95 protein-coding genes and 3 tRNA genes (2 of these 98 running past the window's edge) are annotated in these 115,343 nt (G+C 44.6%); 54 read left to right on the top strand and 44 right to left on the bottom strand.

The genetic code is table 11. The features are described 5' to 3' along the window. Positions 1-464: the beginning of a hypothetical protein gene (locus HDC91_RS03770; RefSeq protein WP_183548574.1), read on the bottom strand. The gene continues 700 nt to the left of window position 1, outside the view; the window shows 464 of its 1,164 coding nt (coding positions 1-464); the start codon lies at positions 462-464; the stop codon falls past the left edge of the window. A gap of 181 nt (positions 465-645) precedes the next feature. Here HDC91_RS03770 and HDC91_RS03765 point away from each other — a divergent pair, with 181 nt between their 5' ends. Beyond that, positions 646-1,173 carry a DUF4142 domain-containing protein gene (locus tag HDC91_RS03765; protein WP_183548572.1) on the top strand — a complete coding sequence of 176 codons (528 nt, stop codon included), beginning with the start codon at positions 646-648 and terminating at the stop codon, positions 1,171-1,173. On the opposite strand, the gene HDC91_RS03760 is transcribed toward HDC91_RS03765, so the two are convergent. The 3 genes from HDC91_RS03760 to HDC91_RS03750 form a co-directional block, all read right to left on the bottom strand. Then, positions 1,165-2,367 (bottom strand): DUF763 domain-containing protein, encoded by a 1,203-nt coding sequence (locus tag HDC91_RS03760; RefSeq protein WP_183548570.1) that lies wholly within the window; start codon positions 2,365-2,367, stop codon positions 1,165-1,167. The two genes, HDC91_RS03765 and HDC91_RS03760, sit on opposite strands and share 9 nt — an antisense overlap. Positions 2,368-2,446: 79 nt before the next feature. Further along, entirely contained in the window at positions 2,447-2,902 is a 456-nt protein-coding gene (locus HDC91_RS03755) for a DUF4268 domain-containing protein (protein WP_183548568.1), read from the bottom strand. 173 nt (positions 2,903-3,075) lie between these two features. Further along, on the bottom strand, positions 3,076-5,229 hold the full coding sequence (locus HDC91_RS03750; protein WP_183548566.1) for a glycoside hydrolase family 3 N-terminal domain-containing protein: 2,154 nt from the start codon (positions 5,227-5,229) through the stop codon (positions 3,076-3,078). Positions 5,230-5,341: 112 nt separating this feature from the next. Here HDC91_RS03750 and HDC91_RS03745 point away from each other — a divergent pair, with 112 nt between their 5' ends. Together HDC91_RS03745 and HDC91_RS03740 are read left to right on the top strand one after the other, a co-directional pair. Beyond that, positions 5,342-6,859 (top strand): alpha-L-fucosidase, encoded by a 1,518-nt coding sequence (locus HDC91_RS03745; protein WP_183548564.1) that lies wholly within the window; start codon positions 5,342-5,344, stop codon positions 6,857-6,859. 1 nt (position 6,860) lies between these two features. Further along, positions 6,861-7,757: an SMP-30/gluconolactonase/LRE family protein gene (locus HDC91_RS03740; RefSeq protein WP_183548562.1), complete on the top strand. Its 897-nt coding sequence runs from the start codon at positions 6,861-6,863 to the stop codon at positions 7,755-7,757. A gap of 136 nt (positions 7,758-7,893) precedes the next feature. Here the strand turns inward: HDC91_RS03740 and HDC91_RS03735 are convergent, their stop codons facing one another. Both HDC91_RS03735 and HDC91_RS03730 read right to left on the bottom strand, forming a co-directional pair. Beyond that, positions 7,894-9,069 (bottom strand): glycosyltransferase family 2 protein, encoded by a 1,176-nt coding sequence (locus tag HDC91_RS03735; protein WP_183548560.1) that lies wholly within the window; start codon positions 9,067-9,069, stop codon positions 7,894-7,896. Continuing rightward, complete coding sequence (locus HDC91_RS03730) at positions 9,066-9,989, bottom strand: glycosyltransferase family 2 protein (RefSeq protein ID WP_183548558.1); 924 nt, start codon at positions 9,987-9,989, stop codon at positions 9,066-9,068. Before HDC91_RS03730 ends, HDC91_RS03735 begins: the two co-directional genes overlap by 4 nt. A 55-nt stretch (positions 9,990-10,044) precedes the next feature. Here HDC91_RS03730 and HDC91_RS03725 point away from each other — a divergent pair, with 55 nt between their 5' ends. The 11 genes from HDC91_RS03725 (at position 10,045) to HDC91_RS03675 (ending at position 22,224) form a co-directional block, all read left to right on the top strand. Further along, a complete protein-coding gene (locus tag HDC91_RS03725; protein WP_183548556.1) occupies positions 10,045-10,545 on the top strand; it encodes a hypothetical protein in 501 nt (166 codons plus the stop codon). A gap of 7 nt (positions 10,546-10,552) precedes the next feature. Then, positions 10,553-11,689: a SpoIIE family protein phosphatase gene (locus HDC91_RS03720; RefSeq protein ID WP_183548554.1), complete on the top strand. Its 1,137-nt coding sequence runs from the start codon at positions 10,553-10,555 to the stop codon at positions 11,687-11,689. Then, on the top strand, positions 11,686-12,024 hold the full coding sequence (locus HDC91_RS03715; RefSeq protein ID WP_183548552.1) for an STAS domain-containing protein: 339 nt from the start codon (positions 11,686-11,688) through the stop codon (positions 12,022-12,024). Before HDC91_RS03720 ends, HDC91_RS03715 begins: the two co-directional genes overlap by 4 nt. A gap of 4 nt (positions 12,025-12,028) precedes the next feature. Further along, positions 12,029-12,577 carry a HAMP domain-containing histidine kinase gene (locus HDC91_RS03710; protein WP_183548550.1) on the top strand — a complete coding sequence of 183 codons (549 nt, stop codon included), beginning with the start codon at positions 12,029-12,031 and terminating at the stop codon, positions 12,575-12,577. Between the two features lie 8 nt (positions 12,578-12,585). Further along, on the top strand, positions 12,586-13,725 hold the full coding sequence (locus HDC91_RS03705) for an acyltransferase (RefSeq protein WP_183548548.1): 1,140 nt from the start codon (positions 12,586-12,588) through the stop codon (positions 13,723-13,725). A 245-nt stretch (positions 13,726-13,970) separates the two neighbouring features. Further along, positions 13,971-15,902 carry a glycoside hydrolase family 97 protein gene (locus HDC91_RS03700; protein WP_183548547.1) on the top strand — a complete coding sequence of 644 codons (1,932 nt, stop codon included), beginning with the start codon at positions 13,971-13,973 and terminating at the stop codon, positions 15,900-15,902. A 266-nt stretch (positions 15,903-16,168) separates the two neighbouring features. Next, the gene (locus HDC91_RS03695) at positions 16,169-16,600 is read left to right on the top strand and encodes a GNAT family N-acetyltransferase (protein WP_183548546.1); all 432 of its coding nucleotides are present in this window, start codon (positions 16,169-16,171) and stop codon (positions 16,598-16,600) included. 341 nt (positions 16,601-16,941) lie between these two features. Continuing rightward, positions 16,942-19,104, top strand: a complete 2,163-nt coding sequence (locus HDC91_RS03690; RefSeq protein WP_183548545.1) for a PQQ-binding-like beta-propeller repeat protein — start codon at positions 16,942-16,944, stop codon at positions 19,102-19,104. Between the two features lie 6 nt (positions 19,105-19,110). Next, positions 19,111-20,460: a glycoside hydrolase family 140 protein gene (locus HDC91_RS03685; RefSeq protein ID WP_183548544.1), complete on the top strand. Its 1,350-nt coding sequence runs from the start codon at positions 19,111-19,113 to the stop codon at positions 20,458-20,460. Positions 20,461-20,594: 134 nt separating this feature from the next. Further along, positions 20,595-21,794, top strand: a complete 1,200-nt coding sequence (locus HDC91_RS03680) for a hypothetical protein (protein WP_255476650.1) — start codon at positions 20,595-20,597, stop codon at positions 21,792-21,794. 55 nt (positions 21,795-21,849) lie between these two features. After that, positions 21,850-22,224, top strand: coding sequence for a hypothetical protein (locus tag HDC91_RS03675; RefSeq protein ID WP_183548543.1), 375 nt, complete (start codon positions 21,850-21,852; stop codon positions 22,222-22,224). An 8-nt stretch (positions 22,225-22,232) separates the two neighbouring features. On the opposite strand, the gene HDC91_RS03670 is transcribed toward HDC91_RS03675, so the two are convergent. Together HDC91_RS03670 and HDC91_RS03665 are read right to left on the bottom strand one after the other, a co-directional pair. Next, positions 22,233-23,162, bottom strand: coding sequence for a hydroxypyruvate isomerase family protein (locus HDC91_RS03670; RefSeq protein WP_183548542.1), 930 nt, complete (start codon positions 23,160-23,162; stop codon positions 22,233-22,235). A gap of 99 nt (positions 23,163-23,261) precedes the next feature. Then, a complete protein-coding gene (locus HDC91_RS03665; protein WP_183548541.1) occupies positions 23,262-24,806 on the bottom strand; it encodes an MFS transporter in 1,545 nt (514 codons plus the stop codon). A 160-nt stretch (positions 24,807-24,966) separates the two neighbouring features. On the opposite strand from HDC91_RS03665, the gene HDC91_RS03660 reads away from it, so the two are divergent. From HDC91_RS03660 to HDC91_RS03625, 8 genes are all read left to right on the top strand, one after another. After that, positions 24,967-25,557 carry an RNA polymerase sigma-70 factor gene (locus HDC91_RS03660; RefSeq protein ID WP_162432170.1) on the top strand — a complete coding sequence of 197 codons (591 nt, stop codon included), beginning with the start codon at positions 24,967-24,969 and terminating at the stop codon, positions 25,555-25,557. A 143-nt stretch (positions 25,558-25,700) separates the two neighbouring features. After that, on the top strand, positions 25,701-26,651 hold the full coding sequence (locus HDC91_RS03655) for a FecR family protein (RefSeq protein ID WP_183548539.1): 951 nt from the start codon (positions 25,701-25,703) through the stop codon (positions 26,649-26,651). Positions 26,652-26,909: 258 nt separating this feature from the next. Next, positions 26,910-30,251 carry a TonB-dependent receptor gene (locus HDC91_RS03650; protein ID WP_183548537.1) on the top strand — a complete coding sequence of 1,114 codons (3,342 nt, stop codon included), beginning with the start codon at positions 26,910-26,912 and terminating at the stop codon, positions 30,249-30,251. Between the two features lie 11 nt (positions 30,252-30,262). Further along, positions 30,263-31,906, top strand: coding sequence for a RagB/SusD family nutrient uptake outer membrane protein (locus HDC91_RS03645; RefSeq protein WP_183548535.1), 1,644 nt, complete (start codon positions 30,263-30,265; stop codon positions 31,904-31,906). 40 nt (positions 31,907-31,946) lie between these two features. Further along, positions 31,947-33,086 (top strand): SusE domain-containing protein, encoded by a 1,140-nt coding sequence (locus HDC91_RS03640; protein WP_183548533.1) that lies wholly within the window; start codon positions 31,947-31,949, stop codon positions 33,084-33,086. A gap of 68 nt (positions 33,087-33,154) precedes the next feature. After that, on the top strand, positions 33,155-34,315 hold the full coding sequence (locus HDC91_RS03635; RefSeq protein ID WP_183548531.1) for a glycoside hydrolase family 76 protein: 1,161 nt from the start codon (positions 33,155-33,157) through the stop codon (positions 34,313-34,315). Between the two features lie 67 nt (positions 34,316-34,382). Beyond that, positions 34,383-35,798 carry a glycoside hydrolase family 125 protein gene (locus HDC91_RS03630; RefSeq protein ID WP_183548529.1) on the top strand — a complete coding sequence of 472 codons (1,416 nt, stop codon included), beginning with the start codon at positions 34,383-34,385 and terminating at the stop codon, positions 35,796-35,798. Positions 35,799-35,854: 56 nt separating this feature from the next. Beyond that, positions 35,855-38,326, top strand: a complete 2,472-nt coding sequence (locus HDC91_RS03625) for a glutaminase family protein (protein ID WP_183548527.1) — start codon at positions 35,855-35,857, stop codon at positions 38,324-38,326. A gap of 83 nt (positions 38,327-38,409) precedes the next feature. Here HDC91_RS03625 and HDC91_RS03620 read toward each other — a convergent pair whose 3' ends face one another. Together HDC91_RS03620 and HDC91_RS03615 are read right to left on the bottom strand one after the other, a co-directional pair. Next, the gene (locus HDC91_RS03620; RefSeq protein WP_183548525.1) at positions 38,410-38,811 is read right to left on the bottom strand and encodes a pentapeptide repeat-containing protein; all 402 of its coding nucleotides are present in this window, start codon (positions 38,809-38,811) and stop codon (positions 38,410-38,412) included. A gap of 96 nt (positions 38,812-38,907) precedes the next feature. After that, positions 38,908-39,330, bottom strand: a complete 423-nt coding sequence (locus tag HDC91_RS03615; RefSeq protein WP_183548523.1) for a secondary thiamine-phosphate synthase enzyme YjbQ — start codon at positions 39,328-39,330, stop codon at positions 38,908-38,910. 167 nt (positions 39,331-39,497) lie between these two features. Between HDC91_RS03615 and HDC91_RS03610 the strand changes: the two genes are divergently transcribed. The 3 genes from HDC91_RS03610 (at position 39,498) to HDC91_RS03600 (ending at position 42,113) form a co-directional block, all read left to right on the top strand. Next, a complete protein-coding gene (locus HDC91_RS03610) occupies positions 39,498-41,273 on the top strand; it encodes a histidine kinase (RefSeq protein ID WP_183548520.1) in 1,776 nt (591 codons plus the stop codon). A 70-nt stretch (positions 41,274-41,343) separates the two neighbouring features. Further along, positions 41,344-41,775 carry an arsenic resistance N-acetyltransferase ArsN2 gene (arsN2, locus tag HDC91_RS03605; protein ID WP_183548518.1) on the top strand — a complete coding sequence of 144 codons (432 nt, stop codon included), beginning with the start codon at positions 41,344-41,346 and terminating at the stop codon, positions 41,773-41,775. Positions 41,776-41,849: 74 nt separating this feature from the next. Further along, positions 41,850-42,113 carry a DUF4342 domain-containing protein gene (locus tag HDC91_RS03600; RefSeq protein ID WP_162432182.1) on the top strand — a complete coding sequence of 88 codons (264 nt, stop codon included), beginning with the start codon at positions 41,850-41,852 and terminating at the stop codon, positions 42,111-42,113. Positions 42,114-42,121: 8 nt separating this feature from the next. Here HDC91_RS03600 and HDC91_RS03595 read toward each other — a convergent pair whose 3' ends face one another. After that, complete coding sequence (locus HDC91_RS03595) at positions 42,122-44,020, bottom strand: tetratricopeptide repeat protein (protein WP_183548516.1); 1,899 nt, start codon at positions 44,018-44,020, stop codon at positions 42,122-42,124. 282 nt (positions 44,021-44,302) lie between these two features. On the opposite strand from HDC91_RS03595, the gene HDC91_RS03590 reads away from it, so the two are divergent. Continuing rightward, positions 44,303-44,605: a hypothetical protein gene (locus tag HDC91_RS03590; RefSeq protein ID WP_162432184.1), complete on the top strand. Its 303-nt coding sequence runs from the start codon at positions 44,303-44,305 to the stop codon at positions 44,603-44,605. A 73-nt stretch (positions 44,606-44,678) separates the two neighbouring features. On the opposite strand, the gene HDC91_RS03585 is transcribed toward HDC91_RS03590, so the two are convergent. The 4 genes from HDC91_RS03585 to HDC91_RS03570 form a co-directional block, all read right to left on the bottom strand. Beyond that, entirely contained in the window at positions 44,679-47,531 is a 2,853-nt protein-coding gene (locus HDC91_RS03585; RefSeq protein ID WP_183548514.1) for a hypothetical protein, read from the bottom strand. Between the two features lie 122 nt (positions 47,532-47,653). Beyond that, complete coding sequence (locus tag HDC91_RS03580) at positions 47,654-48,124, bottom strand: VOC family protein (protein ID WP_183548512.1); 471 nt, start codon at positions 48,122-48,124, stop codon at positions 47,654-47,656. A gap of 93 nt (positions 48,125-48,217) precedes the next feature. Then, on the bottom strand, positions 48,218-49,129 hold the full coding sequence (locus tag HDC91_RS03575) for a Nif3-like dinuclear metal center hexameric protein (protein ID WP_183548510.1): 912 nt from the start codon (positions 49,127-49,129) through the stop codon (positions 48,218-48,220). A 112-nt stretch (positions 49,130-49,241) separates the two neighbouring features. Then, positions 49,242-49,574 (bottom strand): potassium transporter KefB, encoded by a 333-nt coding sequence (locus HDC91_RS03570; RefSeq protein WP_183548508.1) that lies wholly within the window; start codon positions 49,572-49,574, stop codon positions 49,242-49,244. Positions 49,575-49,848: 274 nt separating this feature from the next. Here HDC91_RS03570 and HDC91_RS03565 point away from each other — a divergent pair, with 274 nt between their 5' ends. Continuing rightward, positions 49,849-50,418 (top strand): dihydrofolate reductase family protein, encoded by a 570-nt coding sequence (locus tag HDC91_RS03565; RefSeq protein WP_183548506.1) that lies wholly within the window; start codon positions 49,849-49,851, stop codon positions 50,416-50,418. Between the two features lie 77 nt (positions 50,419-50,495). On the opposite strand, the gene HDC91_RS03560 is transcribed toward HDC91_RS03565, so the two are convergent. Then, positions 50,496-50,987: a hypothetical protein gene (locus tag HDC91_RS03560; protein WP_183548504.1), complete on the bottom strand. Its 492-nt coding sequence runs from the start codon at positions 50,985-50,987 to the stop codon at positions 50,496-50,498. A 109-nt stretch (positions 50,988-51,096) separates the two neighbouring features. On the opposite strand from HDC91_RS03560, the gene HDC91_RS03555 reads away from it, so the two are divergent. Next, a complete protein-coding gene (locus HDC91_RS03555) occupies positions 51,097-51,987 on the top strand; it encodes a winged helix-turn-helix domain-containing protein (RefSeq protein ID WP_183548502.1) in 891 nt (296 codons plus the stop codon). A 274-nt stretch (positions 51,988-52,261) separates the two neighbouring features. After that, positions 52,262-53,491: a site-specific integrase gene (locus tag HDC91_RS03550; RefSeq protein WP_183548500.1), complete on the top strand. Its 1,230-nt coding sequence runs from the start codon at positions 52,262-52,264 to the stop codon at positions 53,489-53,491. 32 nt (positions 53,492-53,523) lie between these two features. Here HDC91_RS03550 and HDC91_RS03545 read toward each other — a convergent pair whose 3' ends face one another. The 4 genes from HDC91_RS03545 to HDC91_RS03530 form a co-directional block, all read right to left on the bottom strand. Then, on the bottom strand, positions 53,524-53,742 hold the full coding sequence (locus HDC91_RS03545) for a hypothetical protein (RefSeq protein ID WP_183548498.1): 219 nt from the start codon (positions 53,740-53,742) through the stop codon (positions 53,524-53,526). A gap of 580 nt (positions 53,743-54,322) precedes the next feature. Further along, a tRNA-Leu gene (locus HDC91_RS03540) sits at positions 54,323-54,407 on the bottom strand. 49 nt (positions 54,408-54,456) lie between these two features. Further along, a tRNA-Gly gene (locus HDC91_RS03535) sits at positions 54,457-54,529 on the bottom strand. Between the two features lie 112 nt (positions 54,530-54,641). Further along, positions 54,642-55,124 (bottom strand): regulatory protein RecX, encoded by a 483-nt coding sequence (locus tag HDC91_RS03530; RefSeq protein ID WP_183548496.1) that lies wholly within the window; start codon positions 55,122-55,124, stop codon positions 54,642-54,644. 153 nt (positions 55,125-55,277) lie between these two features. Between HDC91_RS03530 and HDC91_RS03525 the strand changes: the two genes are divergently transcribed. The 3 genes from HDC91_RS03525 (at position 55,278) to HDC91_RS03515 (ending at position 59,344) form a co-directional block, all read left to right on the top strand. After that, entirely contained in the window at positions 55,278-56,123 is an 846-nt protein-coding gene (locus tag HDC91_RS03525) for a hypothetical protein (protein WP_183548494.1), read from the top strand. 70 nt (positions 56,124-56,193) lie between these two features. Next, positions 56,194-58,671, top strand: coding sequence for a bifunctional UDP-N-acetylmuramoyl-tripeptide:D-alanyl-D-alanine ligase/alanine racemase (locus tag HDC91_RS03520; protein WP_370576787.1), 2,478 nt, complete (start codon positions 56,194-56,196; stop codon positions 58,669-58,671). 79 nt (positions 58,672-58,750) lie between these two features. Next, positions 58,751-59,344 carry a DUF502 domain-containing protein gene (locus tag HDC91_RS03515; RefSeq protein WP_183548492.1) on the top strand — a complete coding sequence of 198 codons (594 nt, stop codon included), beginning with the start codon at positions 58,751-58,753 and terminating at the stop codon, positions 59,342-59,344. Here HDC91_RS03515 and HDC91_RS03510 read toward each other — a convergent pair. Beyond that, a complete protein-coding gene (locus tag HDC91_RS03510; protein WP_183548490.1) occupies positions 59,328-60,590 on the bottom strand; it encodes a TCR/Tet family MFS transporter in 1,263 nt (420 codons plus the stop codon). The genes HDC91_RS03515 and HDC91_RS03510 overlap by 17 nt on opposite strands. 11 nt (positions 60,591-60,601) lie before the next feature. Next, complete coding sequence (locus HDC91_RS03505) at positions 60,602-61,864, bottom strand: TCR/Tet family MFS transporter (protein ID WP_183548489.1); 1,263 nt, start codon at positions 61,862-61,864, stop codon at positions 60,602-60,604. Positions 61,865-61,969: 105 nt separating this feature from the next. Here HDC91_RS03505 and HDC91_RS03500 point away from each other — a divergent pair, with 105 nt between their 5' ends. Next, on the top strand, positions 61,970-63,925 hold the full coding sequence (locus HDC91_RS03500; protein WP_183548488.1) for a TlpA disulfide reductase family protein: 1,956 nt from the start codon (positions 61,970-61,972) through the stop codon (positions 63,923-63,925). A gap of 61 nt (positions 63,926-63,986) precedes the next feature. Here HDC91_RS03500 and lepB read toward each other — a convergent pair whose 3' ends face one another. The 3 genes from lepB to HDC91_RS03485 form a co-directional block, all read right to left on the bottom strand. Continuing rightward, entirely contained in the window at positions 63,987-64,652 is a 666-nt protein-coding gene (gene lepB / locus HDC91_RS03495) for a signal peptidase I (RefSeq protein WP_183548487.1), read from the bottom strand. Positions 64,653-64,696: 44 nt separating this feature from the next. Continuing rightward, positions 64,697-65,404: a TIGR00730 family Rossman fold protein gene (locus HDC91_RS03490; RefSeq protein ID WP_183548486.1), complete on the bottom strand. Its 708-nt coding sequence runs from the start codon at positions 65,402-65,404 to the stop codon at positions 64,697-64,699. A gap of 94 nt (positions 65,405-65,498) precedes the next feature. Continuing rightward, positions 65,499-66,995: a sodium:solute symporter gene (locus HDC91_RS03485; RefSeq protein WP_183548485.1), complete on the bottom strand. Its 1,497-nt coding sequence runs from the start codon at positions 66,993-66,995 to the stop codon at positions 65,499-65,501. 237 nt (positions 66,996-67,232) lie between these two features. Here HDC91_RS03485 and trpA point away from each other — a divergent pair, with 237 nt between their 5' ends. After that, the gene (gene trpA, locus HDC91_RS03480; protein WP_183550882.1) at positions 67,233-68,003 is read left to right on the top strand and encodes a tryptophan synthase subunit alpha; all 771 of its coding nucleotides are present in this window, start codon (positions 67,233-67,235) and stop codon (positions 68,001-68,003) included. Between the two features lie 69 nt (positions 68,004-68,072). On the opposite strand, the gene nhaA is transcribed toward trpA, so the two are convergent. From nhaA to sucC, 4 genes are all read right to left on the bottom strand, one after another. Further along, positions 68,073-69,227 carry a Na+/H+ antiporter NhaA gene (gene nhaA / locus HDC91_RS03475; RefSeq protein ID WP_221262097.1) on the bottom strand — a complete coding sequence of 385 codons (1,155 nt, stop codon included), beginning with the start codon at positions 69,225-69,227 and terminating at the stop codon, positions 68,073-68,075. Between the two features lie 42 nt (positions 69,228-69,269). Further along, positions 69,270-69,890: an L-threonylcarbamoyladenylate synthase gene (locus tag HDC91_RS03470; protein ID WP_183548484.1), complete on the bottom strand. Its 621-nt coding sequence runs from the start codon at positions 69,888-69,890 to the stop codon at positions 69,270-69,272. Positions 69,891-70,011: 121 nt separating this feature from the next. Beyond that, the gene (locus HDC91_RS03465) at positions 70,012-70,542 is read right to left on the bottom strand and encodes a YceI family protein (RefSeq protein WP_183548483.1); all 531 of its coding nucleotides are present in this window, start codon (positions 70,540-70,542) and stop codon (positions 70,012-70,014) included. A gap of 224 nt (positions 70,543-70,766) precedes the next feature. Beyond that, entirely contained in the window at positions 70,767-71,960 is a 1,194-nt protein-coding gene (sucC, locus tag HDC91_RS03460) for an ADP-forming succinate--CoA ligase subunit beta (RefSeq protein WP_183548481.1), read from the bottom strand. Positions 71,961-72,141: 181 nt separating this feature from the next. Between sucC and HDC91_RS03455 the strand changes: the two genes are divergently transcribed. Genes HDC91_RS03455 through HDC91_RS20135 form a run of 4 tightly spaced genes read left to right on the top strand, consistent with a single transcriptional unit; the run spans position 72,142 to position 75,330 of the window. Next, entirely contained in the window at positions 72,142-72,801 is a 660-nt protein-coding gene (locus tag HDC91_RS03455; protein ID WP_183548479.1) for an ABC transporter ATP-binding protein, read from the top strand. Beyond that, a complete protein-coding gene (locus tag HDC91_RS03450; RefSeq protein WP_183548477.1) occupies positions 72,802-73,098 on the top strand; it encodes a hypothetical protein in 297 nt (98 codons plus the stop codon). After that, positions 73,079-73,699 carry an HAD family hydrolase gene (locus HDC91_RS03445; RefSeq protein WP_183548475.1) on the top strand — a complete coding sequence of 207 codons (621 nt, stop codon included), beginning with the start codon at positions 73,079-73,081 and terminating at the stop codon, positions 73,697-73,699. Before HDC91_RS03450 ends, HDC91_RS03445 begins: the two co-directional genes overlap by 20 nt. 59 nt (positions 73,700-73,758) lie before the next feature. Next, complete coding sequence (locus HDC91_RS20135) at positions 73,759-75,330, top strand: S41 family peptidase (protein WP_183548473.1); 1,572 nt, start codon at positions 73,759-73,761, stop codon at positions 75,328-75,330. 65 nt (positions 75,331-75,395) lie between these two features. Here HDC91_RS20135 and smc read toward each other — a convergent pair whose 3' ends face one another. The 5 genes from smc to nfi all read right to left on the bottom strand — a co-directional run bounded on the left by smc (position 75,396) and on the right by nfi (position 81,530). Beyond that, positions 75,396-78,938 (bottom strand): chromosome segregation protein SMC, encoded by a 3,543-nt coding sequence (gene smc / locus HDC91_RS03435; protein WP_183548471.1) that lies wholly within the window; start codon positions 78,936-78,938, stop codon positions 75,396-75,398. Between the two features lie 95 nt (positions 78,939-79,033). Next, entirely contained in the window at positions 79,034-79,837 is an 804-nt protein-coding gene (locus HDC91_RS03430) for a PhzF family phenazine biosynthesis protein (protein WP_183548469.1), read from the bottom strand. A gap of 12 nt (positions 79,838-79,849) precedes the next feature. Next, the gene (locus tag HDC91_RS03425) at positions 79,850-80,512 is read right to left on the bottom strand and encodes an ATP-binding cassette domain-containing protein (RefSeq protein ID WP_183548467.1); all 663 of its coding nucleotides are present in this window, start codon (positions 80,510-80,512) and stop codon (positions 79,850-79,852) included. Then, complete coding sequence (locus tag HDC91_RS03420) at positions 80,494-80,805, bottom strand: hypothetical protein (RefSeq protein ID WP_183548465.1); 312 nt, start codon at positions 80,803-80,805, stop codon at positions 80,494-80,496. Before HDC91_RS03420 ends, HDC91_RS03425 begins: the two co-directional genes overlap by 19 nt. 20 nt (positions 80,806-80,825) lie before the next feature. Continuing rightward, the gene (nfi, locus tag HDC91_RS03415) at positions 80,826-81,530 is read right to left on the bottom strand and encodes a deoxyribonuclease V (protein WP_183548463.1); all 705 of its coding nucleotides are present in this window, start codon (positions 81,528-81,530) and stop codon (positions 80,826-80,828) included. Positions 81,531-81,724: 194 nt separating this feature from the next. Here nfi and HDC91_RS03410 point away from each other — a divergent pair, with 194 nt between their 5' ends. Then, a complete protein-coding gene (locus HDC91_RS03410) occupies positions 81,725-82,561 on the top strand; it encodes a maleylpyruvate isomerase N-terminal domain-containing protein (protein WP_183548461.1) in 837 nt (278 codons plus the stop codon). An 88-nt stretch (positions 82,562-82,649) separates the two neighbouring features. On the opposite strand, the gene HDC91_RS03405 is transcribed toward HDC91_RS03410, so the two are convergent. From HDC91_RS03405 to HDC91_RS03390, 4 genes are all read right to left on the bottom strand, one after another. Then, positions 82,650-84,230, bottom strand: coding sequence for a hypothetical protein (locus tag HDC91_RS03405; protein WP_183548459.1), 1,581 nt, complete (start codon positions 84,228-84,230; stop codon positions 82,650-82,652). A gap of 11 nt (positions 84,231-84,241) precedes the next feature. Beyond that, positions 84,242-84,793, bottom strand: coding sequence for a WcaF family extracellular polysaccharide biosynthesis acetyltransferase (locus HDC91_RS03400; protein ID WP_183548457.1), 552 nt, complete (start codon positions 84,791-84,793; stop codon positions 84,242-84,244). Between the two features lie 303 nt (positions 84,794-85,096). Then, complete coding sequence (locus HDC91_RS03395; protein ID WP_183548455.1) at positions 85,097-85,780, bottom strand: hypothetical protein; 684 nt, start codon at positions 85,778-85,780, stop codon at positions 85,097-85,099. Between the two features lie 301 nt (positions 85,781-86,081). Next, positions 86,082-86,990, bottom strand: coding sequence for an AraC family transcriptional regulator (locus tag HDC91_RS03390; RefSeq protein ID WP_162432217.1), 909 nt, complete (start codon positions 86,988-86,990; stop codon positions 86,082-86,084). 369 nt (positions 86,991-87,359) lie between these two features. Between HDC91_RS03390 and HDC91_RS03385 the strand changes: the two genes are divergently transcribed. The 11 genes from HDC91_RS03385 to HDC91_RS03335 all read left to right on the top strand — a co-directional run bounded on the left by HDC91_RS03385 (position 87,360) and on the right by HDC91_RS03335 (position 106,279). Beyond that, positions 87,360-88,184, top strand: a complete 825-nt coding sequence (locus HDC91_RS03385; RefSeq protein WP_183548453.1) for an SDR family NAD(P)-dependent oxidoreductase — start codon at positions 87,360-87,362, stop codon at positions 88,182-88,184. Next, positions 88,181-89,413, top strand: coding sequence for an enolase C-terminal domain-like protein (locus HDC91_RS03380; RefSeq protein ID WP_183548451.1), 1,233 nt, complete (start codon positions 88,181-88,183; stop codon positions 89,411-89,413). Before HDC91_RS03385 ends, HDC91_RS03380 begins: the two co-directional genes overlap by 4 nt. A gap of 12 nt (positions 89,414-89,425) precedes the next feature. Further along, a complete protein-coding gene (locus HDC91_RS03375) occupies positions 89,426-91,078 on the top strand; it encodes a sodium:solute symporter (protein ID WP_183548449.1) in 1,653 nt (550 codons plus the stop codon). Positions 91,079-91,551: 473 nt separating this feature from the next. Continuing rightward, positions 91,552-94,812 carry a TonB-dependent receptor gene (locus HDC91_RS03370; RefSeq protein WP_183548447.1) on the top strand — a complete coding sequence of 1,087 codons (3,261 nt, stop codon included), beginning with the start codon at positions 91,552-91,554 and terminating at the stop codon, positions 94,810-94,812. A 27-nt stretch (positions 94,813-94,839) separates the two neighbouring features. After that, positions 94,840-96,750, top strand: coding sequence for a RagB/SusD family nutrient uptake outer membrane protein (locus HDC91_RS03365; protein WP_183548445.1), 1,911 nt, complete (start codon positions 94,840-94,842; stop codon positions 96,748-96,750). A gap of 24 nt (positions 96,751-96,774) precedes the next feature. Next, positions 96,775-98,019 carry a DUF4959 domain-containing protein gene (locus HDC91_RS03360; protein ID WP_183548443.1) on the top strand — a complete coding sequence of 415 codons (1,245 nt, stop codon included), beginning with the start codon at positions 96,775-96,777 and terminating at the stop codon, positions 98,017-98,019. Positions 98,020-98,047: 28 nt separating this feature from the next. Next, positions 98,048-99,277, top strand: coding sequence for a DUF4998 domain-containing protein (locus HDC91_RS03355; RefSeq protein WP_183548441.1), 1,230 nt, complete (start codon positions 98,048-98,050; stop codon positions 99,275-99,277). A 105-nt stretch (positions 99,278-99,382) separates the two neighbouring features. Further along, a complete protein-coding gene (locus HDC91_RS03350) occupies positions 99,383-101,311 on the top strand; it encodes an SGNH/GDSL hydrolase family protein (protein WP_183548439.1) in 1,929 nt (642 codons plus the stop codon). A gap of 144 nt (positions 101,312-101,455) precedes the next feature. After that, positions 101,456-103,780, top strand: coding sequence for a glycoside hydrolase N-terminal domain-containing protein (locus tag HDC91_RS03345; RefSeq protein WP_183548437.1), 2,325 nt, complete (start codon positions 101,456-101,458; stop codon positions 103,778-103,780). A gap of 24 nt (positions 103,781-103,804) precedes the next feature. After that, positions 103,805-105,838 carry an alpha-galactosidase gene (locus tag HDC91_RS03340; RefSeq protein WP_183548435.1) on the top strand — a complete coding sequence of 678 codons (2,034 nt, stop codon included), beginning with the start codon at positions 103,805-103,807 and terminating at the stop codon, positions 105,836-105,838. A 123-nt stretch (positions 105,839-105,961) separates the two neighbouring features. Beyond that, on the top strand, positions 105,962-106,279 hold the full coding sequence (locus HDC91_RS03335) for a hypothetical protein (protein ID WP_162432227.1): 318 nt from the start codon (positions 105,962-105,964) through the stop codon (positions 106,277-106,279). A gap of 41 nt (positions 106,280-106,320) precedes the next feature. On the opposite strand, the gene HDC91_RS03330 is transcribed toward HDC91_RS03335, so the two are convergent. The 4 genes from HDC91_RS03330 to HDC91_RS03315 all read right to left on the bottom strand — a co-directional run bounded on the left by HDC91_RS03330 (position 106,321) and on the right by HDC91_RS03315 (position 111,494). Next, entirely contained in the window at positions 106,321-107,523 is a 1,203-nt protein-coding gene (locus HDC91_RS03330; RefSeq protein ID WP_183548433.1) for an MFS transporter, read from the bottom strand. 105 nt (positions 107,524-107,628) lie between these two features. Then, positions 107,629-108,609 carry a Hint domain-containing protein gene (locus tag HDC91_RS03325; protein WP_183548431.1) on the bottom strand — a complete coding sequence of 327 codons (981 nt, stop codon included), beginning with the start codon at positions 108,607-108,609 and terminating at the stop codon, positions 107,629-107,631. Positions 108,610-108,709: 100 nt separating this feature from the next. Then, positions 108,710-109,876, bottom strand: coding sequence for a histidinol-phosphate transaminase (locus HDC91_RS03320; RefSeq protein WP_183548429.1), 1,167 nt, complete (start codon positions 109,874-109,876; stop codon positions 108,710-108,712). Positions 109,877-109,910: 34 nt separating this feature from the next. Continuing rightward, positions 109,911-111,494 carry a flavin monoamine oxidase family protein gene (locus tag HDC91_RS03315; RefSeq protein ID WP_221262096.1) on the bottom strand — a complete coding sequence of 528 codons (1,584 nt, stop codon included), beginning with the start codon at positions 111,492-111,494 and terminating at the stop codon, positions 109,911-109,913. 215 nt (positions 111,495-111,709) lie between these two features. Between HDC91_RS03315 and HDC91_RS03310 the strand changes: the two genes are divergently transcribed. The 4 genes from HDC91_RS03310 (at position 111,710) to HDC91_RS03295 (ending at position 114,674) form a co-directional block, all read left to right on the top strand. Continuing rightward, positions 111,710-113,005 carry a DUF885 domain-containing protein gene (locus HDC91_RS03310; RefSeq protein ID WP_183548427.1) on the top strand — a complete coding sequence of 432 codons (1,296 nt, stop codon included), beginning with the start codon at positions 111,710-111,712 and terminating at the stop codon, positions 113,003-113,005. A gap of 64 nt (positions 113,006-113,069) precedes the next feature. Next, entirely contained in the window at positions 113,070-113,537 is a 468-nt protein-coding gene (locus tag HDC91_RS03305) for a nucleoside triphosphate pyrophosphohydrolase family protein (RefSeq protein WP_162432232.1), read from the top strand. A gap of 8 nt (positions 113,538-113,545) precedes the next feature. Next, positions 113,546-113,806 carry a hypothetical protein gene (locus HDC91_RS03300; RefSeq protein WP_183548425.1) on the top strand — a complete coding sequence of 87 codons (261 nt, stop codon included), beginning with the start codon at positions 113,546-113,548 and terminating at the stop codon, positions 113,804-113,806. Between the two features lie 43 nt (positions 113,807-113,849). Beyond that, the gene (locus tag HDC91_RS03295; protein ID WP_183548423.1) at positions 113,850-114,674 is read left to right on the top strand and encodes a glycosyltransferase family 2 protein; all 825 of its coding nucleotides are present in this window, start codon (positions 113,850-113,852) and stop codon (positions 114,672-114,674) included. 71 nt (positions 114,675-114,745) lie between these two features. Here HDC91_RS03295 and HDC91_RS03290 read toward each other — a convergent pair. Both HDC91_RS03290 and HDC91_RS03285 read right to left on the bottom strand, forming a co-directional pair. Then, positions 114,746-114,818: transfer RNA gene (locus tag HDC91_RS03290), tRNA-Lys, on the bottom strand. 58 nt (positions 114,819-114,876) lie between these two features. Further along, positions 114,877-115,343 carry the 3' portion of a carboxypeptidase-like regulatory domain-containing protein gene (locus HDC91_RS03285; RefSeq protein ID WP_183548421.1) on the bottom strand. The gene runs 358 nt beyond the window's last position, so 467 of the gene's 825 nt are visible here — the last part of the coding sequence; its start codon lies off the right edge, out of view; its stop codon occupies positions 114,877-114,879.

Raw genomic sequence — 115,343 nt, 5'->3', positions numbered from 1 at the left:
TATTCTTGAATATACTGCTGCCTTTTATTATCAATTTGCAAGCTAAATGATTTGTTTAATTTTTTAACATACGACCCCGTATTGTCGGGATTGTTTTCATAATAAGTTTCAATAGCATTTATAATTTTATTGGGTTGAAGTTTTGCTGCTACCGTGCGGTAAGGTGTATCTAACTTGGTATCGTTTAGTATTTTAATATTTAATACAATATCCTTTTCAAAGGATGGGAGTATATCTAACTGAAAATTTATATCCTCCGCCTCATTATTCAGCCTGTCGATATTATTTTTAATTACATTGATGTTTTCGGGATTCCAGGGCTCATATTCTTCTGATGTGGAAGAATTGAACCAACGTGTTATAGCCGGTATTTGTGGAACAAACGACACAAATATTAACAATGTTAAAACTGCTATAACAATTGTTTGCAACTTACTGAGCGAGTTAAAGAAATCTTTTAACATGATAATTGTGATTTAAGTTTAGGTATGTAAATATCTGATAATCAACAACTGTATGCAAGGGTGAATACACCTGTTTTGAAATGTATGAAAACACGCCATTGATATTTAGCCTCATAATAAAACTATTTATTGAAACTGTATGTACCAATGTTTGTTACCTAAGTATTACAAGCTAATATTTATGATGAAAAGAACATTTTATATCGCCCTTACATTAATTGCCTTTGTTTTTACACAAGCTTGTAATAATCGCAAAGCCAAAAACTACAATAAAATAAGCCAGGCGAACGAGGAGGGTATCTCATTTGTGAAAAATGCCCTTGAATCCGGCGCGGCGGAAATAAAGGTGTCTCAGTTGGCTTTAACCAACTCTAAAAACACGGAAGTGGTTGAGTTTGCAAAAATGTTAATTGCCGACCATACTAACGCGGATGCCGAATTGAAGAAGATAGCCGGCAGCAAAGTCCCACCTGATACGCTAAGCGCCGCCCACCAGCAACTGTTGGGGAGTTTATCGAAAAAAACGGGAAAGGAGTTTGATAAAGAATACATGCAGGCAATGGTAAACGACCATGAAAATGCTATCCTTGTTTTTAAAAAGGGTAAAGATAATACCGATGAGAAGCTGAAAAGCTATGCCGACAAAACGTTGCCTACGCTACAAGATCATCTTAAAAAAGCGAATGCGATTTGCCTCGACTTAAAATAGTTTTAATTGCTGCTGAACCGGCGGTTTAGCTTTGCCAAAAACTGTACGCCCGCCGTATTTCCACGATTCATTTCTCTCCCTCTCTATCACCTTGTCAAAGTTAGCATTAGGGGTAAAATCTTTTTCAGCGGCTTGGGCTATGTTGGTTAAACGTTTAATGGCCTCGCTTTTTTCACTGTTGCCCAGTTTGGCTTTGTGGATGGCTGTTTGCAACACACCTGTGGTTTCGTCATAAACTTTGGTAGGTACGGGGAAGGGATGGCCATCCTTACCCCCGTGTGCAAAAGAAAACCTTGCCGGGTCTTTAAACCTTGATGGTGTACCGTGTATCACCTCGCTTACTAAAGCTAACGACTGCAATGTGCGCGGGCCAAGACCCTGCAGCAATAACAGATCTTCAAAATCCTTTGGCTGCTTTTCGTGCGCCAGCCACAACACAGCGCCCAGGCGTTTCAGGTCAACATCCTTAGCCATTACCTCGTGATGGTTTGGCATGACCAGCCTGCTTATTTCTTTTAACATGCGGTCGGGCTGCTCGGTGGCTATCTGCATTACCCCGTTGCGCGAACCATCGGCCAGTTTATCGGCCATATTTAATATCAGCCCATAATTATGTCCGTGAATAGCCGTATGTGGGTCTTCTACAAAGGATGTAAGCTGTTCCGAATGCCAGTGATAGCGGCGTGCGGTTCGGCTTTTGTCGCTCATACCTTGCTGTACAACAGCCCATTTGCCGGTATCGCTTAAAATAAAATTGTGGGTATAAAGCTGAAAGCCATCCTGTATGGCGGTATTGTCGACCTTGGCGCTAAGCTTGCTGCATTTTACCAGGTAGTTGCCATCAAGACCGGTGGAGTTGCAAACGTTCAACAGCTCCTGCGGTGTTTTGGTAGAGTGCTTGCCCTTGCCGCCGCAAATATATATCCCAAGGTGGCGGCTGTGTGGGTTAATGGCACGTTTTAACGCACCCATCACCGAAGTGGTGATACCTGACGAATGCCAGTCCATACCCATTACAGCGCCCAAACTCTGAAACCAGAACGGGTCGCTCAGGCGGCGCAAAACTTCATCCTTACCGTAATCCATTACAATGGTTTCCATTACGGCCAGGCCCAGCTTGGCCATGCGTTCGGCAAGCCAAACGGGTACATAGCCATAGTGCAAAGGCAGATCAGCACTTCCTGAACGCTTCATGCTAACAAAGTTAGCAAAAAATTTAGATTTATTCTTTACCTGTCACCCTTCACTCGCGTTCTGCATGACAGGTTTTTACTTACACCTCAAACGCAACCTTCACATCAGTCCAAAACTCATCCAGCGCAATAATGCGGGGCTTGAAGAACGAGATCAGCTTTGGCCAGTCTTCCTTTTGAAATATGCTGACAGGGGAGATGCTGGTATAAACACGACTGATAGTTTTACCATATTCGTCCGTTGTGTGCAGCTGCCATTCCCAGTCTTCGTTTAAGTTGCTGTGCAGCAGAGTTTTATAAGCGGTAAACTGTTCAAAAAAAAGCTGCTGTAATTCTTTATCAGGATGGGTGATATCGATGGAAATACTTGCCGTTTTATTATCGGCCTGCATGCGGAAGTAGATGTGCTTAACGCCCGTTTTATAGTTTATCCAGTTGGTACGCAAGCCTTCGGCAGAAAGCACCGGCACCATATACTGCCCAAACGCTGTCCAGAATGCTTGTTTTAACTGCGATGCCTGATCTTTAGAGTACATGAAGGTAACAAAAATGACAAATAAATAGTTCTAAACAGCAAGATAGCCACTCGCTTCGATCGTCATTGCGCGGAGCCTAGCGACAAAACAATCTCTTTAAGCAATTCGTTTGTGCAAGGTGTACAACTGTTCAAAAGAGATTGCTTCGTTCCTCGCAATGACGCGGTAAAGGATCAGTTATTAATATCAAATTTCAAACTTATCTTCTCGTCCATCGAATTACTTCCCAATATCAGCTTATATTCTCCCGGGTAAAGCTTCCATTTGTTTGTGCCTAAATCCCATTTCTGCAACTCTTTCACCGGTATACGAATGGTTGCGGCTTGTTGCCCGCCTGTGGACACGCTTACACGCTTAAATCCTTTTAATTCTTTCAGTGGCATCCTATCCACCTGCGGATATTGGATATAAGCCTGCACAACCTCGTCGCCGTTAAATTCGCCGGTATTTTTAATGTTCAAGCTAACACTGATGGTATCAGTAGGTTTGTATTTGGTTTTGAAGTTACTATCGACAGTATAAGCAAATGTGGTGTAACTCATGCCAAAACCAAAAGGGTATTGCACCGGGCCGTCGTAATAACGATAGGTGCGGCCTTTCATGTTGTAGTCCTTATAATCGGGCAGGTTGCTCAGCGATTTATAAAAAGTGACCGGCAAATGCCCCGACGGCGATACATCGCCGAATAAAATATCTGCCAGCGCATTGCCGCCTTGTTCGCCGGGGTACCAGGCCAGTATAACGGCATCGGCATAAGGAGCGATGGCCGCAACATCCACATCACTGCCTGCTGTTATCACTGCAATAATGGGCTTTTTAACATCCCTTCGCAGACGTTTTAGGTATGCAATATGGCTTGCGGGCAAACTAATATCCAGCTTATCGCCACCGCCTGGCGCCAGGAAAGCGTCGCCTTCTTCGCCCTCGTTAACCGGCGAAAGGCCAAGTACCGCAATGGTAACATCGGCATTGCCTGCGGCCCAAACACCGCCAAAATGGGTAGTATCGCGGTTATCTGCGCCAAGGTCATACTCAACCCGCGCGGCAGGGCCAACAGCCGCAGTTATGCCCTCAACAAAGTTGATAACCTTGCCGGTGCCATGATAATTGCCTATCAGCGCGTCGTACGACGTAGCATTGGGCCCCGCAACCATGTAGCTGCTGTATTTACTTCGGCTGAGCGGTAGTATATGATTATCGTTCTTTAAAAGTACCATACTTTGCTGTGCAACCTTGCGGGCAAGAGCCACATGCCGGGTATTATGCACGCTATCGGCACCGTAACCGTGGTAAGGATTAAGCGATGCATCGTCGTAAAAACCAAGTTTGAACTGGGTACGCAACGTTGCCGATAAGGCCTTATCCACATCGCTTGCTTTTAATAAGCCGCGTTTAACCGCCCGCATTACATCGTTTTGCAATAGGGTAGAGCAATCCAGGTCAACGCCGGCTTTAATAGCCTCTGCAGCTACTATTACCTGGTCGGGCTGCGTTTTATGGCGCAGGTAAATATCATCCAAAGCGCCGCAATCGGTAACTACATGGCCTTTGAATTTCCATTCGTTCATCAAAATATCTTTTAATAAAGTATTGCTTGTGCAGCAAGGCTCATCGTTTACCCGGTTGTAAGCGCACATAATGCTTTCCACGCCGCCATCTACCAGGTACTTAAACGAATACAGGTAAGTTTCGCGAAGGTCTTTTTCATCAATGATGGCGTTAAACTCATGCCTGCCTGCTTCGGGGCCGCTATGTACGGCGTAATGCTTGGCCGTGGCGCTGGCTTTTAGGTAATGCGGGTCGTTGCCCTGCAAGCCGGTTACAAAAGCCCTGCCCATGCGCGAGGTAAGGAACGGATCCTCGCCGTAAGTTTCCTGCCCGCGGCCCCAGCGTGGGTCGCGGAAGATGTTGATGTTAGGCGTCCAGAAGGTAAGACCCATATATTGCAGCCGCCTGCCCATGTTGGTAGAAAGATTGTACTTTGCCCTTGCTTCGGTGGATATAACGGTTGATACCTGTTTCAGCAGGTCATCGTTAAAGGTTGCCGCCATACCAATAGCCTGTGGGAAAATGGTTGCCTCGCCAGCTCTTGCCACGCCGTGTAGCGCCTCGTTCCACCAGTTATAAGCAGGGATTCCAAGCCGGGGCACTGCTTTACTTTGATAGCCTAACAGGGCTATTTTTTCCTCTAATGTCAGGCGTGATACAAGGTCTTTTACACGGGTGTCTAATGGTTGCTTACTGTCTTTATAGATCATTTTTTGCTGCGCGATAACTGCTATCGGCATTAAAAATGAAAGCAGCAGGTAACAGAAACGAGTTTTCATACAGGCGGGATAATGGGAATGCTAACTTAAAAGAAATAGGCCGCTCTGCCAATTATTTTGTGTGTAAATGTTAGCTTTGAGCTTGCACCTATTGCTTCATCAACCAATGAACATGAAATACCTAACGCTGCTTTTACTCCTTTTCAGCTCACTAACCTTTGCCCAACCGGCACCAAAACCTTATGGCCCGCTGCCCACACAGGGCCAGCTTAACTGGCAGGAAACCGGCATGTATTGTATTATACACTGGGGTGTAGATACCTATACCGACAAAGAGTGGGGCTATGGCGACGAAAGCCCGGACCTGATCAATCCATCAAATTTTAGTGCTATGCAAATTGTGGGCGCCGCAAAAGCCGGCGGTTTTAAGGGTATTGTAGTGGTGGCCAAGCACCATGATGGCTTTTGCCTGTGGCCAACAAAAACAACCGAACATAACATCAGTAAAAGCCCGTACAAAAATGGCAAAGGCGATATTTTGCGCGAATACCGCGAGGCATGCGATAAACTGGGTATGAAGATGGGTGTTTACTGCTCGCCGTGGGACAGGAACAGCGCCTTGTACGGTAAGCCTGAGTATGTTACGCAGATCTATCGCGAGCAGCTAAAAGAGCTTTATAGCAATTACGGCCCGCTTTTTATATCGTGGCATGATGGCGCCAACGGCGGCGACGGCTATTATGGCGGAGCGCGAGAGGAACGAAAAATAGATCGCTCCGTTTACTACGGCTGGGACGAAACTTGGGGAATTACCCGCAAAATGCAGCCCAACGCAGTAATATTTGGCGATGTAGGCCCTGATGTGCGCTGGGTAGGTAACGAGCGCGGCCAGGCCGGCGAAACCAGCTGGGCCACCTATACACCCCATGCCCCTGATGCGGGTAAAAAGCCAGGCAACGGGTATGTGAAAGACTATGAAGGAACAGAAGGTCACCGCGACGGAAAGTACTGGATGCCGGCCGAATGTGATGTGTCTTTGCGGCCGGGATGGTTTTACCACCAGCGGCAGGATGATTCTGTGAAAACACCCCAGGTGCTTTTAAAGCTTTATTACCAAAGCGTAGGCCGCGGCGCGGCGCTTGATCTGGGATTATCGCCCGACAGGACAGGTCAGTTAAGTGCTAATGATGTTGCCTCATTGAAAGCTTTTGGAGATATCTTAAAACGCACGTTCGCGGTTAACCTTGCTAAAGGTGCAACGCTTACTGCAAGCAACACCAGAGGGCATAACCAAGCGAAATTTGGCCCTGCAAACCTGTTAGATGCCGATAGATATACTTATTGGTCTACAGACGATAAGGTGCATACACCTCAACTGATACTTGATCTTCATCAATCCAAAACATTTAACGTGATACGCCTGCGCGAGAACATAAAGCTTGGCCAGCGGATAGAAGAAGTAGCCGTAGATACCTGGCAGAACGGCCGGTGGAAAGAGGTAGCAAAAGCCACCAGTATTGGCGGCAACAGGCTTATAAAACTGGATAACGATATTACCACAAGCAAAGTGCGGCTGCGCATTATCAAGTCGCCGGCTTGTATTGCGCTGAGCGATTTCGGGCTTTACAAAGAGGCCAAATTTAACGACGTATCACCCCTAATGGATAATAAAACGGCACACAAATTTTGAGATGAATTTTAGAAAATTCTTGAATTTTTTCGGGGTTTTTTCGGTGCTTTTTGCAAATGTTTCTGCGCAGAACAAGGCGCTTTTTGATGCCGGCGAAGAACCCAGGCTAATCTCGCGGCAATTTGTTTTTACGGAAGGGCCGGCGGTGAATAAGCTGGGTGATATCTTTTTTACCGATCAGCCGAATAACCGTATCTGGAAGTACGGTAACGATGGCAAGCTCTCCGTTTTTATGGAGAATGCCGGGCGGCCGAACGGCATGTATTTTGACCGTAAAGGTAACCTCATAGTATGCGCCGATGAGCATAACCGGCTTTGGAAAATAAGCCCGGAAGGAAAGGTTAAGGTACTGCTAAAAGATCTTAACGGAAAATTGCTTAATGGCCCCAACGACCTGTGGGTAGACAAAAAAGGCGGCATCTATTTTACTGATCCATATTATCAGCGCGATTACTGGACCCGCACCAAAACCCAACTTGAGGGGGAAAAGGTTTATTATCTGGATAACAGCGTGTTGCAGCCTGTCATTGCAGATGAAACTTTAAAAAAGCCAAACGGTATTGTGGGTACGCCGGACGGTAACTACCTGTATGTTGCCGATATTGGCGATGGTAAAATATACAAGTTCAATATTGATACCGACGGCACTTTAGACGACCGCCAGGTATTTGCAGAGCAAACTGCCGACGGTTTAACCCTTGATGAGCAGGGTAACCTGTACGCGGCAGGTAATGGTATAACCATTTACAACCCCAAGGGGCAAAAGCTTGCCCATATAGCTGTTCCCGAACCATGGACTGCCAATGTTTGTTTTGGAGGCAAGGACAGGCGCACGTTGTTTATAACGGCATCAAAGGCTGTTTATGTGATGAGGATGAATGTAAGAGGGGTAGAATAATAACTTGTAAAAACCGTCATTGCGAGGTACGAAGCAATCTCCCTTGAAGCATATCGGTTATGAAAAGTTTTGAGATTGCTTCGTACCTCGCAATGACGGGCGGGTGAGATTCACCAGACAACGTTTATTAACCCCGTCAATGTTTTCTTTGTGCTTTTTCCCAAACGGAGCTTTGCTGCGTGGTAAAGTAGCGGATAATACCTGCTATTACCGCGTAGTTCATTACGCAAAAGTAGTAAGGGATAAAAAGCACTTTGATGCGGATGTGGCGCTCCTCCATAATATAGCCGAAGATGGCCAGGCAATAAAACAATGCCTGCCCGGCAAAAAGCACTTCGTATACAAAGCCCTTCCCTGCAAATGCTACGGCAAAATTGGTAATGAACGCCACTATCAAAAAGAAGGGGGTCACCGTCCACCGCAGCACACGGTGACTTACGTATTGGAACGACAGCACCGGATATTTAAAAGAAAACAAGAGGTTTTTTAAACGTAATATAGATTGCATGCCCCCCGCTGCAATACGGATCTTGCGCTTCAGCTCTTCCGATACATTTTCAGATGCGGTTTCCAGCGCGTAAGCTTCGGGTTCGTAAATAATGCGGTAACCTTTGGCTGCAATCAGCATCGATATCATAAAATCGTCGAGCACTGTATCCGAGGGGACATCCTGGTACAGATCACGCCTCACGCTAAACAATTCGCCTGCCGCGCCCACTACCGAGTAAAGCTCCGAATCCCACTTTTTAAGCGCCGACTCGTACTTCCAGTAAAAGCCTTCTCCGGCTGCGCTGGCATCGGCGCTGGCATCTATCTGCACCCGCTTTTCGCCGGCAACGGCGCCCACTGTTTTATCGCTGTAGTGGCGGCAAATGCGGGTAATGGCTTCTGGGTTAAGAAAAGTGTTGGCGTCGGTAAAAACCACCACTTCCGTTTCCACGTACTCCATTGCCCGGTGTATGGCGGCAATTTTACCGGCACGCCCGGGGCGGTGCAGCAGTTGTATCTGCGGGTGCAGGCCAATTATTTCGGCCGTCCTGTCTGTCGAGCCATCGGTTACAAATACAAATTTAAGTTTGCCTGCCGGGTAATTCAGCTGCAGGCTGTTGGCAATTTTTTGCGCTATAAAGTGCTCTTCGTTATAGGCGGCAACAACCAGGGTACAGGTAGGCAGGCCATCATCTGCGACAGCCGGTATAACAGGTTTACCTTTAACAGCCCGTTTGATTTTTATGATAAAATACAGCAAGAACCCGTAACCGACAAAGGTGTAAAAGGCAACGAATAAACTTATCCAGAAGGTAAGTATCATGAAACTTTATTTATAGTGAAGCCTAATTCGGTACTATGCTTACTATGGGTAATATTCCACCAGATAGCGCGGAAAAGTATGCTGATGAAATCGTACTTTTTTTCCTTAATGTAGTTTACAATGTTGCGCGGCACAACAAGTAAAACAAAGTAAAAATAAAATACAAGGGCTTTAAAGGCAGGCGCGTTATGGCGGATGAAAAGGATGCGGTTGCGGTTCATAAAGTACTCTTTAAAAGCGCTGTTCTTGCCCACCGTCATTGATTCTTTGTGGTAAATAACGGCGTCGCCGCGCACCCAGGCCTGGTAGCCAGATCTGTTAATGCGTTCGCCCCAGTCTACTTCCTCGTAATAAATAAAGAAGTTATCGGCCATTAAGCCGGCCTTTTCGCAGGTTTCTTTTTTAACCATCATAGCACCGCCATGGCAGTAACCTGTTTGCCCCAGCAGGTTATCATACTGCCCTATGTCCTTCTCGTTTTTACCGACAGCGCGGTTGCGGCAGGTGTAGTAATCAACCTGGGTAAAGCCTACATACTGTATAATGCTTCTGTCGAAATCATAAACAAGTTTGGGCGATATAATGCCTACCTGTGGGTGTGTGTCTAAAATATCTACCAGTTTCTGAACCAGGCCGGGCGTAAATTCGGTATCGTTATTCACCAGGAAATAGTAATCGCCGGTAGCCTGTGCAATACCAATATTGTTGCCGCCAGAGAAACCTAAATTAAGTTCAGACCGTATAAACTTAACATCGGGGTATTTAACAGTCCATAATGGGATAGGGTTAACAGTACTGCCATTATCTACAACAATCACCTCAAGGTTCTGATAGGTGTTGGTTTGGGCAATTGATACTAAAAGCTCTTCTGTAACTTTGTCCTGGTTGAAATTTATGGTGACAACAGATACTTTTTTCATGCAGTATTTTTTAATGCCCTAATATTAGCAAAAGTTCAGTAAAAAAATTATTAAATTGAAGGATAAACCAGTTTTTAACGAAGCCGCATTAATTGACCAGAAAGCTGATGAGTTGGTGGCTTTGCTTCAAAAAGGTAGTGTTGATGCTAAACAAGCTAAAGCCATACAGCAAAAAATAAATAATGCTATTGATGAGGCATCCTTGCCAAAAACCATTGAGGCCTTCAAAGAGCTGGATACCGACCGCGATAGGGTTGACCTGCTTAACGACCTGGAAATGTTGCTGTCGCAGCACCAGTTAGATACCGATGTTTCAAAAAAATACCTCACTCACGAAAGGGTAAAAAAGTTTGTTATCATCATTATAGGCATCGTAATGATAACCCTGGGTATGGCCATGATCATAATGCCTGCGCCACCCTATTTTGAAATGTTTACGGTTTTTTATTTTAACGATAACGATGGGGTAACCCTAATGGACCTGATAGCATTGCTTATTGTGTTTACAGGCGTATATTTGTTTTTAAGCGCTTTATTAAAAAAACGCACCGCATGACCTTAATATGCCCGTATTAAAAAAAATTCTGTTGGTTGACGATAACCCGATTGTTTTAGAGATGATGGGCAGGGCTTTGAGCAAAGAAGGTTTTTACTGCATGAAAGCCATTTCGGCAAATGCGGCGATGGATATGCTTAAACAAGAGCGGCCGGACATTATCCTGTCAGATTATCACATGCCCGATATGGATGGTTTTATGTTCAGGCAAAAGCTGATAGCCATGCCAGCGTATAAGGATATCCCTTTTATGTTCCTTACATCAGAGGTTGATAACGATCTGATGCTGGAAGGTATTAACCTGGAGGCAGTAGATTATATTTTGAAGGATACCCCGCTGCCGGTGGTGGTATCAAAAATAAACAACTTTTTAAATAGCGTGCGGGAGGAACATGAACGCACGCTGAAAGAGCTAAGCGTTGCGGCCATGGCGTTAAACCTGCATTCGGTGCCGCAAACGCTGCCGGCTGTAAACGGTTTCGAAATAGATTTTTGGCATACATCTTTTCAGAACTACCCCGGTGGCGATTTTATTGATTTTATTACAATTGACGAGCGGCACACCTTTGTGGTTTTAGGCGATGTAATGGGGAAAAAGTGGGGCGCATGGTACTTTTCGTTCGGCTTTTTAAGTTATATACGTGCCGCAGTGCGGATCTGCATATCCGAGGGCAATTTCTCTACAAAAAGTATCCTGCAGAAAATTAACGCGGTGGTGTATCACGATCCGGTGGTGAACGATGTACTGTCGAGCTTGTCGCTTATTATGATAGACACCGCTGCCTCGGCCATAACCTACTCGGGCGCGGGCGACCTGCCCTTGCTTTATTATAACCACGCCGATGGCAGCTTGACGCAGATACGGTCGGGCGGGATGTTGCTTGGCCTGATGCCCGATGGTGATTTTGACGAGGTGACGCTAAAACTTACCAACGGCGACAGATTGTTTGCGTTTACAGATGGTATAATTGATTTTGAGACGGAAAAAGGAAAAAAAACCGATTACGAAACCTTTACTACGGCCGTAACACCCTTCCTGACCCAGCCTTTCGCCAGTTTTAAACAAAGCGGGTTTTTAAAAGAAAAGGCGACTGCACATATAGATGATTGCAGCTTAATTTATTTACAAAAAACAAGTTCATGATATTAACAACCAACACGCAAAACAATGCTTTGATAGCTGATATACAGGTAAAGGAAGCAAACCTTACCGTATCTGACAGTTTTAAAGAGGAGATGACAAAGCTGATTGACCACGGAAACAAGTACATTATTGTAAATTTTGAACAGGTGATATATGTAGACAGTTCGTTTCTGGGTGCGCTGGTTTCATCGCTTAAATATGCCATAGCCAACAAGGCAGAAATAGTGGTGGCCGGGTTGAATAAAGACGTAGCGGGTTTATTTCAGTTGATCAGGCTTGATAAGGCATTTATGGTATATGGTTCGGTAGCAGATGCCGCTGAGCGTAAAAGCTAATGTTATGCACAATGCCAGCTTAAAAAAGTTTGCGTTCAATAACCTTGCCGAGAGCCTTTATCCATCGATGATCGATATCATCGACCATATTACCAACACAGGTAAGGTAAGCGATAGTACGGTATCTAAATTAAAGTTAGTGTTGGTTGAAATGCTTACCAACTCCTTAAAGCATTCGGGCGGGGGCGAAACTATTATTGAAGTTGCTGTAACCGGCGCGCAGATAGCCATTAAAAAAATTGATACCGGTAACGGGCTTACCATTAGCAGTAACCAAAATTTGATGGTATGGCCCTTGCCGGGCAAGCATTACGGCAATAAGGTAATTACGGTTTATACCGATGCCAGTGCCATTTTGAACGCCAGGTTAACAAACAATTGCAGGCTTCAGTTTTTTATAGAAGAGGTAACGGAAACAGGTCCGCTTGATATTAATACCCTGACAGAACATTTTGGGTTGATGATAATTACCCGTGCATGCGATACATTTACTTATGAATTTGATATTGATACGTGCACAAATAACTTTACCGCGATAATAAATAAGATGTAAAGCAGCGTATGCAAAGCCATAAACAAGCCACTGCGGATAACAAAAGTCCGGTCTATTTTTCAAATTTAGATAGCGTAAGGGCAATAGCGGCCTTGATGGTTGTGGTATCGCATATCGAATATCATAAAACCGAATATGGGTTGCAGCAACTGGCAATCAGCCTGCAAAACTTTGGTAAAATAGGTGTAACTATATTTTTTGCGCTCAGTGGTTTTTTGATCACCTACCTGCTGCTGGTCGAAAAGAAGAAATATCAAACCGTAAGCCTCAAAGATTTTTACATACGCCGCATCCTTCGTATTTGGCCGCTGTATTTTTTGGTGGTTATAATAGGTTTCTTTGTATACCCGGCTAAAGGCTCGTCTACCGCGCTATGGCTAAGCGTGTTTTTTTTGCCCAACCTTGCCTTTTGCCTAAAAATGCTTCCTTCCATATTCGACCCGATATGGTCTATCGGCACCGAAGAACAATTTTATATTTTTCATCCCCACATTTTTAAAATAAAGAAGCCCGAGAATATTTTTAACGCACTTATCATCATAACAGGCATGTTGATAATCATCAATATCGCGGTGCGCAATTTCCCGGTAAGCACGCCGTTCACAAAAAATTTAGGGCTTTTTTTATATTATGCCCGGTTTGATAATATGATGATCGGGGCAATTGTAGCTACGCTTTATTACAATACCAAACATCGCGCGTTTACATTCAGGTTTCAGAAGCTCTTCGACTGGTTTTTTACCCGCGTTGCACAATGGTTGTCGATTACGGCTTTTGTAATATTTATTTACTTTTATTTAAAGCACGAAATACCACAGGGCGATATGATTATGGCACTGTTGGCAGCCCTGCTTATTGTAAATTTATGTGAGCCTGCCACAAGTATTTTTAATTTGAAGAGCAGGCCTTTACAGTACATGGGCAAAATATCTTACGGAATATACCTGCTGCACAAATATCCCCTGTTCATGGTGTTTTACCTGGTAAAAACGTATATGAACGGCACCGGTCTGTTGGTGCAAAATATCGTAATTTATGTTGTAACCGTAGTTGCGGTAGTTGCGCTGGCTACTTTATCATATTATGGGTACGAACGTTATTTCCTTCGTATAAAAGCCCGGTTTCAGAAGGTAGCATCACACAGTTGATTTGGTGCGCGGGCTTAAACGAATACAATCAGCCATTTGCCCGGTTTAAACGCACGAATACAATGATAACAGTTTAAATAAGTCTGTTTGCAAATGGTACAAAAACCTTCCCTGGGTTTTATAAAGGCGTTGTTATAAAACGAAGGGGAATTTGTTTAATAACTGCATGTGCGTAACTTCGGCGTGTGCCGGTATAGCTAATCAGCAAGCACTGCTAATCTTCCATCACCTAACAGGAAAAACTAATGAATACATTTTTAAGAAAACTTACTTTAACATTAACAGTAAGCTTAGGGTTACTCACCGCAACTTTGGCGCAAACAGCTAAAGAATGGAAGGTTTATTCGCCAGATCGTTCCCTTCAAATAAACCTTGAATTAAATAACGGCTGTTTGAGCTATTATGTGCAAAATAACGGCGCCGATATCATCCGTCGTTCAAAACTGGGAATTGAAAGCTCTACTGATAAATTTACCGGCGAACTGAGTTTTGTGAACGAGCTTACCCGTAAAATTAACGAAATATATACCCTGCCTGCGGGGAAAACCGGGGTATATCGCGCAAACGCTAACCAGGCGAGCATCACCTTTGCAAACGGGCAACAAAGCCAGGTAACTATTGATTTGCGCGCCTATAATGATGGTGTGGCCTTCAGGTATCGTTTCCCCGATTCAGCTAAAACCTATACGCTGGTAAAAGAACTTACAGAATTCGCCGTGCCCGAAGCCTCTGCATGGATGCAGCCCTATGGCCACGACCCCGCCTACGAAAATGTATTTAAAAATGGCATAGCAGCCGGAACCGCTGCCAAAGATAGCAGTGGCTGGGCTTTTCCCGCCCTTTTTCATACCAAAGACCATTGGTTGTTTATAGCAGAAAGTAACATTACTGCGGATAACGCTGCCATGCACCTGCAGCAAAACTGCGATAACGGCGTGTATAAAATTGCGTTCCCGCTGGCAGGCGAAGGGTTGGGGCAGGGTAGCCCGTACCCGGTTGCAGTAACGCCTTTTGCAACCGCGTGGCGGCTTGTTATAGCCGGTAAAAATACGTCGGCTATAGTACAGTCAAACCTGGTTAATAATTTAGCGCAGCCAAATGCAATTGGCAGTGTATCGTGGGTTAAACCCGGCCGCTCGTCTTGGAGCTGGTGGAGCGACCATGCAAGCAGCCGTAACATTCCCACGATGAAACGTTTCATCGACCTGTCGGCTAAAATGAATTGGGAATATTCACTGGTAGATGCTAACTGGAATATACCCACTGAAGGCGGTACAATCGAGGATCTGGTTAAATACGCAAAGCAGAAGGATGTAAAACTAACCTTATGGTATAACTCTGGCGGGCCTCATAACAACGTTACAGAACAACCGCGCGATGTGATGTTTAACCCGGATACCCGGAAACTGGAGATGAAAAAACTTCACGATTGGGGAGTCAAAGCCATTAAAGTTGATTTTTTTCAAAGCGATAAACAGGATGTTATGAAGCTGTACCTGGATATTTTAAAGGATGCTGCCCAGCAGCAGATCATGGTGATATTTCATGGAAGTACCATGCCACGGGGCTGGGCACGCACATACCCCAATCTGCTATCAATGGAGTCGGTACGCGGGGCAGAGAACTATGGATGGGACCCCCGATTTGCCATGGATGCTGCTGAATTGAACACCATATACGTTTATACCCGCAACGTAGCCGGTTCTATGGATTATACGCCGGTAACGTTTTCGGATTATAAGTGTTGCCCCCATACTACCACCAACACCCACGAACTGGCTTTAAGCGTGGTATTCGAATCGGGTATGATGCATTTCGCCGACAGCGATTCATCGTACCTGAGCCAGGATGCGGCTGTAAAAAAGTTTTTAAGCGATGTGCCCAACGCCTGGGATGAAACCAGGTTGATACAGGGCGAGCCCGGTAAAGACGCAGTTATAGCAAGGCGTAAAGGCAAAAACTGGTATATTGCCGGTATTAATGGCGAAAATATTTCTAAAAACTACACCATAAACCTGCCGTTTTTAGACCACAAAAAAAGTTATCGGGGAACCTTATTTACTGATGGCAGTACCACACGCACCATCGTTCATAACGATGTGGTAAAGAAAAAAGACAACAAACTTATGGTTACCATGATGCCAAAAGGTGGGTTTGTGTTAGAACTAAAACCCTGATCTAAGTGATTTAAAGCCCGGCTCAAAAGCCGGTTTTTTTGTTTTGGCAGGTTGCCATTTGGCTATACACGGTAGGTGTTGCATCATCGATAAGCCCGTTGCCTGGCTATGCGCGCAGCAAATCCCGGGCTGACCTTTACGGCGCAGTATTAACTGGACTAAACCATTTATATTTATTGGACTATTTAGCTCGTTTGGAGAATTATAAAATTTGAACATGGCCCGCCGTACCTTTAAAATTATAATTTACAATTAAACCCATTACAATGTCCATTTCAAAAATTGTTTACCAGCGCGAACTTACGCTTAACGCGGATGAATTTATTGACGTATTAAACCGCAGCACCCTTGCCGAGCGCCGCCCTGTTGACGATGCCGAACGTATAAAGAATATGCTGCAAAACGCCAACCTGATAGTTACCGCACGGCTGGATGGCAAACTGATTGGTTTATCGCGCGCGTTAACTGATTTTGCTTTTTGCACTTACCTGTCGGATCTTGCCGTAGATCAGGCGTATCAGCGATCGGGGATTGGGGTTAGGTTAATAGCCGAAACCAAAAAGCATTCGCCAAAAGCCAAACTCATATTGCTTGCCGCGCCGGCCGCTGTAAATTATTACCCGAAAACCGGTATGACCAATTTTACACATTGCTTTCTGCTTGATGATGTAAACGACCTTATTATTAAAAACAAGTAATCAGGAATAATTGATCGCTTACCGGCAGGTGTTCACGTTCGGCGCACGTGAACACCGTGAACATTCATGAACGCCTGATTATCAGGAAGTTGATATTAATAGTGGCGCAACAGCGTCACCACGGCCAAAACTGGGTTCTACCCAAGTTAATGCCTTGTTTATCAGCGACTAATAAATGATATTAGCTATTTAAGGCCGCTGCACACCAACCCGCCGGTGCCAGGGCTGCCGATTTTAAGGCAAGCTCAGCCGGCCCCGCTATAAAAAATGCTGCGATCAGGCCAGCCCTGATATACATCACAAAATTTATTTTTAACTTGATCGCTAAACCTGAATTATAAATGAAAAAAATTATTGGGTTGCCCTTTGCGGCGGCCGTTTTTGTATTGCTATACGGCTGTAACCAAAAAAAGGACTACAGATCCTGGCCGCAATACAAAGGTTCAAATGAAAACATTCATTATTCTTCATTAACCGAGGTAGATACCACAAATGTTAGTAGGCTGCAGGTAGCGTGGACATACCACACCCGTGATGCCGACACCATAAACCATTCGCAGATACAGTGTAACCCCATTGTTATGGATGGGGTACTGTATGGCACCACGCCAAAAATGAAGTTGTTTGCTGTTGATGCCACCACCGGCCAGGAAAAATGGCAGTTTAACCCCTTCGATTCGTTGGCTAAGGACAAAAAGATGTTTTTTATCATGAACAATTCGCGCGGGGTGGCGTACTGGGCCAATGGTGAAGATAAACGGATATATTACAGCGCCGGGCCTTACCTTTATGCCATAAATGCCATAACCGGCAAAACCATCAGCAGCTTTGCCGATAAAGGCAAGCTTGACCTGCACGACGGCCTTGACCGCGACGTAAAGGACCTGTTTGTTACCGCAACCTCGCCGCCTATCATGTACCGTAATATTATGGTAATGGGCACGCGCGTAGACGAGGGCGCGCACGCGGCACCCGGTCACATCAGGGCCTTTGATGTGCTTACCGGTAAACAGGTATGGATATTCCACACCATCCCGCACCCCGGCGAACCGGGTTTCGAATCGTGGGAGGACAAGAACGCCTGGAAATACATCGGCGGTGCAAATGCATGGTCGGGCTTTAGCCTTGATGAAAAGCGAGGTATTGTTTATGGCTGCACAGGCTCGGCATCGTACGATTGGTATGGCGGAAAACGCCTGGGCAATAACCTGTACGCCGATTGCCTGCTGGCGCTTGATGTGAAAACAGGCAAGCTTAAATGGCACTTTCAGGATATTCATCACGATGTTTGGGACAGGGATATCCCAACCGCACCGGCATTGGTTACCATAAAAAAAGAGGGGAAAAATATTGACGCTGTTGCCGTTACCACCAAAACAGGTTTTATATTCACTTTCGACAGGGAAACGGGGAAACCCGTTTACGACATTGTAGAAAAACCGGTGCCAACCTTTACCGACCTGAAAGGCGAGAAGCTATCGCCAACACAGCCTTATCCAACCGCACCTGCCCCGTTTATGCGCCAGCTGGTAACCGAGCAGGAACTGAACCCTTACATGCCTGATAGCTCCCGAAAAGCGGTTTTGGCGGCCTTTAAAAGCTACCGTACCAATCATATGTTCAACGCGCCAACACTTGGTGGAATCGTGGAATTCCCGGGGCTTGATGGAGGCGGCGAATGGGGCGGCCCGTCTTACGACCCGGAAACAGGTATCCTGTACGTTAACGCAAACGAAATGGCCTGGGCCATAAGTATGCTCACCGTTGATACCAAAGGCGGGGCGGGCGAAACCAACCTGCTTGCCGGGCAAAGGCTCTATCGATCGTACTGCATGACCTGCCACGGATCAGACCGCAAAGGCGCGGGTACCGTTCCCTCGCTTATCAATATCAACAGAAAATATAATGCCTTGCAGTTTGATACGCTGATACAATCCGGGCGCAGGATGATGCCGGCTTTCAGGCAGCTTAAGCCCGCGGAGCGTAAAGCTATAGCTTCGTTTGTGCTCGATATCGGGAACGAGCAGCCTAAAAGCTTTATTGACGAATTTAGTAAAAACGACGAGTATTACCGCCTGCCGTACGCGATGGCAGGCTACAATAAATTTTTAAGCAAAGAGGGGTATCCCGGTATAAAACCACCCTGGGGCACCCTTAACGCTATTGACCTTAATACAGGTAAATTTGTTTGGAAAAGAGCTTTGGGGAACGATCCTGAATTTCCGCACGGAAAAGAAGATTCGGGTACCGAAAATTATGGTGCATCGGTTATAACCAAAGGCGGACTGCTGTTTATTGCGGCTACCAAAGATGGTAAGTTCCGCGCTTTCAATAAAAGAACCGGTAAGCTGCTTTGGCAGGTTACGCTGCCGGCGCCGGGTTACGCAACACCGTCGGTTTACGAAATTGATGGAAAGCAATATATTGTGATAGCCTGTGGCGGCGGTAAAATGAATACAAAGTCGGGCGATAGCTATGTGGCTTTCGCCCTGCCGTCAAAATGATCTGACATGAGGAAATATAGTTTATTGATCGTTTTTATCGCTGCAGTGCAGCTTGCATCGGCACAGTTTAGCGTTAGCCCCGATAAGCATAATATACTTAAGGCGGGCAAACCATTTTTCTGGATGGGTGATACCGCGTGGGAGCTGTTCCATCGCCTTAACCGCGGGGATGCTGACAGGTACCTGAAAAAACGGAGCGAACAGGGCTTTACGGTTGTGCAGGCTGTTGCCCTTGCCGAGCTGGATGGCATCCGCGAGCCAAATGCTTATGGGGAGAAACCCCTGGTAAATGAGGATTTGACCAGGCCTAACCCAAAGTATTTTGAACACGTGGATTATATTATCGATAAAGCTGCAGAATATGGCATCACCATAGCCTTTTTGCCAACCTGGGGTGATAAACTTAATGCAAGCACCTGGGGCAAAGGCCCGGAAATACTGAACGAAAAGAACGCGGCTGTTTATGCCGCGTGGCTGGCCAACCGTTATAAAAACAAAACCAACATCATTTGGATATTGGGCGGCGACCGCCAGCCCCGCGGTGAACAGGATATTGCTGTTTGGCGCGCTATGGGCCGGGCCATTATGAAGGTAACCAATAACAAAGCCATTATCAGTTATCACTGCCAGCCAAACCAATTGGGCTCGGCAGAGTGGTTCAGGAACGAGGGCTGGTTTAGCTTTAACATGTTCCAGACCGGGCATTGTCGCGATACGCCGGTTTACGACAGGATAAACGCATCGTACAACGCCCAGCCAACAAAACCGACTATTGACGGCGAACCCATTTACGAAGACCATCCCGTTTGTTTTAATGTGAATGACCTGGGCACTTCAAGCGCTTACGACGTACGGAAATCAGCCTATTTAGATTTGTTTTCCGGGGCTTTTGGGCATACTTATGGCTGCCATGACATCTGGCAGATGTATTCGCCGGAGCACGAGCCGCTAAACGGCCCGCACATGTTTTGGTTCGTTGCTGTTGATTTGCCGGGCGCCAACCAGATGCGTCATGTACGCAGGCTAATGGAATCGCACCCGTTGCTGGACAGGGTGCCCGACCAGTCGGTAGTGCTGGAAAACGACAAGCCCGCGCCCGGGCGTATCCAGGCCGCACGGGGTACAGATTACATATTTGTTTACTCGGCCAGCGGCGAGCCGTTTACCGTGGTTGCCAATAAAATATCAGGTAACACCTTAAACGCTTACTGGTATAACCCGCGCGATGGTAAAACCCGGGATGCCGGAACAGTTTCAAACCGGCAGAACAATAAATTCAGCCCGCCGTCAAACGGTTACGGGCAAGATTGGGTACTGGTTTTAGATGATGCCGCTAAGCAATACCAAAAGCTGTAAGCATTTTATAACCTGTTAATTTGCGCGCAGCAAAACAGCCGGCAATTGCTGTAACTTATAGCGATTTAAAGAATTTTTTGCATTAAATAATCGTTAAAATAACGTACATTTAATGTAACCAAATTGTTAAGCCCATGCGCGCGCTTTCATGCTTTTTGTTTACACTGTGCTTTGCAGTGTGTTTTACTGCCGTAAAAGGGCAGGGGCAGCAGGTACGCGTAGATTTTTATAAAGACCCGTTTACTGTTGTGGTAGATAGGTCTGTTATGGTAGATATTCCGCAGCGGTTTAGCTCCGAAAGCTTCAAAAAAGGATATGCCGCTGTTAACGCGGCAAAGAGCCAGCCCATCATAGATTCGCTTTTGGCCTATAAGCAAGAACATCAGCTTAACGACTGGCTGTATTACCAGCTTGTTCGCCGGGTAGCGCAGCAAATAAGCCCTAAGGAAGAAAATTATGGCAGGTACACTTTTTATAAGTGGTTTATGCTAAATAAATCGGGATATGACGCGCGGTTGGCGCTAACAAGTAACAAGGTGATATTTTATGTTTACAACACCGAAGATATCAGCGATATACCATACTTTATGATCAACGGCAAGCAATACGTTTGCCTTAACATTCATGATTATGCTAACGCCAACCTTAATGATGACCCGCCTGTACCCGTAAATATCGCTATAGCCGGGGCAACGGGAGCGTTCTCGTACCGGGTAACCATGATGCCCGATTTTATGCCCGAGCACGACATCGAGAAACAGGTATCGTTTGAGTACGATCATAAGAAATATTATTTTAAGGTAAAGCTGAATACCGATCAGCAAAAGGCGTTTAACAATTACCCGGGTGTTAGTTTTGAAACATATTTTAATATCCCGCTGAGTAAGGAAACTTACGGATCGCTTATCCCGTTGTTAAAAAAGAATATGAAAGGGATGAACGAGCAAAAGGGGGTTGATTACCTGATGCGCTTTACCCGCTATGCGTTTTTATATGAGAACGATAATGACAACTACGGTAAAGAGAAACGCCTGTCGCCGGGAGAAACACTGGCCGCCAATTACAGCGATTGCGATGACCGCGCGGCCCTGTTCTTTTACCTGGTAAAAGAAATATATAACCTGCCCATGATAGCCCTGCTTTATCCAACCCATATTACCATGGCGGTTGAGTTTAGCCACCCAGTGGGCTACCCCATTGTGTACAAGGGTAAAACCTACTCGATATGTGAGCCAACCCCTCAGGTTGAGAACCTGGGAATAGGTCAAATGTCGGCCAAGCTAAAAAGTACGCCTTACCATGTGGTGTATGCTTATGAGCCTTCGGGCAGATAAGCACTATTAATAATGACTAATCATTATATTTGATACAACCCTATTTAACCTAAACATGATCAGAGCTATCAACTTGTTAAGTTTAATAATATTAGTGGTAATATTATCATTAGGCGTCTGGGAGTTTTTGTCAATTAAAAAAGCTCAATCCGATTTTAACAAAAATCTTAACGCAATAAATTGGGATAGATATTCAAATAGTTCTGCCAAACCAAATGATAGCTATTTTACTAATCCGAAAAATTCAGCAAAGTATTTAGGAGATAAACCATCTGACAATATTTTCTGGGTTAAAGTTGGCTTTTCTTTAATATTTTGTTGCGCTGCATTATTCGTTATTTTATCTGCAAGGTATGACGATGAAACAAGAAAATGGGCATTTAGCATATTGACATTAATTGCAGGGGTCTGGATAGGCACTGTTTCATAATTAATCTACTACAAAAAACTATCACTTTCCCTATAAGCCGCAATAACCCTTTGCTCACCCTCTTTACCGGGTTTTGAGTTACCGTGCTCCATACCCAATATACCTTTGTAGCCTTTTTCGTGCAGGAATTTAAAAATATTCTTGTAGTTAACTTCGCCGGTGGTAGGTTCGTTACGGCCGGGGTTATCACCTATCTGGAAGTACGCGATCTCGTCCCAGGCAAGCTTAATATTGTTGATCGTATTGCCTTCATTTTTCTGCATGTGGTACATATCATACAAAATTTTGCAGCTTGGGCTGTTAACCCCTTTGCATATCATATAGGTTTGCGCAGACGTGCGCAGGTACAGATCGGGGGTATCGCTTAAAGGCTCAAGCACCATTACAATGCCGTGCGGCTCCAATATTTCGGCACCTTTCCTTAAGGCAGTTATTACGTTCGCGTTTTGGATATCGAGGGGCAGGTTGCGGGCAAAATCGCCGGGTACGACGGTGGCTAACTTACCGCCGCAGCGTTTAGATACCTCAACCGCCTGCCGGCATCCCTTTAAAAAAATATCAACATGCTCCTGTTTGCCTGCTGCCAGTGTATTAGCCCCGTTACCACCTTTGTCGAGCACAAAAACACCCATAGCCATACCGAGCTTTGCCAGCAGGTTGCCAATTTTTTCCTGCTCGGCGGGCGGTCTGCCGCTCATGCCGTTGTCCTCGATGCTCCGGAAGCCTTGGTCGTATATAAACTGTATCTGATCCAAAAAATTTGTGCCTGCCGAATTTTTAAACATGCCATCGTGCGGTGCATAGTTCATGTTAAAAGGCTTGCCGGGCGCCGCCGGCGCGCCCGTATTGCAACTTGTTGTGCTAGCCAAAACCGCGTTACCGGCTAAAAGCGAACTTGCTGCCAACGCGCTGTTTTTTAAGAATTTGCTTCTGTTCATGGTACAGGTGTTACAATTGATTGATAATAAAAGGGCTGTAATATCACACTTTTTATGATAAATACTATGCTTCTGCTATTTATATCAGCAGAAATTGGCTTATTGGTCTGGCTTTACCGCGTTGTTTTTAATAAGCATTACTGCCATTAGCGCGCCCAAAAAGCCCAGCCCGGCCGATATCCGCATAATATTGGCATAAGCAGTTATAAAACTGCCGGTATATGCCTTGTTTATTTCACTTTTTTCCACCCCGGTAAATTCTGAGGGCGCTTTTGCGTTTCCCAGGTTAACAGCTTGTTTTACAACAGCCTGTTTCTGCGTGTCGTTCAGCTTTAAATTTTTGATGCTGCTTTGCAATGCGCCCGAAAACAACAGCACCGCCAAAGCGCCCAATATGGCATTGGCAAAAACGTTAGCCACCCGGGTGAGCGCATTGTTTACACCCGATGCTGTACCGGCAAAACGATCGCTTACCGAACCCATAACCGCCGCAGTGAGCGGGGCAACCGTAAACGACATCCCCAAACCAAGCACCAATATTCCCGGAAAAAAAGTGGTCCAATAATCTGCCGGACCGGCTGTTTGTTTTACAAAGGACAACAAAAACAACCCGGCACCTGCTATGACAGGGCCTGCTATAAGGAATGATCGCGGCCCGTGTTTGTCGGCCAGCGCCCCAGCAAAACGGGCTACAACGATCATCAATATGGTAAATGGTAAAAACGTTAAGCCTGATTGCAGCTGGCTGTACCGCTGGACCTGTACCATATTTAAGCTCAGAAACAGCATGCCCGTGCTTAGGCCGGCATAAAGGAAGAGTGTAAGCAGGTTGGCACCGCTAAAGGTTGAATTTTTAAACAGCTGCAGCGGCATCATGGGGTTTTTGCTGTGTTTTTCGATCAGCACGAAACCCGTTAATAAAACCAGGCCACCAACCAACGTGGTATACACTTGCCAGTTGCCCGCGCCAACATCAGGTATACGCAAAAAACCGAAAGTAACGGCTGCAAGGCCCAAAGCAATGGCAATGGCGCCCGTAACATCAAGGGGTTGTTTGTTTTCGTCGCCCCGTATCTCCTTAACCTGCTTAGCCAGTATGATAAGGGCGGCTATGCCAATGGGTATGTTTATAAAAAAAATGTACCGCCACAAACCGGCATCGGCAAAGGCGCCGCCTAAAACGGGGCCGCCCATAGTAACCACAGTGGTAAAGGCGCTCCAGGTGCCAATGGCCTTGCCGCGCTCGGCCGGGTTGATAGAAGAGGAGATAAGCGATAAACTGCCGGGTATCATTAGTGCCCCGCCAATACCCTGCAGCATCCTGAATACGATAAGCAAAGTTACGCCCGGTGCAAAGCCGCAGGCTGCCGAGCCGGTAATAAAAATAAAAATACCCGTCATGAATATCCTTTTGCGACCAAGCTTATCGCCCAGCGCCCCTCCGATGAGTATCAGCGAAGCCAGCATCAGCAGGTAGGCGTTTAAGATCCAAAACAAGTCGGTGCCGCTGGCGCCAAGGCTTTTTTGCAGCGATGGCAATACCACGTTAAGCGCTGTGGCATCGATAAAGGCCATAGCCGATGCCATAATGGTTGATACCATTATCCATTTACCCGCTTTACTGCCCAATGCAACTGTAGGCATAATAGTATAAGATTTTTAGTAAAACTAACAAAATACCGGCTAAGGTATGCTCATAAAAAACAGGGGCTTAGTGTATCGAAATTTAAGCAGCTATTTGTTATTTGAAAAATACTTTGTAATTATGCCCTACCAATATACAAACTATCTACCGTCTCATTTTATGCTTCCACAAAAGGAATATCAAATGTGGCCCGATGCAGAGCTTTTAAACCTGCTAAGGCTGGACGACCGTAAGGCGTTTGAAACACTGTACAAAAAATATTCGGCCAAAGTTTACCAGGCAGCATATAATCTGTTCCGCGATAAGGCCATCTGCGAGGACCTGGTGCAGGAGCTTTTTATCGACCTGTGGACAAAGCGACACAAGCTGAATATCTCTTCGCTGGAGTGGTACCTTAAGGTTGCCATTAAAAACCGTGTGCTGATGTATCTGCGCACCCAGCGGGCCACGCTTGATCTTTCGGCCATTGCCATGCTTACTGAAAAATATACCACGGATAGCAGGCTGCTTCAGGGAGATATCAGCAATATACTCGAAAATAATGTAGAACGCCTTCCCGAAAAGTGCCGCCAGATATTTACGTTAAGCCGTAAGGAATACCTTTCTAATAAAGAGATAGCTTCGCGTTTAAATATCTCGGTAAAAACCGTGGAAAATCAAATGACTATCGCCTTGCGCTACCTGCGCACCGGCCTTGGCGATTACCTGCCCATGATAGTGGCTGCGTTAATTATTTTGGCTCAAAGCTAAAAACAGAAAGCTATAACAGCAGTCCATAAAAAGCTTTGTGCTTGGACTTTTAGCTTTCGCCTTCCCCTTTCCACTCATCTCAAAAAATATTTCATCCGGCTTAGGGGGTAGGCATGCTAAACGCATCTTACACATATAAACCAATGAGAAAGTTTACTTTTCTGAGAAAAAAAATCCAGGCCAAAGACCGCTCTTTGCAGGAAAAACTTGTAACCAGGTATTTCGAGGACCTTGATCTGAACGATCAGGACCTGGAAGCCGGGCAAACAGGTTTTAACAGCAATGACATATACAACCGCATTATCGACGATATCGATGCTATGCCGGTTAAACCTGCGGGTATAAATAAAAAATGGATGGTTGCTGCCTCATTGGTTGCTATAGCAGCATCTTCTGCGTTCATCTATCAGTACCGTACCCAGGTGCTTGACGTGATATCTCCGATAGCGCAGCATCAAATTGCTACAATCAATGGCCAGGTGGCAAACCTAACCCTTGCCGACGGTACAAAAGTATGGCTTAACGGGGGCAGTAAGTTAAGTTACCCCGAAGCTTTCCGCGGCGATAAAAGGCAGATAACCTTAACCGGCGAGGCCTTTTTTGAAGTAGCGCACGATGCAACAAAAGCTTTTATCGTTCATACGGGCGATATCAAAACACAGGTATTAGGTACCAGCTTTAATGTAAAGGCTTACCCCGAAGATAAGTTTGTAAAAGTTGATGTAGCCACCGGAAAGGTTGGTGTGGTTGCACGGGCTGCTAAAACAGTATTCCTGCTGCCATCACATGAGGTGATGGTAGATAAAGCAAACCACAGCGCAATTACCAGTAAGGGTGTTGATGTAAATACGCTTGCCGGCTGGAAGAGCGGCGATTTTAACGTAAAGAATATGCCGCTGCCCGAAGTATTGAACGCCATATATCATCGGTACAACATACAGGTAAAGGCTGATGCTAACCTTGTAAAATGTTCCATAACAGCCAATTTTACAAATGTATCCCTTCAAAACATCATCAAGATCATCTCGAAACTGGTGAGGGGCAGGGCATACGCCGATGGGCCCGGCTATTATTTAAAAGGCAAGGGCTGCTGACAAAAGAAAAACCAATTACAAAACAGATAACCAATTATCAATTAACCTAAATAAAACAGATGATGACATAAATACATAAAAAAACCCTGTTCAATAGGATTTTGAAACAGGGTGATTAAAATGCCGGGTTATTATTAAGTGTACGTTTCAGAGGTCGAATTCAGAACGCTGCACTTGAATTTCAAACACTTTAATTTATTCAAATCTATGAATATATCTCTATTTTCAAATGGAGTAGTTCGTTATGTATTAATATTAATGAAATTTACCTCGCTTGCCTGCTTTGTTGTTTGCCTGATGTGTTTTACAGCGGTTGCAAACAATTCATATGGCCAGAAATTTTTAGAGCAACAGGTAACGCTTAAGTTTAAAAACCAAAAGCTTACCGATGCGCTTGAGAAGATTGCGGCCGATAAAAAAGTAAAATTTGCTTATGCGGATAATTTACTGAAGCCGACGTTCAGGGTAGATCTTAACGTAACTAACAAAAGCATCAGGGAGGTGCTTGATGAGGTTTTAACTCCGTTTAACCTCAGTTACAAAATTATTGATGATGTTGTGGTTATAGGCGAAGGACCGGCCGCTACAACACTTACAGGTATTACCTCGCAGGCGGTTCTAGCAGTAAAGGTGCAGGGTAGGGTGGTAGACGATACCAACCTGCCTTTACCGGGTGTAAGCGTAAAGCTTAAAGGCACCAACTTAGGCACGGTAACTGATGTTAACGGAAACTTTGTTTTAGACGTTCCAAATACTGATGGCACCCTTGTATTCAGCTTTATTGGCTTTACCACTAAGGAAGTGCCGCTTAACGGGCAAACATCCGTTGGAAACATCCAGCTGGTAGCCTCACAAAGCTCGCTTAACGAGGTTGTAGTTATTGGTTACGGTACCCAAAAACGTGTTAATGTTATTGGCGCGGTTGACCAGGTAACATCAAAAGCCATTGAAGGCAAACCCGCGGTAAACCTTACACAGGCCTTACAGGGTACATCACCTAACTTAATAATACAGCAAACCAGCAACGAGCCCGGTGCTTATCAAACCATTAACATACGCGGTGTAAGTACATTTGGTGATAATAACCCGCTTATTGTAATTGACGGCATAACCGGCGGCGACCTTAACCTGTTAAATCCGCAGGATATTGAGAGCGTATCTGTGTTGAAAGACGCCGGTAGCGCTGCAATTTATGGTTCGCGCGCGGCAAATGGTGTAATACTGGTTACCACCAAAAAGGGGAGCAAAAACGCAGGAGCTTCACTTACTTATAATGGGCAGGGTGGCGTGCAGGTTCCACATGTTGGTTACAAACCGGTACACTCTTACGAGAACGCCATTTTGCGCAACGAGGCGGTAGTAAATGCGGGTTTAACGCCAATTTACACTCCCGAGCAAATACGCCAGTTTCAAACTCAGGGCGATAACCAATGGTTTTTAGATGCTATCTTAAAGAACGCTGTTCAGCAAAGTCATAACCTTAGCCTGTCGGGTGGTAATGCTACATCTACCTACCTGGTATCAGCCGGCGTGCTCGATCAGCGCAGCAACCTGGTTGGACCCGATTACGGTTTAAGGCGTTACAACTACCGTATGAACATGAGCACCGAGTTTGGCCGCTTAAAACTGACCAGCATTCTTTCGTACGCCCGTACCGAGATAAAAGAGCACTCTTATAACACCGGTACTTTGATAGTTGATGCGGGCCGTACCCCAACTTATTATCCCATCAAAGACGACCAGGGCAATTATTTAACCAATGATGTACTGGCAGAATTTAACCCGCTTGGTATCCTTGAAAAAGGGGGTTACCGCAGGCGCGATAACGATAATATTTTTGGAAACCTTACAGCCGAACTGGGCATCACCAAAGACCTGAAGTTGAAAGGAGTATTTGGTGGTACATTACTTTCTAACCACATGTTCGGCCGCGTTATGCAGGTTAACTATCTGCCAAAAGGCACGTATGGATCTGACAGGAACACCAACGACGATAATAACAAAAATCTTTATATCAATACACAGTTCCTGGCGCAATACACCAAAACCTTTGCAAAAGATCATAATGTGGATATATTGTTAGGCGTTGCAAACGAATCGACAGATAACCAGAGCAATTACCTGCGGTTAAAATATACCGATCCTGAACTGGGTACGCCCATTACAGGTACAGTTATTGAAACATCATCAACCGCGACAAACAACAACAGGTTAGAAACCAGCCTGAACTCGTTGTTCGGCCGCGCGTCGTACTCATTCAAAAACAAATACTACGGCGAGTTTGACTTCAGGATAGATGCTTCGTCAAAATTCGCAAAGCAAAACCGCGACGCGTTTTTCCCATCGGTAACAGCAGGTTACCGCATTACTGAAGAAGACTTTATGCAAAACTACCGCGATAAAGTAGGCGACCTTAAACTGCGTGCATCATACGGTATACTGGGTAACCAAAACGTTGGTATTTACCAGTTCCTGAATACTTATGGCGTATCAACAGGCTCATATTATGCGTTTAACAACTTACCGGTAAGCACTACCGATATAAAATTTGCTAACCCTGATATCCGCTGGGAGCGCGCATCCACCTTTAACGTAGGTGCCGATGCAACATTCTTTAAAAACGCGTTGACCCTTTCTGTTGATTACTTCAATAAAATTACGCGCGATATTTTACTGCCGCCTGTAGTTCCCGGCGTATTTGGCGCATCGCTGCCCGACTATAATGCCGGCGAAGTACAAAACCGTGGCTGGGAAGTTAACCTGAATTATCGCTTAAAAACCGGCGCTTTTAACCACAGCTTTGCGTTGAACGTGGGTGATACCAAAAACAAGGTGTTGAAATTGGAGGGCGGCGACCAGCTAAAAGGTTACGACGAGATGCAGATCATCAACAAAGTTGGTTTGCCTATCGGGTCGTACGTTGGTTTGGTTCGCGATGGCTATTTCCAAAATCTTGATGATATCAACAATGGCCCTAAGCCGGCAGGCCTTAATGTGCAGCCCGGCGATAACCGGTATGTAGACGTGAATGGCGATGGTGTTATTGACGAAAACGACAAGTTTGTGTTAGGTAACGGTTTCCCACGTTTAACGTTCGGCTTTACTTATAACATGACGTTCAAAGGTTTCGACTTTAACCTGTTTTTACAGGGTGTTGGCAAACGCAGCATGTTTGTAAGGGGCGAGCAGGTTGAGCCTTTCCACGTTAACTATTCGCAGGTTATTTACCAGCACCAGCTTGATTACTGGACACCGCAAAACCCCAATGCCCGGTACCCGCGCCTTGCGGCAAGCGGCAGCCAGTCTAACGAGAACAACTTCCGCCGGGGCTCTGATATGTACTTGTTTGATGGTTCATACCTGAGGGTTAAAAACGTACAAATAGGTTATACTTTACCCGTGGGTGTGGCCAAAACAATTGGCATGCGCAAAGTTAGGGCATACCTTACCGGGCAAAACGTGCTTACTTTCTCTGGTATGAAGTTTATCGATCCTGAGTCGACAGAATTAGGGGGTAATGTGAGTGCGGGTGGTGCAAACAGCGGCAGATCGTACCCGTTGCCTGTTTATTATGGTTTTGGTATTGATATAACCCTTTAATCTATACAAACATGAAAAAATTTAATATCAACAAAATAGGGGTTGCGTTATTACTGGCATTAAGTTTATCGGCCTGCAAGAAACTTGACCTTGCGCCCGAAAACAGGTTTACCGATGCCAACTACTGGACAACAACCGATAAAGCAAATAACGTTTTAAACACAGCTTATACACAAATATCAAATAGCGGGTATTTCTTTTCGCAGGAAGCGCTTTCTGACAATGCGTATATGGGCCGTGGCGATGCTTTTAATGCAGCATCGTTGGCCGCGGGCACTTACGACGCGTCATTAGGCCGTTTTAAAAGCGAATGGTACGACCATTACAACGGCATAAAAACCTGTAACATTTTCCTTGAAAATGTTGACCGCGTTACCGCTATGGATGCCGGGTTAAAAGCGCGCATGAAGGCCGAAGCGAGGTTTATACGCGCATGGCATTACTTTTTGCTGGAGACCTGGTGGGGCGATGTGCCGCTGATTGAGAAAGACCTTACCATTGACGAAGCGAAGACCATTTCGCGCACGCCAAAGGCACAGGTAGTTGATTTTGTATTGAAAGAACTTGATGCGGCTGCTGCCGACCTGCCGGTAAACACGGCTTTGGCGGATGCCGACAGGGGTCGCGTAACCAAGGGCGCTGCTATTGCCTTAAAGGCACGGGTGCTGCTTTACGAGAGCCGCTGGGCTGATGTTGTCACCGAATGCGAAAAGCTGATCGGTAAAACTGACAATGGCACTTACGCGCTGTTCCCATCGTACGAAGGTTTGTTTTTGCCGCAGAACGAGTATAACAGCGAGGTAATGTTCGATCTGCAATACCTGCCGCCTTCAGTGGGCAGCCGCTCGTATACCGAGTTCAGGGATCTGGCACCTTTATCAGTAGGCGGAAGGCTCAACGCCGTAGCGCCAACACAGGAACTGGTAGACAGCTACCTGATGCTGAACGGCAAAAAACCGGGCGATTCGGGCTCAGGATATGACGAGAACAACCCGTATGTTGACCGCGACCCGCGTTTAACTTACACCGTTGTATATCATCTGTACAAATGGAAAAAGCCGGATAACAGCATACAAACTATTTACACTAAACCAGGTTCAGACCCGGATCAGGAGCATCACTTTGATGAATATGCGCCTGGAGCGATTACCTCGCCAACCGGTTATTATACCCGTAAATACTATGACCCTACATCAACACCTGCCGATTTTGGTTCGGGCCTTAATTTAATACTCATCCGTTATGCAGATGTGCTGTTAATGTATGCCGAAGCAAAAATGGAACTTGGACAGCTTGATGCAGGCGTTTGGGATAAAACTATAAAACCAATACGTGCACGTGCGGGCTTTACCGATGCTGCCGCGCTTAACTTCCCGGCCGTTGGTGCTTCTGAGTTACGTGAGATAGTGCGTAACGAACGCCGCAGCGAGTTTGCCATGGAAGGCCTGCGCATATTTGACATACGCCGCTGGAAAATTGCCGACGACGTGTTGAATGGCTGGGCGCATGGCGCTAAGTTTGGCCCTGCCGGTGTAGATGGCGGTTATATACGCGCTAACCTGCGCACGTTTGATGCAAGCAAAAATTATTTATGGCCGATACCGAGGGACGAACGGGCTATTAACCCCAACCTTACTCAAAACCCGGGCTGGTAATTCATTAAATATTTATAAAAAATTATAATTTATTAAGATCATGAAAAATATTTTTTACTGCCTGGTTGCAGGTATAGTAGCGCTGATGTCTGTATCGGGCTGCAAAAAAGATAAAACAATAGGTAACACAAATGTATCTGCGGTTAGCAATTTGTTTTTACCCGAAGACGGTAAATACATTAAGATAGCGTCGGGCGCATCAGGCTCTGTTTCGTTTGAATGGGAGCAGGCCCGCGCAGAAGATAATGGGTTGGTTTTATATGAAGTGGTATTCGATAAAGAGGGCGGCGATTTTTCACAGCCCCTTTATTCGGTGCCATCAGATGGTAACGGCTTGTACAACAAGCTCACCGCATCGTTCAGCGACTTGAACAAAATTGCTACCCTGGCTGGTGTAAAGCCACAGGAATCGGGCAAGGTTATCTGGACAGTACGTTCATCAAAAGGTATTAACGCCGTAGCTTCTACCCAGAAACGAGTGGTTGAAATTGAGCGCCCTGCCGGCTTTACCGAAATTCCAACCGAACTGTTTATAACAGGTACTGCAACCGAAGGCGGCGATGACCTGAGCAAAGCCATCAAAATGAAACAAACCGCTCCCGGTAAGTTTGAGGCGTTCACTTCGTTAAAAGCAGGTAGCTTCCATTTTGCTGACCGTACTACCGGTACACCGTCGACATTCTCGTATGATGGCGCGAAGCTTACAGAAGGCGGCAATACAGAGTTTACCGGCTCAACTAAAGTTGAAAGGATAGAAGTTGATATGAACGTGGCATCGTATAAAACTACCGAGGTTACCAACGTAGGTTTATGGTTCTCTGCGGATAACAAGATATGGTTCGACCTTACTTATGCAGGCAATGGCACCTGGGAGGCAAACGATAAATCAATTGTATTCCACCAGGAATCATGGGGCCGCGACGAACGTTACAAGTTCAGGTTTACGTTCAAAAATGCCGATGGCTCAACAACAACCCAGTATTACGGCAGTGCAAATGCTGATAACAGCGCGGCAAATGCAGGTACACCGCCAACTTACTATTACATGTTGCCGGTAAACAACTCGCAGTACGATTATACATTTAAGTTTAACCACGATTTTGATAATAAAACTGCTGACATTAAAGTAATATTCAACGCTACCGTTCCTCAGTATACACACACGGTAACCGGTAACTAATCAGTATTATAAAACTGGTTTGCAGGGCCTCACGGCCTTGCAAACTTAACATCGTTAAACTTTAGTTTATGAACAGCATCATCCAACATATAAAAAAAGTGGCTTTGGCCGGGCTTATCCCGGTTGTGCTTACTTCCTGCTTAAAGGACAAACCCTTCCCGCTTTATGGCAATAAGCCTACACCAGCGGTTGATTATACCTTTGCTGCTACGGCCGATTCGCTGCAGGAGAAAACTTACACCACATTCCTGTCTGCCAATGGTAATTATTTTGTGCAGAACAATGCCGGCAACACCAATTATAACTACTGGCCGCAGGCCCACACGCTTGATGTTTTTACCGACGCTTACTTGCGCACCAAGAACGATATTTACAAACAGCGCATGAAATCGTTATTGAATGGTACCCGCATTACCAATGGTAACAAATACCAGAACGAGTATTATGACGATATGGAGTGGCTGGCGCTTGCAAGCCTGCGTGCCTTTGAGGCAACCGGTGACAATGATTATATGAATGCCGCCAATATCTTATGGACCGACATAAAAACAGGCAAAAACGATAACCAGGGTGGTGGTATTGCCTGGAGAAAGTCGCAGCTCGACTATAAAAATACCCCGGCAAATGCGCCCGCTATAATTTTCGCGGCCCGCCTTTACCGCTTGCAGCACAATGCCGACGATCTGGCCATTGCCAAAGAATTGTACTCGTGGTTGAAAACCACCCTGGTTGACCCGGGCAGCGGCATAGTTTGGGATGGTATTAACGGCGACCATGACGGACAGATCAGCAAAAATAAATTTACTTATAACCAGGGTACGTTTATCGGCGCCGCGCTTGAGCTATATAACGTTACCGGCGATGCCGCTTATTTAGCCGACGCTGTACGCACGGCATCAGCTACCATAAAAGACCTGGATATTGCACCCGGAGGCCTGTTGAGAAACGAAGGCCAGGGCGACGGTGGTTTGTTTAAAGGTATTTTGGTACGGTACTTAACCTTGCTTACCCTTAAAGATGACGTTGCTGCCGCCGACCGCGAAGCCTACGCCAAATTTTTAAAATATAATGCCGAAACCTTATTTGTAAAAGGGATAAGCAGGCCCGACCTTATGGTTAGCCCCGACTGGAAATCAAAACCATCGGGCACTACAGACCTCACCACGCAAATAAGCGGGGTTACGATGATGGAAGCCGCAGCCACGTTAAAAGCAGCCGGCAAATTTTAAACACAGAGAGTTGGATCTTCCGGGCTATATTTGTCCGGAAGATTTTTTTATTTACCTATTTATGAATATGAAGAGAAGGCAATTTATTGGGAGTACCACGGTATTGGGTGCCGGTGTTTTAATGAGCAAATTTTCGTTAGCGGCTAAGCCCGCTTTTCCTGTGGTAAGGGTACCCGTATCACAGCGCAGGTTTAAAAGTGTATCGGTTGAAAAAGCGATAGCCGAATTTAAATCGAAAGTTAAAAACCCCGAACTGGGATGGCTTTTCGAAAATTGTTTCCCAAACACGCTGGACACAACGGTTACCTATAAGCTTGTCAATAATAAGCCCGATACCTATGTAATTACCGGCGATATCGACGCCATGTGGCTGCGCGACAGCAGTGCGCAGGTTTGGCCTTACATTGCTTTTATAAATAAAGATGCCGACCTTAAAAAACTGGTTGCAGGCGTAATAAACCGCCAGGTAACGTGTATCCTGCGCGACCCATATGCCAACGCCTTTTATGATGACCCTAACAAAGTAGGTGAGTGGAAGGATGATGTCACCGACATGAAACCCGGCCTGCACGAACGCAAATGGGAGATCGACTCGCTTTGTTACCCTATACGCCTGGCCTATAAATACTGGAAACTCACCGGCGATACATCGCCTTTTGATACCCGGTGGAAAACCGCCATACAAAGCATCCTGAAAACATTTAAAGAGCAGCAGCGTAAAGAAAACGACGGGCCATACTCGTTTCAGCGCAGAACATCGTGGGCTACCGATGGTGTGCCTATGAACGGCTATGGTTACCCGGTTAAACCAAATGGCCTTATCTGCTCGGCGTTCCGCCCCAGTGATGATGCTACCATTTACTCGTACCTGGTGCCGTCAAACTTCTTCGCGGTAACCAGCTTAAAACAGGCATCAGAAATGGTGAAAAGTATCTCAAAGGACGATGCTTTAGCCGCCGAATTACTTGCACTTGCAAACGAGGTTGACGCCGCGCTGCAAAAAAATGCTGTAATAGACCACCCGGATTACGGAAAAATATACGCTTACGAGGTGAATGGTTTTGGCAGTTACAACCTGATGGACGATGCCAACGTGCCGAGTTTATTAGGCATGCCATACCTTGATGCCGTAAAAAACACCGATCCCGTTTATATCAATACTCGCAAGATGTTATTGTCGTTAAACAACCCTTTCTTTTTTAAGGGCACGGCAGGCGAGGGGATTGGCGGGCCGCATATCGGCAAGGATATGATATGGCCTATAAGCATCATCATACGCGCTATAACCAGTAACAACGATGCCGAAATAAAGGAATGTATTGAAACGCTGCGCAAAACGCACGGCGGTACAGGTTTTATGCACGAGTCGTTCCATAAAAACGATCCTACAAAATTTACCCGTAAGTGGTTTGCCTGGGCTAACACTCTTTTTGGCGAGTTACTCTGGGAAACTTATACGCAAAAGCCTCAACTGTTAGGTTAAACTAATTGAGTTTGTATATTTACCAAACTTTATAACTGTAACATTAACATCTATTCATGAAAAACATTTTAAAGACCGTTTGCCTGATGGCAGGGGTATTTGCGAATAGCTTTGCCCATGCACAAGCTACAAAGGCGCCCGCTTATCCGCTGATTACGCACAATACCTATTTTAGCGTGTGGTCGTTTTTTGACGACCTGAACGAATCTACCACCCGCCACTGGACGGGCAAAAACCAATCGATGTTGGGATTGATAAAAGTAGATGGCGAAACGTACAGGTTTATGGGTAAAATGCCGGTAAGTTACAGAACTTTAGTGCCCGATGGCGAAACAAAGCCATATACCGCAAAATATACCGAAAGCAAACCGGCAGACGGGTGGGAAGCAACCGATTTTAACGATAAAGCCTGGAAAACGGGTACGGCACCATTTGGCGACGACCCCAAGATGGCCAAAACACTTTGGAAATCCCGCGACCTGTGGGTGCGCCGTACCTTCATTTATAAAAAGTCGGAGCCGATAAGTAAGCTTATATTGAGATTACGTCATGACGACGATGCTGAAGTTTACCTTAACGGAGAAAAAATAGCGGTAGGGCCCGGCGCCAATGGCGACCTGCTGCCGGTTGATATAAAAGGCGACGTTGCAGATAAGCTAAAGGATGGCGAGAACGTGCTGGCTATGCATTGCGTTAACACAGGCGGCGGTGCATGGCTGGATGCCGGTTTCGCCGATGAGTTAAAACCGGTGATCAATAAGGATGTCAAAACAGCTAAGCAAACCGGCGTTACCATTAACGCTACACAAACCATATATACCTTTAAATGTGGCGACGCCGATCTTAAACTAACATTTACATCGCCGTTGCTGATGGATAACCTTAACCTGCTCTCGAGGCCGGTAACGTATATCACGTACAGCGTAAAGGCAAATGACAATAAAGCGCACGACGTAAAGGTTTACTTTGGCGCATCGGCAGATCTGGCGCGTAATAAACCTACCCAACCTGTTATAGCGCAGCGGTATATACAAAAACAGCTATCTGTTTTAAAGGTTGGTACAAAAGAACAGCCGGTATTACAAAAGAAAGGCGATGACCTGCGTATAGATTGGGGCTACCTGTACGTTGCGGCCCCGGCAGCTGCAAATGCTACGCAGTTTATCAGTAACGATATGCAGACTGCTGGGGCGTTTACGAGTAAATCCATGCCGGCTACAACCGTAGGCGGCGAGGGGGCGTTTTTAAACACGGTTATCCCGTTTGGCAGGGTTGGCAGTGCCGCTGTCGAAAAATTTATCGAACTAGGGTATGATGATGGTTTTTCGGTTCAATACTTTGGTAAAAACCTGAGGCCGTGGTGGAATAAAGAAGGTAAAAAAACCATATTGGGCGAGCTGAAGCAAGCGGCTGTCGATTACAGAACGGTAATTGCTAAATGTAAGGCCTTTGACGATGCTATGAATGTGAAGGCATCTGCAGCGGGTGGTTTAGAATATGCCAAGCTTTGCGCCATTGCTTACAGGCAAGCTATTGCCGCACATATGTTAACCCAAAGCCCTAAAGGCGAAATCCTGTGGCTATCTAAAGAGAATTTTAGCGGCGGTTTCATCAATACTGTTGATGTTACTTATCCATCGGCGCCGTTGTTCTTAATTTATAACCCAAAGCTTGCCGAAGGTATGCTGAACGGTATTTTCGAATTTAGTGAAACAGGTAAATTCAAACACCCTTTCGCCGCGCATGACTTGGGGACGTACCCCTTTGCAAACGGACAAACTTACGGCGAAGGTATGCCGGTAGAGGAATCTGGTAACATGCTGCTGCTGGTTGCTGCCATTGCAAAGGCCGAGGGTAATGCCAATTATGCCAAAAAGCACTGGGCAACTTTAACCACCTGGACAAATTACCTGATCAAAGAGGGCCTTGACCCGGCAAACCAGCTTTGTACCGACGATTTTGCGGGGCACCTGGCACGTAATGCCAACTTATCGTTAAAAGCCATCAACGGCATTGGCGCTTACGCTATGCTGGCAGATATGCTTGGCTATAAAGCTATCGCTGCAAAATACCATACTATAGCAAAGGATTTTGTAGCTAAATGGATGCAAATGGCCGATGCCGGCGACCACTACTCGCTGGTGTTTGAAAAGCCCGATACCTGGAGCCAGAAATATAACCTGGTTTGGGATAAACTGTTAGGATTGAAACTGTTCCCTAAATCGGTTTACGAAAAAGAGATAAAATACTACCTTACCAAACAAAACGAATACGGCTTGCCGCTGGATAGCCGCAAAACGTACACAAAGTCCGACTGGATAGTATGGACAGCGACATTAGCGGATAATGCCAATGATTTTAAAGCCTTGACAGACCCTATCTATAAATACGCTACCGAAACATCGTCGCGCGTACCTATCAGCGACTGGCACGAAACCACCAACGGCAAACAGGTGGGTTTCCAGGCGCGCAGTGTGGTGGGCGGCTATTTTATGAAAGTGTTGGAACAGCAATGGCTTAAAAAGTAATTTACTATTGAGCGTAAACGAAGCGCCTGCCGGTACTAAATGATAACAGTACCGCAGGCGCTTCGTCGCGTTTTATACAAGTGTTACTTATGATAAGCCTTTAACAGGTCTTCTACCAAAATGCCATTGATGGTTGTACCGGTAAGGTTGCAATCGCTTATGGCAACGCCGCTTAAATCACAATTTGTTACAGTGCTGCCCGCCAGGTAGCAATCATCGAATTTGAGCGGACGTTGCCTGGCGTTAGCGTCATAATTCGGGTGCCCTTCGGGGGGTAACCCTATGCTGTGGATATATGCCCCGCCCAATTGCGCGTAACAGATTTCCAGGTCGCTAAGGTTGGCATCAAATATTTTCATGTTGGTAGCCGAAACGTCGTTCATCTGTAAGCCATTAAGGCATGCCGTTTTAATTGTGGAGTTCTCCAGCATGGCCTCGCGCACGTTGAGCTGTTTTGCAGTGTTGATGATCTCTATCAATTTCATATTTATATTATTGGATAATACAAATCTGCATAAACTTATCAACCTGCGTAAGGTGCTTTTGCGTCAAAGAAGGGGTATAAAGCGACAAACACATCATCATTCTCCCCAGGCGGTGATAACCAGGTTTCGGTTGCCGCCGTGGTTGCGATGCTCGCATAAGTAGATACCCTGCCAGGTACCCAGCGCCAACCTTCCATTACGAACAGGGATCTGTACCGAGCAACCCAGCATAGCAGCTTTTAAATGCGCGGGCATATCATCCGGGCCCTCATCATCGTGCCGATAGTCCGGATCATTCTCGGGAACGGCCTTGTTGAAATACATTTCGAAATCCTGACGTACAGTAGGGTCGGCATTTTCGTTGATACATAAAGCTGCCGAAGTATGTTGTATAAATACCTGGCATATACCGGTTTTGATCTCGCTTAGCTGTGGGATGGCGTTTACTACGTCGGCTGTAATGATATGAAAACCGCGCCGGCGCTGTTTCAGTTGCGTTATTTGCTGAAATATTTTCATGGGTTGATGTCTTTAGCTGATAGTAATACAAGTATCTGACACACAAGTTCGGTAAACAGGTTTAAAATAGTGATTTTGGCATACTACATATGTAGTATTTTATTACCTAATCTGTTGATTATCATAAATATTATTTATATATACATCATATTTATACAAAACAGAATATGAAGCGTATCCCCCTGGTCGTGATGTTCGTCGTTTTTCTTACCATTGGTGCATCGTCACAAACAACAAGGCAGCTCATCGATTCGGCCCGCGTAAACAAAACAACCAATTTCGCTAAGGTTGTCAAATTTGCAACACGCGCTTATGAGCAGGCCAGGGCCGAAAATCAAATAAAGTTACAAGGCGAAGCTGCCTTTATGATAGGCATGGGCAATTACCTTTCTGGCAACCACGATAAAACGTTACGCTGGTATATCGAAGCCGAAAAACTTTATCAGGCTGCAGATTTTACCGACGGGCTGGCCGAGCTATACTCGGACATGGGGATACTATACCTGCGTTTGAAAAAGATGAAGGAAGCCGATGAGATCAGCCAAAAAGCAATTAGCTACGCTTTGCGAACCAAAAATAAACAGCGGCTGTCCGCGGCAATAAATAACAGGGGGTTGATGTTTTTAGATGGCGGCAAAATGGACAGTGCCATTACTTACTTCAGCAAAAGTTATGCTATCTACAAAGTTATTAAAGACAAAGTTGGTATGGCGTATGCGTTAGACTATATGGCTTCGGCATTATCCGAAAAAGGGCAATATGGCCCGGCGCTGTCTGCCATGAACGAGAGCAAGCAGCTGCGCGCCGGTGTAGGCGATAAAACGGGAGAGGCCATAGCCGTAAATAATATAGGTGAGCTTTATCTAAAAATAAATAAGCCTGCCGAGGCTTCTCCTTATTTTATAGAAGCGGGAAAAAAGGCGCATGCGCTTAAATACGCCGCCCTTGAAACATATACTTACAGCCAGCTGGCTGTAAGTTATAAAATGCAGGGAAAGTATAAAGAAGCTTTTGAAGCGCAGACAACTTACCTTGAGCTTACCCAGCAAGAACTGGACGCGAAGCGTAATAAAGACATTGAGGAGTTACAAACTAAATATGCTACCGACAAGAAAGAACAGGAGAACAAGCTGCTTTTAGCTAAAGCAAGAGAACAAAAGGCTGAGTTAAGCCGTAACCGGGTTGGTATATACGCCTTGTTGGCCACTATTATATTTTTAGCTATAATATTTTACCTGGTTTACAACCGCTACCGCATTAAACAACAGGCGCGCTTTCGCGAGGCGATGCTTGAGGAGGAACATTTGCGCACGCAAGCTATTATGGATGCCGAAGAGAACGAACGCCAGCGCCTTGCCCGTGAATTGCACGATGGTATAGGTCAAATGCTTTGCAGCGCCCGTATGCAGCTGGAATATTCACAATTAGATGATGGCCCGGCGGATGAAGATAATGCCGCCCTGCAGATGCTGGATGACTCTATAAAAGAGGTGCGCGACCTGTCGCATAGTATGATGCCGCCTTATATCCTCAACAAAAATCTGAGGGAGGCCATTGAGGAGTTTATACACAGGCTTAATAATAAAGACCTGGTTAACATTTATACCGAATGGGTGAACACGGATAGCATGTCGATAGATAAAACCACTACACTGATGTTATACCGAAGCGTGCAGGAGATCATATCCAACATATTTAAGCACGCCCGGGCAAAAAATATTCATATCGAGTTGGTAAACCACGATACCGAACTTACCCTGATGATCGTGGACGATGGGGTAGGCTTTGACAAGGATAGCCTTTTGAAGACCAACAAAGGGCTGGGATTAAAGAATATCGAATCGCGCGTGGCGTACATCGGCGGCAGTTTGGCTATTGATGCTACGCCGGGCAAGGGGGTAACCTACGTTATCGAACTGCCATTGTTAAGCGTAGCCTCGTAAGCAAATAATAGGCTGTTCAATATATCGCAAACAAAACCGCCGATGCGATTGCTTTAAGTAAAAAACAGCTATGGACATTCAAATAAAGCCTGCAGAACTATACCGCGATAATGTTATCGCCTTGCTAACCACCGAGAAGCTGCCAACAAGCGATCTTGCTGTTATGCTCAGTAACTTTTTTGTGGCAGTGAATAATGGAGAAGTAATAGGTGTTGGCGGCTTGGAAACTTATGGTGCTTATGGGTTATTACGTTCTGTCGCTACCGCAAGGGCGTGGCGCGGGCAGGGCATCGCGTCGCAATTGCTTAATAAAATAGAAGCGCTCGCCGCTGATTTGGGCCTTAAAGCGATATACCTTTTCACCGAAAGTTCCCGGGATTATTTTGAAACAAAGGGTTACGAACATATTGCCCGTATGGATATCCCCGAAGAAGTAAAAGGCTCATCTGAGTTTGCACATATTTGCCCCGAATCGGCAACGGCTATGCAAAAATCGTTGTAACGCTCTTGAAGTATTTTTGAAATAACCCGTTCCATTTTTTTGTAACTTATGTGACTGTCAGTAGTCTATACGTTATGAAAAAGAAAGAAACCTTTAGCATTCATGGCAAAAACCTGGTTAATAAGATCAAGGAACTTATTGAAGAAGGTAACATCACCAGTATTACCATAAGCGATAAAAATGGAAAGGAACTTATGACGTTCCCTTTATCGGTAGGGGTTGTTGCGGCAGTTATTGCTCCCGTGCTTGCGGCAGTTGGCGCGCTTGCTTTATTTGTTGGCGAATGCAGCCTGACCGTAGAACGCGAGGAGAACGAGGGGGATGAAGAGATAGGGTAAGCCCTTTATCACGCAGTTTTAAGCGTGACTGTAAACGCCGAACCTTCGCCTTGCTTGCTGGTAACCTGTATGCTACCGTGGTTTACCTCAGCAAACTCTTTGCATAATAAAAGCCCAAGGCCAGTGCCGCTTTCGTTACCTGTGCCGCGCGTGCTTACATTATTAAGATTAAATATCCCCTTTATTTTATCAGCAGGTATGCCTATACCTTTATCTGTAACTGTAATTGCTGTGAGCCCATTTTCTGACGCGGCCGTTATGGTAACGTCGCTCCCAACCTCGCTGAACTTTATAGCGTTTGAAAGCAGGTTACGGATAATAAATTCCAGGTGATCTGCATCGGCAAGTACTTTAACATCATCTGCAACATCGCTTTGAATATGAATTCCTTTGCCTGCAGCAACGCCCGAAAGAAACAACACTGAACGTTTGATCAATGGGGCAATAAAAAAATGAGTTTGATTAAGCTGGATGCCTTTGATTTGCATTTGCCCCCACCTAAGCAGGCTGTCAAGCGTATCTAAAGATGCCCTGGTATTTATTTCCAGCCGATGCAGCATGGCCCTGCGTTGTTCGGGCTCAAGGTCATCGTCTATTATCTCGAGCAGGTTGATAACTGATATAAAGGGCGAACGAAGGTCGTGCCCCAATACCGAGAACAGTTTGTCTTTCACCGTGTTCGACTCCTGTAATTCGGCGTTGGTTTTATTAAGCAGCAGGTTTAGTCGCCTGGTTTTAAAATAGTAAAATATCACCACCAAAAGTATAACCAATACACCCGCAATAACAGCATATGCTATATTTTGCTCCAACTTATTTTTGTTGTTTGCAAAGCGCAGTTCCTGCACACGCGCCTTAGATTGGTTTAACTCGTAGGCGTTTTGCAGACTTACAATTTGTTTTGACATTTTCTTATAAAAGAAAGTGTCGGCCAGTTGCAGCTGTTTTGTGCGGGCCTCGTAAGCTTGTTTATAGTTTTGCTGAGATTTGTAAATATCGGCGATGGCATTTAAATCGGCTATTTGCTCATTATAGGTACCTTTACTTTTAGATAGCTTATAGGCCTGCTGCCAGTAATATAACGCATTTTTAGGATCCGCCTTTCCGTACGTGGTTGCCAAACCTGTTAACGTTTGAATCTGACGGATGTAGTTATTGATCTTCCTGGCTTTTTCCAGTGCCGATTTCTGCAGTTTTATTGACGTTTGCCTATCGCCGGCCTTCGCGTAAACAGATGCAAGCGTATTGGTAAGCGTAATATTCAGCCCCTGATACTGCGGAACGTTGCTTTGTTTTATCCCTTTTAACAAATAAGCCTTTGCTTCATCAAGCCTGCCGGTTTCGCGAAAAGCCGAGGCAATATCATTAAACAAGTTTAAGGATAAGTTAGAAAAAGGCAATTTGTTGTTTAAACCCTCGGCAACTTTATAATACCTGATAGCTTCAGTATATTTTTTTTGCGCGGCAAATGCTTCGCCGAGGGTAATATAGCTTTCCATTTGCCCCGCCAGGTTACCATTATGCTGGCTAAGGTCAAGGGCTTGTAGAAAATAGCCGATGGCCTTATCATACTGCCCGTTGCGTATCTCAACCACGCCAAGTCGTATGTTTTCTGTAGCCATTCCCGTGGTGTGGCCAATTTGCTTGTATAATTTAAGCGCGTCCAGATATTTGGTACGCGAACTGTCAAATTGCCCAACATTGTCGGCTATCATGCCTAACTGGTTAAGCATTAAAGCTTGCCCGCGCAAATTTTTTAAGCGTTTGGCAACCTCAAGGCCCAGGTTAGCAAAGTAAGTTGCCGAGTCGGGTTTATCATAACGGTAACGCAACACCAGCTTATTGTAGTAATCAATGGTATCGTCCGGCTTGGCAGGCACGGGTTGCGAGCGTGAAATGCATGACACTGTTAAAAACAGTATTGATAAAATAATACTGGTAAAACGGCTTGCAGAGATTTGCAAATGCACCTTCAATGTTATAGCTGTTGGGGAATAGAAACTCAAACGGTCTCAAATATAATATTTTGGATTTTTTTTACCCGATATCATACTCAAAAGTGACAAATGTTTGATTAAAAGCTGCGGCGAAATCAGACGTCCGCATGATGCTATTTTGTAAAAAAAATCTTAATTTCACGCAAACAACTTAGCGGAAGTTTTGTCATAACAATATAATCTTAAAGCAATATGGTAATTTTAAAAGTTGGTACTGAAAATGAACCTGAAAAGCAGGTTGAAATAGTTACAGAACGAGGTGTTTGGGGAAGCGGAGCCTATAAAATTTTTGCCGCGAAATTTTTGAACAGGCTGTCTCATAAAGAAATACCCAACGAACCTACTGATAAAAATGACCCGAACTTTTTGGGCGAAATAAGCATAGATAAGGAACGGGAAAAATGGGAATACAAAGGCACTAAGCTTAAAATACCCGAACTGAAAAAAATTGTAGATTTTATATTTGATTACAAAGCACCCGACACCGTTTACTAAGCATTTAAAAAGAAAACCTATAGATTGATGCGGTTATTTGTGTTTTAAACGTTTACACAGATAACCGCAATTTTTATTTGTCGATGTCATTCTGATCAATATAAGCGCTATCCAGGTAAAACAGCTGCGCGCTGTCATCCGCAGTTGAAAATATGGAAACGATTAATTTATAGCGCGGGTTATAATCCTGTATACCCCGGGCTTCCTGCCAGGCGTTTATACCGCCCGAAACTTCGGTAGCAAACAGTTTTTGTTTGGCAGTATCGTTGGCCATGAACGTCGTAGGTGGTACCATGAGTATTGGCATAGTAACCGGCGGCATCAAGCCCTTAGCGTCGATAAAGTACTGGTAATTCACCTGCATTTTCATCTCGAAGGATGCATCATCAGCTGCATCTGTTAATGCTTTCATAAATAGTTCAAGGTATTTTTCTAAACTGAGTTTAGTGGTGCCTTTATTCAGACTGGCAATATTTAATTCTACACCCGTCCAGGATAGCCCGGGAGAGAGTTTTTGGCTGGGGATTGCACCTTTAATATCATAAATAAATTTATTGTCGGTTTTAAAAAAACCACCGGTTGGTTTGGGCAACAAATTTTTGTTACGGCAAATGCCGACCGTGCTGCAAAGGTTTTGTGTCTGTATGGCATTAAATGATCCAAACCTCATCAACCTGCCCTTACGATCGCCCAAAGTATCAGCAAACTGTAAAGCCCCGATACCCGATGAGTAGGTATAGCTCTTAGAAATAATTTCCTCTGTATCTAAAGTTTTGGCGAGGGTTGCGTGGTATCCCTCTATGATCACCTGCGGCAGTTCGACCTGTTTGGGGGCTTTTTTGTCCGCGTATACCGTTACCATTAGCCTGTTATCATCCCCGGTATCTGCTGAGGTCTCTTGAATGCCAAACACATTGGAGTTATCAAACGAGGTAGTTGCCGCTATAGCTGGCTCGGCTCGCCGCACCTGTAAAGATTTTTTTACATTTGTGATCAATTGGGTGAAGGAAATTAGAGCCTGAAGCGCGATTTTATAGTTTATACTATCCGTTTTCGTAGCGGGCTTTATTTTTCGCAACGCGTTCTTCAGGTCGGTTTTTATCGATGGATATACGCTTGCAAATTGTGCCAGGCTTTCAAACAGGTCGCTTGAACCTGAAACGGCAGCGTTAGCAGGTAACGTTTTTTCATTAACAAACAGTTGAGCGGTGATCACATCCTGCGCAACCGTTTGCGATGCGTATTCACAGTTATAATTCCATAACAGGGCTGACGGAATGGTTACCGCGTCATCTTCACAAGTTTTTTCGTTTACCTGCGATACCAGCGTGGGCAGTGTTGGATATTCGCGAATAACAACGGGTATATCTGCATCAAATGCGGGCGAGGGCTCGGAAAGTAATAGGGTAAGTATGATATTCGAACCTTTGTCTGTTGTGTAATCGACCTGTGTTGGCCTGAATTTAGCGCTAAAGGACAAGTGTGTTTGCTGCGCCGGACTTTTCAGGTCTATCGCAAAGGATAAAAATGACTGTGCTTTACAATAGGCCTCCGGACTTAGTTTTATTGAAGCGCTATGGGTTTTCAGGCCCGATTTTTTATACGGAATTGACACGGGCGTTACATCGCCTAAAAGTTTAACTATGCCTGTATCGCCGTTTACGGCAGCAGACACATCATATTGTACTACGGCGGTTGTTGAATAAAAATTATACAACCGATCGTTTAATAGTTTAGTAAGGCAGGCAACTGCATCATCAAGGTTTGCGGTCTGTCCGGCAATTATCGGCGAAAGCTGGTTAACCAACCCACTGATAATACCCTTTTTAGCCTGTGCTATATCGTTCAGCAGGTCTCCATGCTCCGGACTCTGCAGTTTATATAATGCGCTACAAGCGAAAACCTGTTTGATATGTGTTGGGGTAAACAGGAAATCGATGCCCCGCAGCACTTCCCGCATCCACGTATCAATATCCACACCATCAAACCGCAGGTATTCGGGCGGGGTTTCCCAATTAATGCCGGTACCGGTTTTATACGGGCGTATGGGTGTGCTGCTGTTGGTAACAAGGGTTGTTGATAGCGGCGCCGGTGCTATGGCCATCGCCGTACCTGCTATAATGTTATAAAATATTCCTTTGCCTGTATTATTGTTTGCCACGCGTATCACCCATAACTGGTTTAAGTTGTTACTGCCGGAATGACTGATGCCGGTTGCAAGTTTTAAACGGCAGTCATCGTTTTTAAAAACCAATTCGAATTGTTTGGCAAAGCTAACCAGGCCTGTACCAATGTATGGCGATATAGGTGTAACAGCAGGTAGGGCAGGCAAGCCGGTTTCTGTATCCACACTTGTGATAGTAAGCGTAGTTTCTACTTCAAATACATTTTTTAAGTTGATGCCTTCGGTAAGTGCGAAGAAGACTGAGCGGCTAACCGGCGTTTTTAAAGTTAAGTTGCTATTGCTGGAGTTGATACATTGTTGCAGCCATGAAATTACGATATTGATAAATGCCAGCGTACTGGCGGTTTGCTGCCTTGAAAACGGATAGGTAATGGCAGGGGTGAGGCTGGTAAATAGTGAAAGATTAGTGACCGGTAATTTTTCGGTCGGTTTTTTCTTATCGGGTGCGTACTTCCATCTTAGCTGACGCCGGATATTTTGAAATATGATCAGGTCGTCCATCGCGTTTTGTATCCATTGCGGTATTTCCGTATCACTGCCGGATAAAGCGGTGGCTGATTGGTAACGACTGATATCGAACGAGAAAACAATTTGTAATTGCGGAACAATATCCGCACGGCGAAACTTATACTTCACAAACGTAGAAGGCCATTTATTAAAGCCAATAATATCGGGGATACTCGCTGGCGCTTTGTGCTTTAATGAAAAGGTGTCGCCGCCAGTGTTTGTAGATAAGCTCATTATAAAAAGTGTAAGGTTTAAGGCATTAAGGTAGGCAAAATCTGCCGAATAACAATAGATATGTATTTACATTAAAACACGCCTTAAACCTTAAACTTAACACTTAATGATGACGGATCGCTTTAGCCGTTATAAGCATCTTCTATACCTTTAACATCCAGCTTCACCATTTGCATCATGGCCTGCATAACACGGCCGGCCTTTTCCTTGTCGTTATCGCCCAGGTACTTTATCAATACAGACGGTGTTACCTGCCAGGAAAGCCCGAACTTGTCTTTTAACCAGCCACAAGCTACTTCCTGGCCGCCTGCGGTTAGTTTTTCCCAATAATAATCAACTTCCTCCTGTGTTTGGCAATCTATAACAAATGATACAGCCTCGGTAAACTTATATTGCGGGCCTCCGTTCATGCCGGTAAATTCCTGGCCATTTAAAGTGAATGACGCTGTCATAACGGCCCCTTCCGGCCCGGGGCCTGCCTTTGAATACCTGAGGACGTTATTTACGCTAAAATTTTTGAACACGGTTTGATAAAATTCCATAGCCTCTTCCAGGTTGTTATCAAACCACAAAAATGGGGTTATCTTATTCATGACGTTTTATTTTGTTGTTTATTTACACAAAGTTATCCTGTCATCTAACATCCCGAAAGGGGCAAATACGACCAACTTGGGGGTGTATGCCGACTAAAGCCATGTAAATGGATCGCCGGATGGTACGTGCTGTACCTTCAAATCTGTAAGTTTTGGCTGCAACCAATCAACAAAATAATCCATGCCGGGGTCTTCACTCATATTATGACCAAGTATGATCAAAGAGATCTTTGAGCCTAACAGGCGGGCGTCGCGTATATATTCGGCGGTTTCCCACTCAGATAATTCGCCAACAATAAGCACGTCTGGTTTTTGATTTATCGCGACACTTACCTGCATTTGCCCGCCCGGCGCGCCCGGTAAATAAGTTACCCGGCTGCAGTATTGGTTAAGATCACCTATAATGCGCAGGTGGGTGATACCTAATGATGTTTTAAGGTGTTTAACCAAAGCCGCTAAACTGGTTTGGGGGATGGTGATAGTTGGTGTGTTGGTTGTAAAGTAGGGGAGCCAGTTTAACTTCTTCATAGCCCCGTATAACATTGCATCCGGTTTTAAACTGTGAATATAATCATGGCAGCGCCAAACCGTAGTGTGCTGTGCCTTTAACAAAGCTTGTTTTTGCCTCGCCAAATCGTTATTGTTAACCCAATTGATATCATCACGGTGATTATAAAAGGTTGGTTCGTGCGCTATAATGAAGTTGGCGCCAAGCTTTGCGGCCTCTTTTATCACCTCCACTGTAGCAAACATGGTGGTTACAATGCCCGTGACGATCAAGCCCGGCTCACCCGATTTAAGCGTATCAACCGTGCCCTTGATGGGTAACAGGTTCCCCTCTTTCATGATCAAGTCAATAATATTTTGTACCGTATACTGCTTTCGCGACGGCAATATCTTTGTAAAAGCCGGTGTTACTGAAGATAATGCCAGGCCGCCGACTGAGATAGCGGACGCTGTAATGAATTTCCGGCGATTGAGTGTGGTTTTGGCTGATCTTTTCATTTTGAAACGTGTTTATTGCAATTTATCAAATCGATGGAAATATGCAATACTGTAAAAGCCGGGGATACCATTTTGCCCGGCTTTTACACGCCCGCTGATCAGTGCCGCGCCATTAATGCCAAAGGGTGCCTACCAGGCCCAATACAATACCCATCCATAAGCCTATGATAAATACGATAAGGCTTATTGCATTAGCCAAAACCTTTTTCCAGGTGCCGGCAGTAAGCAGGTTTACGTAATAGTGAAACGCACCGCCTACTGCGCCGGCAAACGGAACAATAAGTAGTGGCCTAACCATCCATAACTTGCCCCATTCGGCGCGCGGGTGGTTAACGGGAAGTATAAATGTAAGGATCACGATCAATCCGATCCCCGCGCCAATTAACATGCGTTTGGTTAATATTGCCGCGTCAACTCGCTGTATTGAAATGTTTTTTTGTATCATAATGATTAAATGAATTAAGTTAAATATTTGTTCCCAATAATAAAAGTACTTTGTGTTGCAAAGTTATTGTGTTTTACTTTGAAATGCAAAGTGAAAATTAAATATTTTAGCTTGAATGCACGGGTAGGGCGGCGAGCCAAGCGCGGGTTTGATCGCAGCTTAAAAAGATAAGTCATGTAGTCGCGAAACACCCTTTTATTGTCATTAATGCACCTCACATGCGTGGCCTGCCAGCTTTTACCTTTGGCTTAAGCAAAAATTAAAACAGAACAATATGAGAAAGATCAGGATATTTGAACACATCTCGCTGGATGGCGTGATAGAACATGCCGGCGATTATACTTACGGCGCATGGACCATACCATACCGTACTCCTGCGGGTGCCGGTATGCTGCTTGAGGCTTATGGCCCAAATTTTGACTTGCTGCTTGGCCGCCGCACGTATGATATATTCAGCGGCTATTGGCCTACAGCCGGCGACTTTCCAATGGCAAACGCTATAAATGCCGCTAAAAAATATATTGTAACCCACCGGCCCCAAAGCCTGGAATGGGGGCCGGTACAAGGTTTGGGTGGAGATATCGCAGATACCATACGCGATCTTAAAGCTGCTGATGGCCCCGACCTGGCCGTAGTAGGGAGCTCGACGCTGACTTCAATATTGCTTGATCAAGGACTGACTGATGAAGTGGTGCTCATCACTTACCCGGTTTTATTGGGCAAGGGAAAACGGTTGTTTACAGAAGATTTCGACGCCCGTAAGCTCGAATTTGTAAGCTCGGTAAGTACCGCGACAGGTTTACTGTTAAATACTTATAAGCACATAGGTGCGCTAAAAGATTAAATATAACTCAATACAATGAAACAAAAGCCCATGTATACAAACATCGGGCTTTTGTATGCATATCTCTTAAGATACGGTTAGCAACCTTTGCGGGGGGCATGCTTATAAATTATTTTACCATCCCGTTCTGCATACTCGCCTGATACTATTGGATATGCATACTTAGGCGCATACGATACACTATGGCTTTTTATGATCATCCTGTCGTTGATCTTCAGGCTTTTTAGTTCTTGAGGTTCATCGTCAAATCTAAGAATATAGTCTTCGCCATTTATCCGGGCCATCACGCCGAAACCTAATAACGAGCCCGGCGGAAGGGAGAGAGAGGTTACAACAGCCTCCATGTTGGTATAATCTGTAATTTGCTTCCTTATTTTAGCCGCACCGGCATATACTTTTTTACCCGCGGGGGATGCTTCCCATTTTTTATACCTGATACCATCAGGCGAAGCCTCCCATTTTTTGCGGTCATCTCTATGAGAAGTTTCGTTTTTCATCTTACGATTGGCAAATACCATCCCGCTTACTATAACCAGCGGTAAGATCAGCGCATACATTACTTTTTTCATATTTTATGTGTTTATTTAATTGATACCACGAAGCTACCTGCATATCTTTCTATCTGAAGAACCGGGATTGTAAATAAAAATGTAAACTTTGTAAATAAAACTTAACACTATGGTTGATAGCCGAAACCTGCTTTCCGGAAATCGCAAATTCTTGTTCGGATTGTTGATACTCTTGTTCATTGCGGTAACAAGCCTGGCTTTTAGTATGGCAGGCAGCGACGATTTTGACCTTGCCCGGAGGGAAATTTTGCTGCGAAGGATAGGGCACGAACTGCTGCTCCAGTCGGGCGATAGCACATCAAGGGTGCTTCCGGTAAAAAAGGTCGCAGCCAATGAATACCAGATCAGTTTCGAAAACCGGTTCACTTTTCAACCAACCCTCGTGGTGAATACTATTAGCCGTGTGCTGGCTAATGATCCGCTCACAAGTGACTATGTTGTCAATATTTTAAACCGGGGCACCAACAGTGTGGCCTATGGATTCGCTGTATCTAAAAACAGGAAAGATGATATTGTACCGTGCAAAGGAAGAAAGCAACCCCGCGAATATTATGTGATCGACGTGAAATTTAAGCCAACGGGAGTAATTACAATAAAAAACGGATATGTTTTGGGCAGCCTGCCGATTTTAGCATTTGTTGGTTTTGTGTTCTTTAGGTCCCGAAAGCCGCGAAGAATATCTATTGATAATCAGCCAACTAATATGTTAACTTTAGGTGCAGGATTGTTTGATGCCACCAATCGTAAGCTTATCATAAATGGAAAATCGATAGACCTGACCGGGACTGAAACGCGTTTGCTGCGTATCTTCGCACTATCGCCAAATGAAACGATAGACAGGGGCCGGCTTCAAAAAGAGATATGGGAGGACGAAGGTGTTATTGTAGGCCGCAGCCTTGACATGTTTATCTCAAAACTCAGGAAAAAGCTTGAACCCGATCCTAATATCAATATTGTCGTTGTACGCGGCAAAGGGTATAAGTTGGAGGTTAGCGGTTGATAAGGATAGTAAAGCTGACATAAAACAAAAAAGCCCGATACGGGCATGTATCGGGCTTTGTACTCAGAGCGGGAATCGAACCCGCACTCCTTTAACGGGAACAGGATTTTAAGTCATGTTCCTTGCGGTTTCATCCGAGGCAAAACAGGCTTATTTATACTTTAAAAGCGTTTTTTGCATCAGATAAAACCGCATAATGTTGATAAAAACCGCTAAATGTTTCACCAATGTTTCACCCGTATTTCGTATCTTAGTATCAATAAATCAATAAGATATGGCTTCGATAAAAGTACGTTTGCGCGAACGTGAGAGCGCTAACGGTGAATATGCGATTATTATTCAAATTCTCAAAAACCGCAAAAAGTCGGTTATCACATTAGGGCATTCGGTCAAAGAAAGTGATTGGGATGCAAAAAACGCCAAGGTCAAAAAGTCGCACCCTAATTCAGCCTGGCTAAATAATTTAATCGCAAAACGCGTTAGCGAGGCAAACGACAAACTTATCCAGCTCGAAGTAAATAATACCGATACCTCCGTACATGTTATCAAACGCGCTGTAAAAGCGGCAAAGGATAACACGTTTTTCAAACAGGCAGATTTATATATTGCACGACTTGAAAAGGCCGGAAACTTCAATCGCGTTTCGGCAGAAAAGCCACGCGTGAAGCGCGTAAAAGAATTTCTGAATAACCGTGACGTACATTTCTCGGAAATCGATGTAACGTTCTTAAAAGACTTTAAAACATGGCTTAAAGGCACCCGCACGATTACAGAGCGCACAGCTGTCAATCATTGGGTGGTCATTCGTTCGATATACAATCAGGCGATAGCCGATAAACTGGTTGACCCTAAATATTACCCGTTCGGTAAGGGCGGGGTTATTATTAAGTTCCCTGACAGCAAGAAAAGCGGGTTAACACCTGCTGACATCGTTGCGCTGGAAAACGCTGAATTAAAAGACGAAGCTAACCACGCCCGCAATTTATGGCTGTTTGCTTTTTATTGTGGTGGGATGCGTGCGTCAGATGTCTTGCGCCTAAAATGGTCTGATTTTGAAGATGGTCGCCTTTATTACAAAATGGGCAAAAATGAGAAAGGTGGTTCTTTAAAGATAACCTCAAAGATTGAAGCGATATTATCTCAATACAAACGCGATAAGCCAAAGCATGATTTGGTATTTCCTGATTTAGAAAAGTTACCCGACCTTAACGATAAATCAGCAACGCAGGCTTATATTAAAGTCCGCATAAAATCCAACAATTACCACATGGTTGCCGCTATGGAAGCGGCTAAGGTAGATAAGAAAGCCACATCGCACAAAACCCGTCATAGCTTTGCACAAATGGCAAAAAGTGTCATTCCTGCTTATAAGCTACAGGAAATATTCCGGCACTCTGATTTGAAAACAACAGAGGGCTACATGAACAACAATTTTGTAAACGAGGAAATCGATAGTGCGATGGACGATGTCATGGCCCGGCTTGACACTGCGCCAATTAGCTAAAGTATAAGTTTCCAGCTTCGGCTAATAAGCTCTCAAAAATTATAATGGAAGACTTCTTCGTAATCATAACTCACATTAACACGGATACGATTACCGAGTTTATCATTAACTTGTGCTACGGTTGCTATGTTTGGTTGAACACCTACTGCAATTAGTACTTTAACAATCTCCTCCTGTATTTTTTGAAGTTTTAATTTGCCTTCTTCTACAAGCAATTCTTGTTCGTCGATTTTATTTTTATTAGAAATCAATAAATCAATCTCCTGTGTGGGTGTTTCGGAGATATGTTACACCCTATTCCGTGGCAAACTGACCACCTATTTTGCTGGCAAAGAAATGCAGCAGATGCTTTAGCAGCATAAAACAAAGATAGCTTATTTACCTTTTCCCAATTGGTCTGGTGGCGCTCATGCTTTTTCTTAGAAGCTTGAAACACCTGGGTAGTTACCGCATATCTCTTTCGGTAATCATCGTCCATCGCTTTAATAGCGGCTTTACAGGACCATTTCCCTTACGCGATCAGGCTCCCGATTAACTTTTTCATCGGGTCGCCATATCACGCTTCTAAACAGCACAAGCAGTATCTAAAGCGTAGTTACAAAAACGGGGTGGTCAGTTTGATCCGGAATACCCTGCTCACTTTGAATCCGGAATGGGTGGTCACTTTAAATCGGAATCAGGTGGTCAATTTCAGCGGAACCTCCACTCAAGCTAAACGGCCTTGAAATTGCTGTATATGTCTCACTGAGTTACAATTAAAATGTTTCACCAATGTTTCACCCAAAAGAAAAAGGCAGTTAGTGTCTTTCACCTAACTGCCTCATTTTCAAGTACTCAGAGCGGGAATCGAACCCGCACTCCTTTAACGGGAACAGGATTTTAAGTCCTGCGTGTCTACCAGTTCCACCATCTGAGCAGGCGATTAACCTTTTAACAATAAATCCCTTCGGTTAGGAAGGGATTTGAGCGAAAGACGAGATTCGAACTCGCGACCCCGACCTTGGCAAGGTCGTGCTCTACCAACTGAGCTACTTTCGCGTTGGTGTTTCCTGCTTGGCTTTCGGCGTGTGCCTTATTGCGTTTGCGGGAGTGCAAATATAGACAGAAATGAATGTTCTGCAAGGAAAAAATGAACTTTTTTTAAAGTTTTTTATAACTCGCTGTTTTTCAAAACCTCCGCGGCCAGGTCGGTTTCAAAACCACGGCTTAAGGCATACTGTTGCAGTTTATACCGGCGTTTATAGGGGTCCTTTTCGGGCAGGGTGGCTGCTTTTTTCTGCATTAAGCGGGTAAGGGTATCCATATAGTCGCTTGCATCAATGGTTAAAAGCGCCTTTTTTATTAGTACAGGCGATACGTTTTTAAACTTCAGTCCCTGCTTTATCTTTATTTTACCCCAGCCTTTTTGGTTAAACTTGCCTTTGGTGTAGGCCTTGGCAAAGCGGTCTTCGTTTAAATAATTCTCTTCAATCAGTCGGGTTATTATGTTTTCTACCGCGTCGGGCCACAAGCCCCAGTCATAAAGTTTGTTGCGCACTTCCTGTTGCGAGCGTTCCTGGTAGGCGCAGTAATGTTCCGCTTTAGCCATGGCAACGTTTACATCAGTGATCTTTACTTTTTTCGGCGTATCCATTAAAATCAAAATACGTTAAAATTCCATTCAAATCCTCACAGGATCGAAACTGTGTTCAAGCTCAAATTAATTATAGTTATTACAAAAAGGTGTTTACACCCTGTTTATTTAAAATATTTAAAAGTAATTTTATGATATCTAAACACATATTACATGAAAAAACTTTTATTTATTACGATGGTGCTTTTTTGCATAAAAGCCAGTGCCCAAACGGGCGGAACAACTACCACCCCGGTAAAAACTGAAGCCGAAATAAAAGCCGAAGCCCAGAAAACAGCTGTACTTTTAGCGCAAGAAAAAGAAAGTGAGAAAGCTAAATTGAACGCTAAAGACAGGGCCAAATTTGAAAAGTACGAATCGAAGAAAGCGCTTAAGCGTGCCTTGAAAATAGCGGAGCACGAAGACGAGGTAAGGTTAGGGAAAGCGGTAGCGGGCAATCGTGTAAATTATTCGGCACACGTGTTAAGTACCAATTTTATTATCCCTATGGTTCGCGTCAATTTTTTAGTTAACGATCCTGCCGCGATAGAAAATAAAAAAGCGAGTGTATCTTTGTTTAATTCAGTAGGGGCAGGTGTGGGTTATTCGTGGGGCAAACTGGAAAGAATTACCAGTGCCGACGGCACTGTGATATCGCAGGAACTAACTAACCGATTAGGCTTCCAGGTAGGAGTTTTGTTTGCCGCAGGTGGCGGTGGCAGCGGCACCAATACCCAAACAACCACAGAAACTGATCCGTCAACATCCGCAACATCCACTACCACCGTGACCAATAATCAGGGGGCAACCAATATTTTTGCTTTAACAGCAACTTTTAGTGTGTTAAATTTTCAATTTGGGGGCGGTTATGAATTGGGTACGCTAACACCGGGGCACAGACGGGGATTTGTAACGATAGCGTATTCCATCCCGCTTTCGACATTGATAAAAGGTGGCTTTTGGATATTGAAGAAAAAACCTGTCCCGTCAGACAACTCAGACGATTCATTAAGACAATGATAAGTAAGGCAACAGGCTGACCACAACCTGCCCATTTTTTGTTGCCACTTGCTTATTAAATCCATCAAAAGTGTACGATATTAGTGCCATGCAAAATACTTACACTATAAACGATGTAAAAGAGGTAATAAACGCGGGCGGCACCGTGGTAGAGGATACCGCCATCAGCGTACTGCTAACAGATAGCCGGCGGATAAACAACCCCACAGGAGCGCTGTTTTTCGCGTTGGGTGGCCGGCGCGACGGGCATGAGTTTATTGCCGACGCATATACATCGGGTGTGCGCAATTTTGTGGTTAACCATCAGCCGGATACTATAATGCCCGATGCTAACTTTTTAGTTGTGGCAGATGTATTGGCGGCTTTACAAACACTTGCAGCACATCGCCGCAAACAATATGATATTGAAGTTATCGGCATTACCGGCAGTAATGGTAAAACTATTGTAAAAGAATGGCTTTACCAGCTGATGTGTCCCGAAAAGACCATAGTGCGTAACCCTAAAAGCTATAATTCGCAGATAGGGGTGCCGTTATCAGTTTGGCAAATGAACCAAACGCACAATTTAGGGATATTTGAGGCTGGTATATCAGCGCCGGGCGAAATGGATAAACTGGAAGCTATTATACAGCCAACAATAGGTGTGCTTACCCACATTGGTACCGCTCATGATGAAGGCTTCGAATCGCCTGAGCAAAAGCTATCCGAAAAATTGAAGCTGTTTAAGAATTGCAAAAAGCTGGTATATAATTATGAAGCCCTGCTTGATTATAAGGATGAACTGAAACTACGCGACTGTTTTTCCTGGAGCCGCAAATTTAACCTGGTTGACCTGTATGTATTTAGCGAAACCACCATATCCGGCAAATATTACATGCGCGCCATTTACCAGGAGAAAGAGATCGAGTGCCTTTTACCTTTTCGCGACGAGGCTTCGATAGAGAACGCCATAGTTTGCTGGGCAACCATGCTGGCCATGGGCTACAGCCCGGCAGATGCGGACGACCGTATAGAGCGCCTTGCCGCCGTGAGTATGCGCCTGGAGCTGAAACATGGTATAAATGATTGTTCCATTATAGATGATTCTTATAATTCGGATATCCAGTCGCTTGAAATAGCGCTTAATTTTTTAACCCAGCAAAACCAGCATCAAAAGAAAACCCTCATCCTGTCGGATATTTACCAGTCGGGGCTGCAGCAGGAAGCATTGTACAGGCAGGTTGCCGAAATGGTAAGCGCAAAGCAAGTTGACCGGCTTATTGGGGTAGGTACGTTCTTGCAGCAGTATAAGGACTATTTTAACCTGCCGCAAATGCATTTTTATGCAGATACGGCATCGTTGCTGAAGGAGATGAACAGGCTGCACCTGCACGACGAAACCATCCTGATAAAGGGCTCAAGGAGTTTTGGATTTGAGCGGATAAGTCGCGCCCTGGGTCAAAAAGCACACGAAACGGTGCTAGAGATAAACCTGAACACCTTACTGAGTAATTTAAATTTTTATAAGGCCAGGCTAACGCCGGGCGTTAAAATAATGGCGATGGTAAAAGCCTTCTCATACGGCAGCGGAACCTTTGAGGTTGCAAATATGCTGCAGTATAACAAAGTAGATTATCTTGCGGTTGCATATACCGACGAAGGTATAGCCCTGCGCGACACAGGCATTACCCTGCCTATAATGGTACTTAACCCCGAACCGCTGGCTTATGACAAGCTGGTTGCCAATAAATTAGAACCGGCTATTTACAGCTTTTCTTTACTTGACGAATTTGTGAAGTTTGCCCAGGATGAGGAGATATATAATTACCCGGTACACATTAAAATTGATAGCGGTATGCACCGCGTTGGTTTTGAAGGCTTTGAAATTGAAGCTCTTTGCGACCTGCTGGAGATAAACCCTTATATACAAGTACAGTCGGTTTACTCGCATCTGGTGGCAAGTGATGCCGAGCAGCATGACCTTTTTACCTTGCAGCAGATCAGCATATTTGAAAAGGCCTTTACACAGATTGAGGAGGCTTTGGGTTATAAAGTGATCAAACATATCAGCAACACATCGGGCATTATACGCTGGCCAAATGCGCACTATGATATGGTAAGGTTGGGTATTGGCCTGTATGGAGTGGATGCGGCTGTACCGCGCGAGGAAAGCGGTTTGCAGCCTGTTGCTACCTTAAAAACCACGGTATCGCAGGTAAAAAAGATGGCCGCTGCGGAAACTATTGGCTATAACCGCAATGGCAGCCTTAAAGCCGATGGTAAAATAGCAACCGTGCGTATTGGCTATGCCGATGGTTACCTGCGCGCTTTTGGCAATGGAGTGGGCCGTATGCTGGTGAACGGAACGCTTGTGCCAACGGTTGGCAATATTACCATGGACATGTGTATGCTTGATGTAAGCAATGTAGAGGTAAAAGAGGGGGACGAGGTAATTGTGTTTAATGAGCAGCAACGTATAGAAGAACTTGCGCTGCAGATAGGCACCATCCCGTACGAAATACTAACAAATATTTCACAGCGGGTAAAAAGAGTGTACTTTTACGAATAGATGTGCAAATGCGCAGATTTTAGGTGGATATGGAATCCAGATTTAGTCGTTCAAAAATCACTAAATTACTAATTACCTGATGAAGAGAATATTCCGTGCCCTTTTAAATTATTTTATCAAAGGCCTGCTGATTGTTGTGCCGCTTGGCGCAGCTTTTTTCCTGATATTCTGGGTCATAGCAAGCATCGATACATCGCTAAACCTTAGCAGCGAGCTATTGGTTGATAATAAAGGTAAACCTTTATATATACCGGGTTTAGGTATTTTAACCGTAATTGTTATTATTTTAATAGCCGGCGTGTTGGTTACCAACGTGATAACAGATCCCATTAAAAAATGGTTTATGCGCTGGCTCAACCGCTTGCCGTTATTTAAATTCCTGTATTCATCGATAAAAGACTTCACCGGGGCGTTTGTAGGCGAGGAGAAAAAATTCAACGAGCCAGTTTTGGTAGAAGTTAACGAATTTGGACTAAAAAAGATAGGTTTCCTGGTTCAGAAGGACATGAGGGCGCTTCACCTCCCTGGCGAGGTAGCGGTATATTTTCCAATGTCGTACTCGTTTGCGGGGCAGGTGGTTATTGTATCGGCAGATAAAGTAAAACCGATAGATAAAAATGCCGCCGAGGTGATGAAGTTTGTCATATCCGGCGGGGTTAGTGGCCTGGTGTAGAAGCATTTTGCGGCAGCAGCTTTGGGTCTTTCTTTTTAAAGCTGCGTATGGTCAATATCACACTGATAAACATCAATACCGCGCCCATTAAAAACGGTGCCCCGGGGAAATAAACCGATGCGCCTTTGATGGTAAAGTGATGGAACAGGGTGGTCATCATCAGCGGCCCGATAATGGTTGTTAAGCTTACCAGGCTGGCAAGGGCTCCTTGCAACTCGCCTTGCTCATTGGCTGGTACGTTCTCAGATATAAAGCCCTGCAAAGCCGTGCCACCTATACCACCCAGGCAATAAGGTATCATGTAAACATACATCAGCCAGCCAACGTTGTTAAATGCTATTAATACCAGGCCTATACCATAAAAGGCTATCCCGGCCATAATATTTTTTCGCAGGCCAAATTTGGGTATTGTCCACCGCACAAAGCCCCCCTGTATACCTGCGATCAGCAGGCCTATAAAAACACCCAGGGCGCTGATGCTGTGCAGTGTCCATTGAAACTTTTCTATCAGGTAAAAGGGCAATACGCTCTCGATAGCCTTTTGGCCAATGTAAACTATGGTATAGGCGGTTATTAATGTGCTAATGGCCATTGAATACTTACGGAGTCTTAACAAGGACCCAACCGGGTTGGCGCGTTTCCACTCGAACCTGCGGCGGTGCCTCAATATCAACGACTCGGGCAATACAAAGTAACCATATAACGCATTTAATAAAGCCAGCCCGGCGGCTACTATAAATGGCAGCTTTATCCAGTAAGCACCCAAAAATCCACCTAAACCAATACCAAGGATAAAGCCTAAGCCGGTTGCAGCGCCTATTAAACCAAAATTGGCAGCCCGTTTATCGCCGCTGCTTACATCGGCTATGTAGGCAGTGGCTGTGGTGGTGCTTGCGCCTGCTATGCCGGCAATAAAACGCCCGGCAAAAAGCCACAATATAGTTGGGGCAAAGGCCATAAAAAGGTAATCAATGCCAAAACCAAGCAGCGAGAACAGCAGCACCGGCCTGCGGCCTATCAGGTCGCTCAGGTTGCCCAACACCGGCGCGAATAAAAACTGCATAGATGCATAGGTAAATGTAAGCCATCCGCTGTACTGGCTGGCCATACTAATATCTACGTGGCCAAGTTCTTCTAATAGTTTGGGCAGGATAGGGATGATGATACCCAGCCCCAATACGTCTATAAATATCGTAACGAAGATAAATCCTAAAGCAGCCTTGCCGTGTTGAACAGGTTTACTCATAAAATATCTTGTTAATGTAAGCTGCGGTTAAAAGATGGTTCATCTGCAGATCGTTTTTCTTTTTTGAAACTACGTACGGCAAGTATCGCGCCAATGAGCATCAAAGCCGATGCCACAAAGTATGGTGCGCCCGGTAAATGAACGGGTGCGTTATCAGCAGTAAAGTAAGCAAATATCCAGGTCATGAACCAGGGACCGAAAATAGAACTCAGGCTCATCAGGCTTGTTAGGCCGCCCTGCAGTTCGCCCTGCTCGTTCTTCGGTACCTCGTTGGTCATCACCCCTTGCAGGGCGGGGCCGCAAATACCACCTAATGCGTAAGGTATCATAAAGGCAAACATCATCCAGCTTTTGTTGGCCAGGCCAAAAAGCAGCATACCTGCAGCATATAAAATAAGCCCTATCCAAATGCTGCGGTTTTGCCCAAGTTTGGGTATCGCTATACGTATTAAGCCACCCTGTACCAGCGCTATCATTGCTCCTATAAAAGTTAACGAATAGCCAACCGTAGCCACGCTCCATTTAAACTTTTCTATTGTATAAAATGTCCATACGCTTTGTACCGCATGGCCGGCAAAATAAACAATGAACAGGCACGTAGCTAATCCAATTACGGCCGGGTATTTTTTTAATTGCAATAACGAACCCATTGGGTTAGCACGCTTCCAGTCAAATTCGCGACGGTGTTCTTTGTCTAAAGATTCGGGGAGGATAAAAAAGCCATAGGCCGCATTTAAAAGTGCCAGGGCCGCCGCTGCATAAAAGGGGTATCTGGTATCTAAATTACCCAATACGCCCCCTATAAATGGGCCGATAATAAAACCAAGCCCAAAAGCCACACCTATCATTCCAAAGTTTTGGGCGCGTTTGTCGGGTTCGCTAACATCGGCAATATAGGCAGATGCTGTTGTAAAGCTTGCCCCGGTTATGCCTGCTATAATGCGGCCCACAAATAACCAGCCTATGGTAGGGGCAAACGCCAGGAAAAGATAATCGATACCGAAACCTAACAGCGAGAATAAAAGTACCGGCCTGCGCCCGTATTTATCGCTGAGGTTGCCCACCATTGGCGAAAACAGGAATTGCATAACTGCGTAAGCCACGAGTAATAGCCCTGAATATTTTGAAGCCTGGCTGATATTGCCATGGATAAGCGTTTCTATGAGTTTTGGAAACACAGGAATGATAATGGCCAAGCCAATAACATCAATAAGCAGGGTGATAAATATAAAACTTAGTGCGGCCTTTTTTTTAGGTTGGGTAAGCAAGTCCATTGCCGTAAATAAACAACTAATAATTTAAAACTAAGTATTAATTATCAGATAATATTTGGAACTTACATCAATAAATTCTTAAATTGACTAAAAAATTAGTTGGCTATGAAAACACTCAAACTTTATTTGGCGTTACCCTGTGCGTTGCTAATGCAAGGTGCTTTTGCGCAAACGACAGATCATCTTAAGCTATCAGACGAAACGCCATCTGCAGGGCAGAAGGTTAGTTTTACCTACAACCCCTCGGGTACTCCGCTCGACGGAAAACAAAATATACAGGCCGCCGTATATTTTTTAGATAATAAAAAGAATAACGCTGCAGACGTTAGCCTGACTAAAGCCGGGACCGAATTAAAAGGCGAGTTTACCGTGCCGGCAGATACAAAAACATTGTTTTTTAAGCTCAGCAGCGGCGACGCTATTGATGATAATGTTGAAAAAGGATACGTGTATATGGTTTACGACAGTAATAACAAACCGGTTGCAGGTGCTTACGCCATGAAAGCCTATACTTTAGGCAGCGGGATGGGTAATTACTTTACCAAGCTAAAAACCGACGCCCCAATGGCTATTGACCTGTATAAGAAAGAGTTTGAATTATACCCGCAAAGCGAACAGGACTACGGCCTGAACTATATGGCAATGATTGCCGGCATGAAAGACCCGGCAAGCCAGGACCTGGTTAAGAATAAATTGGCAGCATGGTCAAATAGCGGCAAGGAAAAAGATATGATGATGGCTTCGAGCCTTTACAGCATGCTCAGGAAAAAAAGTTCGGCCGACTCATTGACCGCTGTTATTACTGCGAAATTTCCGAACGGAGAAGCTGCCCAAAATGCGGCGCGGATGGCGATTAATGAAGAACGGGATGCGGTAAAAAAGGAAACGCTTTATAATGCTTACCTGGCCAAGTATCCTGAGAACGATAAAAGCGCTGCAATACTTGACAACATAAGGTCACAAATCGCATCTGCGTATCTAAACGCAAATAATACCGCAAAATATAACGAGTGGGCGGCAAAGGTTAAAAATAAGGCGCCGTTGGCTATGGCACTGAATAATGTTGCCTGGAACATGGCCGAAAAAGGCGAGCACCTGGACGAAGCCGCGGCATTTTCAAAACAATCTTTAGATATTTTAGACGCAGACCTGAAAAACGGCGGCAGCGGTATGTATATGACCCCCAAGCAAATGAGCGATAATAACCGCGCAACCTACCGGAACAATGCCGATACCTACGCCTTCATTTTATACAAACAGGGCAAATTCCCCGAAGCGTTAAAATATCAGAGCGCGGTATATGATGGGATGGCCTACCAGGATGCTGAAATTAATGAGCATTACGCCATGATACTAAACGCAAACGGCCAATACGCCAAAGCCAAAGAAGTTGCCGAAAAATCTATTGTTGCCGGCAAAAGCTCAGAAGGTTTGAAAAATCAATTAGCCACGGCTTACGCTAAAGTAAAAGGAAGTGACGCCGGCTATGCCGATTATTTGGCCGGATTGGATAAGCAAAAATCGGCTATTGCAAGAGAAAAACTGGCCAAGCAAATGATCAATACGCCTGCACCGGCCTTTGCGTTAAAGGATTTTGATGGGAAAGAGGTGTCGCTGGCAAGCCTTAAAGGCAAAGTAGTGGTTGTGGATTTTTGGGCAACCTGGTGCGGGCCTTGTAAAGCATCGTTCCCGGGTATGCAAATGGCGGTTAACAAATTTAAAGACAACCCCAATGTGAAGTTCCTGTTTATTGATACCTGGGAAAACGGCGATAATTATCTGCCCGGAGTTAAAAAGTTCATTGCCGATAACAACTACACCTTCCACGTGTTGATAGACGAAAAGAACGAGCAGGGCCGCCAGGCCAAAGTGGTAACTCAGTTTAATGTAAGCGGCATACCTACCAAATTTGTAATTGACAAAGACGGCAACATCCGCTTTAAATACGTGGGTTATTCGGGCTCATCCGAGGCGGTACTGGACGAGGTTACAGACATGGTTGAGATGACAACCGACCCAGAGGCGGTTGCCAGCGCGCCAAAAGTATCTATGGTGAAATAATAGAATTTATTATAAGACGTGAAGGCCCTTCCTCGTAAGAAGGGCCTTTTTTTTATGCCCGTTACTTATTGATAACCGTTGCCTTTATTTCATCCTTATTTATAAAACCGATATACCGGGAATCGGCCGCGTTGTGCCTGTCATCACCAAGTACAAAATAGCTGTCAGTGGGTATTTTTACCGGCCCAAAGTTATCTTCGTTATAATGTGTGCCCGGGTATGCCTTCGAGATCATTTCATTAACAGAATCTTTTGCTGTGACCCGCCGCTGCAGGTTCAGCTTAAGTTCGCGCAGATCATTTTTAGATATAGCAACGCTGGCGGTGCTGTCATTTACTGTATACAGATCATGGCCATTAAGGGTTAAGTAACCTATAATGCTATTCAGTGTTGCCTTATTTATCAGGTATTCGTTCCACACCCCAGGCTCGTCTACCGGTTTGCCGTTCCTATATACAATACCGGTCCTTATTTCGATCACGTCATTAGGCAAGCCAATGCACCTGAATATGGATAGCGGAACGCCCGGCTTTTGGAAACACAAAAAATTGTTTAGGCCCGGGTCTGCAAACCGCGACGCGTAGATAACATCACCGGGTTTAATAGCGGGTTTATTGGCATCGGTGGGTACCTTGTATACAGCAAACAGGTAAGTAACCTTTAATAAATACCATAAACATACCAGTACAACAGCTATAACCACTGTAATAGCCAGTAATTTTTTCATGCCCTTAATTTAACAAATTCCCGTAATGCAGAATCAGGGTTTTATTAAAAGTTTGGCTTTAACACATACTTGTCGTAAAAACGGAAGATATGTTCGGCGGCTTCTTCGGCGGTATCTACTACACGGTAAAGGTTAAGGTCCTCCGCGCTGATGTTATGTTCTTCTTTAAGCATACGTTCTTCAACCCATTTAAACAGGCCGCTCCAATAGTCAACGCCCACAAAAACTATCGGGAACCGGGCTATCTTGCCGGTTTGTATCAGTGTTATCGCTTCAAATGATTCGTCCATGGTGCCAAATCCACCCGGTAACACAATGAAGCCTTGCGAATACTTCATGAACATTACCTTACGGATAAAGAAGTAGTCAAATTCCAGGATCTTATCCCTGTCGATATATTTGTTATGAAACTGTTCAAAAGGCAGCTCGATATTTAACCCTACAGATTTACCGCCGGCCTCGTAGGCGCCTTTGTTGGCCGCTTCCATGATACCGGGGCCGCCACCTGATATAACACCGTAGCCGCGCTCGGTAAGTAAACGGGCCGTATCTTCGGCAAGTTTGTAGTAAGGGTTATCGGTTTTGGTACGTGCCGACCCAAAAATAGATACACAGGGGCCTATCTTGGCCAGTTTCTCAAAGCCGTCAACAAATTCGGCCATAATTTTAAATATTTGCCAGGAATCGGTTACCTTAATTTCCTGCCAGTTTTTGTTCTCAAATGCTTGTCTTATTTTTTCTTCACCAGTCATGATAGTAGATTAGTCCGAAAGTCCGAAAAGTCGGTAAGTCCGGTAGTATGATAGATATTACAATAAATTTTCCTTAAGGTTTTACAAGGTGCCTTTATGCTGCTTTCGCACTTATGGTCTTCCCGACTTTTGCATGCGAGGTGAGCCAGAGGCCAATAAAGGTAATGAGCCCGTTTACGATGATCAGTTCGTTATCAAATACATAACCGCCCAAAAGGTTTTTTGATTCGGTACTCAGGAAGTAACACACCGCCGGGGATATAAGGCAAATAAATGGCACCAGCTTGTCTGTAACCTGCCTGCGGCTCATAAACAACCCAAAGCTGTATAACCCCAGCAACGGCCCATAGGTGTACGAGGCGACCTTGAAAATAGCCGTTACCACCGCATCGTTATTTAAAGCGTTAAACAGGATAATAGTCAGGAACATTAACCCCGAGAATGCCACATGCACATAATGGCGTACGTTCACCATTTTTTTACTGTTGGTATCACCACGCTTGTTAAAGTTTAAAAAGTCGACACAAAAGGAGGTAGTTAGCGCTGTTAGTGCCGAATCGGTTGTGGCAAATGTAGCGGCGGTTAAACCAAGCATGAAAACCATAGCCGGTATAATGCCCAGGTATTTTAGCGCGATAGTAGGGTACAGGTAATCGGTTTTTTCTACCGAGATGCCGTTGCGCTGGGCATACAGGTAAAGCAAAGCGCCTACGCTTAAAAAAAAGATATTGATAACCACAAACACGCCTGTAAAACTGAACATGTTTTTTTGTGCCTCTTTAATGTTTTTAAGGCTCAGGTTTTTCTGCATCAGGTCCTGGTCAAGGCCGGTCATGCCTACGGTAATAAACAACCCGCCTAAAAACTCTTTGCTAAAATGGAAGTGGCTGCTTAGGAAATCGTTAAAGAAAAATATTTTAGAATAGCTGCTGTTTTTTATCGCGTCTGCAGCTTCAAACAGGCTGTAGTCCAGGCTGCGGCAAATAAAGTAAATAGACAGGAATACGGACGATACCAGGAAAAGGGTTTGCAGACTATCGGTTATGATAATGGTTTTTAAGCCGCCTTTGAACGTATAAGACCAGATAAGCACCAAACATATCAATACAGTAGCTGCGAAAGGCACGCCGTAGCTATCGAAGATGAACTTTTGTAACACAATTACCACCAGGTAAAGCCTGAACGCCGAGCCGATGGTGCGGCTCAACAAAAATATGCCTGCCGCGGTTTTATAGCTCCAGGTACCTAAAGTATGCTCTATGTAGCTGTAAATTGATGTGAGCTTCATTCGGTAGTATAGCGGAAGCAATACCGTGGCGATAACAATAAACCCTGCCGCATTGCCAAGCACAAACTGAAAATATGCAAATTGGTCGCCACTTGGGGCGCCAACTTTGCCGGGTACCGATATAAACGTTACACCGCTAAGTGCGGTTCCTATCATCCCAAACGCTACCAGGTACCATTTAGAGTTGCGGTTGGCCACAAAAAAAGTGTCGTTATCAGACGATTTCCTGGAGGTGAGGTAAGAAATCACCATTAACACCAAAAAGTAGCCTATTATAAACGAAAGTAGTATTCCGGGAGACATAATTTAGTTTTTACAGGTATCAAACAAACCGCTCTAAAGTAGAGGTTAGTTATCAGCAAAACAAAATTATTTGGTTGTATAAGTTTATTACCCCGACGGACCAACAGATATATAAATCAACAACGGTTAAGTTGCACGCTATGTCCTTGCTATCTGAGTGAAAAAACTCTGCCCACCCGGTGGTAAAAACATTAATAAACAATACTTTTGCAGTATATGGCTAACACCACCGCTTCGATGAACCGTTTAAACCAGCTTTTTGAAACAAAAAAAGAACACCTGCTTTCGATTTATTTTACCGCCGGTTACCCGCAACTGAACACAACGGTTGATATTGCGGAAGCATTGGAAAAAGCCGGTGCGGATTTCCTGGAAATAGGCTTTCCTTATTCAGACCCTGTTGCCGACGGGCCTACCATTCAGCACAGCTCGCAAACGGCGTTAGATAACGGCATGAATTTGAATGTGTTGTTTGAGCAGCTAAAACAACTGCGCAGCCGCGTAACCATCCCGGTTTTGTTAATGGGTTATGTTAACCCCATTGTGCAATACGGCGTTGAACGGTTTTGCAAAGCCGCAGCCGAAGCAGGGGTAGACGGTATAATAGTGCCAGACCTGCCGATGTACGAGTACGAAATGCTTTACAGCAACCACTTTGAAGACAACGGGCTGAGCAACATCTTCCTGGTAACGCCGCAAACATCGGCAGAGCGGATACGCAAGATAGATGAATTGAGTAACAGCTTTATTTATTTACTTTCGTCATCATCTATAACCGGCGGCAACCTGCAGCTTACTGATAGCATTGAAGGGTATTACAGCCGCATTAAGGCGATGGAACTGAGGAATCCGACCATTATCGGTTTTGGCATCTCAGATAACAGATCGTTCAGTAAAGCCTGCGAATATGCAAACGGGGCCATTGTAGGCAGCGCTTTTGTAAAATTGCTGGGGCAGGATGGTTACATGCAGAAGATCCCGGCGTTTATAAGCAGCATTAAATCTTAAAATGTTTATTGTAGAGACGCGATACTTCGCGTCTTTAATTGAATATTCTAAAAAAGACGCAAAATATTGCTACGTTGTGTGTCCGGTTCTGTTTTTAATCTGAAGCAGAACAACGTAACCTATTGTTGCTGCCAACAACGAGGTAATTAATATGGTAAACTTAGCCTGACCTTGCAGCCCGGCATCTGTAAACGACAGCAGCGCAATAAATATCGACATAGTGAAGCCTATCCCCGCCAGTTGGCCAATACCCCACACCTGCGCCCATTTTACGCCTTCGGCAAGTTTTGATAGTTTGAGCTTTACAGCCAGCCAGCTAAATAATGTGATGCCTATTGGCTTGCCTAACAGCAAACCAAAAAGTATCCCTACCGATAGCGGGTTGACGATGTTACCGATAGACAGGCTTTCCGTAATGTTGATGTTTGAATTTGCTAACGCGAATATGGGAATGATGATAAAATTCACCGGGTTTTCGAGCAGGTGGATGAGTTTTTTTAGGGGTGAGTAATTCCGTTTTATATTATGCGGGATAGCCATTGCTGTAAGCACCCCTGCAACAGTAGCGTGTATACCGCTATGATGGATAAAATACCACATAAACGCACCGGGTATAAGATATGCCGCTATGTAACGCACATTAAAGCGGTTAAATAGCAGCTGCGTTATAAACATCGCTAACGCTAACAGCAGATAGGTGGTGTGCAGTCCTGCCGAATAAAATAAAGCGATGACCAGTATAGCCCCCAGGTCGTCGACTATAGCTAGTGCTTTTATAAATACCTGTAAGGACTGCGGTACGCGTGATTTTATAACGCTGATAATTGCCACTACAAAGGCTATATCAGTAGCCATAGGGATACCCCAGCCGGCGGCTGTTGCCGTGTTAACGTTTACAAGTGCATAGATGCCGGCTGGTACAATCATGCCGCCAATGGCTGCAAACACGGGTAGTGTGGCCGAATGCCTGTCGGATAATTCGCCGTTTAAAACTTCGTCTTTTATCTCCAGCCCAACCAGCAAAAAAAATATGGCCATTAATCCATCGTTTATCCAGGCCAATGAGGTGTAGGGGCCAAGTTGAATGCTAAGCAAATTGCTGAAGCTATGGTTAAAACCGGTGTTGGCAATTACGAGCGATAAAATTACACAGGCAATAAGAATAGCACCACCTGTGGCGTAAGAGCGTATAAATTCGGCAAATTGTTTAAGGTTACTGATCAAAATGTATTGAGTAGATTACAATGTAATGCGGCAAATATAAGATTATAAATATTCTTGCAGGTTACCTTTGCCTTCGCGGATAACTTCAAACTCGCCCGATGTGCAGTCTATCACCGTCGAGGGTACGTTGTCGCCATAGCCGCCATCAATAACAAGGTCTACCATATCCTCGTACTTTTCATGTATCAGTTCAGGGTCGGTAGAATATTCAATGATATCATCTTCATCATGAATGGATGTGGATAGGATAGGGTTGCCCAATGCCTTCACAATTTCGCGGGCAATGTTGTTGTCAGGCACACGTATACCTACCGTTTTTTTATTGCTGCTTAAAAGCTTTGGCACTGCGTGGCTTGCGTTAAATATAAAAGTGAACGGACCCGGCAGCGCTTTTTTCAACACCCTGAAGGTTGCGTTATCAATGGGTTTTATATAATCTGATATGTGGCTAAGGTCATAACAGATAAATGAGAAGTTTGCTTTTTCGGGTTTGATGTTCCTGATCTTACAGATTCGCTCAATAGCCTTTTGATTGGTAATATCGCACCCAAGCCCATACACGGTGTCGGTGGGATAGATGATGATGCCTCCTTTGCGCAATACATCAACGGCCTGTTCAATTGCTTTTTCGTTTGGATTTTCCGGGTAGATCTTGATCAACATAAGTGTAAAGCAAATATAACAGACAAATAGTTTTAAAAAGAAAAAGCCACCCGTTTAAACGAATGGCTTTTTTCACGATGTCAGTAACTAATCTCTGATCAACCAATTATTGATAACTAATTTATGCTTGCTTAGCAAACTGAACGTTTGCTATCAGCTTAATATCTTCGCCAACTACAATAGAACCTGCTTCGGTTACGCCGTCCCAGGTAAGGCCGAACTCTTTGCGGTTTATTTTGCCGCTTACTTCAAAACCCGCTTTGGTATTACCGTAAAAGTCACCTGCTATGCCACCATGCTCAACATTAAGTGTTATAGGTTTAGTCACATCCTTTATGGTCACAAGTCCGTTCAATTTATAATCATCACCATCTTTGGTAAACGATGTAGATTTAAAGGTAATTTTAGGATGGGTAGCCGCATCAAAAAAGTCTGCGCTTTTCAAGTGCTCATCGCGTTGCGATTGAGTGGTGTCAATACTATCCACATCTAACGAAAACTCAACTTTAGCATCTGTAAAGTCCTCGTTATCGGTTTCTAACGAACCCTCAAAGGTTTTAAAAGAGCCGGTTACGGTAGATATTACAAGGTGTTTTACCTTAAATTGTACTTCTGAGTGCGTTGGGTCTAATACCCATTTAGTTGTTGCCATGATGTTTAGTTTTTGTTTTTTCTTGATTATAACACAAATATAATAATATATGTTTAAACATGTATTATTATATGGAAGTATTACAATTTACAGACATATAGAGATTTAACGACTAAAATAGGGGATTGTTTGTCATGCATAAGAAATATAAGTGCAGCAAAAAGGGGCCATTTGGCCCCCTTATATATTACAGTTAATTGATTAATTAAACAAGCGCTGACCAGCTATAACGCTAAAACCTCTTTAACGCGGTCGGCAGCTTCTTTCAGCAAAATAGCCGAATAAACCTGCAGGCCCGAATTATCGATAAGTTCCTTTGCTTCTTTGGCATTGGTACCCTGTAAGCGTACAATAATGGGAACCGGGATATTGCCTATCTCTTTATAAGCATCAATTACGCCTTGTGCAACACGATCGCAGCGTACAATGCCGCCAAATATATTGATCAGAATAGCCTTAACATTAGGGTCTGAAAGGATAATGTTAAAACCGGCTTTCACTGTCTGCGCGTTGGCGGTACCACCCACGTCAAGGAAGTTGGCAGGTTCGCCGCCTGCAAGTTTAATAATATCCATGGTTGCCATTGCCAAACCGGCACCGTTAACCATACAGCCTACGTTACCATCAAGTTTTACATAATTAAGGTTGCTTTTGCTTGCTTCAACCTCGGTAGGGTCTTCTTCGTCGGTATCGCGCAGGGCAGCGTAATCCGGGTGGCGGAACAACGCGTTATCATCAAGATTAACCTTGGCATCAACCGCTAATATTTTATTATCTGATGTTTTTAGTACGGGGTTGATTTCAAATTGAGAGGAGTCGGTAGCGTCATATGCTTTGTATAAAGCAGTGACAAATTTTACCATATCCTTAAACGCGTCGCCTGACAGGCCCAGGTTAAACGCAATTTTACGCGCCTGGAAACCTTGTAAACCAACCTTAGGGTCAATTTCTTCTTTATGGATAAGTTCCGGGGTAGAGTGCGCCACTTCTTCTATATCCATACCGCCTTCGGTGCTGTACATAATGATATTCCGTCCCTTAGCACGGTCGAGCAGTACGCTAATATAAAACTCTTTTGTTTCGCTTTCGCCCGGATAATAAACATCCTGTGCAACCAAAACTTTCTTTACCAATTTACCTTCGGGGCCGGTTTGTGGTGTAACCAGTTGCATGCCAATGATTTTGCCTGCAATTTCTTTAACCTGTTCGGCATTCTTGGCCAGCTTAACACCACCGCCTTTACCGCGGCCACCTGCGTGTATCTGTGCTTTTATTACTGTCCAGTCCGACCCAAAGTCTTCCTTCATTTTCTGAGCGGCAGCAACAGCCTCTTCAGGTGTATCTGCAACTATGCCCTCCTGTACTCGTACGCCAAAGCTTTTTAAAATCGCTTTGCCCTGATATTCGTGAATGTTCATGTATTTGAAGAATTTGCGGTAAAGCTACTATTTTGTTTTTAGAGATAAGAGGTCGGAGATTAGAGATTTGTAATATTTATCTCCATTATATTGTAATAATATCAGCGACGATCTTTCTAAATATCTGTTAAAATAATCACCTGATCTCTGATTAACTAATCTCTAATCACTAAATTCGCCCATGCTTAAAGCGCAATCTATAAATAAATCATACGGCAAACTTCATATCCTTAAAGGCGTTGATCTGGAAGTTAAGCGCGGCGAAATTGTGACCATAGTAGGCGCGTCAGGCGCGGGCAAAAGCTCCTTGCTTAATATACTGGGGACTTTGGACAGCCCCGATTCGGGGCGGATATTTATCGATAACGTTGAAGTCAGTAAGCTCAATAATAAAAACTTAAGCGCTTTTCGCAACAAAAAGATAGGTTTTATATTCCAGTTTCATCATTTACTGGTAGAGTTTAACGCGCTCGAGAACGTTTGCATCCCGGCTTTTATTGCGGGCGTGTCGCGCGCCGATGCCGAAAAAAAAGCGACTGAACTATTACAGATGCTTGGCCTGGGCGACAGGATACATCACAAACCAGCCGAACTATCCGGCGGCGAGCAGCAGCGTGTGGCGGTAGCGCGGGCGCTGATTAACGATCCGGCGCTGATATTTGCCGACGAACCCTCAGGTAACCTCGATTCTAAAAACGCGCTTGAACTGCACGAGTTGTTTATTAAGTTGCGCAACGATTTTAACCAAACCTTTATCATTGTAACCCATAACCAGGACCTGTCTGACATGAGCGACCGCACCATATTAATGAAAGACGGGTTAATTGTAAATAATTTATAAGTGAAGATACTTGTTACCTCCGCTACATCGGCTGCGGCGCATAAGCTTAAAGGCAGCCTGCCCAATGACGAAGTTGTATTAGGCGATTTCAACGAGTTACCGGCATTTATGCAGATGCTTAAACTGCCAAACCCCGCCACAGATACTTACGCGCACGAAATGCTGACGCTTTGCCTTGATAACGGTTTCGACGCTGTTTACTTGTTAAACCCACAGGAAGCAGCCGTGCTGTTATTATCAGAACAACTGTTTAAAGAATATAACATAGATATTATAAATGGCAGCCTTAACGTATAACGACATAGACCCGCGCAAAAAGGCGTTTATTTTTGAACTTGACGATGTATTGTACCCGGCTAAAGATTATTACTACCAGATTTACTACCTGTTTGCCAACCTGTTGGAGTACACCGAATTAAATAGCGCTGCCACGACAACCGAGTTAATGATAAATACGTATAATGAAAAGGGGGAGGGGGAAGTGTTTGATGAAATTGCCGCAAGGTTAAATATAGATAAGAAGTACAGAAAAAACCTGGAGATAATGCTGCTAACATCGCGCTTGCCGCTAAAATTGTTGCTTTATAAAAATATGCTTAGCTTTATGCAGGAAGTGGTTTTAGACCGTAAAAAACTTTTTATAGTTACAAACGGCGCCGCGCAGCAACAGCTTAACAAGCTCAGGCAAATTGAATGGCATGGTTTAGAACCGTATTTAACATGCTATTTTACTGAAGAAAGCGTGCCTAAACCCGAACCGGACGTATTACATTTATTGATGAAAGAGCATAATTTGGAACGACGCGACCTGATAATGATAGAAGGTTCAGAGACAGACAGGTTATGTGCCGAAGCCTGCGGGATTGATTACGTAAACGTTAGCGAAATAATAAATTAAACTAATATAATATATAAATAATAACTTCGTTAATAAAACACAAACTAATAATTTAAACTGTGAAGAAAATATTTTACTTATTTATAATTGTTTTGGTAACAATTATCACATCTTGTTCAAAAGATAAGAAGATCACTCCGGGTGGCGATGGCGGCGGCGATAACACTGATGGCCCATCTAAAACAGGTTCTACGCTCGACCTGATCAAAGATTCCGTATTTTTGTATGCCCAGCAAACCTATTACTGGAACACCTCGCTGCCTACTTACGCGGCTTTCAAACCACGTTCTTTTAGCGGCACAAGCGATCTGGATGCTTTGCAAACAGAAATTGACGCGATGACTCAATACAGCAAAAACCCCGAAACCGGTAAACCGTACGAATATTACACACCTGCACCTGGTTACGCCAAATACTCATTTATTGACGATGGCAGCGTATCAGGCGAGTTAGGCGGCGTAAAAGGTGATTTTGGCTTTGCGCCGGTATGGATAAGCGAGGATGACATCAGGGTTAAGTATGTTTACCCGGGCTCTCCGGCCGATGTGAAAGGGTTAAAGAGAGGCTACCAGATTGTGGGCATAAACGGCCGCACAGGTTCGGGCCTTACTTATGATAACGGAACTAATGTTGACTTCCTTATCAAGGCTTACAGCCAGTCTAACGACATTACCCTTACCTTAAAAAAACCTGATGGCACTACCTTTACGGCAGCCATGTCAACCGGCAGTTACACGGTGAACCCTGTTTTGGCTACAAAAGTTATTGATGCGGGCGGCGGTAAAAAAGTAGGTTATATCGCCTTTAACAGTTTTACAGCCGACGCGAATGCTGTACCAAGGCTTAACACTGCTTTTAACACCTTTGCCGGTAGTAACATAACCGACCTTGTTGTTGACCTGCGTTATAACGGCGGCGGCTACGTGTCGACTGCCGAATATTTAAGCAACTTAATTGCACCTGCAAGTGCCGACGGGTCGGTGATGTTCAGCTATAATTTTAACCAGATGATGACTGAGGGCAAGGCCACCATCCTTAAAAATCAGAAACGTAAGGACGATAACGGCCAAACGTACAGCTATTTCGACATTAACTATACACCAAGCGCTAATACGATACGCTTTTCGAAAGCAGATGTGCCCGCTACCCTTAATCTAAGCCACGTATTTTTTATAGTAACCGGCTCTACAGCATCAGCCAGCGAGCTTACCATCAACAATTTAATACCAAAAATGGATGTAAAGCTAATAGGTACAACTTCATATGGTAAACCGGTGGGTTTCTTTGATATCGATATCAATAAATATCAAATGTACATACCGCAATTTGAAACAAAGAATGCCAATGGTAACGGCGGTTACTACGCCGGTATGAAACCGGGAAGTACTACTTATCCGGGCAAACTTGCAAATGATGATGTTACCAAAGATTTCGGCGACCCCGCGGAAGGGCTGTTTGCATACGCTATAAATTATGTTAAAAATGGCACCTTCGCCATATCAGGTACAAGAATACAAAGCGCTAACCAGCTTAAAACCTTTTCGGTTGATCAGTCCCGCGAGGTTGGTATTCAAGTTGAGGGCAAAAAATTCAGAGGGATGATACTTAATGATCCGAAGGCTAAAAAATAATTCGCCTGTTATCAGTCAAAGCCGGGAGTTTAAACTTCCGGCTTTTTTATTTAACAAATTTCCGTTTAATCTGCCAGTTCGCGCAGGTCTACAGGTACCACCCGCGATATCCCTTGCTCTACCATGGTAACACCGTAGATAATATCAGTACAGGCAATAGTGCGTTTGTTGTGAGATATAATAATGAATTGTGATTCTTTTGAGAACTTGCGGATAATGTTGTTGAACTTATCGATGTTGGTATCATCAAGCGGCGCATCAACCTCGTCAAAGATGCAGAAGGGGGCCGGCTTTAACAGATAAAGCGAGAATAGTATAGCGGTTGCCGTCAAGGTTTTTTCGCCGCCCGAAAGCTGGTTAATAGAAAGGGGGCGCTTACCCTTAGGCCGTGCAATAATATCAATCTCCGATTCGAGCGGAGCTTCGGGGTTGCTCAATATCAGGTCGCACGAGTCTTCTTCGTTAAACAGCGAACGAAACACCTTGATAAAGTTTTCGCGGACCATTATAAAGGCCGACATGAATTTTTCTTTAGCCGTATCATCAATTTCCTGTATGGTGGCAAGAAGCGAGGCTTTTGCTTCGGCAAGGTCTTTTTTCTGATCCTGTATAAAGGTGTGGCGCTCGCTCATTTCGTTATACGCTTCAACAGCCATTGGGTTTATAGCGCCAAAATCATCCAGTTGGCGTTTTAGCTTTTCGGTACGTTCGCGTATTTCTTCTTCGTCACCGGCTTCATTATTTTCCGCTTCAAGCAGGTCATTTATATCTACATTAAACTCTACCGATAGCCGCTCTTTAAGCGCGCTAAGCTCCAATCTTAAATTGTTGCGCTCATCTTTCAATTCGTTCTCAACAGCCTCGGTCTGGTCTTTTTTCTGCCGAAGCTTTGATACTTCATTCTCGCTTTCGGTAATACCGGCGCGCCAGGCGTAATATTCCTGCTCAGCTTCGGCGGTGCCTTTTTCAAGCGCTTCTTTCTGCTCATACATTTCAAGCAAGCTTTCGTCGCTGTCGCCGGTTTGCTGCAGGTTCTCCATGATCTGCGCTTTAACCTTTTCAAGTTCGGCACTGTTCTGCCGGATGCGTACTTCCAGGTGCTCCAGCTGCGTTTCGCGGTACTCAAGGTCTTTTACCAATCCCGAAACCTTATTTTGCTGCTGGTGAAAGCGGATGTTCTCCTGGTTGTAGATGTTAGATTGCACCGTAACCATTTCATTAAGCTCGTTAAAGGCCTGCTGTTTTTCCAGCAGCATATCGGCCTGTACCTGCTTTTGTGCCTTCAGATCTATCAATAACGGGCCCAGTGAAAGTATCTCGTTTTTTATACCGGCCACTTTATTGGCTATGTCCTGCTTACGGTTAAGACTGTTCTCAATAAAGGCCTGGTATTGTTCCTGTTTGGTTTTAACGGTGATAAGTTCGGTGTTAACCTGGTTTAGTTGGTATTGTTGCTCTCTTAGTTCGTTGGTTTTGTTTGATGCCTTTAAAGCTGCCAAACGGCTGTGCAATTCCTCACTTTTAGTTCTAAAGCTTTGTATGCGGCTCTCCGCTTGTTTGATCTCTTTCAGCAGGTTATCAAGGTTTTTAGCGCGACCTATACGCTTGCCCTCAAACAACCCAACCGAGCCGCCTGCCATGGTGTGTTTAGATTTTGTGAACTTACCGCTTTTACCAATAAGCACTACATCACCCGGTAATGGTATGTCGTTAATATCCTGTTCGGTATTATCGTTAATCAGGTAAACCTGTTTTAATAAATGGTTGCATAGCGGTTTGTAGCGCTCCTCAACCTCTACAACAGAAAGGGCAGGGATGGCTGCATCATCTACCAGTGTTTTATCGGCCTGCTTAGTGGCTTCGTAATTATCTAAAATAAAAAACTGCGCCCGGCCCTTTGCCGAATTACTTAACAGGTTAATAGCCGCAATGGCCTCGCTGTAAGTATTCACCACGTAATGGTTCATAAAAGGCTCCAGGTAGTTCTCGATAGCTATGCGGTATTCTTCCTTGCAAAATAAAATATCGCTGAACAGGGTCACGGTTTTAGCCCAATTGGTGTTCTTTTTTAAAAAACGGATACTCTCCGGGAACCCCTCCAGGTTATCAACCAAACTTTTTGTCAGGTTATATTCGTTTTGTTTGGCGTCCAGTTTACGGCCGTCGGCAGCAATACTGTCTATTACAGTTTTAAGCTCGGTTTCCGTTTCGGCTACCTGTTGCTGCAATTTGTTATCTGCCTCTACAGCCAGCTCATATTCGCTTTTTAGCGTTTCAACGCGGCTCTCCAGTTCGGCTACCACTTTATTAAAGTGCGATAGCTCGGCTTCCTTATTGGTGGTATCCTCCATATTGCGCTGGCTTTCCTGCTCAAGCGCCTGTTGTTGTATATTCAGGATATCGATGTCTTTTTCGGCCTTGTAAACCTGGTTTTGCAGGCGGCCGTTTATGCTGTTCAGCTCGTTCAGTTCATTACGCGCTTCGGTTTGCTGCGCGCGCAGCTCGTCAACAGCCTCTTTCATCTCTGCCAAGCGTTGGGTAATGATGTGCAGGTTTTCTTCTTCCTGCAGTTTTTCTTCGTTCAGCCGCTTTATATTATATTGTACGTGCTTAAACTGGTTATTATCACGCTCAAGTTCGTCCTTTAAACGGCTCTCTTTATCCTGGGCGTTCTTCAACTGCTCGTTCTTTACCCGTTTTTCGCTCTCGTAGGCACGTATCTTAGCCGTAAACTCGTTGCTGGCCTTTTGCTGGGCGGCAAGGTTCTTCTCTTTGGTAAGGCTATCCAGCTTGCTTTGCTGTAAAGCTGCTTCCAGCTTATCTATCTGCGTAGCGATCCCTGCCTTTTCTTCGCGCTGTATTTGTTCCTTCTCTTCAATTTCGGCAAGCGACCTGCTGAAATTTGCTATGCGGAACGATGCCAGCGCAATGCTCAGCGTTTTATACTGGTCGCGAAGCTTGTAGTAGCGCTCGGTTTTTTTAGCCTGGTTCTCAAGCGTTTTTAAGTTCTTCTCTATCTCAAACAGCAGGTCTTCAACGCGCTCCAGATCGGCTTCTGTATCTTTTAACTTACTGAAGGTTTGCTTTTTACGGAGTTTATATTTAGATATACCTGATGCTTCCTCAAACAGATTACGGCGCGATCCTTCCTTGTTGTTGATGATCTCGTCAATCATCTTTAACTCGATGATGGCGTACGAGTCGGCGCCTATTCCGGTATCAAGGAACAGGTCGGTAATATCCTTTAAGCGGCACTGTACATCGTTAAGACGGTACTCACTTTCGCCGGTGCGGTACAGCCTGCGCGTTAAGGTAACCTGCGAAAAATCGGTAGGAAGTACATTTTTGGTATTATCAAAGGTTAACGATACCTCGGCCAGGTTGGCTGCCTTGCGGCTTTTGGTGCCGTTAAAAATAATGTTATCCATTTTTTCGGACCGAAGCGCGCGGGTACTTTGCTCGCCCAATACCCAGCGTATCGAATCGACAACATTGCTTTTACCACAACCGTTTGGCCCAACAATAGCGGTAACACCCTCATTAAAATTAATGGTGATCTTATCTCCGAAACTCTTGAAACCCTTGATTTCTAACCTGGTAAGCTGCATTGATAGTGCGCGTCGTCTTGAAAAATTGAGTTCGGAAAATAAGAATTTTAGCCGAAAGCAGAAAGCTAAAAACGCAAAGCTTTTTACCCGGGCTTTTAGCTTTCACTTTTATGCGTTATCTCGATCTCGCCTCTTAAATAAGTAACCGCCTTACCTGCCATTACAACCCGGTCGCCTTTTAATTCGCACCAAAGCTCGCCTTTGCGGGCGCTTATTTGGTAAGCATGTAATGTGTTTTTACCCAGTTTTCCGGCCCAGTATGGTATCAGGTTGCAATGCGCCGACCCGGTAACCGGGTCTTCGGGTACACCTGCGCCCGGTGCGAAGAAACGCGACACAAAATCTACATCCTTGCCTGGCGCCGTTACAATAACACCCAGCGTATCAATTTTAGATAGTGCAAAGTGGTCGGGCTTAATGTCCAAAATATCATCTTCGTTATCGTAAACCAAAAAATAATCGCGGCTGCGCAGTATTTCTTTTGGTTTTTTCCCGCCCAGGGCTTCAATCAGGCCTTCCGGCTTATCAGCCGCGAACGGAGGCCGTGACGGGAAATCCATCGAGTATCTATCGCCCTCGCGTTTTACTACGAGCGTGCCAGCTTTTACCGTATCAAAATAAATGGTATCGCTCTCATAACCAAGTTCCGTGAATAATATATGTGCGGATGCCAGGGTGGCGTGGCCACAAAGGTCGATCTCCAGTTCGGGAGTAAACCAGCGCAGCAGATAGCCGGTAGCGTTCTTTACGAAAAAAGCGGTTTCGGCCAGGTTGTTCTCCAGGGCAATTTTCTGCATGGTTTCGTCGGGCAGCCACTCATCCAGCGGACAAACAGCGGCCGGATTGCCGCCAAACATTTTATCGGTAAAGGCATCGGCCTGGAAAATAGGGATGGTCATGATGATAAAGTATTATTTACCGCTAAGATAGCCGTAAGTAACCAATTCATCATTATTGGTGATGTGTTTTGTGCAGCCGTTATTCAATAAGATCACTTTATCACTAACCTCTAAAATATTATAATATTGATGATCGGTTAAAATGATGCCCTTACGTTTGGCGCAATTGCGTATAACGGGTTTAAATTCGTCGGCCTGAACGGGTGATATATGGGTAAAAGGCTCATCTAACAATATAAAATCGGCGCGGCTATGCATAATCATCATCATCTCCAATTGTCGCAGTTCGCCGCCGGATAATTGCGCCGCTGTTTTATGCGAATGCTGCCGGTATATTTCTAACGCGGCAAACTCATCCCAGGCCTGTTCGTCCACCAGCATTCTGGCAAGTTTGCTTATTTGTATGTGGGCCGGTAAATAACCATGCTGCGGTAAATAGGCTATGCGGTTGTTATGATACCCTTTATAAATAAAGTTGTTATCAATACTTACATATTTATACGATGCCTGCAGGGTACCGAAAATAACCCGTAGTAATGATGATTTACCGCTGCCGTTTCTGCCCAATAAACCAATCACCTGGCCCTGCCTGCATTCAAGATAAATGTCCTGCAATATTTTGCGGTCATCAAACTGCAGCTGAACGCTATCAACCTTTAAAACAAGCGGCTGCATAGGTTAATTAAAAGGGCGATTAATATAAATGCTGCAAGATCAACCAAAAAGGCATAAAAATATAATCTTCTGATGGTTATACCCGCATTGCGATAATAAAAGTATGTATTGGCCGATGAGTAATAATGCAGCCCTGTCGCTGATAAAAAACCGATGATCTTTGAAAAGAAAATACTCACCAGGTTGATGCCTGCGCCAAAGCCAACCAAAACTATACACAAAAAAGTAAAGGTTATATTATAAAGCAGCAGCGAGCGGTAATATTGAATAGTGAGGGTAGTTAGGCGTTGCATGGATTGATACTATACGCATATCAATCAAATAAATTGTATTGAGGGCTGGGTTTTTCACTGTTTTCTTCCCTGATCTTGTTCACTAAAGAACGCGCCTGTCTTGTAGGCTCGGGCATGCGGTAGCCACGAATACAATTTTTTATTACATCAACACTTTGTTGAATATTGATATTATGCCCAGGCGATATATAAATAGGGTTACAGTGCTGTTTACTGCGCAGCGCCACGCCTATCTGTTCGTTTTGATCATACATCGGGCTTTGAGCAAACATCTCGGGGGCAGGTTCATCATAGGTGCCATGCAGCCTGCTTTTGGCGCTGCCAATGGTTGGCACGTTGGCCAGTAAGCCAAAATGTGTGGCTATGCCCAGCCGCCGTTTGTGCGCTATGCCCTGGCCGTCAAGTATCAGCAGGTCGGGTTTAATATAAAGATTGTTCCACGCATTAAACAGGGCGGGCAACTCTCTGAAAGCCAGCAACCCGGCAATGTACGGAAACTCCGTATGCGATATGGCAGTTGAAGTAGTTATAACACTCAACGCCGGGTATTTGAAAACTACAATTCCGGCGTAGAGTATCGCCGAGTCTTTGTCGAAGGATATATCGGCCCCGGCGATGGTATTAATTGGGGTGGTCAATTCACGGATCCGAATTTTATGGCGTAACTCTTCCTGGTAAGCAATAGCTTCGGCAGGAGAAAAGTGTTCATAGCCGGATGGATCCATAAATTATTAACATATAAAGACCCATCCTTGTTTAATTGGATAGTTAATATTTTAACCTATAGTTAGGGTTGTTATTATATACATGACTATTTTATTCTTCCTTAAAGCAACGGTTTTACTCCAATTTGCCCGGAAAAAAGTCCGGTTTTTTCAAGAAAATTACAGGTATTTGAACCACAATCAATCCTAACGCCATGACTAAACCACCTGTTCCTATTGATGTAGTAAACCTGCTGCCCGTTCTGGATAAAAAGCTTATTGAACTACTAGTGTCCCTCACACCTGAAGAATGGGAAAAGCAGACGATAGCAAAATTGTGGGTAGTGAAAGATGTGGTTGCACATCTGCTGGATACCAACATACGCATATTATCCATTCTGCGCGATGGTTTTTATGGCGAGCAACCGGTTATAAAATCGCGCCAGGACCTGTTAGATTTTTTAAACGGCCTTAATGCCGATTGGGTAAAAGCCATGAAAAGGGTAAGCCCGCAAATGCTTATTGTTCTACATAAGATAACAGGACCGCTTTTTTGCGATTACTTTAAATCGGTTGACCCATGGGGCAGATCGGCTTTTGCCGTAGAGTGGGCGGGCGAAACAGAAAGCAGAAACTGGATGGAAATTGCGCGCGAATACACGGAAAAATGGCTGCACCAGCAGCAGATACGCGATGCTGTAAATAAACCCGGCTTAATGACACCTGAACTTTATTACCCGTTTATCGACATTTTTATGCTTGCTTTACCGCATACTTACCGCAATGTTTTAGCCGAAAATGGTACGGTGGTAAAAACAACAATAACTACCGATATTGGCGGGGCATGGTTTCTGGTACGGGCGGATGATGCCTGGACGTTAAGCAAGAAGAATGAAGTGCAGCCCGACACCGAAATTATGATTGATCCGGATACCGCCTGGAAGCTTTTTTCGAAAAGCTTAAGACCGGATCAAATAAAAGATAAGGTAATTATTACCGGCAACCAGGAGCTTGGCCAAACAGTACTTAACATGGTTTCGGTTATGGCATAGCGGCAACATACTTTAGATGTGGCACCGATACTTTTCTTATAGGCAATTTGGGTTGATAGCAGCAAGCAGGGTTGATGCCGTTAAGTTGTTAACGCGCTTCTGTTGCAAAATACAAAACATAATTATCACTTAACTCTTTAAGCGAAAAGCCTTTGTAACCCGGAAATGATTTTAAGATAACACTTGCCCTTATACCCATATAATACGAAGGCATTAAAATATATAGCGGCCCCGCATGGCCTTTATAAAGGTATTCATCAAAGTTGATATTGATATCTTTATTTAACCCGGGCAAGATGATTACACGGTTGTGCCGTACCTCTAAACCAATATCCGGACTAAAAAAAACAAAAACAGCGTTGTTATTTTTGTCGTCGAGCAGCTTAATGTAAGCAAGGCTTTGCCGATCAATAAACTGCTGGCCAATACCTGATGTTCCGTAGGCAACGTCAGTTTTTAAGCCTTTGTAACCTGTTAAATAAAAATTGAGGCTGAAAACAAGTATAGCTGCAACCATTGATCCTAACAAAACCCGGTAAACCGGCTTATAGCGGCTAAAAAGCTGCAATACTCCGGGGATAATTATTAAACCAATGATCCTGAAGTGGCGGGCCTCGTAAGAAATATCCAGCCTGCGCATATAAGCAGAAGCAAAAAATAGGATGGATACACCGTAAAATATAACCAGGAGCAACCGGTAATTCTTATTCGCGTTGTGTTTGTATACGGCACACACTAATATTACACTTACAACAGCCAGCGCCAGCATTACAGCCAAAGCCCATCCCGGCGATAGTATGGCCACATCGTTGTGGAATATAAGGCCGTTAAACAGGTCGTCTACAGAAAATCCGGAAAGAAGGGGAGATGCCACAGGGAAGGCCAGTGTTTTCCAGCTTAAGCTGAAACCGTTTGGTGCTGATACCGGGTTAAGTCCTTTACTTAAATACAAAGTGTATATAACGGCTACTGATATAATTGCGGGTATTGCTATCCATGAACTGTTGAGTATCCAGGCTTTAATACCTTTAAGGCCAGTGGAAATGGCTATCGATATAAATAACAGGCCCGCTGCATATATCCATATAAATGAGGACTTGCAAAAGAAGCCTATCCACCCCGACAAAAGCACAAACAAAAGCAGTTTGTAATCGGGCTTTGCAAATCTAACGCACCCATATAAAAACCATCCGGCAAAGGCGAAAATTAATACTTCGCCGCCGGTATAAAAAATATGCGGCGTAAAATACGCTTGTTGACAAATGATCACAACGAGGCTCAAAGCGCTAACCAACGGCGTATAACCCACCTTTTTGAAAAACATATAGAAACCTGCAAGACCGGTAACCTGGCAAACGGCAATAGTAATAGCAGAGGCATGCCCGGTATTAACGCCAAATACCATTTTAAAAAATTGGGGAAGCAGGTATTGACCCGGCGACCACCACGAAATGAATTCACCGGCATTTAAAGCAATATTTTGTTGATCGGGGTGTGTGTAAATATTGAAACTGCCGCCCATTTGCATAGAGCGCAAAACAAGAAACCCCCAGCTGGCGTCGGGGAAAATAGCAGGCGGAGTTATAAAAGTGAGTACGCACAATAAGGTGGCTACTACAAACAGCACTATCAGTATAAGGGCGTGTATCGGCAAATATCTTTTTTGCATTTGTAGGTGTATTATTCCATAATGCGGGGACGCAGCTTAACAGCCGGGTTGCCCTGGTAAATAAAATACGGCTCCAGGTTTTTGTTAGCTACAGATCCGCTTGTAACCACGCTATGGCTACCGGCAGTTATGCCCTGGTTTAGTATAGCGCCGCAACCAATCCATACACCATCTTCAATAGTTATGTTTCCGGTTATCAGCTCAAATGATTCTTTTTTGTAATTGTGGCTGCCTGTTTGCAGCATGGCTCCCTGGGATATGCAAACGTTATCTGCAATGATAACAGGTGCCAGGTTATCGATCCAAACGCTTTCGCCTATCCAACTGTGTGTGCCGATTTTGAGATTCCATGCGTACTTTATATTAACCCCGGGTTTTATTACAACACCGTTGCCAATTTGAGCACCAAACAGCCTCAATAAAAAGATCTTGAAAGCATTAAAAGGAAACCAACCCGATTTAAAGCATATTAAATTGACATAATACCATAAAAACCTTTTAACAACGCCGCCACCTGGCTTATAAGGATAATTGTTATATGTAGAAAGAAGGGTTTTTGGCATTATCGTCGTTCGGCTGAAAACACAAGATCACAATTAAGGGCTTGCAATTTTCAAAAGTACATATTTGCACAGCAAAAGCAAGACAGGTGACCAAAGCTTCCGGCGCAAACCGTTGATGAAAGTATGTTTTAATTCACTTTAAGACAAAGTACAATTGTGCCTGGAAAATCAGTTTGATCAGTTCAGATCATAATCAAACCGAATCTGATTTTAACGAAATAGTGTTGACGATCGAAAAAAAATAACAATAAATGCCACTTTAAGGCGGCATTTATTGTTTTAAGGTTTATGGTAATAAAAGCGCTAATAAGTGGTCATGTTGTACATTTCAATTTGCTGGCCAGTAGGGTTTGAACCGCCGTACCAGTGGTTGGTGCCTACAAAGTAATAGTATTTATTATAGTAGCTGCCACTATTATTAGTAAGGGTGCATTTGTATGCGCCGTCTACATAAAAATCAACCTGGTGTGTATTGCTTGACCTTGCCTGGCACTTATAAGTATGATAACCGTTATCGTTAATGGATAACACTTGTGTATAGTATTGGCCGCCACCCTGCAAATAAGCCTTCAGCGCGTTGTCATTCAGGGTTTTCACAAAGCCCATTTCGTTACCGTTCCACTGCGAAACATTATCGGCCAAAAAAACCGCTTGCTCGCTTGCCGAACTATAGGCGTTTGAACCTCCTTTAAAGCAGCCGTTAAATTGCATGCCGGTTGCATTTTGTCCGCTTTTTTGCTGTGCTGCATCAATATCGGTGCTGCAATTGCCCACTGGTACGCAAATACCATTGGTACCCGAAATGTTGTAAGGCGTGCCGTTACATGTTTGCCAAAGATTGAAAGCGCTTTGGGGTACGGCCGCGCGAGGCACAGTCGCTTCGGCCTTGTTAGGTGTAGTACTTGGTTTGTTCGCGTCTTTGGCGCAGCCAAAACACAGTGCCAGCAGCAACGCGCCGCCTACAGACAGTTGATTAAGTTTTTTCATAATGTGTTTGAATTTGGTTAAATAATTAACCCGAAGTTAAACTGCCGCCAATGCAGATGATTACACTACATTTTCTAAAATGTGCACTATTGTAACAAAGCTACTTACGTGCTGTTAAAGCGCGTTTTTTAAAGTGAATTTTAAATTCCTGCCTGTACCGGCAGCTTGATGAAAGGGTATTATTTTAACAATATTAAAACTAACATTGGCCAGGTTCCGGTTACTTGCGTACCGGTAGGATGGATTGGATCGTAGCCTGACTACTGCAACGGCGCATCAATTTGCTAAACGTTGTTTATCGCTACACCTGCGACCGAACGTTAGTGGTAAGTTTATACTGCTCAGGCGACATCCCCATATATTTTTTAAACACACGCGAAAAATAGTACGGGTCATCATACCCCAGATCCATTGCTATAGTTTTTATTTTGGCTTCGTTTGCATAAAGATACTGGCAGGCTTTCTGCATTTTAAGATGTATAAAATAATCGATAGGGGGCATACCGGTAGCCTTTCGGAACAGGCTGGAAAAATGCGAACTGGAAAGCTTGTGCTGACCCGCCATATCTTCAACAGTCATTTTCTTTTCAATATTGTTCTTCATATTGATAATGGTTGTTGTTATAATATCCGGCGCATCGTTTGGTTCGCTTACCACATGTTTATCCGGGAACAAAAAGGTGGCTATCATATTATACAGGCAAAAGGTTGCATTGCACAAGTTTTCTTTACTGTAGCCCATTTCCAGGTTTTGATATATATTGTTCCAGATGTCAAGCGCCTTATTATTGAAAGGAATCTGCACGGGGCCTTTAAACAACCCAATGTTTAACGACGAGTTAAAAGTGGCGATATCGTCTCCGGTAAAATGCACCCAGTAAATAGTCCATGGGTCTTCTTCATCAGCCCAGTAGCGCATATAAACCTCGGTGGCAGGCAGTATAAAGAACTGGTTAGGGGTAACCTCAAACTTTTTCTTGTCAATTATATAATACCCTTTTCCCTTCAGGCAATATATCAATATATTGTCTTCGCAGCCTTTTCGCCGTTCTTTGTAATGGTAGGACGCCTGCGGGAAATAACCTATTTGGGTGATGTAAATATTAAATATCGAAGGGTATTTTTTTACAAAGTCCTTCAGTATTTTTTGTGGCAAGCTCATTAGCTTTTCACCTTCAAAACCATCCTTCCTTTTAAAAGAACCAGCCATGTTTTAATAATTGTAATTAATAGAATATTCCATTAGGTGGGCAATAATGACGCTTGGTTGTGCCAAAGTAAGTTTTTTTTAATGTAATAATAATGGTTATTTACAAATAACCGATAATGATTTTTAAATACCGATAGAATTATCCATTAAAATAGATGAATTGGCTATTAGATAACTTTTTGCCGGAAACTAAATTTGGTCACCGCATTTAATAAACCAATTATAAGTATCACCCGGTAGAAGCTGGCTTTTTTAAGGTGACTGACTAAGATAAAGAACGCGGGGTCATACAAAACACAGCCGTTTTAGTATCGTATCAATCAGTGCAGGTATTAATTGCGGGCTTGTATTAAATTATTGTGCACATTTATGCAATTACTAAAAGATAAGGTTGTTTTTTTAACCGGCGGTACGGAAGGCATCGGCTATGAATGCGCCGCGGTTTACCATCAGGCCGGGGCAAAGGTTAGCATCATAACTCATAAAGAATACAGTTTAAACCAATGCCGCTCGCAATTCTTTGACGACAATATTCATTACATTCTTGCGGATGTTTCAAGCGCTGCGGATGTGCAGCGGGCAATTGCCGAAACCCTGACCAGGTTCGGTAAAATAAACGTCATTCATAACAACGCAGGGGTGTCTAACCCATCTAAAACCGTTTGCGCCACTACGGACGAAGAGTGGAACAGGGTTTTTAATGTAAACGTTAAAGGCATTTATAATACTACAAAATTTGGTATCGACGCTTTAAAAGCTACCAGCGGCAATATACTTAACAGCAGCAGCCTTGTTGGCGACATTGGGCAGGAACTTCATGCGGCTTATACTGCTACTAAAGGTGCAGTTAATGCCCTTACAAAATCTATGGCACTTGATTATGCACCGTATGGGGTACGTGTTAACGCTGTGGCTCCTGCAGGTGTATGGACCCCGATGCTGAGGCGGTGGAGCAGTCAGCAACCCAACGCAGCTCATATAGAAACCTATTTGGACGGGATCCACCCGTTAGGGTACTGTCCCGAAGGTGATGTTGTGGCCGATGCCTGCCTCTTCCTGGTATCTGAACAAGCGCGTTTTATTACCGGGTGCATCCTGCCTGTGTCGGGCGGGGCCGAGTTAGGGTATCGCAGATATACGGGGCAACCCGGACCCGCTAACGCCATCGTTGATGAAAAAGTAACCCTATCATGATCTCGAAGATAAAAGTGTCAGACATTCGTTTCCCGCTGGATGGTAACGCCGGCAGCGATGCTATACACCGCGATCCGGTATACTCATACGCCGTAACGCAGCTGATGGACGATAGCGGCATAACCGGAACGGGATTTGCCTTCACTTTGGGAGAGGGTAACAACCTGGTTTGCCAGGCAGCGGAATACTATGCCCGCCTGCTAACAGGTAGGGATATTGAAGAAACCATGGCCAGCTTTGGCGAATTATTCAGGACGCTATCTAACGACCAGCAATTTCGCTGGCTTGGGCCACATAAAGGTGTTGTTCATCTGGCCCTGGCATCGGTAACCAACGCTTGTTATGATCTGTGGGCCAAAAAAAGGGGTGTTCCCTTATGGAAATTGCTTACAGAGCTATCGCCTGAGCAAATTGTAAATACACTCGATCTGTCGTACCTGGAAGACGAGTTGACGTATGACCAGGCAGTGAGTATGCTTACCGAACAGCTGTCGCAAAAGGAAGCAAGAAAAAGCATTTTAGATAAAGGGTATCCTGGTTACGATACTTCCGTGGGCTGGTTTAATTATCCTGACGAAATGGTTAAGGAAAACTGCAAAAAAGCTTTGGCGCAAGGCTTTACCGCCATGAAGCTAAAGGTAGGGGCTGCTGATCCTGACCGGGATATCCGCAGGGCGCATATCGTACGTGAAATAGCCGGCGATGACATTAAAGTGATGCTTGACGCTAACCAGCAATGGAATCTGCCCCGGGCAATTGATACTTGTACCCGGTTAAAGAGTATGAACCCGTACTGGATTGAGGAACCGACACACCCAGACGATGTAAACGCGCATACCAAACTGGCGGACGCCATTGCCCCGGTACGGCTTGCGCTGGGTGAGCACGTGCCTAATAAGATCATTTTTAAAAATTATTTGCAAGCCGGTTCATCTTCGTTTATGCAGGTAGATGCCGTGCGGGTAGGCGGGGTGAGTGAGTTTATTACCATAAGCCTGATGTGCAAAAAATTTGGCGTGCCTGTTGTGCCGCATGTGGGCGATATGGGCCAGTTACATCAGCACCTGGTTTTATTTAACCATATCGGCATGGGGCACCAGGCTTTGTTCCTGGAGCATATTCCGCATTTGCAAAAGCATTTCGCAAATCCTGCTAAAATTGTAAATGGCGTTTACCTGACACCGCAGGAAGCCGGCAGCAGTTGCGACCTGCTTATTTTAAAGAATTAACACCAGATAGCCATGATAGGATCGTTTGATGCCACCGTAAGTATTCTGTATGTTATCCTGATCCTGGCAATAGGTTTATGGACCGGCCTTCGGCATCGGTCGGCAAGTAAGAAAACAAACGTCGCGAGCGATTATTTCCTGGCAGGCAAAAGTTTGCGCTGGCCCATGATAGGACTGGCGCTTTTTGCTACTAACATATCGTGTGTGCACCTTGTGAGCCTTGCACAAAGCGGTTTTGATACCGGCCTGCTTAATGGCACCTTTGAGTGGATGGCATCGTTCACACTTATTTTACTTGCGGTGTTCTTCGTCCCGTTCTACATCAAATCAGGAGTATCAACCTTGCCCGACTTTTTAGAGAAACGTTACAACCGCGCCAGCCGCGACTGGCTGGCATTTATATCAATACTATCAGCTATAATCATACATATATCTTTCTCGTTACTGGCGGGTGGCATTGTTTTGCAAACACTGTTTGGCGTTAATATGTATACCAGCATTATTATCATTTCGGTGATAACTACTGTTTACACGGTGGTAGGCGGGCTAAAGGCAGTAGTAGTTACCGAGTCTATTCAAACCGTAGTGCTGCTATCAGGAGCTGTTATTATGAGCATTGTGGCTTATAATAAAGCAGGCGGATGGGATAGTATGGTGCATGTGCTGCAGCAAAAGAACGAGATGAGTAAACTGTCTATGATGCGCCCCCATGGCGATTCCAGCGGCCTGCCGTGGTACGCAGTGTTATTGGGTTACCCGGTACTGGGTATTTGGTATTGGTGTGCCGATCAAACCATCGTACAGCGTGTTTTGGGTGCCAGGGATGAGAACCATGCAAGGGTAGGCCCTCTGTTTTGTGGATTTATAAAAATTTTACCGGTGTTTATATTTGTGATGCCCGGCTTGTTTGCTTATGCGTTATACCAAACCGGGCAGTTGGATGTACATAGTATAAAAACTATTGTAGATGGCAAAGAAGTTGTGAACAGCAAAGGTATTTACACACTGATGATATTACAGCTTATCCCAAAAGGTTTGGCAGGGGTACTTGTAGCGGCCCTATTATCCGGGTTAATGAGCCAGATATCCGGTGCGCTCAATTCTATATCTACAATGGCCAGCTACGATATCTACAAAAGATACAAGCCAGATGCTAACGACCAGGAATTGGTTACGGCGGGCAAAATAGCCGCGGGCGTATCATTTATCATATCGCTATTGCTTTTACCGCTGCTTAACAGTTACGAAAGCATCTTTAACGGTTTAAATGATATTATTGCCCATATAGCTCCGCCCATAACATGCGTTTTTTTATTGGGGGTGTTTTGGGGCAGGGCGTCGGCAAAGTCGGCGCAACTAACCCTATATATCGGTTCGGCAGCAGGGGTGCTTGTGTTTGCCTTTAGCAAGCTTATGCCCCACAGTTTTATCGGCGCGGTGCCCTTTATGATGATGGCTTTTTACTTATTTGTTTTTTGTTTGGTGTTACAGGGGGCTCTTACACTGGCCTACCCGGCAACCCATACCGCCGAAAGCGCTAAGCTTTACTGGAGATCGCCGCTGGAATCATTGAAAAGCCCCGGATGGTACGGCTTTGGTAACTACAAGTTTTTATCTGTTTTGCTGATATCCGTCATGGTGGTTTTGTTCTGGATTTTCAGGTAGGCTGATGACTGTGTTATATTTCGGCAACTGTTATAACAAATACAACTTGTTAATAAGCAAAATTTGTAATAAAATAATATAATAGTCCATCACCTTTAAAGCTTTATCCATTTTAAAGGAAAAATTAAGCATCTAAATTTAGCCAACCAATTAACCCATTCTTATAATTATGAAATATTTTTACACATATCAGGCAAGAAATATGCCTCATCCGTTTTTTTCAGATTTATCACGCCGGTTATAAGCGCCCTGAAAGACGCATTTTTTGCTCTTCAATTCAAGGTGCAATTTCAAACGCGTAATCATTGAATTGTACAGAACTGTAGTTAGAACTTGTAGCTATATGGCTTTGCCATGAAGTTGCAGAAGGGAGAACTCGTGCCTTTTTAAACCGCTGAAAGATCTTAGGATGTAATGAACCAATTGATTTTTTAGAATAAAAGAATTTAAAACCGAATTATGAGGAAACATTTATGAAACTATTTTACGAACGCATAACAGATTTTTGGCTGCCAAAAGTCGCGCTCAGGAAGGTTGCCGGTACGTTGTATCTTTTGATGATATTGTGTTCCGTATTCAGCACCAATACCTACGCGCAAACAAGGGCAACAATAACAGGGGTAATCACCGATACCACGGGCACCAGTATAATTGGTGCAAACATTGTAGCTACAAACAAAAAGAATGTAAGTACTGCTACTGATGTTAATGGTAAGTTTGTTATCGATGCCGAACCGGGTACCATATTCAGGGTTACCTATGTAGGTTATAAGGAAACAACCTTTACGGTTTCGGCTGATAAACAGACGTATAACATTGTAATGAAAGTTACAAAAAATGAGTTTGCGGATGTGGTTATCACCGCCTATGGGCGTAAGCAACGCAAAGAAGCTGTTGTAGGGTCGGTAACTACCATTACACCTACCGATCTGAAGATACCGGCAAGCAACCTTACAAACGCCCTGGCAGGCCAGGTAGCCGGTGTAATAGCCTACCAGCCAAGCGGGCAGCCGGGCCTGGACAACTCTTCGTTTTTTATCAGGGGGGTAACCACTTTCGGCTATAAAAAAGACCCGCTTATTTTAATCGACAACGTGGAGCTATCCACATCAGACCTTGCCCGCTTACAGGTTGATGATATAGCAAGTTTCTCAATACTTAAGGATGCGAGCGCTACAGCGTTGTATGGTGCAAGAGGGGCGAACGGCGTGATTTTGGTGACCACCAAAGAGGGTAAGGTTGGCAAGCCGCAAATAAATGTGCGGGTAGAGAACTCCGTTTCACAATCGGTTAAAAACCTGCAGCTGGCAGATCCCATCACTTATATGCGCTTATTTAACGAAGCGACCATCACCCGCGACCCGTTAAGTCCGCTGCCTTTTAGTCAAAATAAAATTATTAATACCGAGGCTACTTTGGCTAACGCCCCGGGCAGTAACCAATATGTATACCCGGCTGTAGACTGGCTGAAAACGCTTTTTAAAGACCGCGCCAACACGCAAAGGGCAAACTTAAGTGTAAGCGGGGGCGGCGGCGTAGCCCGCTATTACGTAGGGGGATCATATAATATCGACCACGGCATACTCCGCCAGGATATTATGAACAATAACGACAATAACGTAAACTTCCGTAACTATCAATTGCGTTCAAACGTTAATATCAATTTAACCAAATCTACAGAACTGATCGTAAGATTATCCGGAACGTTTAACGAATACAACGGCCCGCTTACTGCTGATGCCTCGTTCTCAACCGATTTGTATAATATAGCCATGCATACCAGCCCGGTATTATTTGCACCCTCGTACCCGGCGGATGATGCTAATGTGAACACCCAGCATATACTATTTGGCAATGCTCCGTCAGCAGGCAGTACAGGGTCAAACGCGGTAGCCTATCTTAACCCTTATGCTGCTTTGTTACGTGGTCATAAAAACTTCTCACAGTCGCGCATGTCGGCACAGATGGAGTTGAACCAAAACCTTGATTTTGTAACAAATGGCTTAAGCTTCAGAGGGTTGTTTCATACCAACAGGTTCTCGTATTTCGAGTCTTCGATGGGTTATAATCCGTTTTATTACAACATCGGCTCGTACGATAAACCAAGTAACACATATACTTTATCATGGTTAAACCCGCAACCCGGCGCCGCTACAGAATACCTGAATTACAGCCGTAACTTTAACAATACCCAGGCAAATACCTATCTGTTTTTTCAGGGTGTGGTAGATTATACCAAAAGGATGGGCGACCACAATATCAGCAGTTCGTTAATAGGCACACAACAGCAAACGCTTTACGGTAATGCCGATAACCTGTTCAACTCGCTGCCTTATCGCAACCTCACCCTTGCGGGCCGTGCCACTTACTCGTACAAAAGCCGTTATTTTTTAGAATTTAACTTTGGATATAACGGTACCGAACGCTTTGCCGCTAAAAACCGGTTCGGATTTTTTCCAACCATTGGCGCTTCGTGGATAATTTCTGATGAAAAGTTCTGGGGCGATGGCCTTTATCAGGTCATCAACCGCTTAAAACTTCGCGGAAGCTACGGTACCGTAGGTAACGACCAGATCGGCTCAGAGCGCTTTTTCTATCTTTCCCGCGTGGATCTTAATGGGGGTAACCCGGCGTATTTTGGTACCAATAACGGGTATGGCCGCAACGGTGTTGTAGTTAACAGTTATCCAAATGCCGATATCACCTGGGAAACTTCAAAGCAGCTTAATTTAGGGCTCGAGTTTACGCTTTTAAAAGATCTTAATGTTACTGCCGAGGTTTACAAATTTAACCGTACCAATGTACTGCAAGCGCGCTCATCTATACCCAGCACAATGGGCTTAGAGGCGGAGATCAGCGCTAACTTTGGCGCCGCCGAAACCAAAGGACTTGATTTGCAGATGGATTATAAAAGAACATTTGGTAAAAGTGGTTTTATACAAGGCAGGGGAAACTTAACGGTTTCATCAAGCAAATACACCAAATACGAAGAGCCTCAATATGCTGAGGACTATCGGTACCGAGTAGGACAAACCCTGGAACGCCAGGTGGGTTATATTGCCGAACGCCTGTTTGTTGATGATAACGAAGCGGCAAATTCGCCGAGCCAGATATTTTCATCGGGCGGTATACCACCAAAAGGCGGTGATATAAAATATCGCGATCTGAACAACGATGGCAAAATTGATAGTAAAGATCAAACATTTATTGGCTACCCAACAACCCCTCAAATTGTTTACGGTTACGGTATATCGAGTGGCTATAAAGGATTTGATCTTTCGGCCTTTTTGCAGGGGCAGGCACAGGTGAGCTTTTTTATCGATCCGAGCCGGACCAGTCCTTTTATACAAAGCCCCGATGGCGCGTATGCAAGCGGCAATACCCAACTGCTTAAAGCGTTTGCTGACGACCATTGGTCTGAGGACAATCAAAACTTGTACGCCCAATACCCGCGCCTGGGTGTAAACGGCAACCAGATTGAAAACAACAGGCAAAATAGCACCTGGTGGCTGCGCGACGGCAGTTTCCTGCGCCTTAAATCTGTTGAGGTTGGCTACACGCTGCCAACCCGCTTAACCCAGAAATGGAAAATGAATAAAGTGCGTCTTTATTTCAACGGTTTGAATTTATACACCTGGAGTCCGTTTAAGCTGTGGGATCCGGAAATAGGCGGAAACGGGTTCGCGTATCCAATACAAAAAGTATTCAACGTAGGGCTAAACGTTAATCTATAAATCATACGACAATTTTAGATCATTTATATGAAAAAAATATCACAGATCTTATGCGCGGTAGTTTTGCTGCTATCGGGCGTATCCTGCAAGAAGTACCTCGATCTGGCGCCCAATAACACCGGCACGCTCGAGTATGCTTTCAGGAACCGTAACGAAGCCGAAAACTATTTATTTACCTGCTATGCAACCTTGCAGCAATTTGCAGATGTTACTACCAATGCCGGTTTTACAACTTCGGGCGAAATCATCTACCCCAATAATTTAACCAAGCATCCTATTGATGAAACCGGCTTCAACTTGCTTAGGGGGTCGCAAAACAGCGCGGAGCCCGGGCTTAATTATTGGGATGGTGAAAAAAGCGGTAAAGCTATATTCAGGTCGATACGCAGGTGCAACACCATGCTCGAAAATATTGACAAGCCTGTAGACCTGTCATTTGCAGAAAAGAAAAGATGGATAGCCGAGGTTAAGTTCTTGAAGGCTTACTATCATTTTTACCTGGCGCGTATGTATGGCCCGATACCATTGATCAAAAACAACCTGGCTATAACCGCGTCTACCGATGAAATAAAGGTAAAACGCGCATCGGTTGATTCAACTTTCAATTATATCGTATCGTTGTTAGACGAGGCAACACCCGATCTGCCGCCTGTAATAAATAACCAGGCGCAGGAACTTGGCCGTATTACGCAGCTAATTGCCCTTTCTGTAAAGGCAGAGGTTTTAGCTACCGCGGCAAGCCCGCTTTTTAATGGCAATCCGGATTATACAAGTACACAAAATAAAGACGGCGAAAAACTTTTTCCGTCAACTTACGATCCAACAAAATGGGACAGGGCGGCATTAGCATGCAAGGCCGCGATTGAGGCCTGCGAAGCCAACGGCTTAAAACTGTATAGTTTTATCCCGCCCTCTACGATCACGGTTCTGCCCGATTCGTTAAGAAAGGTTTTAACCATACAAAACGCCGTTACCGAAAAATGGGAACTAAACCCCGAAGTGATATGGGCGCTGAACCCAACCTTTCAATGGCAGGGGTATGCTACACCGCGTTTAACTCAGAAAGGTGTTGTAAACATATTTTCAAACCCATCTACCTTTGCGGTACCACTTTCTGTTCAGGAACTCTTTTACTCTGATAAAGGTGTGCCGATAAACGAAGATAAGACCTTTGATTATGCAGGCCGGTATAATATTAAAACCGGCGATCAGGCCAGCCGCTTTTATATTGCCCAAAATTACTCAACTGCCAAAGTGAACTTTAACCGCGAGCCCCGTTTTTACGCCAGTCTTGGTTTCGACGGTGGGATATGGTTTGGCAACGGCAAGATAAATTTAAATGATCTGTACCATGTTGAAGCACGCGGCATCGAATCATATGCAGGCCCCAAGGATATTAACACCCTAAATATCACGGGTATATGGCCTAAAAAGCTGGTTCATTATCAATCCGTATATGATGATGGTTTTCAGGAGATAAGCTACCGCCTGCCATTGATCAGACTTGCGGGTTTATACCTGTTATATGCCGAGGCCCTTAATGAAGTGCACGGCCCAACCCCCGAAGCTTACACCTACATAGATAAGGTACGCGCAAGGGCGGGGTTACCGGGAGTTGTTGAAGCGTGGACAAATTACGCTAAAAACCCGGGCAAGTTTAACACTAAGGACGGGCTAAGGCAGATCATTCACCAGGAACGCCGTTTAGAACTGATGTTTGAAGGCCAGGCCGGCTGGGACCTGCGCCGCTGGAAGGAGTTGCAAAGCGTATTAAGCCAACCGATGCAGGGGTGGAACCTTTACGAAACACAACCGGCTAATTATTATCAGCCGCGCACCCTGTTCTCGGCCATATTTGGTGTACGCAATTACCTGTGGCCGATAAAGGATATCAGCCTGACAGTTAACGACAATTTGGTTCAAAACCCTTACTGGTAGAAATAAGCTATAAAAGAATTTGATATGAAAAAGATAAATAAATATTTCGCAAAGGCTTTGTTCAGCCTGCAGATATTGGCTTTTGTTTGTTTGCTTTCGGCCTGTAAAAAGAATGATGGTTACAATACCGAACCGGTATCTACCGATAAAACAAAACCGGCTGTAGTTACCAACGTAAAGGTTACTAACTATAACGGGGGGGCTTATATTACTTACGACCTGCCCAATTCTGATAATATTTTGTATGTGCTGGCGCAATATAACATCAATGATAAAACATCGCGAGAAACCAAGTCGAGTTATTACAGCGACACGGTGAAGGTGGAGGGATTTGCTACCAATAAACCCTACGATGTAACGCTATACACCGTAAGCAGGGCAAATGTAAAGTCTGACCCGTTAACCGTAACTGTAAATCCGGATGTGCCGTATTACAAGCTCATTAAGCCTACGGTATCGCTTACCACAGATTTTGGAGGGGTTAATATCCAGGCGTTAAATCCCTATAAAAAAGAAATTGGAGTGATCCTGATCGCGATGGATAATTCTACCCAGGCGCTTGAGGTAAGCGATCAGCATTACACCAATCAGGATACCATAAACTATTCCGTACGCGGCTTTCCGTCAGTACAGCGCAAATTCGGGGTTTACGTAACCGATAAATATGGTAACATATCGGATACTACGTTACTGGATATTACGCCGCTTTTTGAAACTCAGCTGGATAAGACCAAATTTACAGTGTACCGTAAACCAAGCGATAGCGAAATAGGCTACGGTTGGGATCTTCCGTACCTGTGGGATGGCAAAATTGACGGCTATTCAAACGGATGGCACACCAACCCGGGTACCGGCAAGCCCATGCAATGTACGTTTGGCATAGGGGTAACCGCGCAAATAAGCCGTATAAAAATATACGAGCGACCGTTAGAATACGCCTTCTTTCATGGTAACCCAAAAAACTTTAGTTGGTGGGGCTCTACTGTCGAATCGCCACAGGACGTTGTATTGCCACAATCTGCACCGGTTGGTGCCGTGGTAGGCGATTGGGTAAACCTGGGCAATTACCGTTATCCAAACCCGCCATCGGGCTTACAGCCGGGTTTCACAAACGCAGCCGATGAGAAGTTTGTAATGGCTGGCGTGGATTTTCTGGTGCCTGCATCAGCACCGGCGGTTAAATACCTCAGGCTGCTGGTACACGATACCTGGGGAATGGGCGATGCTGCACATTTAATGGAGGTTACGGTTTTTGGTAAGCCGCAGTAACGTTTAATGAATAATTAAAAAAGAAATTATGAAAAATATTTTTCGGATATGTCTGTTCGCTATTGTCGTAATTGGCGCCATAAGCTGCGAAAAAAAGGATACAGACTTTAAGAAGTTTTTAGGTGATAAAGAAATGGTTTACCCGGGTGTTGTAGTAAAACCACATTCAAAACCGGGCAACTTAAGGGCCGCGCTGGTATGGAACCCAAGTTCGGACCCCAGCATAAGCAGGTATGTTATTTACTGGAACAATAAAGCGGATTCGGTTGTGGTGAATTCAACCAACCATAATACCGCCGACTCTATCACAGCTATAATACCGGGCCTTAGCGAGTATATCTATTCGTTTACAATTTATTCGTATGATGCCAAGGGGAACCGCTCTATCCCTTTAGAGATCAACAACGTTAAGGTTTACGGACCGGTTTATCAAAGCGGGTTAACAAACCGTGTGTACGATGCTGCCAATCCTTTTACCGTATCCGAAAATGGCAATGTTAAGCTTAACTTTTTGCAGGCCGATACTACATCGCTCAATGTATCTACAATTATTAAGTATACTAACCGTAACGGGGAGATAGTTGAAAAAGACCTCAGTCCCGATAGTACATCATTTATGATAACAGATTATAAATCGGGCGAGCCTGTAAGCTTCCGTTCGGGCTATATTCCTGTTAAAGGGTCTATTGATACATTTTATGTTTCAAATTACAGCACTTTCCCGGAAATTAACGGGATAAGCCAATGCGCTAAATCATTGTTCAGGGAATATAAGATGAATGGCGATGTAGGCACTTACGAGTCGGGTACAAGCGTAAGCAAACTGTGGGACGGTTCGGTTGGCCCGCAGGGTTATCCAAACATTTTTCATAGCGATGGCGACCATCATTTGCCGCATACATTTACATTTGATATGGGCAAGGTTTACAAAGTGCTTACCAGCATGGAAGAAACCGGCCGTAACTGCTGCAATAACCCTGATCAGTTTGAAATTTGGGGCATCGCCGATATTACCAATGCCGCTACAAACCTGTCGCCTAATGATAACGGCTGGACTTCCGAAATGCAGGCAAAGGGCTGGACGCTTTTAAAGGATGTTACCCGCAATGACGACGGCCAGCAGTTGATCAAGGTCAACTTTGATGCAGGTATACCACCGGTAAGGTACATCCGCATAAGGGTTAAGCACGTAACTACCGGCGATGGCTATTATAGCAACATAAGCGAATTGACCTTTTTTAATGACGTACTTAAATAACCGGTTAAATTATTTAAATCAGTAAGCCATCTTCATAAACGGATGGCTTGCTGATTTTGTGCAGATGAGCTGTTGATCTTATCCGGCGGCCATAAATTGTTGCTTATGACTAAATATTTGTTTGTTGCTATTATTTGTTTTTATAGCGTACGGCCCTTACACGCGCAAAATAATACATGGAAAGGTTTTGAACGTGTTAATTTTAGCATAGATAACTACCGGGCTTACTATGTTAAACCCTCCACGCCGCTCCCCGGTAATCCCTGGGTTTGGCGCTCGTCGTTCGCAGATTGGCATACCGACATTGATAGCATCCTGCTTACAAAGGGATTTTACGTTGCCTATATCAATGTCGACGATCAGTACGGCGCCCCGCAGGCACTGCAGGTTTGGGATAAGTTTTACAGCTACCTCGTAAAGACGGTTTCTTTATCGCCTAAGCCGGCTTTAGAGGCCGTAAGCAGGGGCGCTTTATATGCCTACGGATGGGCAAAGCGCAACCCGGATAAGGTGAGCTGCATTTACGCGGAAACACCGGTTTGCGACTTTAAAAGTTGGCCAGGTGGCAAGGGTCAGGGAAAGGGCGACACCGCTGCGTGGAAACAACTGAAACGAGTTTATAGGTTTACCGAAGCGCAAGTTCTGGCTTACACTGACAATCCTGTAGATAATTTGGAAGGGCTTGCTTCTTTTAAAGTTCCCCTGCTGCATATGATCAGCAATACAGACAAGCTGGTACCTCCGAACGAGAATACCTATCCTTTGATCAGGAAATATATAGCGCTTGGTGGCTTAGCGTATATAATGACGGCTGATAAACAACCACAGGAACTATTTGGGCATCATTTTGACATTGAGCATCCCGACAGTATTGCAGGCTTCATAGCCGCTAATACCTATCCTTTAAAGCCCTTACTGCCCTACCATAACTATTACTCGGTTAGGGGAGGGCTTCAGCATTTTTTTTCGACGGTAGCAAAAAACCAGGACGCGACAGTAGCTTTTTTAGGGGGATCAATAACTTTTAACCCCGGCTGGCGCGATAAAGTGTGCAAGTATCTTAAAGAGCGTTATCCCAAAACAAAGTTTAGATTTATACAGGCAGGCATACCATCGCTGGGCAGTTTACCGCACGCATTTCGCCTCAGGCGCGATGTGCTGGATTCAGGCCGGGTAGACCTGATGTTTGTTGAGGCCGCAGTAAACGACAGGGTTAATGGAACCGACAGCCTTACCCAAGTGCGCGACCTGGAAGGCATTATCAGGCACGCCAGGCGGGCCAACCCTTTAATGGATATCATCATGATGTCCTTTGCCGACCCGGATAAGAACAGCGATTACGCCAGGGGAAGCAGTCCGGTTGAAGTAGTAAACCACGAACTGGTGGCAAGCCATTACAGCCTGCCATCTATTAATCTGGCTAAAGAAGTGTATGATAAAATTCAAAATAAGGAATTTAGCTGGCTTAACGACTTCAAAGATATCCACCCGGCAGCATTTGGTCAGGAGCTATATTTTGCTACTATAAAAAGCTTGCTGCAATCCAGCTCCGAAACACTTGTTAAACAGGCACCGGTAAAAAAGCTGCCGAAACCTTTGAACGCTTCAAATTTTGAATTCGGAAGTTATTATAACATCAGCAACGCGCAACACGATAAAAACTGGGCTATTGACAAAAACTGGGTACCTAAGGATGGCCTGGATACCCGCCCGGGTTTTGTAAACGTGCCGGTATTAGCCGCTGATAAGCCCGGGGCAGTATTAACATTGCCTTTTACCGGAACAGCTATCGGTATAGGTATTGTATCGGGTAGTGACGCCGGAATGGTAATGTATGCCATTGACAATGGCGCATATAAAACTGTCGACTTGTACACCCAATGGAGCGGCTGGCTGCACCTGCCATGGTACATATTGTTTAACGGTAACCTGGCAAAAGGCAGGCACGTGCTTAAGCTAAAAATAGCCAACCGGCACAACCCGGCCAGTAAGGGTAATGCCTGCCGTATAGTTTACTTCCTTAGGAACGAATAATCCATTTGTTTGCGGGGTTTGTCCATTTTAAAGCCGGAAACAAGCATATATTTTTAGCCAGCCAATTAGTATTTCACCAATTTATAAAACAAGCCTGTTAGTCCGGCCCGTTTTAATAACCTGTTTTGAATAACATAACCGATAATGAAAAGATACTTCTGCCTAATTACTATCATTTTTTTATTTGCCGTTTCAGCACACAGCCAAACCAAACCGCTAAAGCTTTGGTATGATAAACCCGCTGCACAGTGGGAAGAGACCCTGCCTTTAGGTAACGGCCATTTGGGTATGACACCGGATGGGGGTGAACTGGAAGAGCATGTAGTTTTAAACGATATTACCCTATGGTCGGGCGCGCCGCAGGATGCCAATAATTATGAAGCCTACAAAAGCCTGCCCGAAATAAGAAGGTTGCTTGCCGAGGGTAAGAATAACGAAGCACAGGCATTGGTCGACAAAAACTTTATTTGTACCGGCAAAGGTTCGGGTAGCGAGCCATTTGGTAAATACCAGGTACTTGGCGATCTGAAAATTAAATTTGATTATGCCGGTAACGAGCATGTTTTTACCAACTACAAACGCGAACTTTCTTTGGATAAAGCGGTTGCAACCTGTACTTACAATATAGATGGGGTTAACTACAAGCGCGAATACTTCACCAGTTTTAATAATGATGTAAGTATCATCAAACTATCGGCTGATAAGCCGGGGAACCTAAATTTTAGCATCTCTTTATCCCGCCCGGAAAGGTTCACTACAATTGAAAAAAACGGCGGGCTGCAAATGTACGGGCAATTAAAAAGTGGTACGGAGAAAGGTGGCATGCAATATCTTACCAAAGTTAAAACACGGCTAACGGGGGGTACGTTAAGCTATACTGATAATCAATTGGTTATAAAAAAAGCCACGGAAGTTATTATTTACATTACAGCCGGTACCGATTTCAGAGGGGCTGATTATAAAAGAAATGTAGATGCGCAGCTTACAGCTGCGTTAAAAACCACTTATACACAAGAGCGTGCGCAGCATATTGCCAGGTATCAAAAACTGTTCAATAGGGTTAAGGTTGATTTGGGCGCAGGCACAGCCGGCGATGAACCCACCGATCAGCGGCTCATCAGCTTCCACAAAAACCCCAATGCCGATAAATATTTACCGGTATTGTTTTATCAGTATGGGCGATATCTAACCATCAGCAGTACGCGTGTAGGTTTATTGCCGCCAAATTTGCAGGGCCTGTGGGCCAACCAGATAAACACCCCTTGGAACAGCGATTACCACCTGGATGTCAACGTGCAAATGAATCACTGGCCGGTTGAGGTGTCAAACTTATCGGAACTTAACCTGCCTTTGGCCCAGTTGGTTAAAGGCATGGTTAAACCCGGCGAGCGCACTGCAAAAGCTTATTATAATGCCGATGGATGGGTTGCCCACGTAATAACTAATGTGTGGGGTTTTACGGAACCGGGTGAAAGTGCGTCCTGGGGGGTAACCAAATCCGGTTCGGGCTGGTTATGTAATAACCTGTGGGAGCATTATGCCTACTCTGAAGATAAGAGCTACCTGCGTGATATATATCCCATATTAAAAGGCTCTGCGCAGTTTTACAGCAGCATGCTTATTAAAGACGAGAAAACGGGCTGGCTGGTGACCTCGCCTTCTTCGTCGCCAGAGAATAGTTTTTACCTGCCAAACTGCAAAACGGCCAGTATATGTGTAGGGCCGACCATTGATAACCAGATCATACGCGAGTTATTTAACAATGTGATAACCGCCGCCGGGCTTTTAGGTAAAGATGAAGCCCTTAAAAAAGACCTTGTGGCCAAGTTAAAGCAGTTGCCGCCGGTGGGGCGGATCAGCAAGGATGGCCGTTTGATGGAATGGCTGGAAGATTATAAAGAAACAGAACCGCAGCACAGGCATATTTCGCACTTATATGGTTTGTATCCTGCAGCATTGATCACGCCCGAAGCAACTCCCGCGCTTGCCGAAGCCTGTAAAAAAACATTAGAGGTTAGGGGCGACGACGGTCCAAGCTGGTCGATCGCATATAAACAGTTGTTTTGGGCCCGCCTGCACGATGGTAACCGGGCGTACAAATTGTTTACCGAAATAATGAAACCAACCCTTAAAACCGATATAAATTACGGTGCAGGTGGCGGTATTTATCCAAACCTGCTTTCGGCTGGACCGCCGTTTCAGATAGACGGCAACTTTGGAACAACTGCAGGTATAGCCGAAATGCTTATACAAAGCCATGCGGGCTTCATTGAGTTACTGCCTGCTGTGCCCGACGCCTGGAAAGCATCGGGCAGCGTAAAAGGCCTGAAAGCCCGTGGAAATTATACTGTGGACTTTAGCTGGAAAAACGGCAAAGTGGTCAATTGCCGTATAACTTCTCCACGTCCCCGTAAGGTTAAAGTTAAGATCAACGGCGTTATAAAAACCTGGTCAGCCGTAAAGGCCTGATATCATACTTAAAGTCTATTAACGATGCTCACAACCTTTAAACGGTACTTAGCCGGTATCGTGTTTTTTGTCGCGTTTTCATTTAAGGCCGAAGGTGGTTCCAAACCAAACGCGCAACTGGTTACTTTTCCCTTTGGTAAAACCGGTAAAATAAGCTACAATTTAACCACAGGTACTTACCGGGTGTTTCAAAGTGGCAAGCTCATATTCGCAGATATTTATGCGTATGCCAAAGTAAAAACTGATACTATCAGCTCTAAGGACTACCGGTCAATAAAATACACGCGGCTGCCGCTACATGATGGCTTTGGAAAAGGGTTCAGGCATACTTTAATGCTGACAGGTAAAGGCCTGCCTGCCATGCGGCAGGTGTTTTACACTTACTCCCGCCGCAACTATTTCCTAACAGAAATATCATTTATCGGGGTGTCTCTAAAAAGTAATTATATGTCTCCTTTTAACGGAGGCTTTACGAAAATACCCGGGGACGATGTGCGTTCGGTTTTTGTCCCATTTGATAACGACACCTTCATCAGCTATAATTCAAAACCCTTTAACGGTACTATGGACGTAAGTTCTGAAGTAGGTACGGTGTTTTCAAACCAAAGCAGGGCGGGTATCATAGCAGGTTCTGTTGAACATGAAGTTTGGAAAACGGGGGTTGAAGTGCAATCCCTTGCGCGTTTAAACCAGATTAAGGTTTGGGGCGGTTATACTTCAGAAGCGGTAACCCGTGACAAAATTGAGCATGGTAGCATCAGTGGAAGTATAGTAAAATCGCCAAAAATATTTGTTGGTTTCTTTAACGACTGGCGCAGGGGTATGGAAGAATATGGAAAGGCCAACCGTATTGCCGAACCACCTTACATTTTTAACTGGAATAAACCCACCCCTGTAGGTTGGAACAGCTGGGGCGTTATACAGGAAAAAATCACGCTTGATAATATCACCAAAACAGCAAACTTCTTCGCGGACAGCATTCCTGCGTTCCGTACAGGCAACACTGCTTTTATCGATCTGGATTCGTTTTGGGACAACCTGGTGCACAACGGCGATTACAGCCAATTAAAACATTTTGCAGATTATTGTAAATCAAAAGGGCTGCAGCCGGGTATTTATTGGGCGCCATTTACCGACTGGGGACATGCCGGCGGCCCAAACAGAAAGGTAGATGGCAGTGAGTACACCTATGGCGAATTATGGACGAAGATAGGTAACGGTTATAACGATATTGATGGAGCAAGGGCATTAGACCCCACACACCCTGGCACAAAACAACGCATAGCATTTGTATTGCGCAAGCTAAAAGCCTGTGGGTTTAAAATGATCAAGATAGATTTTTTAGGCCACGCATCAGTTGAGGCTAATAAATTTTACGATCCAACGGTAACCACGGGAATGCAGGCATACCGTAAAGGGATGGAATACGTAGTTGACCAGCTCGGCACACAAATGCTGGTCTATGCGGCTATATCGCCAAGCATGGCCACAGGCCGGTATGTACACATGAGGCGTATAGCCTGCGATGCGTTTAAAACCATCGACCATACAAAATACACGCTAAATAGCGTAAGTTATGGCTGGTGGCAAACCTATCTCTATAACTTTATAGATGCAGACCATGTAGTATTTGCCGACGAAACAATAGGGGCCAACCGCGCCCGGTTGCTATCCGCCATTATTACGGGTACCTGGATCTCAGGAGATGATTTTTCGGTGACGGGTCAGTGGACGGCGCGTGTGAAAAAATACTATCAGGACGCTGAATTGCTAAGCGTAATACAGAATGGCAAAGCATTTCGCCCGCTCGAAGGTAATGTTACAACATCAGAGGTATTCACCAAACAGACAGGCGATAGGTTTTATCTGGCGGTTATAAATTACGGTAAACAAGCCAGGGAATACGCGCTATCACCTCGGCGACTTGGTATAGATGTTTCCAAGATCATAAGCACAAAAGAGCTGTTACAGCACAATGCAATAGGGGTAGCAAACACGCTGCAGTTTAAAGTTAATGGTGCCGACGCGGTATTATATCAATTTGTATTGAAAAGGTAATCAATAACTTAACGCGGCAAATGTAAAAGTCAATGTTAAGTAGCCCCAAGTGCTTAACATAATGATAATATTAAAGTAACCCTGCTGTGGTATACTTTTGCAGATATTATCACACCGTTATATATGAAAGATAAACTTAAACCCCTTGTAAAAGAAGCAAAAAAGGCAGCTCAAAAAGCCATCCAGTTAAGCTTGGTTACACATTTAAAAGAAATTACCGCGAGATTTGGCGAAGGGTCCAAAAAATTGGATAAACAGGTAGAAAAAGAAGCGAAGAAACTTTCAAAAAAATTTGCTAAACATATTAAGGTAAACAAAGGTGCTTTGATAGGGGGTGATGATCAGTCGAAAAAAGAGGCGGAAACGGTTAAAGTTCCATCCGTTAAAATTAAAGCGGTACCGGCTGTTAAAAAGACCATCGCAAAAACCAATACTTTATAGTACGAGCTTTGTAAGTGGCAAAGGGGTTATAGCCCCGCGGATCAGCCTTCGGCCTCTATCAAAATATCGTCCCGGTGTTTTTCGGGAGTTTTTGAACGGAAAGCCATATACACAACAGCCATAACAGCAACCACAGCCGTAGCATACAATATTGCGGGTACCATCGCTATAACATCCTGGTAAAACCAGCCGGATATGAGCGCGCCTAAACCTATACCGGCTTCTAACGAGATATACATGGTTGCCATAGCCTTGCCGCGATGGGCGGGCTTGCTCAAATCTACCGTCCAGGCGTTTAAGGCGGGGGAAAGGATGCCGGTTGCCACACCATAAACTATACCGCCAACCAATAAACCGAAAGAGGTTTTTTCGTACGCTATTAAACAAAGGGCAATAACCAGCAAGCCCAAGCCGGTGTTGATCACATAAATACGACCGTACCTATCAGATACCTTACCGGCAATAAAACGTATCAGCAGCGATGCAATGGTAAACACCATGAAAAACAAACCCTTATTCATGATGCCGAGGTGGCCGCTCCAGTCTGGGATGAGGGTTAATATCGCGCCGTATGCAACGTACGACAAAAGGGTAACAATGGCTGCGGGCAAAACCTCAACAGCAATAATGTCCGTCCGCGATATTTTTAATACTGACAAGCTAAATGGCTGTTTAAATTTCAACGATTCTTTCATGTTCATCAGTATTACTATTGACATTAGCGCGAAGAACGATGATGCATAAAACAGCATATTTAAAGAGTATGCCAGCCTTATGGTGCTGCCTATAAAGGGCCCTATGGCCAGGCCGGTACTAAAGCAAATGCCGTGAAAGCCTAAGGCCTCGCCCCAGCGCTCGCGCGGAACTATATCTGCAACGTAGGCCGCGGTGGCAGTAGGCTTAAAACCTGTAGAAAACCCATGCAATAATCGCAGAAATAAAAATCCGGATACTGTGCTTAATACAGGATACAGAAAACCGCAGATAAAGCACACTATAGAACCTACTGCCATTACCGGCACCCGGCCAACGGTATCGGTAAGCCTGCCGCTGAACGGGCGCGATATACCCGCAGTAAGGGTAAACAAAGCGATGATAAGGCCCTTGTGCTCGCCGCCGCCCATAATGCTCAAATAAGCAGGAAGTTCGGGTATCAGCATATTAAAGCTTGCCGAGAATAAGAGCGAGCTAAGACAAACCAGCGCGAAGTGTAAGTTATAAATAGGATGTACGGCTTTAGCCATTAGATGCAGCAGATGTATTATTCAGCAAGTGTACCAAATTGAAAGCAAAAAACAGCCGCTGTTTTTTGAACAGCTTCTCCGTTTACTAACATTAGGTAAATGCCGTCATTTTTGTAATACCATCACCCCATTCATAACAACGGTGCTGCCCCCATCTGCAACAATGTTATAAACTTTTTGGGTGCCACCTGCCTTTTCTGTCTTCAACAGCACGGTATACGCCTGGTATTTGCCGGTTTTTTCATCGAGGCATAGTACGTCCTGGCCTATTGTTATTTCGCCAATTTTTTGGTTTCCCTGTACGGTAAGCATCGGGTGATTTGGTGTAGCCTGCAACACTTTACTGCTTAGCCTGATATCCTGCCCGTTAATTTGTGTCGATACCAGTACAAGTTTAGTTAACGCATAGTTTTTGGCAACGTGCGCTGTTAACTCCTTCACCGTTACCGCCGATGCAACTTTGGTAGCAGGATCAACTGTAATTACCTGGTCGCCGCTTTTAACATCCTTCAAAAACTTTTTAGCCCCATTGGCCATGGTAACCAGTTCATCGCCGGGGAAACAAATATCGTTACCGTATGTGGCCGATTCCTCTTTCATATCTTTGCCACCGTTTAACAGCTTATATTGCTGAAAGCTGAATTCTTTAGATAAAACGTAAGAGAGTTTAAGGATAAAATTGGTTTCCACTTTGTTAATGTTATCAATATCCTGGAAATATTGCTCCCAAACTTTGCTCTCAGCCGTAAAGTTGGGCACAAGGGCTTTGTACAGCTTACCCTTTTCGTTGGTATAAAAAACCATGGTTCCAATTTCCTGCAAACCGTCTTTGGCAATCAACTTGTAAAGGTCTATGCGTTTTTTGAGGCCGTCGCTGCCGGTTATAAAGTATGGTTTACGTCCCTCGTATCGGTCAAGTACATACGCATTCTCAAATTTTACGTAGGTATCTTTATCCAGATCGGCGATGTTAAACGTTTGGGCCCTGGTATATTCAGCCAGGGTAAGCGGCCTGGGCGTAACCGTTTGCGCACGGCCAATAGCAACCAAAGCGGTTAATAAAAGTGTTATAGTTAGTTTACGCATATTAATAGAGTCAAGATCGTGAGAATCAAGAAACAAGATAAGAAACAAACAGTATTTATATGTCTTGCTTCCTGCATCCTGATATCTTGCTTCTCTTACATTAAGATATTTCTTTAAAAGCAGCCGCAAAGGCTTCCATTTCGTCCATACGGCCAATGCTTACGCGGCACCATTCCTTGCCGTTAAATTTCCAGTTGCGTATGCCCACACCGCGTTTGAACATTTCGGTCGAAAATCTTGCACCGTCCATTTTAAGCTGGAACATTACGAAGTTCGCCGACGATGGTATATAATCGTAACCCTCTTTCTTTAACACAGTGTACAGATACTCTTTTGCAGCATTTGTTTTTTTGAGGGTATCGTTTAAAAAATCGGTTTCGCGGTACCCGGCCAGCGCGGCGGCCAGGGTGGTGCCGGTAATGCTCCAGGCCTGAGTGGTATATCTTTTAAACGTTTTTATAATATCCGGCTGCGAGATAATGTAGCCAAGGCGCAAACCCGCAAAGCCATAAAGCTTCGAAAAAGTGCGTGCCACAATAATGTTATGCCCGGCTTTTACCATACTTATCATGGATGCCGCCTGCGGATCGGGCAGGTAATCGATATAGGCCTCATCAACAAACACCATTGTTTTTTTTGATACCCGTTCGCAAAAAGCTTTAAGTTTATCGGTATCAACCACCGTAGCGGTAGGGTTATTTGGATTGCAAATGTAAACCAGCCCGGTATTATCGTCCACTTTAGCTTCCATGGCATCAAGGTCTAACTTATAGTCGGTGGTTAACGGTACTTTTACCCATTTGCCCTCAAGTTCCTCGGCGCGACTGGGCAGGTCATCGTAGGATGGGTCGCCGGTAATGACACTTTTGCCGCCCCGGGTGTAATGCATGGCGGCAGCCAGCAAAAACGGAGTAGAACCTGCATCCATCAGCACATTTTGTTGTTTAACCCCTTCATAGGCTGCAATTTTTCCCGAAAGCTGCGATAACTGCATGAACGGATACTGGTAGCTGCTATCAATCGATTCTGCGATGGCTTTTTTTGCTGCGGGCGAAGGACCGTAAGGGTTCTCGTTGGCCAGCAGCCGCGCCTTAAGATCAAACGGCCCGCTTAAAACAGCTTCCTGGTCTGTTAGGCTGCGCGATGATCTGAAGGCACGTTTGGGCATAGCAGCCAGCTTACCGATGGTGCCCGAACAAAAAGCCAGTCCCCCGGCTATAAAAGCGCTGGACCTGATCCAGTTTCTGCGGTTAATTGAATTTGCCATTGTGAAGGTGTTTTTAGTTTTTTACTTGTTTTGTTTATTGCTGCGCTTTATATTGAACCTGTTGGCCGCTTACCCTAGCGTGCAGCGCAGCTACCGTACTGCGTGCCGATTCAAACGCACCGGCCATCCAGGCGTTTAAATAAGTGAGATGCTCGCCGGCAAAATATACCTGCTTATCGGGCTTTAACAATGCAGGGTATTGATTTTTGCGCGTATCGGTGGTATAAACCGCCCATCCGCCAAGGGAGTATTTGGTTTTATGCCAGCTAACCGAAAAAGAGCTTTCAAACTCTTTATCATATTGCGGATGTATCAGCCTCCCTTTCTCCAGCGCGAATTTTTCACGCTCCGCATAGTTCAGTGCGCCTATTTTCTGTGCTTTATCATTAAAATTATAGTATCCTATCAATATGCCCTTTTTGCCCAGGTAATCGTATGATGGATAAAATATCTGTGTAAGGTCGTTATTGGTATGGGTAATTCCGCCGTAGAGGTGCTCATCCTCCTCCCAAAAACGGCGTTTAAACTGCAGGCCTATTTTTCCTGTAGGGATATAACCGATATAATCGATTGCCCTGCTTACATCGCCCGAAAAATTATGATTGATATTGCTCAACACGGGTAGGGGCAGGGTGCAAATACACAGGTCGGCAATTAGTTCATGCTTGCCGGTGGCATCTTTGTATAAGATCTTCACGCCCTCGGGCATATTGGTAATATCGGTAACCTCGGCACCCATCTTTAAAAAAGGCGTAATTTTTTTTTCTAATGCTGATGCGATCTTATCCATCCCGCCAACCGCCTGGAACATGGTCATCTGCAACTCGTAGGTGTATTCGGCAACGTTGTAAAAATCCGGGTCCATCAGGCCGGAGTGTATCAGGTCAGCCAGTTTATAAGGGTCGGCAATTTTGCCCGGTTTATCTGCGGCGCCGTACATTTCTGCATAGCCCCGCCTTGCTGATGCTTTATATAGCTTATCTATATCCAACCCCCCTTCGGCCTTTAAATATTCAATAACCTTTTCTGCATCCTCCCTTGTTAAGGCGCTGTCCAAGCCCCCGTGTTCAATACTTTTGGCCAGCATTTCGCTCATATAGCCGCGTATATCGTTGTGCACCTCGCGCACTTTTATCTTTTTGTTTGATAACGGGCCTGTTCCTTCGGCAAAATAATAAGCGCCTTCGTTTACATTATTGTATACCTGTATGGGTACGCCCAGCTCTTTGCAGTAGTGCAGGGTAAGCTCGTGGTTATGTGGTATGCGCGATGGCCCGGCATTAAAGTACTGGCCTTCATCAAACCGGGCGGTAACAGTTGGTTTATCAACTTCGGCATGGGCGCTGCCGTTACGTACGCTCCAGCAGCGGCCGCCGGTCCTGTGCCTCGCTTCAATAATGGTGCACCTATAACCCAACTTATTCAGCTCGTAAGCACATGTCATACCAGCCAGGCCGGCGCCTAATATTATAATGTGTTTGCCGTTGCCGCTTCCGTGTAAGTTAAATGCATGCGCGGGGGCAGCCCGTAATAAGCCTAAAGCCATCATGGCAGGGTAGGTGCCGCCCGCCAGCATGGCGCCCTTGCCTAAAAAATCGCGTCGGCTAATTGTTTTCAAAAGGAGTGGTTATAAAATCTTTATTTGATAAAGATAATTTAATATCTGTTTTTATAAAAGAAGCGGCCGGATATTTTAAATATGACGATATCTCTTTATCACCAATAAATAACGGCCCTATATGGTGGTGCCGGTTTTTAGCAATCTGCCGGGTTTTTTATTTGCCGCACGGTAACAATTGCGGTAACGCCGAGTCTGTAGGATAAACCCTTATAATGAAATTCTACAGTGCTTTTACCGGTATGCTGCTTGCTTTCACAGCTGCTGCGGCCCAGGGCGATTTTAAAACATTTGCCGACGGTTTTGTCAGCGGTTATAATGCCCTGCAAATACCACAGCTTGAATTAAGTTATGTAGGGCAGCTGCAGCAGATCCCCTCGCTTACCGCAGAAAAAAAGCAGCTCGAGTTTTTTACCGGGGTAAAACAAGGCCTTAAAAAGTTTGACCCGCAAAAACTAACCGCCGCCCAAAGGCTGGATTACCGGTTGATAAAATACGAAACCGACCTGAACCTTACACGCGTTAACCTGGAGCTGGGGTATATACACACGCGCCCCGCCATAGTAGCCACCACCGGTATCTATAACATCCCTAACGGAAAAGAATGGTACAAATACCTTATTAAAAGATGGGTAAATGATGATATAACCCCTGAATACGTTTATAAATACGGACTCGCTGAGGTTGAACGGCAGAACAAGCAGATAGATGCCATCCGCCGCGAAACGGGACTGGATGAGGCCGCGTTTTATAAGCACCTTAACGATACATCCTTTTATGTTACCGGCAGGGCGAAAATTCAGGATGTGTTTGAACGGGTTAGGGCAATGGTAACAAAAAACCTGCCCAGGCTTTTCAATAATACCGATATACCGCAAGTTGATATTAAGGCCGGAGATAGTAAAGCACTGGTACAAACGCCCGGTTACTATGATAATAATGTGTTTTACTATAACGCGTTAAATAACCATATAAACAAACGGCAGATAGACTGGCTTTTTCTGCACGAAGCGGTGCCGGGCCATCATTACCAATCGTCTGTTTTGGCGCAGGCAAAGGTATCTGCTATGCAAAACTTATTTTATTATATGGGCTTTGCCGAGGGGTGGGGCGCCTATGCCGAAGAATACGGTGCCGAGCTTGGCCTTTACCGAACACCCTACGACAGGCTGGGCAAGTTAGAGTGGGGGATAGTACGATCTATAAGGTTGCCGCTTGATGTAGGCATTAATTATTACGGCTGGACTGATGAACAAGCGCTAAACTTGTGGAAAAAATACATTAAGGGGCAGGACGAGATTGCCCTGCGCGAGATACAGCGGGTGCGACGATGGCCTGCACAGGTAATAACTTACAAACACGGCGCAGCCAAATTAATGGAGTGGAAATCGGAGTTAATGAAAGAGCAAGGTGCCCGGTTTGATATCAGGGATTTTCATGACCGGGTGCTGTCGCACGGGTCGTTGCCATTTTTTATGATCAGGGAAAATGTGTTTGCCGAAGCGAAATAAGTCAGGAAATTTTCAAAAATGATTAGCTTTGGGCGTATCATTATCACTTATTACCTATAATACTATGCAGGAAGCATCTCCACTTAACCAGGTTGCCGAATTTCATAAAACGTTTAAACACCCCGTTTTGGATACCCCCACTATACCCTCGCCTGCACGCTGCGACCTGCGGGTTGCCCTATTGGCCGAAGAGGTGAAAGAACTTCAGGAAGCTATTGCCGATAATAACCTGGTTGAAATTGCCGACGCCCTTTGCGATATACAATACGTACTGGCCGGCGCTATCCTTGAATTTGGCCTGGGCGATAAGTTTAAGGCCCTGTTTGACGAGGTGCACCGCTCTAACATGAGCAAAGCCTGTAACAGCATACAAGAGGCTAACGAAACCATAGCGCATTACCTGCAAAAAGACGGCAGCGAAGCGCACTACAAAGAGGAAGAATCAAAGTTCCTGGTTTTTCGTACAGCAGATAACAAAACGTTAAAATCTATCAATTACTCGCCGGCAGACCTTAAGGGGTTGTTGCTGTAAGCATAGGTATGTCAACTCCAGCAAACCTTTACCGTGCTTTATATGTGGCGGCATTAGCTATGGCTATTGTTACGGGCGTGATATTTGGATTTAAGGGTAATTCTCACACACCACCCATGCCATTTGGTGTAGAATTAATTGCATTGCCCATTGGCCTGGTGGGTTTTTTGTATGATATTATAAAACATAAATCGCTTAAGGTTCATTACTGGGGACTGGGTGTAAATGGAGCTGTGATGATATTGATGATGATTCCCGCCCTCGTTTAACACAATTTAATGATGGTTAAAAAAGGTTGCTTATCATAAAAATATGTTAGCTGCGGATATCGCTGTAGAAGATCAAAAAGCCAACGGGCACCAGATTAGGAAAATAAAGGTATCGGTTATTATAAATACTTATAACAGGTATAAATCGCTGCTACGATCTATCGAAAGTGTAGTGGGCCAGACCCATAAAAATATCGAAATAATAGTAGTAGACGATAGATCGACCGACAGAAAGTACCTCAAACACAAACATACTGCGAATATAAAGTGGATAGTTTTAGACAGAAGCAGCAGGGAAGTTTGCGGTTTCCCGTGCCTGGGTTATACGCGTAATGCAGGAATATCGCATGCCACCGGCGATTATATAGCCTTTTTGGATGACGACGATATTTGGATGCCTCAAAAGATATCGGTTCAGCTTAATGAAATGATGAGGCATGGGGTCCAAATGTCATGCACTGAAGGTTTTATGGGCGATTCGTACTTTAAGCCTCAAAGGGCGTACCCTTTATATTATAAAACCTATTACGAAAAATTTTGCCGCAACTTTTTTTTGAAAAACTATGGCAGCTGGTCGGGTGGTTTGCCGCGGATATTTACATCCGCTCTTATCAGTAAGCATAATTTTATCATACATTCTTCGGTGACGATAGAACGGGCGGTGTTAAGTCGGTCGGGTTATTATAACCACTTGCCGTTGGGCGCGGAAGATGCCGATATGTGGCTCAGGATATTAAAATATACCAATTGTATCTATATTGATGAGCCCCTGATATACTATGACGGACGGTTAAGCCAGCATACTTTTACCAACAGGTTGAAAAGAAAGATCAGGAAAATATTAAATGGCAGGGGATTGTTAAACTAACTTGATAACGCCGGAAACCCTCCAAGTAAAAAAGCCTCAGGACTTCGGCCTGAGGCTTTTTCTTTTTTTTGTGACCCCGCTGAGGCTCGAACTCAGGACCCACAGATTAAGAGTCTGTTGCTCTACCAACTGAGCTACGGAGTCAGGGTGTTTGTTTGCTGTTGGGCTGCAAATATACAATCTATTGGCAATTGCAGGTAATCTATCTTTTATATTCTGCCAGTATATTAAACGCCACACCCGCAATGCCTTCTTTTTCCCAATCAGCCTGGCTGGTTTCGCGAGAGATGATGGCACCGCTGCCAAACAGGCTTAGGTAAGCCGAGAACATCAGACCATGGCCTTTGCTGTTTTCGATCCATTCAAGGCTTACAAAAAAGTTGTTTTCGGCAAAAATATTATAAGGCTCCAGGTTAACATGTATATCTTTTTGCCCGGGCAGCACGTCTACAAAAATATTCTGGTTTTGCATTAGCTGGTCGGGCATGCCTTTTTTCAGCGTATAAAAATTTAGGCGAAGCTTCACCGGGTATAGGGGCGGGTCGGTGATATGCGCATTAAACCTTTTAAGATAGCTGGGCGATTTTTTTATTTTGATGATGGTGCCTATTTCGTGCCCAAGCCTGTTTGCATCAAACCCGGCGTTGGTATTCTCTGATTGTGAGGTGT

The organism is Mucilaginibacter sp. AK015 (genome assembly GCF_014200785.1).
Taxonomy (GTDB): Bacteria; Bacteroidota; Bacteroidia; order Sphingobacteriales; family Sphingobacteriaceae; genus Mucilaginibacter.
The sequence above is the reverse complement of the archived record's forward strand: the minus strand, read 5'-3'. Positions and strand labels throughout refer to the sequence as shown.

Bases quoted from the DNA above. Each gene is read 5' to 3' on its own strand.
- trpA (WP_183550882.1), top strand. From the start codon at position 67,233: ATGAACCGTTTAAACCAGCTTTTTGAAACAAAAAAAGAACACCTGCTT.
- nfi (WP_183548463.1), bottom strand. From the start codon at position 81,530: ATGGATCCATCCGGCTATGAACACTTTTCTCCTGCCGAAGCTATTGCT.
- HDC91_RS03610 (WP_183548520.1), top strand. From the start codon at position 39,498: ATGAAGCGTATCCCCCTGGTCGTGATGTTCGTCGTTTTTCTTACCATT.
- HDC91_RS03385 (WP_183548453.1), top strand. From the start codon at position 87,360: ATGCAATTACTAAAAGATAAGGTTGTTTTTTTAACCGGCGGTACGGAA.
- HDC91_RS03500 (WP_183548488.1), top strand. From the start codon at position 61,970: ATGAAAACACTCAAACTTTATTTGGCGTTACCCTGTGCGTTGCTAATG.
- HDC91_RS03690 (WP_183548545.1), top strand. From the start codon at position 16,942: ATGAAAAAAATTATTGGGTTGCCCTTTGCGGCGGCCGTTTTTGTATTG.
- HDC91_RS03550 (WP_183548500.1), top strand. From the start codon at position 52,262: ATGGCTTCGATAAAAGTACGTTTGCGCGAACGTGAGAGCGCTAACGGT.
- HDC91_RS03745 (WP_183548564.1), top strand. From the start codon at position 5,342: ATGAAATACCTAACGCTGCTTTTACTCCTTTTCAGCTCACTAACCTTT.
- HDC91_RS03485 (WP_183548485.1), bottom strand. From the start codon at position 66,995: ATGTCTCCCGGAATACTACTTTCGTTTATAATAGGCTACTTTTTGGTG.
- HDC91_RS03425 (WP_183548467.1), bottom strand. From the start codon at position 80,512: ATGCAGCCGCTTGTTTTAAAGGTTGATAGCGTTCAGCTGCAGTTTGAT.
- HDC91_RS03740 (WP_183548562.1), top strand. From the start codon at position 6,861: ATGAATTTTAGAAAATTCTTGAATTTTTTCGGGGTTTTTTCGGTGCTT.
- HDC91_RS03630 (WP_183548529.1), top strand. From the start codon at position 34,383: ATGAAGAGAAGGCAATTTATTGGGAGTACCACGGTATTGGGTGCCGGT.
- HDC91_RS03685 (WP_183548544.1), top strand. From the start codon at position 19,111: ATGAGGAAATATAGTTTATTGATCGTTTTTATCGCTGCAGTGCAGCTT.
- HDC91_RS03705 (WP_183548548.1), top strand. From the start codon at position 12,586: ATGCAAAGCCATAAACAAGCCACTGCGGATAACAAAAGTCCGGTCTAT.
- HDC91_RS03355 (WP_183548441.1), top strand. From the start codon at position 98,048: ATGAAAAATATTTTTCGGATATGTCTGTTCGCTATTGTCGTAATTGGC.
- HDC91_RS03360 (WP_183548443.1), top strand. From the start codon at position 96,775: ATGAAAAAGATAAATAAATATTTCGCAAAGGCTTTGTTCAGCCTGCAG.
- HDC91_RS03590 (WP_162432184.1), top strand. From the start codon at position 44,303: ATGGTAATTTTAAAAGTTGGTACTGAAAATGAACCTGAAAAGCAGGTT.
- HDC91_RS03635 (WP_183548531.1), top strand. From the start codon at position 33,155: ATGAACAGCATCATCCAACATATAAAAAAAGTGGCTTTGGCCGGGCTT.
- HDC91_RS03735 (WP_183548560.1), bottom strand. From the start codon at position 9,069: ATGATACTTACCTTCTGGATAAGTTTATTCGTTGCCTTTTACACCTTT.
- HDC91_RS03580 (WP_183548512.1), bottom strand. From the start codon at position 48,124: ATGAATAAGATAACCCCATTTTTGTGGTTTGATAACAACCTGGAAGAG.
- HDC91_RS03660 (WP_162432170.1), top strand. From the start codon at position 24,967: ATGCTTCCACAAAAGGAATATCAAATGTGGCCCGATGCAGAGCTTTTA.
- HDC91_RS03505 (WP_183548489.1), bottom strand. From the start codon at position 61,864: ATGGACTTGCTTACCCAACCTAAAAAAAAGGCCGCACTAAGTTTTATA.
- HDC91_RS03560 (WP_183548504.1), bottom strand. From the start codon at position 50,987: ATGAAAAAAGTAATGTATGCGCTGATCTTACCGCTGGTTATAGTAAGC.
- HDC91_RS03515 (WP_183548492.1), top strand. From the start codon at position 58,751: ATGAAGAGAATATTCCGTGCCCTTTTAAATTATTTTATCAAAGGCCTG.
- HDC91_RS03430 (WP_183548469.1), bottom strand. From the start codon at position 79,837: ATGACCATCCCTATTTTCCAGGCCGATGCCTTTACCGATAAAATGTTT.
- HDC91_RS03720 (WP_183548554.1), top strand. From the start codon at position 10,553: ATGCCCGTATTAAAAAAAATTCTGTTGGTTGACGATAACCCGATTGTT.
- HDC91_RS03470 (WP_183548484.1), bottom strand. From the start codon at position 69,890: ATGTTGATCAAGATCTACCCGGAAAATCCAAACGAAAAAGCAATTGAA.
- HDC91_RS03565 (WP_183548506.1), top strand. From the start codon at position 49,849: ATGAGAAAGATCAGGATATTTGAACACATCTCGCTGGATGGCGTGATA.
- HDC91_RS03510 (WP_183548490.1), bottom strand. From the start codon at position 60,590: ATGAGTAAACCTGTTCAACACGGCAAGGCTGCTTTAGGATTTATCTTC.
- HDC91_RS03655 (WP_183548539.1), top strand. From the start codon at position 25,701: ATGAGAAAGTTTACTTTTCTGAGAAAAAAAATCCAGGCCAAAGACCGC.
- HDC91_RS03350 (WP_183548439.1), top strand. From the start codon at position 99,383: ATGACTAAATATTTGTTTGTTGCTATTATTTGTTTTTATAGCGTACGG.
- HDC91_RS03765 (WP_183548572.1), top strand. From the start codon at position 646: ATGATGAAAAGAACATTTTATATCGCCCTTACATTAATTGCCTTTGTT.
- HDC91_RS03625 (WP_183548527.1), top strand. From the start codon at position 35,855: ATGAAAAACATTTTAAAGACCGTTTGCCTGATGGCAGGGGTATTTGCG.
- HDC91_RS03395 (WP_183548455.1), bottom strand. From the start codon at position 85,780: ATGAAAAAACTTAATCAACTGTCTGTAGGCGGCGCGTTGCTGCTGGCA.
- HDC91_RS03575 (WP_183548510.1), bottom strand. From the start codon at position 49,129: ATGAAAAGATCAGCCAAAACCACACTCAATCGCCGGAAATTCATTACA.
- HDC91_RS03750 (WP_183548566.1), bottom strand. From the start codon at position 5,229: ATGAAAACTCGTTTCTGTTACCTGCTGCTTTCATTTTTAATGCCGATA.
- HDC91_RS03325 (WP_183548431.1), bottom strand. From the start codon at position 108,609: ATGCGTAAACTAACTATAACACTTTTATTAACCGCTTTGGTTGCTATT.
- HDC91_RS03585 (WP_183548514.1), bottom strand. From the start codon at position 47,531: ATGAGCTTATCTACAAACACTGGCGGCGACACCTTTTCATTAAAGCAC.
- HDC91_RS03710 (WP_183548550.1), top strand. From the start codon at position 12,029: ATGCACAATGCCAGCTTAAAAAAGTTTGCGTTCAATAACCTTGCCGAG.
- HDC91_RS03570 (WP_183548508.1), bottom strand. From the start codon at position 49,574: ATGATACAAAAAAACATTTCAATACAGCGAGTTGACGCGGCAATATTA.
- HDC91_RS03760 (WP_183548570.1), bottom strand. From the start codon at position 2,367: ATGAAGCGTTCAGGAAGTGCTGATCTGCCTTTGCACTATGGCTATGTA.
- sucC (WP_183548481.1), bottom strand. From the start codon at position 71,960: ATGAACATTCACGAATATCAGGGCAAAGCGATTTTAAAAAGCTTTGGC.
- lepB (WP_183548487.1), bottom strand. From the start codon at position 64,652: ATGAAAAAATTACTGGCTATTACAGTGGTTATAGCTGTTGTACTGGTA.
- HDC91_RS03730 (WP_183548558.1), bottom strand. From the start codon at position 9,989: ATGAAAAAAGTATCTGTTGTCACCATAAATTTCAACCAGGACAAAGTT.
- HDC91_RS03340 (WP_183548435.1), top strand. From the start codon at position 103,805: ATGCTCACAACCTTTAAACGGTACTTAGCCGGTATCGTGTTTTTTGTC.
- HDC91_RS03675 (WP_183548543.1), top strand. From the start codon at position 21,850: ATGATCAGAGCTATCAACTTGTTAAGTTTAATAATATTAGTGGTAATA.
- HDC91_RS03670 (WP_183548542.1), bottom strand. From the start codon at position 23,162: ATGAACAGAAGCAAATTCTTAAAAAACAGCGCGTTGGCAGCAAGTTCG.
- HDC91_RS03490 (WP_183548486.1), bottom strand. From the start codon at position 65,404: ATGACTGGTGAAGAAAAAATAAGACAAGCATTTGAGAACAAAAACTGG.
- HDC91_RS03375 (WP_183548449.1), top strand. From the start codon at position 89,426: ATGATAGGATCGTTTGATGCCACCGTAAGTATTCTGTATGTTATCCTG.
- HDC91_RS03295 (WP_183548423.1), top strand. From the start codon at position 113,850: ATGTTAGCTGCGGATATCGCTGTAGAAGATCAAAAAGCCAACGGGCAC.
- HDC91_RS03465 (WP_183548483.1), bottom strand. From the start codon at position 70,542: ATGGCAACAACTAAATGGGTATTAGACCCAACGCACTCAGAAGTACAA.
- HDC91_RS03365 (WP_183548445.1), top strand. From the start codon at position 94,840: ATGAAAAAAATATCACAGATCTTATGCGCGGTAGTTTTGCTGCTATCG.
- HDC91_RS03310 (WP_183548427.1), top strand. From the start codon at position 111,710: ATGAAATTCTACAGTGCTTTTACCGGTATGCTGCTTGCTTTCACAGCT.
- HDC91_RS03330 (WP_183548433.1), bottom strand. From the start codon at position 107,523: ATGGCTAAAGCCGTACATCCTATTTATAACTTACACTTCGCGCTGGTT.
- HDC91_RS03615 (WP_183548523.1), bottom strand. From the start codon at position 39,330: ATGAAAATATTTCAGCAAATAACGCAACTGAAACAGCGCCGGCGCGGT.
- HDC91_RS03345 (WP_183548437.1), top strand. From the start codon at position 101,456: ATGAAAAGATACTTCTGCCTAATTACTATCATTTTTTTATTTGCCGTT.
- HDC91_RS03335 (WP_162432227.1), top strand. From the start codon at position 105,962: ATGAAAGATAAACTTAAACCCCTTGTAAAAGAAGCAAAAAAGGCAGCT.
- HDC91_RS03680 (WP_255476650.1), top strand. From the start codon at position 20,595: ATGCGCGCGCTTTCATGCTTTTTGTTTACACTGTGCTTTGCAGTGTGT.
- arsN2 (WP_183548518.1), top strand. From the start codon at position 41,344: ATGGACATTCAAATAAAGCCTGCAGAACTATACCGCGATAATGTTATC.
- HDC91_RS03380 (WP_183548451.1), top strand. From the start codon at position 88,181: ATGATCTCGAAGATAAAAGTGTCAGACATTCGTTTCCCGCTGGATGGT.
- HDC91_RS03700 (WP_183548547.1), top strand. From the start codon at position 13,971: ATGAATACATTTTTAAGAAAACTTACTTTAACATTAACAGTAAGCTTA.
- HDC91_RS03455 (WP_183548479.1), top strand. From the start codon at position 72,142: ATGCTTAAAGCGCAATCTATAAATAAATCATACGGCAAACTTCATATC.
- HDC91_RS03650 (WP_183548537.1), top strand. From the start codon at position 26,910: ATGAAATTTACCTCGCTTGCCTGCTTTGTTGTTTGCCTGATGTGTTTT.
- smc (WP_183548471.1), bottom strand. From the start codon at position 78,938: ATGCAGCTTACCAGGTTAGAAATCAAGGGTTTCAAGAGTTTCGGAGAT.
- HDC91_RS03420 (WP_183548465.1), bottom strand. From the start codon at position 80,805: ATGCAACGCCTAACTACCCTCACTATTCAATATTACCGCTCGCTGCTG.
- HDC91_RS03600 (WP_162432182.1), top strand. From the start codon at position 41,850: ATGAAAAAGAAAGAAACCTTTAGCATTCATGGCAAAAACCTGGTTAAT.
- HDC91_RS03640 (WP_183548533.1), top strand. From the start codon at position 31,947: ATGAAAAATATTTTTTACTGCCTGGTTGCAGGTATAGTAGCGCTGATG.
- HDC91_RS03410 (WP_183548461.1), top strand. From the start codon at position 81,725: ATGACTAAACCACCTGTTCCTATTGATGTAGTAAACCTGCTGCCCGTT.
- HDC91_RS03320 (WP_183548429.1), bottom strand. From the start codon at position 109,876: ATGGCAAATTCAATTAACCGCAGAAACTGGATCAGGTCCAGCGCTTTT.
- HDC91_RS03755 (WP_183548568.1), bottom strand. From the start codon at position 2,902: ATGTACTCTAAAGATCAGGCATCGCAGTTAAAACAAGCATTCTGGACA.
- HDC91_RS03645 (WP_183548535.1), top strand. From the start codon at position 30,263: ATGAAAAAATTTAATATCAACAAAATAGGGGTTGCGTTATTACTGGCA.
- HDC91_RS03530 (WP_183548496.1), bottom strand. From the start codon at position 55,124: ATGGATACGCCGAAAAAAGTAAAGATCACTGATGTAAACGTTGCCATG.
- HDC91_RS03300 (WP_183548425.1), top strand. From the start codon at position 113,546: ATGTCAACTCCAGCAAACCTTTACCGTGCTTTATATGTGGCGGCATTA.
- HDC91_RS03445 (WP_183548475.1), top strand. From the start codon at position 73,079: ATGGCAGCCTTAACGTATAACGACATAGACCCGCGCAAAAAGGCGTTT.
- HDC91_RS03390 (WP_162432217.1), bottom strand. From the start codon at position 86,990: ATGGCTGGTTCTTTTAAAAGGAAGGATGGTTTTGAAGGTGAAAAGCTA.
- HDC91_RS03400 (WP_183548457.1), bottom strand. From the start codon at position 84,793: ATGCCAAAAACCCTTCTTTCTACATATAACAATTATCCTTATAAGCCA.
- HDC91_RS03715 (WP_183548552.1), top strand. From the start codon at position 11,686: ATGATATTAACAACCAACACGCAAAACAATGCTTTGATAGCTGATATA.
- HDC91_RS03370 (WP_183548447.1), top strand. From the start codon at position 91,552: ATGAAACTATTTTACGAACGCATAACAGATTTTTGGCTGCCAAAAGTC.
- HDC91_RS03695 (WP_183548546.1), top strand. From the start codon at position 16,169: ATGTCCATTTCAAAAATTGTTTACCAGCGCGAACTTACGCTTAACGCG.
- HDC91_RS03525 (WP_183548494.1), top strand. From the start codon at position 55,278: ATGAAAAAACTTTTATTTATTACGATGGTGCTTTTTTGCATAAAAGCC.
- HDC91_RS03405 (WP_183548459.1), bottom strand. From the start codon at position 84,230: ATGCAAAAAAGATATTTGCCGATACACGCCCTTATACTGATAGTGCTG.
- HDC91_RS03555 (WP_183548502.1), top strand. From the start codon at position 51,097: ATGGTTGATAGCCGAAACCTGCTTTCCGGAAATCGCAAATTCTTGTTC.
- HDC91_RS03665 (WP_183548541.1), bottom strand. From the start codon at position 24,806: ATGCCTACAGTTGCATTGGGCAGTAAAGCGGGTAAATGGATAATGGTA.
- HDC91_RS03620 (WP_183548525.1), bottom strand. From the start codon at position 38,811: ATGAAATTGATAGAGATCATCAACACTGCAAAACAGCTCAACGTGCGC.
- HDC91_RS03305 (WP_162432232.1), top strand. From the start codon at position 113,070: ATGCAGGAAGCATCTCCACTTAACCAGGTTGCCGAATTTCATAAAACG.